121 protein-coding genes and 1 pseudogene (2 of these 122 running past the window's edge) are annotated in these 110820 nt (G+C 57.8%); 60 read left to right on the forward strand and 62 right to left on the reverse strand.

Annotated elements, in window-relative coordinates:
• On the forward strand, positions 1-657 hold the 3' portion of the coding sequence (locus QMP16_RS11050; protein WP_282152426.1) for a 2-isopropylmalate synthase. Its footprint begins 918 nt before the window's first position; the window shows 657 of its 1575 coding nt (coding positions 919-1575); its start codon lies off the left edge, out of view; its stop codon occupies positions 655-657.
• 54 nt (positions 658-711) lie between these two features.
• Here the strand turns inward: QMP16_RS11050 and QMP16_RS11055 are convergent, their stop codons facing one another.
• The 3 genes from QMP16_RS11055 to QMP16_RS11065 form a co-directional block, all read right to left on the reverse strand.
• Positions 712-1209, reverse strand: a complete 498-nt coding sequence (locus tag QMP16_RS11055; RefSeq protein ID WP_282152427.1) for a DUF2141 domain-containing protein — start codon at positions 1207-1209, stop codon at positions 712-714.
• Positions 1210-1227: 18 nt separating this feature from the next.
• Positions 1228-2157, reverse strand: a complete 930-nt coding sequence (locus QMP16_RS11060; RefSeq protein ID WP_282152428.1) for a sterol desaturase family protein — start codon at positions 2155-2157, stop codon at positions 1228-1230.
• Positions 2158-2302: 145 nt separating this feature from the next.
• Complete coding sequence (locus QMP16_RS11065; RefSeq protein WP_282152429.1) at positions 2303-3094, reverse strand: 23S rRNA (adenine(2030)-N(6))-methyltransferase RlmJ; 792 nt, start codon at positions 3092-3094, stop codon at positions 2303-2305.
• A gap of 155 nt (positions 3095-3249) precedes the next feature.
• On the opposite strand from QMP16_RS11065, the gene QMP16_RS11070 reads away from it, so the two are divergent.
• From QMP16_RS11070 to QMP16_RS11095, 6 genes are read left to right on the forward strand one after another with little or no spacing between them, the layout of a single operon-like run.
• Complete coding sequence (locus QMP16_RS11070; RefSeq protein ID WP_039523195.1) at positions 3250-4296, forward strand: rod shape-determining protein; 1047 nt, start codon at positions 3250-3252, stop codon at positions 4294-4296.
• 59 nt (positions 4297-4355) lie between these two features.
• Positions 4356-5258 (forward strand): rod shape-determining protein MreC, encoded by a 903-nt coding sequence (mreC, locus tag QMP16_RS11075; protein WP_282152430.1) that lies wholly within the window; start codon positions 4356-4358, stop codon positions 5256-5258.
• Positions 5251-5787 carry a rod shape-determining protein MreD gene (locus QMP16_RS11080; RefSeq protein WP_282152431.1) on the forward strand — a complete coding sequence of 179 codons (537 nt, stop codon included), beginning with the start codon at positions 5251-5253 and terminating at the stop codon, positions 5785-5787. The genes mreC and QMP16_RS11080 overlap by 8 nt, the downstream gene beginning before the upstream one ends.
• Entirely contained in the window at positions 5784-7733 is a 1950-nt protein-coding gene (gene mrdA, locus QMP16_RS11085) for a penicillin-binding protein 2 (RefSeq protein ID WP_282152432.1), read from the forward strand. The genes QMP16_RS11080 and mrdA overlap by 4 nt, the downstream gene beginning before the upstream one ends.
• Positions 7730-8869, forward strand: coding sequence for a rod shape-determining protein RodA (rodA, locus tag QMP16_RS11090; RefSeq protein ID WP_058273483.1), 1140 nt, complete (start codon positions 7730-7732; stop codon positions 8867-8869). Before mrdA ends, rodA begins: the two co-directional genes overlap by 4 nt.
• Before the next feature lie 15 nt (positions 8870-8884).
• Positions 8885-9817 carry a 2-hydroxyacid dehydrogenase gene (locus QMP16_RS11095; RefSeq protein ID WP_282152433.1) on the forward strand — a complete coding sequence of 311 codons (933 nt, stop codon included), beginning with the start codon at positions 8885-8887 and terminating at the stop codon, positions 9815-9817.
• Here the strand turns inward: QMP16_RS11095 and QMP16_RS11100 are convergent.
• From QMP16_RS11100 to QMP16_RS11125, 6 genes are all read right to left on the reverse strand, one after another.
• Complete coding sequence (locus QMP16_RS11100) at positions 9811-11838, reverse strand: M3 family metallopeptidase (RefSeq protein ID WP_282152434.1); 2028 nt, start codon at positions 11836-11838, stop codon at positions 9811-9813. The two genes, QMP16_RS11095 and QMP16_RS11100, sit on opposite strands and share 7 nt — an antisense overlap.
• A gap of 105 nt (positions 11839-11943) precedes the next feature.
• Complete coding sequence (locus QMP16_RS11105) at positions 11944-12993, reverse strand: HesA/MoeB/ThiF family protein (RefSeq protein WP_282152435.1); 1050 nt, start codon at positions 12991-12993, stop codon at positions 11944-11946.
• Positions 12993-13448, reverse strand: coding sequence for a dUTP diphosphatase (gene dut, locus QMP16_RS11110; RefSeq protein WP_282152436.1), 456 nt, complete (start codon positions 13446-13448; stop codon positions 12993-12995). Before dut ends, QMP16_RS11105 begins: the two co-directional genes overlap by 1 nt.
• Before the next feature lie 15 nt (positions 13449-13463).
• A complete protein-coding gene (gene coaBC, locus QMP16_RS11115) occupies positions 13464-14660 on the reverse strand; it encodes a bifunctional phosphopantothenoylcysteine decarboxylase/phosphopantothenate--cysteine ligase CoaBC (protein ID WP_282152437.1) in 1197 nt (398 codons plus the stop codon).
• A gap of 62 nt (positions 14661-14722) precedes the next feature.
• Entirely contained in the window at positions 14723-15538 is an 816-nt protein-coding gene (locus tag QMP16_RS11120; RefSeq protein ID WP_282152438.1) for a ChaN family lipoprotein, read from the reverse strand.
• Positions 15535-16413: an RNA polymerase factor sigma-32 gene (locus QMP16_RS11125; protein ID WP_282152439.1), complete on the reverse strand. Its 879-nt coding sequence runs from the start codon at positions 16411-16413 to the stop codon at positions 15535-15537. The genes QMP16_RS11120 and QMP16_RS11125 overlap by 4 nt, the downstream gene beginning before the upstream one ends.
• 100 nt (positions 16414-16513) lie before the next feature.
• Here QMP16_RS11125 and cobU point away from each other — a divergent pair, with 100 nt between their 5' ends.
• The 4 genes from cobU to QMP16_RS11145 are packed head-to-tail and all read left to right on the forward strand — an operon-like array spanning position 16514 to position 20113.
• Positions 16514-17035 carry a bifunctional adenosylcobinamide kinase/adenosylcobinamide-phosphate guanylyltransferase gene (gene cobU / locus QMP16_RS11130; RefSeq protein ID WP_282152440.1) on the forward strand — a complete coding sequence of 174 codons (522 nt, stop codon included), beginning with the start codon at positions 16514-16516 and terminating at the stop codon, positions 17033-17035.
• Positions 17032-17610 carry a histidine phosphatase family protein gene (locus tag QMP16_RS11135; protein WP_282152441.1) on the forward strand — a complete coding sequence of 193 codons (579 nt, stop codon included), beginning with the start codon at positions 17032-17034 and terminating at the stop codon, positions 17608-17610. The genes cobU and QMP16_RS11135 overlap by 4 nt, the downstream gene beginning before the upstream one ends.
• A gap of 58 nt (positions 17611-17668) precedes the next feature.
• Complete coding sequence (locus QMP16_RS11140) at positions 17669-18553, forward strand: glutathione S-transferase (protein WP_282152442.1); 885 nt, start codon at positions 17669-17671, stop codon at positions 18551-18553.
• 45 nt (positions 18554-18598) lie between these two features.
• Complete coding sequence (locus QMP16_RS11145) at positions 18599-20113, forward strand: YifB family Mg chelatase-like AAA ATPase (RefSeq protein WP_282152443.1); 1515 nt, start codon at positions 18599-18601, stop codon at positions 20111-20113.
• On the opposite strand, the gene gshB is transcribed toward QMP16_RS11145, so the two are convergent.
• From gshB to rsmI, 3 genes are all read right to left on the reverse strand, one after another.
• Positions 20110-21042, reverse strand: coding sequence for a glutathione synthase (gshB, locus tag QMP16_RS11150; protein ID WP_282152444.1), 933 nt, complete (start codon positions 21040-21042; stop codon positions 20110-20112). The two genes, QMP16_RS11145 and gshB, sit on opposite strands and share 4 nt — an antisense overlap.
• Positions 21043-21103: 61 nt before the next feature.
• On the reverse strand, positions 21104-21475 hold the full coding sequence (locus QMP16_RS11155; RefSeq protein ID WP_282152445.1) for a YraN family protein: 372 nt from the start codon (positions 21473-21475) through the stop codon (positions 21104-21106).
• Position 21476: 1 nt separating this feature from the next.
• The gene (gene rsmI / locus QMP16_RS11160; protein ID WP_282152446.1) at positions 21477-22334 is read right to left on the reverse strand and encodes a 16S rRNA (cytidine(1402)-2'-O)-methyltransferase; all 858 of its coding nucleotides are present in this window, start codon (positions 22332-22334) and stop codon (positions 21477-21479) included.
• An 88-nt stretch (positions 22335-22422) separates the two neighbouring features.
• On the opposite strand from rsmI, the gene QMP16_RS11165 reads away from it, so the two are divergent.
• Genes QMP16_RS11165 through murJ form a run of 3 tightly spaced genes read left to right on the forward strand, consistent with a single transcriptional unit; the run spans position 22423 to position 27912 of the window.
• Positions 22423-23595, forward strand: coding sequence for a penicillin-binding protein activator (locus tag QMP16_RS11165; protein ID WP_282152447.1), 1173 nt, complete (start codon positions 22423-22425; stop codon positions 23593-23595).
• A 7-nt stretch (positions 23596-23602) separates the two neighbouring features.
• Complete coding sequence (locus QMP16_RS11170; protein ID WP_282152569.1) at positions 23603-26374, forward strand: [protein-PII] uridylyltransferase; 2772 nt, start codon at positions 23603-23605, stop codon at positions 26372-26374.
• Entirely contained in the window at positions 26371-27912 is a 1542-nt protein-coding gene (gene murJ, locus QMP16_RS11175; RefSeq protein WP_282152448.1) for a murein biosynthesis integral membrane protein MurJ, read from the forward strand. The genes QMP16_RS11170 and murJ overlap by 4 nt, the downstream gene beginning before the upstream one ends.
• On the opposite strand, the gene QMP16_RS11180 is transcribed toward murJ, so the two are convergent.
• A complete protein-coding gene (locus QMP16_RS11180; RefSeq protein WP_282152449.1) occupies positions 27913-28599 on the reverse strand; it encodes a rhomboid family intramembrane serine protease in 687 nt (228 codons plus the stop codon).
• 86 nt (positions 28600-28685) lie between these two features.
• Here QMP16_RS11180 and trpS point away from each other — a divergent pair, with 86 nt between their 5' ends.
• From trpS to QMP16_RS11245, 13 genes are all read left to right on the forward strand, one after another.
• Positions 28686-29714 (forward strand): tryptophan--tRNA ligase, encoded by a 1029-nt coding sequence (gene trpS / locus QMP16_RS11185; RefSeq protein ID WP_282152450.1) that lies wholly within the window; start codon positions 28686-28688, stop codon positions 29712-29714.
• Between the two features lie 59 nt (positions 29715-29773).
• Positions 29774-30637 carry a branched-chain amino acid aminotransferase gene (locus QMP16_RS11190; RefSeq protein ID WP_282120134.1) on the forward strand — a complete coding sequence of 288 codons (864 nt, stop codon included), beginning with the start codon at positions 29774-29776 and terminating at the stop codon, positions 30635-30637.
• Positions 30638-30702: 65 nt separating this feature from the next.
• Complete coding sequence (locus tag QMP16_RS11195) at positions 30703-31158, forward strand: universal stress protein (RefSeq protein WP_058273504.1); 456 nt, start codon at positions 30703-30705, stop codon at positions 31156-31158.
• 9 nt (positions 31159-31167) lie between these two features.
• On the forward strand, positions 31168-31761 hold the full coding sequence (locus QMP16_RS11200; protein WP_282152451.1) for a 2-hydroxychromene-2-carboxylate isomerase: 594 nt from the start codon (positions 31168-31170) through the stop codon (positions 31759-31761).
• A gap of 69 nt (positions 31762-31830) precedes the next feature.
• Positions 31831-32394: a NifU family protein gene (locus tag QMP16_RS11205; RefSeq protein ID WP_058273506.1), complete on the forward strand. Its 564-nt coding sequence runs from the start codon at positions 31831-31833 to the stop codon at positions 32392-32394.
• A complete protein-coding gene (tsaB, locus tag QMP16_RS11210) occupies positions 32384-32968 on the forward strand; it encodes a tRNA (adenosine(37)-N6)-threonylcarbamoyltransferase complex dimerization subunit type 1 TsaB (RefSeq protein WP_282152452.1) in 585 nt (194 codons plus the stop codon). Before QMP16_RS11205 ends, tsaB begins: the two co-directional genes overlap by 11 nt.
• Positions 32968-33381 carry a GNAT family N-acetyltransferase gene (locus QMP16_RS11215; RefSeq protein WP_282152453.1) on the forward strand — a complete coding sequence of 138 codons (414 nt, stop codon included), beginning with the start codon at positions 32968-32970 and terminating at the stop codon, positions 33379-33381. Before tsaB ends, QMP16_RS11215 begins: the two co-directional genes overlap by 1 nt.
• Before the next feature lie 159 nt (positions 33382-33540).
• Positions 33541-34539, forward strand: coding sequence for a BMP family lipoprotein (locus tag QMP16_RS11220; RefSeq protein ID WP_282152454.1), 999 nt, complete (start codon positions 33541-33543; stop codon positions 34537-34539).
• A 90-nt stretch (positions 34540-34629) separates the two neighbouring features.
• Complete coding sequence (locus QMP16_RS11225) at positions 34630-36159, forward strand: ABC transporter ATP-binding protein (RefSeq protein ID WP_282152455.1); 1530 nt, start codon at positions 34630-34632, stop codon at positions 36157-36159.
• Between the two features lies 1 nt (position 36160).
• On the forward strand, positions 36161-37255 hold the full coding sequence (locus QMP16_RS11230; protein ID WP_282152456.1) for an ABC transporter permease: 1095 nt from the start codon (positions 36161-36163) through the stop codon (positions 37253-37255).
• Positions 37255-38223 carry an ABC transporter permease gene (locus QMP16_RS11235; RefSeq protein WP_282152457.1) on the forward strand — a complete coding sequence of 323 codons (969 nt, stop codon included), beginning with the start codon at positions 37255-37257 and terminating at the stop codon, positions 38221-38223. The genes QMP16_RS11230 and QMP16_RS11235 overlap by 1 nt, the downstream gene beginning before the upstream one ends.
• Positions 38224-38569: 346 nt before the next feature.
• Positions 38570-39490, forward strand: coding sequence for a sulfite exporter TauE/SafE family protein (locus tag QMP16_RS11240; RefSeq protein ID WP_058273512.1), 921 nt, complete (start codon positions 38570-38572; stop codon positions 39488-39490).
• A gap of 2 nt (positions 39491-39492) precedes the next feature.
• Positions 39493-40257 carry a TIGR02186 family protein gene (locus tag QMP16_RS11245; protein WP_058278770.1) on the forward strand — a complete coding sequence of 255 codons (765 nt, stop codon included), beginning with the start codon at positions 39493-39495 and terminating at the stop codon, positions 40255-40257.
• Positions 40258-40264: 7 nt separating this feature from the next.
• Here the strand turns inward: QMP16_RS11245 and QMP16_RS11250 are convergent, their stop codons facing one another.
• From QMP16_RS11250 to QMP16_RS11280, 7 genes are all read right to left on the reverse strand, one after another.
• Positions 40265-40993 carry an SDR family oxidoreductase gene (locus QMP16_RS11250; RefSeq protein ID WP_282152458.1) on the reverse strand — a complete coding sequence of 243 codons (729 nt, stop codon included), beginning with the start codon at positions 40991-40993 and terminating at the stop codon, positions 40265-40267.
• Complete coding sequence (locus QMP16_RS11255) at positions 40990-42522, reverse strand: ATP-dependent DNA helicase (protein ID WP_282152459.1); 1533 nt, start codon at positions 42520-42522, stop codon at positions 40990-40992. Before QMP16_RS11255 ends, QMP16_RS11250 begins: the two co-directional genes overlap by 4 nt.
• Positions 42523-42582: 60 nt before the next feature.
• Positions 42583-43221: an acyl-homoserine-lactone synthase gene (locus QMP16_RS11260; RefSeq protein WP_282152460.1), complete on the reverse strand. Its 639-nt coding sequence runs from the start codon at positions 43219-43221 to the stop codon at positions 42583-42585.
• An 84-nt stretch (positions 43222-43305) separates the two neighbouring features.
• Positions 43306-44025 carry a helix-turn-helix transcriptional regulator gene (locus tag QMP16_RS11265; protein ID WP_282152461.1) on the reverse strand — a complete coding sequence of 240 codons (720 nt, stop codon included), beginning with the start codon at positions 44023-44025 and terminating at the stop codon, positions 43306-43308.
• A complete protein-coding gene (locus QMP16_RS11270; protein ID WP_282152462.1) occupies positions 43964-44182 on the reverse strand; it encodes a hypothetical protein in 219 nt (72 codons plus the stop codon). Before QMP16_RS11270 ends, QMP16_RS11265 begins: the two co-directional genes overlap by 62 nt.
• 207 nt (positions 44183-44389) lie before the next feature.
• Positions 44390-45676 carry a crotonyl-CoA carboxylase/reductase gene (gene ccrA, locus QMP16_RS11275; protein ID WP_058273680.1) on the reverse strand — a complete coding sequence of 429 codons (1287 nt, stop codon included), beginning with the start codon at positions 45674-45676 and terminating at the stop codon, positions 44390-44392.
• Positions 45677-45789: 113 nt separating this feature from the next.
• The gene (locus tag QMP16_RS11280; protein WP_282152463.1) at positions 45790-47178 is read right to left on the reverse strand and encodes a 1-acyl-sn-glycerol-3-phosphate acyltransferase; all 1389 of its coding nucleotides are present in this window, start codon (positions 47176-47178) and stop codon (positions 45790-45792) included.
• A gap of 141 nt (positions 47179-47319) precedes the next feature.
• On the opposite strand from QMP16_RS11280, the pseudogene QMP16_RS11285 reads away from it, so the two are divergent.
• The 3 genes and pseudogenes from QMP16_RS11285 to deoD form a co-directional block, all read left to right on the forward strand.
• A pseudogene (locus QMP16_RS11285) lies at positions 47320-49290 on the forward strand (protein meaA); the annotation flags it as partial.
• 124 nt (positions 49291-49414) lie between these two features.
• Positions 49415-49729, forward strand: coding sequence for an H-NS histone family protein (locus tag QMP16_RS11290; protein ID WP_282152464.1), 315 nt, complete (start codon positions 49415-49417; stop codon positions 49727-49729).
• A 24-nt stretch (positions 49730-49753) separates the two neighbouring features.
• Positions 49754-50464 (forward strand): purine-nucleoside phosphorylase, encoded by a 711-nt coding sequence (deoD, locus tag QMP16_RS11295; protein ID WP_282152465.1) that lies wholly within the window; start codon positions 49754-49756, stop codon positions 50462-50464.
• A gap of 40 nt (positions 50465-50504) precedes the next feature.
• Here the strand turns inward: deoD and QMP16_RS11300 are convergent, their stop codons facing one another.
• The 3 genes from QMP16_RS11300 to QMP16_RS11310 form a co-directional block, all read right to left on the reverse strand.
• The gene (locus QMP16_RS11300; RefSeq protein ID WP_082637183.1) at positions 50505-50693 is read right to left on the reverse strand and encodes a hypothetical protein; all 189 of its coding nucleotides are present in this window, start codon (positions 50691-50693) and stop codon (positions 50505-50507) included.
• A gap of 338 nt (positions 50694-51031) precedes the next feature.
• Positions 51032-51280, reverse strand: coding sequence for a hypothetical protein (locus QMP16_RS11305; protein ID WP_282152466.1), 249 nt, complete (start codon positions 51278-51280; stop codon positions 51032-51034).
• A gap of 87 nt (positions 51281-51367) precedes the next feature.
• Entirely contained in the window at positions 51368-52147 is a 780-nt protein-coding gene (locus QMP16_RS11310) for a succinate dehydrogenase iron-sulfur subunit (RefSeq protein ID WP_058273522.1), read from the reverse strand.
• 163 nt (positions 52148-52310) lie between these two features.
• Between QMP16_RS11310 and QMP16_RS11315 the strand changes: the two genes are divergently transcribed.
• A complete protein-coding gene (locus QMP16_RS11315) occupies positions 52311-53366 on the forward strand; it encodes a glycosyltransferase family 4 protein (RefSeq protein WP_282152467.1) in 1056 nt (351 codons plus the stop codon).
• A gap of 13 nt (positions 53367-53379) precedes the next feature.
• Here the strand turns inward: QMP16_RS11315 and QMP16_RS11320 are convergent, their stop codons facing one another.
• From QMP16_RS11320 to QMP16_RS11370, 11 genes are all read right to left on the reverse strand, one after another.
• Positions 53380-53673, reverse strand: a complete 294-nt coding sequence (locus QMP16_RS11320; protein ID WP_282152468.1) for a hypothetical protein — start codon at positions 53671-53673, stop codon at positions 53380-53382.
• A gap of 66 nt (positions 53674-53739) precedes the next feature.
• Positions 53740-54036 (reverse strand): hypothetical protein, encoded by a 297-nt coding sequence (locus QMP16_RS11325; protein ID WP_282152469.1) that lies wholly within the window; start codon positions 54034-54036, stop codon positions 53740-53742.
• Between the two features lie 34 nt (positions 54037-54070).
• Positions 54071-54601 (reverse strand): class I SAM-dependent methyltransferase, encoded by a 531-nt coding sequence (locus QMP16_RS11330; protein WP_282152470.1) that lies wholly within the window; start codon positions 54599-54601, stop codon positions 54071-54073.
• A 213-nt stretch (positions 54602-54814) separates the two neighbouring features.
• On the reverse strand, positions 54815-56623 hold the full coding sequence (sdhA, locus tag QMP16_RS11335) for a succinate dehydrogenase flavoprotein subunit (protein ID WP_282152471.1): 1809 nt from the start codon (positions 56621-56623) through the stop codon (positions 54815-54817).
• 24 nt (positions 56624-56647) lie between these two features.
• Positions 56648-57019, reverse strand: a complete 372-nt coding sequence (gene sdhD, locus QMP16_RS11340; protein ID WP_282152472.1) for a succinate dehydrogenase, hydrophobic membrane anchor protein — start codon at positions 57017-57019, stop codon at positions 56648-56650.
• Between the two features lie 11 nt (positions 57020-57030).
• Positions 57031-57414: a succinate dehydrogenase, cytochrome b556 subunit gene (sdhC, locus tag QMP16_RS11345; protein WP_282152473.1), complete on the reverse strand. Its 384-nt coding sequence runs from the start codon at positions 57412-57414 to the stop codon at positions 57031-57033.
• Between the two features lie 200 nt (positions 57415-57614).
• Positions 57615-58277, reverse strand: a complete 663-nt coding sequence (locus tag QMP16_RS11350; RefSeq protein ID WP_109312898.1) for a DUF1194 domain-containing protein — start codon at positions 58275-58277, stop codon at positions 57615-57617.
• 57 nt (positions 58278-58334) lie between these two features.
• The gene (locus QMP16_RS11355) at positions 58335-59363 is read right to left on the reverse strand and encodes a MaoC family dehydratase (RefSeq protein ID WP_282152474.1); all 1029 of its coding nucleotides are present in this window, start codon (positions 59361-59363) and stop codon (positions 58335-58337) included.
• On the reverse strand, positions 59363-59569 hold the full coding sequence (locus QMP16_RS11360; RefSeq protein ID WP_282152475.1) for a DUF1737 domain-containing protein: 207 nt from the start codon (positions 59567-59569) through the stop codon (positions 59363-59365). Before QMP16_RS11360 ends, QMP16_RS11355 begins: the two co-directional genes overlap by 1 nt.
• 12 nt (positions 59570-59581) lie before the next feature.
• Positions 59582-60136 carry an NnrU family protein gene (locus tag QMP16_RS11365; RefSeq protein ID WP_282152476.1) on the reverse strand — a complete coding sequence of 185 codons (555 nt, stop codon included), beginning with the start codon at positions 60134-60136 and terminating at the stop codon, positions 59582-59584.
• A 6-nt stretch (positions 60137-60142) separates the two neighbouring features.
• On the reverse strand, positions 60143-61000 hold the full coding sequence (locus QMP16_RS11370) for an HpcH/HpaI aldolase/citrate lyase family protein (protein ID WP_109312902.1): 858 nt from the start codon (positions 60998-61000) through the stop codon (positions 60143-60145).
• Positions 61001-61170: 170 nt separating this feature from the next.
• Here QMP16_RS11370 and QMP16_RS11375 point away from each other — a divergent pair, with 170 nt between their 5' ends.
• Entirely contained in the window at positions 61171-61470 is a 300-nt protein-coding gene (locus QMP16_RS11375) for a hypothetical protein (protein ID WP_058278907.1), read from the forward strand.
• Here QMP16_RS11375 and QMP16_RS11380 read toward each other — a convergent pair whose 3' ends face one another.
• On the reverse strand, positions 61471-62226 hold the full coding sequence (locus QMP16_RS11380) for a sulfite exporter TauE/SafE family protein (protein WP_058273684.1): 756 nt from the start codon (positions 62224-62226) through the stop codon (positions 61471-61473). It lies immediately after the preceding gene.
• Between the two features lie 160 nt (positions 62227-62386).
• On the opposite strand from QMP16_RS11380, the gene mdh reads away from it, so the two are divergent.
• From mdh to lpdA, 10 genes are all read left to right on the forward strand, one after another.
• Entirely contained in the window at positions 62387-63349 is a 963-nt protein-coding gene (mdh, locus tag QMP16_RS11385) for a malate dehydrogenase (RefSeq protein ID WP_058273532.1), read from the forward strand.
• A gap of 363 nt (positions 63350-63712) precedes the next feature.
• On the forward strand, positions 63713-64906 hold the full coding sequence (gene sucC / locus QMP16_RS11390; protein WP_282152477.1) for an ADP-forming succinate--CoA ligase subunit beta: 1194 nt from the start codon (positions 63713-63715) through the stop codon (positions 64904-64906).
• Between the two features lie 83 nt (positions 64907-64989).
• Positions 64990-65871 carry a succinate--CoA ligase subunit alpha gene (gene sucD / locus QMP16_RS11395; RefSeq protein WP_058273535.1) on the forward strand — a complete coding sequence of 294 codons (882 nt, stop codon included), beginning with the start codon at positions 64990-64992 and terminating at the stop codon, positions 65869-65871.
• Between the two features lie 120 nt (positions 65872-65991).
• A complete protein-coding gene (locus QMP16_RS11400; RefSeq protein WP_282152478.1) occupies positions 65992-66567 on the forward strand; it encodes a hypothetical protein in 576 nt (191 codons plus the stop codon).
• Positions 66564-67106, forward strand: coding sequence for a DUF805 domain-containing protein (locus QMP16_RS11405; RefSeq protein ID WP_282152479.1), 543 nt, complete (start codon positions 66564-66566; stop codon positions 67104-67106). Before QMP16_RS11400 ends, QMP16_RS11405 begins: the two co-directional genes overlap by 4 nt.
• Positions 67103-70060 (forward strand): 2-oxoglutarate dehydrogenase E1 component, encoded by a 2958-nt coding sequence (locus QMP16_RS11410; RefSeq protein WP_282152480.1) that lies wholly within the window; start codon positions 67103-67105, stop codon positions 70058-70060. The genes QMP16_RS11405 and QMP16_RS11410 overlap by 4 nt, the downstream gene beginning before the upstream one ends.
• A gap of 3 nt (positions 70061-70063) precedes the next feature.
• Positions 70064-71548: a 2-oxoglutarate dehydrogenase complex dihydrolipoyllysine-residue succinyltransferase gene (gene odhB, locus QMP16_RS11415; protein WP_282152481.1), complete on the forward strand. Its 1485-nt coding sequence runs from the start codon at positions 70064-70066 to the stop codon at positions 71546-71548.
• 2 nt (positions 71549-71550) lie between these two features.
• Positions 71551-71820 carry a hypothetical protein gene (locus QMP16_RS11420; RefSeq protein ID WP_058273540.1) on the forward strand — a complete coding sequence of 90 codons (270 nt, stop codon included), beginning with the start codon at positions 71551-71553 and terminating at the stop codon, positions 71818-71820.
• An 84-nt stretch (positions 71821-71904) separates the two neighbouring features.
• On the forward strand, positions 71905-72294 hold the full coding sequence (locus QMP16_RS11425; protein ID WP_058278796.1) for an MAPEG family protein: 390 nt from the start codon (positions 71905-71907) through the stop codon (positions 72292-72294).
• A gap of 89 nt (positions 72295-72383) precedes the next feature.
• Positions 72384-73772 (forward strand): dihydrolipoyl dehydrogenase, encoded by a 1389-nt coding sequence (gene lpdA, locus QMP16_RS11430; protein WP_282152482.1) that lies wholly within the window; start codon positions 72384-72386, stop codon positions 73770-73772.
• A gap of 20 nt (positions 73773-73792) precedes the next feature.
• Here lpdA and QMP16_RS11435 read toward each other — a convergent pair whose 3' ends face one another.
• A complete protein-coding gene (locus tag QMP16_RS11435) occupies positions 73793-74371 on the reverse strand; it encodes a TetR/AcrR family transcriptional regulator (RefSeq protein ID WP_282152483.1) in 579 nt (192 codons plus the stop codon).
• Between the two features lie 102 nt (positions 74372-74473).
• On the opposite strand from QMP16_RS11435, the gene QMP16_RS11440 reads away from it, so the two are divergent.
• Positions 74474-75067 carry an NAD(P)H-dependent oxidoreductase gene (locus QMP16_RS11440; protein ID WP_282152484.1) on the forward strand — a complete coding sequence of 198 codons (594 nt, stop codon included), beginning with the start codon at positions 74474-74476 and terminating at the stop codon, positions 75065-75067.
• A gap of 8 nt (positions 75068-75075) precedes the next feature.
• On the opposite strand, the gene QMP16_RS11445 is transcribed toward QMP16_RS11440, so the two are convergent.
• Genes QMP16_RS11445 through QMP16_RS11460 form a run of 4 tightly spaced genes read right to left on the reverse strand, consistent with a single transcriptional unit; the run spans position 75076 to position 77981 of the window.
• Entirely contained in the window at positions 75076-75681 is a 606-nt protein-coding gene (locus QMP16_RS11445) for a pyridoxamine 5'-phosphate oxidase family protein (RefSeq protein ID WP_282152485.1), read from the reverse strand.
• On the reverse strand, positions 75668-76408 hold the full coding sequence (locus QMP16_RS11450; RefSeq protein ID WP_282120102.1) for a lysophospholipid acyltransferase family protein: 741 nt from the start codon (positions 76406-76408) through the stop codon (positions 75668-75670). The genes QMP16_RS11445 and QMP16_RS11450 overlap by 14 nt, the downstream gene beginning before the upstream one ends.
• Complete coding sequence (locus QMP16_RS11455; protein WP_282120101.1) at positions 76408-77307, reverse strand: cell division protein FtsX; 900 nt, start codon at positions 77305-77307, stop codon at positions 76408-76410. The genes QMP16_RS11450 and QMP16_RS11455 overlap by 1 nt, the downstream gene beginning before the upstream one ends.
• On the reverse strand, positions 77304-77981 hold the full coding sequence (locus QMP16_RS11460) for a cell division ATP-binding protein FtsE (protein ID WP_058273548.1): 678 nt from the start codon (positions 77979-77981) through the stop codon (positions 77304-77306). The genes QMP16_RS11455 and QMP16_RS11460 overlap by 4 nt, the downstream gene beginning before the upstream one ends.
• Before the next feature lie 184 nt (positions 77982-78165).
• Between QMP16_RS11460 and QMP16_RS11465 the strand changes: the two genes are divergently transcribed.
• Positions 78166-78897, forward strand: a complete 732-nt coding sequence (locus tag QMP16_RS11465; protein WP_282152486.1) for a zinc-ribbon domain-containing protein — start codon at positions 78166-78168, stop codon at positions 78895-78897.
• Between the two features lie 6 nt (positions 78898-78903).
• Here the strand turns inward: QMP16_RS11465 and QMP16_RS11470 are convergent, their stop codons facing one another.
• The 5 genes from QMP16_RS11470 to argH form a co-directional block, all read right to left on the reverse strand.
• The gene (locus tag QMP16_RS11470; protein ID WP_348774593.1) at positions 78904-81450 is read right to left on the reverse strand and encodes a TIGR02302 family protein; all 2547 of its coding nucleotides are present in this window, start codon (positions 81448-81450) and stop codon (positions 78904-78906) included.
• 36 nt (positions 81451-81486) lie between these two features.
• A complete protein-coding gene (lysA, locus tag QMP16_RS11475) occupies positions 81487-82752 on the reverse strand; it encodes a diaminopimelate decarboxylase (protein ID WP_282152487.1) in 1266 nt (421 codons plus the stop codon).
• A 53-nt stretch (positions 82753-82805) separates the two neighbouring features.
• Positions 82806-82955, reverse strand: coding sequence for a hypothetical protein (locus QMP16_RS11480; protein WP_186437433.1), 150 nt, complete (start codon positions 82953-82955; stop codon positions 82806-82808).
• Between the two features lie 82 nt (positions 82956-83037).
• Positions 83038-83220, reverse strand: a complete 183-nt coding sequence (locus tag QMP16_RS11485; RefSeq protein WP_282120098.1) for an argininosuccinate lyase — start codon at positions 83218-83220, stop codon at positions 83038-83040.
• Positions 83220-84608, reverse strand: coding sequence for an argininosuccinate lyase (gene argH, locus QMP16_RS11490; protein WP_282120097.1), 1389 nt, complete (start codon positions 84606-84608; stop codon positions 83220-83222). The genes QMP16_RS11485 and argH overlap by 1 nt, the downstream gene beginning before the upstream one ends.
• 21 nt (positions 84609-84629) lie before the next feature.
• Here argH and QMP16_RS11495 point away from each other — a divergent pair, with 21 nt between their 5' ends.
• From QMP16_RS11495 to yddG, 10 genes are all read left to right on the forward strand, one after another.
• A complete protein-coding gene (locus QMP16_RS11495; RefSeq protein WP_058273552.1) occupies positions 84630-85196 on the forward strand; it encodes a TlpA disulfide reductase family protein in 567 nt (188 codons plus the stop codon).
• 92 nt (positions 85197-85288) lie between these two features.
• Entirely contained in the window at positions 85289-85618 is a 330-nt protein-coding gene (locus QMP16_RS11500; protein WP_058278908.1) for a hypothetical protein, read from the forward strand.
• Between the two features lie 60 nt (positions 85619-85678).
• On the forward strand, positions 85679-86065 hold the full coding sequence (locus QMP16_RS11505; RefSeq protein WP_282152488.1) for a hypothetical protein: 387 nt from the start codon (positions 85679-85681) through the stop codon (positions 86063-86065).
• Positions 86062-87033 carry a sterol desaturase family protein gene (locus tag QMP16_RS11510; protein WP_282152489.1) on the forward strand — a complete coding sequence of 324 codons (972 nt, stop codon included), beginning with the start codon at positions 86062-86064 and terminating at the stop codon, positions 87031-87033. The genes QMP16_RS11505 and QMP16_RS11510 overlap by 4 nt, the downstream gene beginning before the upstream one ends.
• A 90-nt stretch (positions 87034-87123) precedes the next feature.
• Positions 87124-87312, forward strand: coding sequence for a hypothetical protein (locus QMP16_RS11515; RefSeq protein ID WP_282152490.1), 189 nt, complete (start codon positions 87124-87126; stop codon positions 87310-87312).
• Positions 87313-87415: 103 nt separating this feature from the next.
• Positions 87416-88249 (forward strand): EAL domain-containing protein, encoded by an 834-nt coding sequence (locus QMP16_RS11520; protein ID WP_282152491.1) that lies wholly within the window; start codon positions 87416-87418, stop codon positions 88247-88249.
• Positions 88250-88432: 183 nt separating this feature from the next.
• A complete protein-coding gene (locus tag QMP16_RS11525; protein WP_109312924.1) occupies positions 88433-89608 on the forward strand; it encodes an acetyl-CoA C-acetyltransferase in 1176 nt (391 codons plus the stop codon).
• A 187-nt stretch (positions 89609-89795) separates the two neighbouring features.
• Complete coding sequence (gene phbB / locus QMP16_RS11530) at positions 89796-90518, forward strand: acetoacetyl-CoA reductase (RefSeq protein ID WP_109312925.1); 723 nt, start codon at positions 89796-89798, stop codon at positions 90516-90518.
• A 303-nt stretch (positions 90519-90821) separates the two neighbouring features.
• Complete coding sequence (locus tag QMP16_RS11535) at positions 90822-91769, forward strand: transcriptional regulator GcvA (protein WP_282152492.1); 948 nt, start codon at positions 90822-90824, stop codon at positions 91767-91769.
• On the forward strand, positions 91766-92635 hold the full coding sequence (yddG, locus tag QMP16_RS11540; RefSeq protein WP_282152493.1) for an aromatic amino acid exporter YddG: 870 nt from the start codon (positions 91766-91768) through the stop codon (positions 92633-92635). The genes QMP16_RS11535 and yddG overlap by 4 nt, the downstream gene beginning before the upstream one ends.
• Here yddG and QMP16_RS11545 read toward each other — a convergent pair.
• The 3 genes from QMP16_RS11545 to QMP16_RS11555 form a co-directional block, all read right to left on the reverse strand.
• Entirely contained in the window at positions 92632-92796 is a 165-nt protein-coding gene (locus tag QMP16_RS11545; protein ID WP_282152494.1) for a YdcH family protein, read from the reverse strand. The two genes, yddG and QMP16_RS11545, sit on opposite strands and share 4 nt — an antisense overlap.
• A gap of 121 nt (positions 92797-92917) precedes the next feature.
• Complete coding sequence (locus QMP16_RS11550) at positions 92918-93691, reverse strand: tRNA1(Val) (adenine(37)-N6)-methyltransferase (RefSeq protein WP_282152495.1); 774 nt, start codon at positions 93689-93691, stop codon at positions 92918-92920.
• Positions 93688-93903, reverse strand: a complete 216-nt coding sequence (locus QMP16_RS11555; protein WP_120632374.1) for a DUF2007 domain-containing protein — start codon at positions 93901-93903, stop codon at positions 93688-93690. The genes QMP16_RS11550 and QMP16_RS11555 overlap by 4 nt, the downstream gene beginning before the upstream one ends.
• A 56-nt stretch (positions 93904-93959) precedes the next feature.
• On the opposite strand from QMP16_RS11555, the gene QMP16_RS11560 reads away from it, so the two are divergent.
• Positions 93960-94958 carry a polyprenyl synthetase family protein gene (locus tag QMP16_RS11560; protein WP_282152496.1) on the forward strand — a complete coding sequence of 333 codons (999 nt, stop codon included), beginning with the start codon at positions 93960-93962 and terminating at the stop codon, positions 94956-94958.
• Here QMP16_RS11560 and QMP16_RS11565 read toward each other — a convergent pair.
• From QMP16_RS11565 to soxR, 4 genes are all read right to left on the reverse strand, one after another.
• On the reverse strand, positions 94951-95772 hold the full coding sequence (locus QMP16_RS11565; protein ID WP_282152497.1) for a 4-(cytidine 5'-diphospho)-2-C-methyl-D-erythritol kinase: 822 nt from the start codon (positions 95770-95772) through the stop codon (positions 94951-94953). The two genes, QMP16_RS11560 and QMP16_RS11565, sit on opposite strands and share 8 nt — an antisense overlap.
• A complete protein-coding gene (locus QMP16_RS11570) occupies positions 95762-97474 on the reverse strand; it encodes a tetratricopeptide repeat protein (RefSeq protein WP_282152498.1) in 1713 nt (570 codons plus the stop codon). Before QMP16_RS11570 ends, QMP16_RS11565 begins: the two co-directional genes overlap by 11 nt.
• A gap of 104 nt (positions 97475-97578) precedes the next feature.
• Complete coding sequence (locus QMP16_RS11575) at positions 97579-99225, reverse strand: electron transfer flavoprotein-ubiquinone oxidoreductase (RefSeq protein WP_282152499.1); 1647 nt, start codon at positions 99223-99225, stop codon at positions 97579-97581.
• Between the two features lie 135 nt (positions 99226-99360).
• The gene (soxR, locus tag QMP16_RS11580; RefSeq protein WP_282152500.1) at positions 99361-99816 is read right to left on the reverse strand and encodes a redox-sensitive transcriptional activator SoxR; all 456 of its coding nucleotides are present in this window, start codon (positions 99814-99816) and stop codon (positions 99361-99363) included.
• A gap of 88 nt (positions 99817-99904) precedes the next feature.
• Between soxR and QMP16_RS11585 the strand changes: the two genes are divergently transcribed.
• The 3 genes from QMP16_RS11585 (at position 99905) to QMP16_RS11595 (ending at position 102004) form a co-directional block, all read left to right on the forward strand.
• Positions 99905-100285, forward strand: a complete 381-nt coding sequence (locus QMP16_RS11585) for a VOC family protein (RefSeq protein ID WP_282152501.1) — start codon at positions 99905-99907, stop codon at positions 100283-100285.
• A gap of 241 nt (positions 100286-100526) precedes the next feature.
• Positions 100527-100997: a transcription elongation factor GreA gene (gene greA / locus QMP16_RS11590; protein WP_109313008.1), complete on the forward strand. Its 471-nt coding sequence runs from the start codon at positions 100527-100529 to the stop codon at positions 100995-100997.
• A gap of 14 nt (positions 100998-101011) precedes the next feature.
• Positions 101012-102004 carry a hypothetical protein gene (locus QMP16_RS11595; protein WP_282120087.1) on the forward strand — a complete coding sequence of 331 codons (993 nt, stop codon included), beginning with the start codon at positions 101012-101014 and terminating at the stop codon, positions 102002-102004.
• Here QMP16_RS11595 and QMP16_RS11600 read toward each other — a convergent pair whose 3' ends face one another.
• From QMP16_RS11600 to QMP16_RS11620, 5 genes are all read right to left on the reverse strand, one after another.
• Positions 102005-103270 carry a molybdenum cofactor synthesis domain-containing protein gene (locus QMP16_RS11600; RefSeq protein WP_282152502.1) on the reverse strand — a complete coding sequence of 422 codons (1266 nt, stop codon included), beginning with the start codon at positions 103268-103270 and terminating at the stop codon, positions 102005-102007.
• On the reverse strand, positions 103267-103758 hold the full coding sequence (gene mobB / locus QMP16_RS11605) for a molybdopterin-guanine dinucleotide biosynthesis protein B (protein WP_282152503.1): 492 nt from the start codon (positions 103756-103758) through the stop codon (positions 103267-103269). The genes QMP16_RS11600 and mobB overlap by 4 nt, the downstream gene beginning before the upstream one ends.
• Complete coding sequence (mobA, locus tag QMP16_RS11610; protein WP_282152504.1) at positions 103755-104399, reverse strand: molybdenum cofactor guanylyltransferase MobA; 645 nt, start codon at positions 104397-104399, stop codon at positions 103755-103757. Before mobA ends, mobB begins: the two co-directional genes overlap by 4 nt.
• Before the next feature lie 59 nt (positions 104400-104458).
• The gene (locus tag QMP16_RS11615) at positions 104459-105412 is read right to left on the reverse strand and encodes an AEC family transporter (protein ID WP_282152505.1); all 954 of its coding nucleotides are present in this window, start codon (positions 105410-105412) and stop codon (positions 104459-104461) included.
• 111 nt (positions 105413-105523) lie between these two features.
• Positions 105524-106465, reverse strand: coding sequence for a formate dehydrogenase accessory sulfurtransferase FdhD (locus QMP16_RS11620; protein ID WP_432653402.1), 942 nt, complete (start codon positions 106463-106465; stop codon positions 105524-105526).
• Between QMP16_RS11620 and QMP16_RS11625 the strand changes: the two genes are divergently transcribed.
• Positions 106464-107180 carry an AzlC family ABC transporter permease gene (locus QMP16_RS11625; RefSeq protein ID WP_282152506.1) on the forward strand — a complete coding sequence of 239 codons (717 nt, stop codon included), beginning with the start codon at positions 106464-106466 and terminating at the stop codon, positions 107178-107180. The genes QMP16_RS11620 and QMP16_RS11625 overlap by 2 nt on opposite strands.
• Positions 107177-107509 (forward strand): AzlD domain-containing protein, encoded by a 333-nt coding sequence (locus QMP16_RS11630; RefSeq protein ID WP_282152507.1) that lies wholly within the window; start codon positions 107177-107179, stop codon positions 107507-107509. Before QMP16_RS11625 ends, QMP16_RS11630 begins: the two co-directional genes overlap by 4 nt.
• Here QMP16_RS11630 and QMP16_RS11635 read toward each other — a convergent pair.
• The 5 genes from QMP16_RS11635 to QMP16_RS11655 form a co-directional block, all read right to left on the reverse strand.
• Positions 107498-108130: a hypothetical protein gene (locus tag QMP16_RS11635; RefSeq protein ID WP_282152508.1), complete on the reverse strand. Its 633-nt coding sequence runs from the start codon at positions 108128-108130 to the stop codon at positions 107498-107500. The genes QMP16_RS11630 and QMP16_RS11635 overlap by 12 nt on opposite strands.
• An 18-nt stretch (positions 108131-108148) precedes the next feature.
• Positions 108149-108283: an aa3-type cytochrome c oxidase subunit IV gene (locus tag QMP16_RS11640; RefSeq protein WP_058273578.1), complete on the reverse strand. Its 135-nt coding sequence runs from the start codon at positions 108281-108283 to the stop codon at positions 108149-108151.
• Positions 108284-108351: 68 nt separating this feature from the next.
• A complete protein-coding gene (locus QMP16_RS11645) occupies positions 108352-108912 on the reverse strand; it encodes a hypothetical protein (RefSeq protein ID WP_282152509.1) in 561 nt (186 codons plus the stop codon).
• A complete protein-coding gene (locus tag QMP16_RS11650) occupies positions 108899-110737 on the reverse strand; it encodes a glycerophosphodiester phosphodiesterase (RefSeq protein ID WP_282152510.1) in 1839 nt (612 codons plus the stop codon). The genes QMP16_RS11645 and QMP16_RS11650 overlap by 14 nt, the downstream gene beginning before the upstream one ends.
• 64 nt (positions 110738-110801) lie before the next feature.
• A protein-coding gene (locus tag QMP16_RS11655; RefSeq protein WP_058273581.1) for a DUF6173 family protein crosses the window boundary here: on the reverse strand, positions 110802-110820 show its final stretch. The gene runs 434 nt beyond the window's last position; only the last 19 of its 453 coding nucleotides appear in the window; its start codon lies off the right edge, out of view; the stop codon is at positions 110802-110804.

Genomic DNA, 110820 nt, shown 5'->3' on the forward strand with positions numbered 1-110820 from the left:
GGCATGCTGAAGAACCGCGAAAACTTTGAAATCATGCGCCCCGAGGATATCGGTCTGTCCGGGACATCCTTGCCGCTGGGCAAACACTCGGGCCGCGCGGCGCTGCGTGATAAGCTGAACACGCTGGGTTATGAGGTTGGCGACAACCAGCTCAAGGACATATTCGTTCGGTTCAAGGAGCTGGCCGACCGCAAGAAAGAAGTATTCGACGACGATCTGATCGCGTTGATGACGCTGGATGATGACGACGGCGACGATCACCTGCAACTGGTTTCGATGAAGGTTACCTGCGGAACCGTCGGCAAGGCCGAAGCCACCATCGAGATGGAAGTAGGCGGCAAGGAAATCATCGCCACCGAACAAGGCGACGGCCCGGTCGACGCAGCGTTTCGCGCCATTCGCGTCGTGCATCCGAACACAGCCCACTTGCAACTTTATCAGGTGCATGCCGTGACCGAAGGTACGGACGCGCAAGCCACAGTATCGGTGCGTCTGGAAGAAGACGGCATGATCGCAACCGGCCAATCCGCCAACACCGATACTGTCGTGGCCTCGGCCAAGGCGTATATCCACGCGCTGAACCGCCTGATCGTGCGCCGTCAAAAGGCAGGTCCTGGCGCAGATACCCGGGAAATCAGCTACAAAGATCTTACTTGAAAAAAAAGGGGCGGTCGATTGTCGACCGCCCCTTCTCTATTATCTCCAGCCGCATTACGGCCAATAGAATAAGGTCAGATCTGCTGGCTTTTCTGTCCCGATCAACGAGTAGTCATACACCGGCGTATCGTTGAGATCGTTCAGCCCCGATACTGCATACCCTTCGGTTGGTATGTAGTTCGCGTCATAGTTCAGATCATAATCGCCGTTTTCGTCGTGAAACGCGATAACAGCAAAATACCCGCTGTCGAGGTCGGGAAAGTCGAAGCGGAGCGGGTCCTCGGACGCTGGTGCCTCTAGGTAGCCAACGGCTTTGGTGTAATCCATATTGTCAAACGCCGTCGCCTGGTCAAACGCCATGACAATCACGTTGCCCTTGGTGCTGCGCGCACCGTGCAGATTGACGGTCAGACCCTTGTCTTGCGAGGTCCCTGTGGTGGAAGCCGCTGCTTGGTCAATATCTGTGGTGAAACCAGAGGCGACCCAGGCACCTCCGACAAACAGACCTGCCGTTACGATGGCCGCCACGATGCGTTGTGTGTTGCTTGGCATCTTTTGCGCTCCTACGCCTTACTTCGCGGGTTTACTCTGTTTACGACCGTTCTTTGGCTGCCAGCCCGGAGGTCCGAAGAAAACACCCAGCTTGTTGCCGAACCCTGGCATGTTCCGGACATCCTTGAACAGGCGGGCAAAGCCGTGAAGGAAGGCGACGAAAGGATTGATCGAGTCGATCGGTTTGACGAGGCCGTAGACCACCTCTTCCTTTTCGTCTTCGAACGTTCCGAACATACGGTCCCAGATGATCAGAATCCCGGCATAGTTCTTGTCCAGGTATTTCGGGTTTGATCCATGGTGAACGCGGTGATGCGACGGCGTGTTGAAGATGTATTCAATCGGGCGCCACAGCTTTTTGATAACTTCGGTATGCAGGGCCGTCTGATACAGTTGCACCAGCAGTTCCGCGACCAGCACCATGAACGGGTTGAACCCCAACAGCACAAGCGGCAGGTGGAAAAACAGCGGCCAAAAACCATCCAGCGGACCATGGCGATAAGCCACTGATATATTGAAAAAGGGAGAGCTATGGTGAACCGAATGCGTTGCCCAGAGGAAGTTGATCCGGTGCAGAATTCGGTGCTCCCAGTAATAGGCCAGGTCTGCAAGGATCAGCACGATGATGAACGAAGCCCATGTTGTCGGAATATCGAACACGGCAAATTGCGAAGCCCAGACATAGGCACCGATATAGAAACCAGCCAACAGAACAAAGCTGATACCGATGAAGAAAACGAGCGTGATGAAATTGGTGACGGTGTCACCCATCATCTGCCAGTTCAGCTTTTTGACGACTGCATATCGGATCAATTCGAAGGCCAGAAAGGCCATGGCGAAGACGAAGAACCAATCGTCAATCAAAGTTTCCCAGTAATTCAGATGAAAATCACTGATATGGCGGCTTAGGAAGTCCATCGAAGCAATCCGATTCCCGTTTGTTGTCATGCGTGACAACTTATTTACGAGATCACCGCCGGAAATCAAGGTCCCGGCGTTGAAAAAACGGTTTCTCCTGCAAGTCCATTGCTGTCACAGCAGATTTTTCACCTGCGTGGCATACTTTGGGAAACCCCATGTGATCACTGATTGCTCATCCGCGCAGTTTGCCGAACAGGCCATCCAACGTTTTGGAGCACTCGCTCAGACCATAAGGCGCGTTCACGACAAACATTCCCGAACCAACCATACCGTGCCCTTCGCGTGCGGCCGGAAAGCGCACCTCGTGATGCAAAACTTTGGGGAAATCCCGTTTCTCCAAAGCGTCGCGCATGCCCTGATGCCGCCCATTGGCCAGTATCGGATACCACAGTGCAATGACACCGACGTTCCATTTCCGGTTCAACGAGGCGATTATACCGGGCATTCGGTCATAATCAGATTTGATCTCATAGCTTGGATCAATCAGCAAAACGCCACGGCGCGGTGTCGGGGGCAGCAGAGATTGGGCCAGCTCAAAGCCGTCCTGCCGATAGGTTCGGGCATCAAACGTGATCAATGCGTCGGACAGTGCTCGGTATTCTTGCGGGTGCAATTCGGCAAAGTGCATCTTGTCGTATGAGCGCAAAAGGTTCGCCGCAATTAAAGGCGATCCCGGATATGCGGATGTGCCGTATCGGTCGTGTACAGCGGCAATGGCTCGGCTCAGAGGATGATCGGCGTCAAACCAGCCTTCGGTCAACGCACGTTCGATTCCCGCAGCTGCTTCACCGGTCTGAACGGCCTGATCCGAGTCCAGCTTGTACAGCCCCCGCCCCGAATGGGTTTCGATGTAGCTTAGCGGTTTGTCCTTTTGGGTCAGATAGGCCAGCGTTTCTGCCAAAATTGCGTGCTTATGGACGTCCGCAAGGTTACCTGCGTGGTAAATATGTTGATATGAGAGCATGATGCCTTCTAAAGTCCCTGCAATTAAGGCGGAAAGGTGCTGATTGTCGCGGAATCAGCCCTTTTACCGGGCGAGTTGGCACCCTATAAGTCATCCGTCCCGGAACCGTCGAGTCGCGGGCAGTAGAAAACTGACATACAGGATCAGGGAAAAATATGGGGATCTTTGGCAATCTGGGCGGCCTGTTCACAGCGGACATGGCTATCGACCTTGGTACAGCGAACACGCTGGTTTACGTCAAGGGTCGCGGTGTTATCCTGTCTGAACCCTCTGTGGTGGCGTATCACGTCAAGGACGGCGTAAAAAAGGTTCTGGCTGTTGGCGAAGACGCCAAGCTGATGCTGGGCCGGACCCCTGGATCGATCGAAGCCATCCGCCCAATGCGCGAAGGCGTGATTGCCGACTTTGATACGGCAGAGGAAATGATCAAGCACTTCATCCGCAAAGTGCACAAGCGTTCAACTTTCTCGAAGCCCAAGATCATCGTCTGCGTTCCCCATGGCGCGACCCCTGTTGAAAAACGCGCGATCCGTCAGTCGGTTCTGTCCGCAGGCGCCCGCCGCGCCGGTCTGATTGCCGAACCTATTGCAGCCGCGATTGGTGCAGGCATGCCCATCACCGACCCGACCGGCAACATGGTTGTCGATATCGGCGGTGGTACCACCGAGGTTGCTGTTCTGTCGTTAGGTGACATCGTATATGCCCGCTCGGTCCGCGTCGGTGGTGACCGTATGGACGAGGCGATCATCTCGTACCTGCGCCGCCAGCAGAATCTGCTGGTCGGTGAATCCACGGCCGAGCGGATCAAGACCACCATCGGCACTGCGCGCATGCCCGACGACGGCCGCGGCCAGTCGATGCACATTCGCGGACGCGACCTGCTGAATGGTGTGCCAAAGGAAATTGAAATTAGCCAGGCCCAAGTGGCCGAGGCGCTGTCTGAGCCTGTCCAGCAGATTTGCGAGGCGGTAATGACTGCGCTGGAAACCACTCCGCCCGACCTGGCGGCGGATATCGTGGACCGGGGTGTGATGCTGACCGGCGGCGGTGCGCTGTTGGGTGATCTGGACCTTGCCCTGCGCGAACAGACCGGCTTGGCTGTGTCGATTGCCGACGAAAGCCTGAATTGTGTGGCTTTGGGCACCGGCAAGGCGTTGGAATACGAAAAACAACTGCGCCACGCGATTGACTACGAAAGCTAAGGCGCGCACCCTTTACCACATAGGGTAAATTCGGCACGAGCAGCACGGGAAGGAGTCCTGTGGCAAAAGACCGATCACAGCGCGATGAATACACAACCCCCTTGCGCCGCCTGCTGCTGGGGATTGTTGTGTTGTGTCTGCTGGGAATCTTTCTGATCTGGCGGATCGACAGCCCGCGCGTGGAACGGTTTCGCGCACAGGTCGTGGACACTGTAGTGCCGTCGATGGAATGGGCCATGGTTCCTGTCACCGCCGCCGTCAATCTGGTACGCGATTTCCAAAGTTATCAACGACTGAGCGACCAGAACCAGGAATTGCGCAGCGAATTGCGCATAATGCGCGCCTGGAAAGAAGCCGCACTGCAGCTGGAGCAGGAAAATGCCCGGCTATTGGATCTGAACAATGTGCGCCTTGATCCGCGCCTGACCTATATCACCGGGGTGGTCATGGCCGATAGCGGCTCGCCCTTCCGCCAGTCGGTCCTGCTGAACGTGGGTGAGAGAGACGGAATCAGGGATGGCTGGGCCACGATGGACGGGATTGGCGTCGTCGGGCGTATCTCGGGCGTTGGCCCCGACACCGCGCGTGTCATCCTGATGACAGATGCTTCCAGCGCTATACCGGCCACAATTCAACCGTCTGGCCAAACCGCCCTGATCACCGGCGACAACACGCAATCCCCGTCGGTGGAATTTTTGGAAAACCGCGAATTGGTACGCCCTGGCGACCGCGTTGTGACCTCGGGCGATGGTGGCGTGTTCCCCGGAGGGCTGCTGATCGGGCAGATCACCGAAGACCCCGGCGGGCGTTTGCGGGTGCGCCTCTCCGCAGATTTCGAACGACTGGAATTCCTTCGCGTTCTGCGCTTCCACTTGGCCCCGGTGATCTCGGATCCTGGCGGCATCGTGGGTCCACGGCAACCCGAGGCCGCCCTGACCCCGCCGGAGGTCGGCGATGGATAGGCAAACCTCGCATCTTTGGCTCAAACGCAGTTTGTACGTGTTTCTGGCGTTGCTGGTAATGTTCCTGCATCTTCTGCCATTGGACACACAGCCGGATCGCTGGCCGTTTCCGGACATGCTGATCGCGTTAACCTTCGCCTGGGTTCTTCGCCGACCGGAATACGTTCCCATTTTTCTGGTTGCTGCAGTGATGCTGATGGCCGATTTGCTGCTGCAACGGCCTCCGGGCCTGCTGGCAGCACTCGTGGTTTTGGGATCGGCGTATCTGCGCTCGGCCGCGCCCGGAATGCGCGACGCCGGGTTTATGGCTGAATGGACAACGGCCGCTGTGGTGATCGCGGGGATTTTCATATTGAACCGCGTAATTCTTGCTATTCTATCGGTACAGCAAGCAGCGTTGGGTCCTGTGGTGATACAAGTGGTTCTGACAATTGCGGTTTATCCTCTGGTCGTTCTTCTCAGCCAGAATGTACTTGGCATTCGGCGCGTGTCAGTGTCGGATCCCGGCACAAGAGGGGCCCGGGCATGAAACAACGCAATCCCAAAGCGCAAGGTTTGGCATACAAACGCCTGCCGCGCCGCGCGTTGATCCTGGGCGGGTTGCAGACTGCGTTTATCGGCGGCCTGGCAGCGCGAATGCGCTTTATGCAAGTGGATCAGGCTGACGAGTACCGTCTGTTGGCCGAAGAAAACCGGATCAACATTCGTCTGATCCCCCCGACGCGCGGGCGCATTTATGACCGCAACGGCCAGATAATCGGGCAAAACACGCAGTCGTATCGTATTGTTATGGTCCGCGAAGATGCGGGCGACGTCGACAAAGTCATCGCCAAACTTTCAGAGCTTATCCCGCTGACTCAGGAAGAGATTGACCGCGCCAAGACCGAGATGCGCCGCTCTGCCCCGTTCCTGCCAGTCACGCTGGCCGATCAGGTCACGTGGGAGGACATCTCCAAGGTCGCGGTCAATGCGCCCGCTCTGCCCGGCGTTACGCCCGAAGTGGGCATGGCCCGTCAGTATCCCCGCTATGAGGATTTCGCCCATGTCGTTGGTTATGTCGGGCCGGTCAGTGACTATGACCTCAGCCTGATCGAAGATCCCGAACCGGTGTTGCGTATCCCCCGGTTCCAAATCGGCAAGGTCGGACTGGAGTCCAAACAGGAAATCACCCTGCGCGGTAAAGCCGGCGCAAAACGTGTCGAGGTCAACGCCACAGGCCGCATCATGCGCGAGCTTGACCGGCAAGAAGGCGAGGCCGGGGCCGATCTGCAATTGTCCGTTGATGCGGACCTGCAGCAATACGCCCAGGCGCGCTTGGCCGGTGAAAGCGCGGCTGCCGTCGTCATCGACTGCGAAACCGGGGATATCCGGGCCATCAGTTCTGCCCCCAGTTTCGACCCGAACCTGTTCGTGCGCGGGATATCGGTCGCGGATTACCGGGCATTGACTGAAAATAACTACCGCCCGCTGGCCAACAAGACGGTTCAGGGCACCTACCCGCCGGGTTCGACCTTCAAGATGATCACCGCTCTTGCCGCGCTTGAGGCCGGAGTGGTTAGCCCCGGCAACACCGTCTATTGCCCTGGGCACCTGAAGGTCGGTAGCCGCCGCTTCCACTGCTGGAAGCGCGGCGGGCATGGGACAGTGGATCTTAACTTGTCACTAAAGCGCAGCTGCGACGTCTACTACTACGATGTCGCCGTGCGTACCGGCATCGACAAAATCTCTGAAATGGCGCGCAAATTCGGACTGGGCGTCAAGCACGATATCCCGATGTCAGCTGTCGCCGCGGGTTTGGCCCCCAATCAGGCATGGAAAGAGCGGGTCCACGGTGAAGGTTGGCTGGTGGGCGACACCGCGAATGCCTCGATCGGGCAAGGGTTCATGCTGGCCTCGCCCCTACAGCTTGCGGTCATGACGGCAAGGATCGCCACGGGCCGGGCCGTGACGCCCCGTCTGGTGCGGTCCGTCAATGGCGTCGAGGAACCGTCAGGAGCAGGTGAGCCGCTGGACGTCAATCCGTACAACCTGAATCAGGTGCGCAAAGCGATGTTCTCGGTCTCAAACGACAGGGCTGGCACCGCCTATCGCAGCCGCATCATCAATGATGAATTCCGCATGGCCGGTAAGACAGGGACCAGCCAGGTGCGCAACATCACCAAGGCCGAACGCGCGGCTGGCGTAATCCGCAACGAAGACCTGCCGTGGGAACGGCGCGACCACGCGCTGTTCGTCAGCTATGCGCCGTACGACAATCCGAAATACGCCGTGGCAGTTGTGGTGGAACACGGCGGTGGCGGATCCAAGGCAGCGGCCCCGGTCGCGCGAGACATCATGCTGCAGGCTCTGTACAACGGCACCCCACCGCTCGAGGCTTATCCGGTTGCAGATCGTGACCGCATTAAGGAACAACAAAAACGGCTTGAGGGCGACCGTCGCCCCAAAGCGCGACCCGATGAAAAGGACCGCGCATGAGCTATCTTGAGTACGCCGTCAAATCCACGCCAACGGGGTTTCGCAAGTTCCTCTACATGAACTGGCCGCTGACTTTGTTGCTGATCAGCGTCGCCAGCGCCGGATTCCTGATGCTGTACTCAGTCGCGGGCGGGTCCTGGATGCCCTGGGCCGAACCCCAGATTGAGCGGTTCGGACTGGGACTGACCGTTATGTTCATCATCGCGTTGGTGCCGATCTGGTTCTGGCGCAACATGTCCGTTTTGGCCTATCTCGGCTCGATCGTTCTGCTGATTTTTGTGGAACTCTTTGGCACCATCGGCATGGGTGCGCAGCGTTGGATCGACCTTGGGTTCATGAGGCTCCAGCCTTCCGAAGTCATGAAGATTGCGCTGGTCATGGTTCTGGCCGCCTACTACGACTGGTTGCCTTCTCATAAGACATCGCGACCGCTCTGGGTGCTTATCCCGGTCATCCTGATCCTGATCCCTACAGCTATGGTCCTGAAACAACCCGATCTGGGCACTTCGATCCTGTTGTTGGCGGCGGGCGGGGGACTGATGTTCCTGGCTGGAGTGCACTGGGCTTATTTCGCCGCCGTTATCGCGGCGGTGGTCGGCTTGATTGCGACAGTGTTCAATAGCCGGGGCACCGAGTGGCAGTTGCTCAAGGATTATCAGTTCCGCCGAATAGACACTTTCCTTGATCCCTCCACCGATCCGCTGGGTGCAGGCTATCACATTACCCAGTCGAAAATTGCGTTGGGGTCAGGCGGCTGGAACGGGCGCGGGTTCATGCAAGGGACGCAGTCGCGCCTGAACTTTCTGCCCGAAAAGCACACGGACTTCATCTTTACCACGTTGGCCGAGGAATTCGGGTTTGTCGGAGGCATCACTTTGCTGACCCTTTACGCCCTGATTATTATCTTCTGCATGGTTACGGCTTTGGCGACAAAGGACCGGTTCTCATCCCTGGTCACCTTGGGGGTCGCGCTCAACTTCTTCCTGTTCTTTGCGGTCAATATGTCCATGGTCATGGGCCTTGCACCGGTTGTGGGCGTGCCCCTGCCGATGGTCAGCTACGGCGGGTCCGCCATGCTGGTTCTGATGGCCGCCTTCGGCATTGTTCAAAGCGCGCATATTCACCGCCCCCGCTGAATTGAAAGGCCCTTCATGCCCGTCAACATCCTGTTTTCCGCGCGCCCTGAACAATGGCCGGTGTATGAACCTCTGCTTACAAAAGGGCTGTCCCAAGCTGGTTTGGATTTCCGTCTGGCAACCGAGTTTTCGCCTGATCAGGTCGACTACGTTGTCTATGCACCAACAAGCGGGCTACTGGATTTTTCACCCTATACACAACTGAAGGCGGTTCTGAGTCTTTGGGCAGGTGTTGAAAAAATCGCGGGCAACGAAACGCTGACCGTGCCATTGGCCCGAATGGTGGACCACGGGCTGATGCATGGCATGACCGAGTGGGTCGTCGGCCACGTGCTGCGCTATCACCTGGGCATGGACCGCTATATCACCGTGCAGGACGGCGTGTGGACGCCCGACGCCCCGCCGCTTGCCAGCGAACGGAATGTGTGTGTGCTGGGCCTTGGTGCATTGGGAGAAGCCGCAGCAACCGCGCTTGCCGCGCTGAATTTCAAAGTGACCGGTTGGAGTAGAACCGCAAAGGACATCCCCGGGGTAACATGCCTGCATGGCACCGACGGCTTGCGCGCCGCGTTGTCCAGTGCCGAGATCGTTGTCCTGTTGCTGCCCGACACCCCCGCAACGGAAAACGCACTGAATGCGGACACTCTCGCCTTGCTGCCCAAAGGCGCTCGGATCATCAATCCCGGTCGCGGTCCATTGATCGACGATGACGCGCTGCTGGCCGCGCTGGATTCGGGGCACATTAGCCACGCCACGCTAGACGTGTTTCGCGTGGAACCCCTGCCGCCGGAACACCCGTATTGGGCGCATGCCAACGTGACCGTCACACCGCATATCGCGTCGGAAACCCGTCCAACAACTGCGGCCCAAGTGATCTGCCAGAACATTATCCGAGGTGAGGAAGGCAAACCCTTCCTGCACCTCGTCGACCGCAATCTGGGCTACTGATCCGGACAGGTCGCGATAAGCCCGCGACCTTTCAACAGCGCCTCGACCCCTGGCAAACGCCCGCGGAACGCCAGATACAGCTCCTCAGCTTCGCGAGAGCCGCCGGTGGACAGGATATTATCCTCAAGCGCTTTGGCGCGCTCTGTGTCAAAGGCACCCCCAGCTTCTTCGAAGGCTGCGAATGCGTCGGCGTCCATAACCTCGGACCACATGTAGCTGTAATAGCCCGAGCTATAGCCATCGCCAGCGAAGACATGGGCAAAATGCGGTGTCGCGTGGCGCATACCGATGGCATGCGGCATATCGATACCATCAAGAACCTCGGCCTGTTTCGCCATCGGATCAGCTGGCGCTTCGCCTTCGTGGAACGCCAGATCGACCAAGGCTGAGGCTACGTATTCCACGGTCTGGAACCCCTGATCAAAATTCGCGGCCTTCAGAACCTTCTTAAGCATATCTTGCGGCATCGGCTCACCAGATTCGGCATGGGTCGCAAATTCGGCCAAGACTTCCGGCACTTCCAGCCAGTGTTCATAAAGCTGGCTGGGAAGCTCTACAAAGTCACGCGCGACGCTGGTGCCAGAGATGCTTTCATAGGTCACGTTGGACAACATCTGATGCAATGCGTGACCGAACTCATGGAAAAGCGTGCGCGCATCGTCATAAGATAGCAGCGCCGGGTCGCCCTTGGCGAAGTTGCAAACGTTGATCACGACGGGGGCTTGCACCTTGGGGAACTTTGCCTGGCTCCGCATTGCGCTGCACCATGCGCCCGAGCGCTTGGAACCCCGCGCGAAGTAATCGCCGATGAACACAGCAATATGCTGCCCGTCGCGCGTTACGTCCCAAGCCCGGCAATCGGAGTGATAAAGCGGTACATCCAGCGGGGCAAACTCCAGCCCGAACAGCCGGTTGGCGCAGGAAAAGGCGGCCTCGATCATACGATCCAACTGCAAGTACGGCTTCAGCGCAGCTTCATCCAAATCATGTTCAGCCTTGCGGCGCTTTTCGGCGTAGTAGCGCCAGTCCCACGCTTCGAGCGGACCGTTGATGCCATCTTCCTGCATCATCGCGGTCAAGGTTTCGGCGTCGGAGTCGGCCCGCGCCTTTGCCGGCTCCCAAACCTGCATCAACAGATCGCGAACGCGGTCCGGCGTTCGGGCCATTTCAGTTTCCAGCTTGTAGTCCGCGAAACTGGAATATCCCAATAGCTTGGCCCGTTCTTCGCGCAAGTTCAGGATTTCAGCCGCAATCTCGCGGTTGTCCGTTTCACCGCCATTGGCACCACGCGCAGTCCAGGCCCGATACGCCTTCTCGCGCAGATCGCGGCGCGGCGAGAATTGCAGAAACGGTACAATCAACGACCGCGACAGAGTGACGACAGGACCATCAGCACCCTTCTCATCCCCGGCAGCGCGGGCTGCATCCACGACGAAACCCGGCAAACCTTCCAGATCATTCTCGGTCAGGTTCATGAACCATTCGCGCTCGTCCGCCAAAAGGTTTTGGGTGAAGGACGTCCCCAGCGTGGCAAGGCGCGACTTGATCTCTTGCATGCGGGTGTCATCGTTGCCTTCCAAAGCCGAACCAGCGCGCACAAAACCGCGATGGGTCAGCATCAGAACGCGGGCCTGTTCATCGGTCAGGTCAAGCTGATCCTTGCGCACCCACAGGTCCGCAACTCGCCGAAACAGCGCCTTGTTTGACGAAATTCCCGAAAAATGCGCCGAGAGTTTTGGTGAGAATTCGCGTTGCAGCTCTTCCCGCGCCGGGTTGCTGTCGGCACCTGCAACGGTGAAAAAGACAGACAGAACCTTGTCTATCTGCTCTCCGGCCGCCTCAAGTGCCTCGATTGTATTTGCAAAACTGGCTGGGTCGGAATTGTTGGCAATCGCGTCGATCTGCGCGTTGTGGGCGTCCATCGCCTTGTCCAATGCAGGCGCAAAATCATCATCCGAAATCTCGGCAAATGGCGCGATTTCAAATGGAGTGGTCCAGGCGGACAGGATCGGGTTGGTCATGCGGATCTCCTTTGCTGGTCAAGCTAGGGAGACGGGCCGAAATGGTCCAGAGGGGGTGCCCGCGATACCGCCGAAATCTCTTGCTAATTTAGCGCAGTAATTGGCTTACGCGTCTGCCGCTCCGCATATGGGGCAATCCGAGCGTCGGGCCAGGGTGATCTTGCGGCTTTCGCCATAGAGCGCGTCATAGATCAGCATTTCGGCGCGCAGGGCCTGCCCGGCCCCGGTGATCACCTTGATCGCCTCAACCGCCATCATCGACCCCACAACGCCGGGCAACGGGCCAATAACCCCCGCTTCGGCACAGGACGGGGCCAGACCGAGGGCCGGTGCCTCAGGGAAGATACACTGATAACAAGGCGCGTCATTGGCGGGGTCAAAGACGCTCAGCTGACCTTCCCATTGCGACAGAGCACCTGAAATAAGCGGTTTTCCCAGTGCGACCGCAGTACGGTTGACCAAGTAGCGCGTGTCAAAATTGTCGGTACCGTCGAGGATCAGGTCGAAATCGGCGAACAGGTCTGCTGCAATCTCATCAGTCAGACGACGATGGTAGGGCAGAACAATCACGTTCGGGTTTTGCGCCTGCATGGCTTGCTGGGCCGAGAAAACCTTGGGCATGCCAATGTCGGCATCGCGATGGATCACTTGCCGCTGCAGATTGGCGTTTTCAACAATATCGTCGTCGATCACACCGATGGTGCCCACGCCAGCCGCCGCAAGGTACTGCAACGCCGGCGCACCAAGACCGCCCGCGCCGATAACCAGCACACGGGCCTGTTTCATCTTTTTCTGCCCCGGCCCGCCCAGTTCGCGCAAAACGATATGGCGGGCATACCGCTCCAACTCGGTCTCAGAGAACTTGTCAGATGACATCGCAGGTTCCTCGGCTGGCTGTGGCGCAGCGCGGTTGCGCAGCGTTTTGAGCACCTTGCCATAGCTCAATACCAAAACCGCGGCACCACCTAGGATCAACCACAAGGCCGCAGACCCGCCGGTTGCCTCGCGGAGCGGGTGCCCACCCGGCAACGTCAGTTGGATAACAAGTACACCGATCAGCAAGACGCTGACCGACACGGAGCGAGCAGTTCGGGACACCCCCGCCACGTACCCAATGCCCCACAGAGCACCGGCAAGGATCAGAACAAGAAGCATCAACCGCGCCCAGTCGAGCCAAAACCGCCTGCGCCGCGATCCGTTTCGCTGAGCACCTCGACAGGTTCAAACGCAGCCTGCACGACGGGGGCGACGACCAGTTGCGCGATGCGTTCACCATGCGCAATCTCAAAACTTTCTTGACCGGCGTTCAGCAGGATCACCCCCAGCGGGCCGCGATAGTCACTGTCGATCGTGCCGGGCGTATTAGGCAGAGTAATCCCGTGTTTCAACGCAAGGCCGGATCGGGGTCGAACCTGCACCTCGTACCCATTTGGAATCTCGATCCGCAGCCCCGTAGGAATCAAAGCGCGCTGCCCCGGTTCCAACATGATCGAATTTCCATTCGGCAGATTCGCCCTGACATCCGCACCCGCCGCGCCAGTCGTTTCATAAGACGGCAAATCGATGGCCGGATCGGCCCCGTCTTCGCGGATCACACGAATTGCTACCATCACTGCACCTCTTGTTCAGCTTGTCAGAGCGTCGGCGATCTTTTGCGCCAGACGTTGTGCCACTGCATCCTTGTCCATGCGCGGCCATTCTTCGGCCCCTTCGTCCGAGATCAGGGTGACCGCGTTTTCTGATCCCCCCATGATGCCCGTCGCAGGGCTGACATCATTGGCGACGATCCAGTCACAGCCCTTGCGCGCGCGTTTCGCAGTGGCGTGTTCAAGCACGTTGTCAGTTTCTGCGGCAAAGCCAACCACCAACGTCGGCCGTCCCGCATCAAGCCTGGACACGCGTTTGAGGATGTCGGGGTTCTCAGCAAACTCCAGCACCGGAAGACCATCGCGGCTTTTCTTCAGCTTCTTGTCTGAAGCCGCCGCCATGCGCCAATCCGCAACTGCAGCAGCAAACACACCCGCATCTACTGGCAGTGCAGCGTCGACCGCGTCAGACATCTGCTGCGCGGTTTCCACGCGGATAACCTGCACCCCTTCGGGCGGTGAAACATCGGCAGGGCCGGTAACAAAAACCACATCAGCGCCCAGCGCAGACAACGCCCGTGCCACCGCGGTGCCCTGCGCGCCCGAGGACCGGTTGGCGATGTAGCGCACGGGGTCGATCGGTTCATGTGTAGGGCCGGAGGTGACCAGAATGCGATTGCCCTTCAGCGGACCGTTGCCAAGTTGCGCCTCGACCGCGGCCACGATCTCCAGTGGTTCCGACATCCGGCCTGGGCCGTACTCTCCACAAGCCATGTCACCCTCATTTGGGCCAACAAACCGGATACCATCTGCCTGCAGTTGCTTGAGGTTGCGCTGTGTTGACGGATGATCCCACATGCGGACGTTCATGGCTGGCGCGCACAAAACCGGCGTATCTGTCGCCATCAGCAGGGTCGAGGCCAGATCGTTAGCCAGCCCAGCGACCATCTTTCCCATCATGTCCGCCGTTGCCGGTGCGACCACGATCAGATCGGCGGACCGTGACAGTTGAATATGGCCCATCTCGGCCTCATCCGTCAGATCGAACAGATCGCGATAAACCTTCTCTCCGGCCAGCGCCGAGACCGACAGAGGTGTCACGAACTCTTCTGCCGCGCCTGTCAGAACCGGTGTTACAGAGGCACCACGTTCTTTCAGCCGCCGGATCAGATCCAGCGACTTATAGGCCGCAATTCCAGCGCCGATGATTAGAAGAATGCGTTTCGATGCCAGCATATTGTGCCCTTCCCGTCCCGGTCGGCCCGACATTAGGCAAGGCCAACGGACAGTTCCAGCGGTTAATTCTGTGTCTCAAACGCCAGACAAGGGTCTTCACGTTCGATGCCGGGGCTGTCGATCACAGCGTCGAACTCACCGTCAATGACGCCATCCTCGGACTGACCCAGCACGAAAACTTTCAAACCGGGGCGTAACCGGGACAGAAAGGTTGGAATCCCCCTGTCCTTACGGGCATGACCATTGCCGGTGATCACCGCAACCGGTCCGCCGGTATCCTCTACAGCGCGCAATATGGCCCTTGTCAGAACCGCATCCCGCAACCGTTGGATTGCGACCAGTTGTGGCAAGGCGGTTTCGGGTATGGCATTGCAATGGGCAGTGAGTTGATCAGCCTCACGCTCGGCCTGCTCATCCTTCGGCAATGGCACCGTCAATCCATAACGGGCAGCATCAGCACCCAGAGCCGTGGCGGCGCCACGTTCCATTGCCGCGCGCGCCGCCGCGCGCGGAACCATGGCACCGTAAACCGGCGCGTCTGAGGCCTGAAAGACCGGGTAGTACATGCTAAGCGGCGGCCAGCCGGATTCGAGCCACTTCAGAATTCTGGCAAGCTCTTCCGGATCGGAAATGGCCTTGTCCGCTAGCCGCTGGGCGCCCTCTTCAGTCACCATCTCCCAGACAACCGCCGAGGGATTGATGGCCTTCAACGCCTCGGCCTGAATGATGTGGTGCTGCGGGTTGTCGTGAATTTCGCCTAATATGACGACGTCCGCAGACGTCATCGCAGACACAACGTCGTCGGGTATCAGCTCATCGGCATGGCCAGGGTTGGCCATAACCACTAGTGCACAAAGCAGAATCGCAAGATGTTTCATGCGATGAAGTGTTGCACCTCACGCGATTGGGCTTCAAGGTTCTTGCGCATTTTCACAAAAGCCGCAGCCTCAAGCTGACGCACGCGTTCTTTGGACAGGCTAAGTTCCTGCCCAAGGCTTTCCAGCGTTCGGGCGGGTTCGCGCAACTTGCGTTCGCGGACAATGAACCTTTCGCGATCATTCAAAGCCTGCATTGCCGTCACCAGCCATTCACGCAATTGCTGAGTATCGTGGCTGTTTTCGACCGCCTCCGCGGCTTGTTCGCGCTCATCTTCCAGCGCATCGATCCATTCCCGGCCGTCTTCATCTGTCGATTGAACGGCATTTAACGAGAAATCGGAGCCGGACAAACGACCTTCCATCATTTCCACGTCCCGCAACGGAACGCCGATCTCTGCGGCAATCATCTGATGCAATTGATGACGGTCAAGATCCATGCCATCGGACGCGGCCTCACGCTCTAGCCGGGCCTGCACACGTCGCATGTTGAAGAACAGGGATTTTTGCGAAGACGTGGACCCGGTGCGCACCATTGACCAGTTGCGCATCACATAGTCCTGAATGCTCGCCTTGATCCACCAGACCGCATAGGTCGAAAACCGCACGCCCCGGTCGGGGTCGAACTTGTCGGCGGCTTTCATCAATCCTAACCCGGCTTCCTGGATCAGATCATTCATCGGCGCCCCATAGCGTTTGAACTTGGCCGCCATCGAAATGGCCAGCCGCATATAGGCCGTGATCAATCGGTGAAGGGCCTGTTCATCGCGGTCGTCCCGCCACGCATATGCCAACTTCAATTCGGTTTCCGCATCCAGAAGCTCGGCTTTCATTGCCTTTCGGGACATCGAGAAGTCGTTCGCATTGTCCAGTGCCATTGAAATCTCCCCTTTTCACAGGCGCGGGCCGGGGTTGCTTTGCCGACCTATGAACGATACGCAAAACTAAACCGGGTGGATCACATGGAAGGTAATTATCGTGAGTCCGGATTTAACCTTTGTGATAGGCGGCGCAGCCTCGGGAAAGTCGGGTTTTGCCGAGCAACTCGTTGTTTTATCAAAAAAAAAGAGGGTTTATCTTGCAACATCACAAGTGTTTGATGACGAGATGCAAGATAAGGTTCAGCGCCACATTTCCCAACGTGGCGAGGGTTGGGAGACGGTTGAGGCCCCTTTTGACCTTGGCCCGACATTGGCGAATTTGCCCTCCACCTCTGTCTGTCTGATCGACTGTGCCACCATGTGGCTGACCAATCACCTGCTTGCAGAAAACGATCTGGAACAGGCGCAAAGCGCGCTTTTACAATCGCTACGCTTGTGTTCCGCACAGGTCGTCATCGTCTCGAACGAGGTTGGACACGGGATCGTCCCTGACAACGCGCTGTCCCGCCGGTTCCGCGAAGCGCAGGGACGGTTAAACATCGCATTGGCCGCCGAGGCCGATCTGGTGGTGCAAGTTACGGCTGGCCTGCCGTTGGTATTGAAGGGGCGACTGGATTGACACGTCTGCATCTCGTGCGCCACGGCCCAACTCATGCCAAAACGATGGTCGGCTGGTCCGACTTGCCTGCTGACCTCAGCGATCACGCTGCCGTTGCCCGGTTGCATGACCACCTGCCTGCGGACGCTATCTTTGTTTCCTCTGACCTGAGCCGCGCCGCCGATACTGCATCGGCCATTCAAGGCACACGGCGGCGGCTGCAACATCAGTCTGCGCTGCGCGAAATCAATTTCGGCACTTGGGAGCTGCGCGCCTTCAAAGAGATTGAGGCTGAAGACCCCGAACTTGCCTTTGCATATTGGGACAACCCCGGCGATGTGCGCCCACCAAACGGGGAAAGCTGGAACGAGGTCCGCGCGCGTGTCGACGCAGCCGTCGACCAATTGATCGCACAGCACACCGGGCGCGATCTTGTGGTCGTGGTGCATTTTGGCGTGATCCTGACCCAGGTCCAAAGGGCTCTCGACGTTGACTCGCAAGAGGCTTTTGGCCATCGCATCGACAACCTTTCGGTCACCGAAATCACGCATCACGGCGATCGCTGGTCTGTCGGACGGATCAATCATCTTCCGTGATGCAACCGCGCACAAATCACTGATTTACGGAATGGATCGGCCACGCCATCCTAGCCGCATGACTTATGATTTGTTTATCGGAGACCGCCTGTTTTCCAGCTGGTCCATGCGCGGGTGGCTGATGCTGGAAAAGTTCGGCCTGCCCTATCGTTCCCACATGATCGGCCTCTATTCCGGCACCATGGCCGAGGATATGAAACCCCTCGCGCCCGCCCGCCTTGTCCCGGCCCTGCGATTGCCCGACGGCACCGTGGTTGGGGAAAGCCTGGCGATGGCGGAAACCCTTGCCGAGTTACATCCCGAAGCAGGGCTTTGGCCCAAAGACCCCGCCGCGCGCGCTACTGCGCGGTGGCTTTGCGCCGAAATGGTGGCCGGGTTTGGCGCGTTGCGCGGGCAGTGTCCGATGCAGCTCAAACAGTGCTGGCAGGGGTTCGCTCCATCGACCGAAACACGCGCCGATCTTGCAAGGATCGAGGCCTTGTGGGCCCATGCCCGTGATGTGTCTGGCGCGGACTCCGGTCCTTTGTTCGGCCACTATTCCCTTGCGGACGTGTTCTATACGCCGGTCGCGGCACGGATTATTGGCTATGGCTTGCCGATCGCTGATGCCAATCGCGACTACTGCCTTGATTTGCTGTCGGATGCTTCTGCCCGCCAGTGGCGTGCGATGGGGCTGACGGTCAACTACGACCCTTTTCCATACCCAATGGATCTGCCATCAGAGCCCTGGCCAATTGCCGGTACTTCGCAAGCAAAAGCGGTAGATGGTACTACGTCAATCAACGACGCCTGCCCATATTCCGGCAAAGCCATCACCGCAGTTCTTGAACTGAACGGCCAGCGCTGGGGGTTCTGCAACTGGTTCTGCCGTGACAAAACAGTCGCTGATCCCGGTGCATGGCCAAAATTCACCGAGATGACCCGCGACGTTAACGATTCTTAAACCGCAGCCGTGGCAGCAACGACCTGTTAACCAAAAAGGTCATTCATGGTTGCCCGCGCCCACACTGTTGCTTTTCAAGGGGTCGATGCCCGCCCGGTCGAGGTGCAGTGCGCCGTCTCACCGGGCCTGCCCGCATTTTCCATCGTCGGGCTGCCCGACAAAGCCGTGTCCGAGGCGCGGGACCGCGTCCGCAGCGCGCTGAGCTCGATGGCCATCGCGTTGCCGTCAAAACGGATCACCATCAACCTGTCGCCTGCCGACCTACCCAAAGAAGGCAGCCATTTCGACCTGCCCATAGCTGTTGCATTGCTGTCCGCGTTAGAGATCATTCCGCGGGACGCCGCCGAAGGTTCGGTTTCGCTGGGCGAGTTATCTTTGGATGGCTCACTAGTGCCTGTGGTCGGTGCCCTACCCGCTGCAATGACTGCGGCGGCTGAGGATCGGGCCTTGCTCTGCCCCCGTGCCTCTAGTGCCGAGGCTGCTTGGGTCGATGCGACGCAGGTCATCGGGGCTGGGTCGCTTGGGGACGTGGTGCGACATTTCTCGGGCCAGTCTCCGCTACCCACCGCACAGCCCGGCGAAGTCACACTTGAGCCCTGCGCGCGTGACCTGCGCGACGTCAAAGGGCAAGAACGTGCAAAGCGCGCCCTGGAAATCGCAGCGGCGGGTCGACACCACCTGATCATGACCGGCCCTCCCGGTTCCGGCAAATCCATGTTGGCCGCCCGCCTGCCCGGGATTTTGCCGCCGCTGACACCGACCGAAGCATTAGAAACCTCGATGATTCAGTCGTTGTGCGGGCTATTGGACGAAGGTGGGATCAGTCGCAGTCGCCCGTTTCGCGAACCTCATCACACGGCGTCCATGGCTGCGATCGTTGGTGGCGGCAGGGGGGCAAAGCCGGGCGAGATTTCACTGGCCCACAACGGCGTTCTGTTCATGGACGAGTTCCCGGAATTCCCACGCACGGTTCTAGAGACACTACGCCAGCCTATTGAAACTGGAGAGGTCATGGTCGCGCGTGCAAATGCCCATGTGAAATACCCCTGCCGGTTCATGCTGGTCGCGGCGGCCAACCCTTGCAAATGCGGCTACCTCACCGATCCCGGGCGCGCTTGTTCCCGCGCTCCTGTTTGCGGAGAGGATTATCTGAGCCGAATCTCCGGGCCGCTGATGGATCGGTTCGATTTGCGGATTGAGGTGCCCCCGGTCGGATTCACCGATCTGGACCTGCCACCCTCTGGCGACAGTTCCGCCACCGTTGCCGCGCGTGTCGAACAAGCCCGTTCAATTCAGGCAGAGCGGTTTCGCGATACACCGTCCACCCGTCAGAACGCCGACGTAGAGGGGAAGCAGCTGGACGAAATTGCCGCCCCGGATGCTGAAGGCAAAGACCTGTTGCTGAAGGCAGCCGAGCGATTTGGCCTGTCCGCCCGCGCTTTTCACCGAATCCTGCGTGTGGCGCGTACCATCGCTGATCTGGACGGGGCACCGGATGTCCGGCGCCCTCATATCGCCGAGGCGCTGAGCTTTCGCATCAGCGCCAAGGTTGCGCTTTAGAGCTTGGCCTCGATCGCTTGCCAGATCTTTTCGGCGACGTTCACGCCATTAAATCGTTCGAGTTCCTGAATGCCGGTCGGCGAGGTCACGTTGATTTCTGTCAGGTAGTCACCGATCACATCGATTCCGACAAAGACCTGACCTTTTTCTTTCAGCAACGGACCAATCGCGGCACAAATTTCCAGATCGCGCACGGACAGGCCAATCTTTTCGGGACGACCGCCCACATGCATGTTCGAACGTGTTTCGCCCGCGGCCGGTACGCGGTTGATCGCACCGACAGCGTCACCGTCGACCAAAATCACACGCTTGTCGCCATTGCTGACATCCGGCAGGAATTTCTGAACAATCAAAGGCTCGCGCGAGAATCCGGTGAACAGTTCGTGCAGCGAAGTCAGGTTGCGGTCATTCGCATCCAACCGGAAAACTCCTGCACCACCGTTGCCATAAAGCGGTTTGAGGATGACGTCGCCGTGCTTTTCCTTGAACGCCTTGATGGTCTGCAAGTCGCGCGCAATTGTTGTCGGCGGGGTCAGGTCCGGGAAATCCAGAACCAGCAGTTTCTCGGGGTAGTTCCGCACCCAGAACGGATCATTCACAACCAACACTTGCCCCTTTAGACGGTCCAGCAAGTGGGTTGATGTGATGTAATGCATGTCAAACGGCGGGTCCTGGCGCAGCCAGATCACGTCGAACTCTGCCAAGTCCACTTCACGCTCGGCGCCAACTTCCGCCGGATTGCCCGCCACGCGCTGAACTTTCATGTCCTGACCGCGCGCGGTGATCCGCCCCTCTTGATAGGCCAGCTGATCCGGGCTGTAGAAAAACAGCGTATGTCCGCGCGCCTGTGCCTCTTCGGCCAGACGGAAAGAGCTGTCGGCATTAATATCCACGGCCCCGATCGGGTCCATCTGAAAGGCGATTTTCATGGCGTGTCCCTCAGTTTCACGCCAGATACATGGCCCAGCCACGTCGGGGGTTCAATGGGGATCAGGTTAATCCGAAGGCGTTTTCGATAATTTGAACGGCGCCTGAGGCATCCACCAAAGCCGCGTCGAACCGCACATTGGTCAATTGCCCGTTTGGTTCGGTTTCCAGAAATTGGGCCGCTGATGCGCAGATGCGATCCATTTGGCGGCGATTGATCCGGGCGGCGGCCGCATCGAAACTGGTGCTTTTCTTCACTTCAACAAAGACAATCCCGAGAGCGTCGCGCGCAATAAGATCGATCTCGCCACCGGCACCGCGCCAGCGGTGATTCAGGATGGTATAGCCGCGTTGTTCATAATTTGATGCAACCTGCTGCTCCGCCGCCTGCCCAGCATGATAGGACACCGAACTTCGAACGGATCGTGCGGCCATGTCATCCCTTTCCCAATTTCAGAGCCTTCTGATAGATCGGGCGGCGCGGCAGCTTGTACATCTCTGATACCAGATCGGCCGCGTCGCGAACCGAATGGGTTTCCAAGGCTCGTTTCAACGCCTCTTCTACGTCGGATTCGTTAACAGTTTCCGAATGTCCGCGATCCACAAGCAGAACAATTTCACCTTTGACTGTCTGCCCTTGCAGGTCGGCCGCCAGTTCTTCCAACGTCCCGCGGCGAACTTCTTCGAATTTCTTCGTCAGCTCGCGGCACATTGCGGCCTGACGGTCATTGCCCAGCACGGTTGCAAGATCCGACAAACACGCCGCCACGCGTTTCGGAGATTCGTAAAACACCAATGTGCCCGGCACGTCCCGCAATGCCTCGATCCGCGACCGGCGCGCGCCGGATGCATTTGGCAAGAAGCCCGCAAAAAAGAACGCATCTGTCGGCAGCCCGGCCAGCGTCAGCGCCATCAGCGCTGCGGATGGTCCCGGTGCGCAGGTCACCGTATGACCGGCCTCGGCAGCCTCCTTCCCCAAATCGTATCCCGGATCGGCAATCAGCGGCATTCCGGCCTCAGATGCATAAGCGACAGACTTCCCGTCCTGCAATGCATCAATGATTTTCCCGCGCGCGCCTGCGCCGCTGTGATCGTGATAGGCCAGGATTCGCCGCCCATCCAGCGGTACGCCGTGAATCTCCATCAACCGGCGCAAGCTGCGCGTGTCTTCGGCGGCAATGACGTCAGCCGAGGCCAGCACATCCAGCGCTCTGAGCGTGATGTCGCGCGCCGCACCGATCGGAGTGGCAACAAAATACAGGCCCGCGCCCAATCTTACTTTTTGAAAATTCAAAGCTGGACCCTCACAGCGTGACGTTTATTATCGCGGCATAACAGATTGGTGGTACCCCAAGCCGCCGGGACAGGGAGTTTTCATTTAGATGTTTACCGTTTGCAAGCCCGTTCGCAAGCTGGCGAAATCCGCCGCGATCCTGGCAACCGCCGCTTTCCTCGCGGCATGTGAGCCCGGCGGCCTTGGCGGAGGCCCTTCCATTAACACGTCGAAACCCGTTCCGGTCGCACTTTTGGTTCCGGCGGGATCGGGAAATTCCGGCGACGCCCAACTGGCGCGGAGCCTTGAGAACGCGGCGCGTCTGGCCATGGCCGATCTGCAGAATGTTAAGATTGATCTGCGCGTTTATGACACGCGGGGCAGCTCGAACACGGCCGCGACAGTCGCGCAACAGGCCGTAGCGGATGGGGCGAAGATCATCATTGGCCCGGTTTACGCACAGGCGGCAAACTCGGCGGGCCTCTCCGTACTGAATAACAAGGTCAACGTGCTGTCCTTCTCGAACAATACAAGCATTGCAGGTGGCAACGTCTTTGTTCTCGGCCCGACCTTTCAGAACACGGCCAACCGTTTGGTCAACTTTGCCGGATCGCAAGGCAAAACCAGCATGGTCATCGTCCACAGCAACGATGCAGCCGGTCAGCTTGGTCAATCGGCGATTGCAACTGCGCTTGCCAGCAGCCGCGTAGCGAACGCGGGTACGGTTGGCTACGACCGGTCTCAGCAAGGCGTCATCAACTCTGTTCCAACGATCAAGGCAACCGTGGATGCTGCTGGCGCAGATTCGGTGTTTCTGACGGCAACGACGGCAGGTGCACTGCCGCTGTATTCGCAGCTGTTGCCAGAAGCTGGTGTGTCGTCGGCCACCACCCAGTTCGTTGGCCTAACACGCTGGGACATCCCGTCTCAGACGCTGGATCTGCCTGGTGTTCAAGGGGGCTGGTTCGCCCTGCCCGACCCGGCAAAGGCGCAGGCTTACCGCCAGCGGTATAACAGCACCTATGGCGAGGCTCCGCACCCGATCAGTGGTCTGGCCTATGACGGCATTGCAGCAATTGCGGCTTTGGTCAGCCAGGGCAAATCCGACGCGCTGACCGCATCTGCCCTGACACAAAATGCCGGTTTCCAGGGCGTTGGCGGCATCTTCCGCCTGCGATCAGACGGCACGAATGAACGCGGTCTGGCCGTTGCCACGATCCAGAACAAACAGGTAGTAGTGATTGACTCCGCCCCTCAAAGCTTCTCTGGCGCCGGTTTCTGATCAGCCGATGCTGACGCTCATCCCCAAGGGTGAGCTGATCTGCCCGGCCGATGAAATTTTCGACAGTGCCGCCATCCTGGCGCAACTGTCGGAAGCCTTTGAAAATATTCAGGACAATGCCGCGCGGCGGAATGAAACCGTGCGCATCCTGCGCGATGCCCAAAAGGCTGGGCGCAAGACCATTGCGGATGCCTTCGCTAAACGCCCCTTTGACGCCAGACCTTTGACCCGGTCCTATACCTATTTGACCGACGGGTTGGTCTGCACAGCGATGCAAGTGGCCTGCACCTATCTACATCCGCTGGCAACCCCGACGCAGGGCGAAAAGATTGCGGTTCTTGCTGTTGGTGGATATGGCCGCGGCGAAATGGCCCCGGCTTCGGACGTCGATCTGCTTTTTTTGACGCCCTACAAGATCACCGCCTGGGCCGAGAGCGTCATTGAGTCCATGCTCTACATGCTTTGGGATCTGCGCCTGAAGGTTGGTCATTCATCCCGAACGATCAAGGATTGTCTGCGACTGGGCACCGAGGATTTCACCATCCGTACCGCGATGCTCGAGCAACGCTATCTGGCCGGGGACTCAGCCCTTGCCGAAGAACTTGATAACCGCCTGAAAACCGAGCTGTTCAAGGGCAGCGAGCGTCAATTCATCGAGGCTAAGCTGCAGGAACGTGACGAGCGCCACCACAAGCAGGGCGAGCGTTATATGGTCGAACCCAATGTAAAAGAGGGCAAGGGCGGGCTGCGCGATCTTCAATCGCTCTACTGGATTGCAAAGTACATCTATGGCGTTCAGGACGTGGCTGAACTGGTCCCTCTGGGCCTGTTTGAACCCGAGGAATTCAGCACCTTTGTAGAGGCCGAAGAGTTTCTGTGGGCAGTACGCTCTCATCTGCATCTGCTGACCGGTCGTGCGACGGAACAACTGACCTTCGACCTGCAGGTCGAGGTTGCCGACCGGATGGGTTATGAAGACAGGGCTGGGCGACGGGCTGTTGAAGTGTTCATGCAACGCTATTTCCGCGAGGCAACGCGCGTCGGAGAACTGACCCGGATCTTCCTGACCAAACTCGAAGCGTCACACGTGAAAGGCGCCGCTCTACTGGAACGCATCTTTAGGCGCCGACCACGTGTCAAAGCAGGGTACAAGGTCGTTCACGGTCGCTTGGATGTAGCGGACGCCAAGAAGTTTCTATCCGACAAGCTGAACCTTCTGCGTCTGTTCGAGGAAGGTCTTCGCACTGGCATGCTGATCCACCCGGATGCGATGCGGCTGGTGACGGCCAACCTGAACCTCATCGACGACGACATGCGCCAAAACAAAGAGGCGCAGCGCATTTTTCTGGACCTGATGCTGAAACACGGCAACCCGGAACGCGCCCTGCGCCGCATGAACGAATTGGGAGTATTGTCGGCGTTTTTGCCAGAGTTCGAACACATCGTGGCGATGATGCAGTTCAACATGTATCACAGCTATACAGTGGACGAGCACACGATCCAGACCATCGTCAACCTGGCCCAGATTGAACGCGGTGAATTGGTCGAGTCACTACCGCTGGCCTCATCGATCCTGAAACGCGGGGTTAATCGCAAGGTCCTCTACGTAGCATTGCTGCTGCACGATATCGCCAAAGGGCGACCCGAGGACCATTCCATTCTGGGCGCTCAGATCGCGCGCAAGGTTGCTCCACGGTTGGGATTGAACAAATCAGACTCTGAAACCGTGGAATGGTTGGTACGATATCACCTTTTGATGTCGGACATGGCGCAGAAACGCGACATCTCGGACCCGCGCACAGTGCGCGATTTTGCCAAGGCGGTTAAAACGGTCAAACGGTTGGATCTGCTCACGGTTCTGACCGTGTGTGACATTCGCGGCGTTGGGCCCAACACCTGGAACAACTGGAAGGCCACCCTGCTGCGCGCCTTGCACGCTGAAACCAAACGGGCGCTTGAAACCGGTATGGAAGACCTGAACCGGGCCAACCGTGGCGCAGAAGCCAAAAAGGCGCTGCGTTCGGCGCTTGACGATTGGTCGAAGGCTGACCTGAAGGCCGAAACAGGACGACACTATGCGCCCTATTGGCAGGGCCTGAACCTGTCTACACATATTGAGTTCGCGAAAATGCTACGCGCTCTGGAACACAGCGGCGACCCCGGCGCGATGGAAATTCACCTGCATCCGGATGACGATCGCGACGCCACCCGCGCGTGTTTTGCCATGGCGGACCATCCGGGGATTTTCGCCCGCATCGCCGGGGCGCTCGCGCTGGTTGGGGCTAACGTGGTCGACGCCCGTAGCTATACCACCAAGGACGGGTACGTCACCGATGCGTTCTGGATTCAGGATGCCGAGGGCCACCCTTTTGAGGCCAGCCGATTACCGCGACTAACACAGATGATCCAAAAGACGCTCAAGGGCGAAGTCGTTGCGCGTGACGCCTTGAAATCGCGCGACAAGATCAAGAAACGCGAACGCGCCTTCAATGTGCCGACCCATATCATCTTCGATAATGACGGGTCCGAGATCTACACCATCATCGAGGTTGATACCCGCGACCGTCCGGGCCTGTTGTATGACCTGACAAGAACGCTGGCTGCCGCCAATGTCTATATCGCCAACGCCGTGATCGCGACCTATGGCGAACAAGTTGTCGATACCTTCTACGTCAAGGACATGTTCGGCCTGAAATACCATTCCGAAAGCAAGCAACGCGGTCTTGAGACCAAGCTGCGCAAAGCCATCACCGAAGGTGCGGAGCGCGCAATCTCATGAAACAGATCCGGTTGTTTTCAGGCCTGTTCACGGTCGGATTCTGGACTCTGGCCAGTCGAATTTTGGGATTTCTCCGGGAGATTCTGCTAACCGCCTATATCGGGCCTGGTCCGGTGATGGACGCCTTTGTTGCCGCTTTCCGCCTGCCCAACATGTTTCGTCGTTTCTTTGCCGAAGGTGCCTTCAACGCCGCCTTTGTACCGATGTTCTCGAAACGACTGGAGGGCGAAGAAGACGCCGAAGGGTTTGCTCAGGATGCCTTCAACCTGCTGACGGCGGCTGTTTTGGCACTGGTTGGATTGGCGATGGTATTCATGCCTGGACTTGTTTGGCTGACCGCCGAAGGGTTCTATGGCGATGAACGCTTCGACATGGCTGTCGACTACGGTTACGTCGTTTTTCCCTATATCCTGTTCATGTCGCTGGCCGCGCTGTTTTCCGGCGTTCTGAATGCCACCGGTCGGTTCGCGGCTGCCGCTGCCGCGCCTGTCTTACTCAATATCTTTGCCTGTACTGCTTTGATCGCAGGCGCGCTGTCTGGCGGCGACGTAATCTGGTGGCTGATCACGGTCATTCCGCTGGCAGGGGTCGCGCAACTGGCGCTGGTTTGGGTGGCGACAGAACGAGCAGGTATTCGCATCCGTCCCGGCCTGCCCAAGCTCAGCCCGGAAATGCGACGCATGGTTCGCATTGCAGTGCCCGCCGCTTTGGCGATGGGCGTCACGCAGGTCAATCTTGTGGTTGGCCAGTTGGTCGCGTCCAAAACCGAAAAGGCTGTCAGTTGGCTATTCGCAGCGGATCGGCTGTATCAATTACCATTGGGCGTGGTCGGTATTGCGGTGGGGATCGTCCTACTGCCCGATCTGTCGCGCCGCTTACGGGCCGGGGACAAGGACGGGGCGCGCAATGCCTATTCCCGCGCCGGAGAGTTCACACTGCTGCTGACCCTGCCGTCCACCGTTGCCTTTCTGATCATTCCAATACCTCTGGTGTCGGTCCTGTTCGAACGCGGCCAATTCAGCCCCGAGGACACTGCAGCCACTGCTTTGGCCGTAGCTATCTATGGCGTCGGCCTGCCCGCTTTCATGTTGCAAAAGCTGCTGCAGCCCTTGTTCTTCGCGCGCGAAGACACCCGTTCTCCGTTTCGCTATGCCGTAGTTGCGATGATCATCAATGCCGGGCTGGCCTTTGGTCTTTACCCATTGGTGGGGTGGATCGCACCGGCGATCGCGGCTTCGACTGCCGGTTGGGCGATGGTTGCCTTGTTGGCGATTGGAGCGCGCCGTTTCGGCGATGAAGCACGGTTTGACGACCGGTTCAAACGACGTGCCTGGCGCGTCGTCGCGGCATCGCTGGGTATGGGCGTTGTGCTTTTCGCCGCCCTTCATATTTTTGGCTGGACCTTCCAGGTACCCGGATGGCGTTATCTGGCGCTGCTTGTCCTGATCATAGTTGCAGCGGCCACCTATTTCTTCCTCGGCCACCTCTTCAAAGCGTTCGAGCTGTCCGAATTCAGAAAAGCGTTGCGCCGATCCTGATCAGTCGCGGCGAATACGTCCCACGATCCGCGCCCATCCGCCCGGTGCCAGGAAAAACGATAGACCAAATCCGGTGGCAAACCCGCCCAGATCGGCAACCCAGTCGGACGTGCCGCCAAACAAAAGCCCGAACACCAGCTGGATGCCCATCAAAACCGCGATCAGGCTGAAGGCCCGGGACTGGTTTTCGCCGACCAGTGACAATTTGCACCACAGCAGCCATGTGAACGCGCCGATCAGACCGTAAACCGGTGGGAACCCTCCGACCAGCGGATAGGCGGGATTCAGCGCCAGCCCATAGACCAACGCGCCACCGATACCGGACAAAACGAAAATGATCAGCATCTGAAAACCGCCGAACACTTCGGCTACCATTTTGCCCATGGCCAGAACGAAGACGCTGACAAAAACCGCTTGGGTAAAACTGCCAGACACGAACGGATAGGTCACGAAACGGATCACATGTTCAAACGGCCAACGGCCATTCTCGATCATCCAGTGAAAGATATCCGGGGAAAAGGTGTAGCTCTGCAGGGCATCCAACCGCCAACCTACCGCTGATGGCCCACCCACAAGACCACGTGCACCCAGCGTAAACGCCAATTCGATCCCCATGATGAACAGGACCAACGCCACCACAACGGGCGGCAGAGGGTTCACGGCGGGTGTATAATGCTCACTGCTCATTGGGCTGGCCTTTCGCGGCTGTTGACGTCCCTTGACCTCATGGGTAAGCGACGGGGGCTGATTTTTCCAGACGGGAGTTCCCTTCGATGACCGAAACCAAGTTCACGCCGCGCGTGTTTTCCGGCATCCAGCCTTCGGGAAACCTGCACCTTGGCAACTACCTGGGTGCACTCAAGCGTTTTGTGGATATGCAGGGCGAAGATTTCGAGACCATCTACTGCATGGTCGACCTGCACGCGATCACCGTCTGGCAAGACCCGGCCCGTCTGCGCGAAAAGACCCGTGAAGTCTGCGCCGGTTTCATTGCCGCCGGTCTGGACCCTGAAAAGTCCATCCTGTTTAACCAAAGCCAGGTGGCCGAGCACACGCAGCTGGCGTGGATCTTCAATTGTATCGCCCGCATGGGCTGGATGCAGCGGATGACGCAGTTCAAAGACAAGGCGGGCAAGAACGCTCAGAACGCCTCGCTGGGTTTGTTTGCCTATCCGGCGCTGATGGCAGCGGACATCCTGACCTACCACGCGACACATGTGCCGGTGGGCGAGGACCAGAAACAGCATCTGGAGCTGACTCGCGACATCGCGATCAAGTTCAACCATGACTATGGCGTGGATTTCTTTCCGGTGACCGAGCCGGTAATCGGTGGACCCGCGCCGCGCGTGATGAACCTGCGGGACGGCTCGCGGAAGATGTCATCTTCGGACCCGTCCGACATGACCCGGATCAACATGACGGACGATGCCGACGAGATCGCCAAAAAGATCCGCAAGGCCAAGACCGACCCGGATGCCCTGCCTTCAGAAACCGACGGTCTGTCCGAACGCCCCGAGGCGCGCAATCTGGTGAACATCTTCGCTGCGCTCAGCGATCAAACGGCGGAACAGGTTTTGGCCGAATTCGGCGGCAAGCAATTCGGTGAATTCAAACCGATGCTCGCTGAGCTGGCGGTCGCCAAACTGTCGCCGATCTCGACCGAGATGGCCCGTCTTATGGGTGAAGAGGCCGAGATTGACCGGATTCTTGCACGCGGCGCGGAAAAGGCGCGGGCGATAGCGGCCCCGATCCTGCAACAGACCTACGACATCGTGGGTATGGTTGGCGCAAAACAAGGCTGATTGCGCTGGACCTTCCCGTGACGCCTTCCTAGGTTGCCCCAAGGGCAAAGGAGGGCGTCATGGCAGTCGGCAAAAATATCCGCACCTATTTTGATGGTCAGTGGCACAACGGGGATGCCCCGATCATGCGTGCGGCAGACCATGGCGCTTGGCTGGGGTCTTCGGTCTTTGACGGCGCGCGATTCTTCGACGGGCTGACCCCGGATCTGGTGGCCCATTGCGAACGGGTCAACCGCTCGGCCGAGGCGCTTTTGCTGACACCGACCGTGACGACCGAACAGATGGTCGAAATCGTCCGCGAAGGGCTGGATGGCTATGCCAAAGGTTCCGCCGTCTATATTCGGCCGATGTATTGGGGCATCGACGGGGACGCCACGGCCATTGTGCCTCAGCAGGACAGCACCGGATTTGCCATTTGTCTGGAAGAAATACCAATGGCACCGGAAACAGCTTCGGTCACGCTGACCACCACGCGGTTTCGCCGACCGGTTCTGGAATCAGCCGTTGTAAACGCCAAAGCCGGATGCCTGTATCCCAACAACGCCCGAATGCTGAAAGAGGCCAAGTCCAAAGGGTTCTCGAACGCACTGGTGGCGGACGCCTTGGGTCATGTGGCGGAAACCGCCACCGCAAACATCTTCATGGTCCGGGACGGCGAGGTATTCACCCCTACGCCCAATGGAACTTTCCTGGCTGGTATCACCCGAGCGCGGCATATCAAAAACCTGCGCGCCGATGGCGTGACGGTCCACGAATCCGTCCTCAGCTTTGAAGATTTTCACAAGGCGGACGAGGTGTTTATGACCGGTAACATGAACAAGATAACGCCGGTCACCGCATTGGAAGACACGCAATATCAGGTCGGACCGATTGCACGCCGCGCGCGCGAGCTTTATTGGGACTGGGCGGCAAGCACTCGGTAGCCATACGCCGTGTTGCCAGCCCGCATTTGGTCGGGCATGATCCCCCTAAATACACGAGGACACCCATGCGTAAGTTTCTAGTCATTCTGGATGACAGCCGTGAATGCCTTAACGCGATGCGTTTCGCTGCAATGCGTGCAGCCCATACCGGTGGAGGGGTAACGATCCTGTCCGTCATCCCACCCGATGAGTTCAATCACTGGATCGGTGTTGCCGAAACCATGCGCGAAGAGGCACGCGAACGCATTCATGCGCATTACGAAGTTTTCGCCAAATGGATGCGCGACAAACAAGGGATCGACCCCGAACTATCCATTCGCGAAGGCGACCCTGTCCCTCAGATCATCGAACATGTCCAGTCAGACCCGGACATCGGCGTTCTGGTCCTGGGGGCTGGCATCGAAAAGAAAGGGCCTGGCCCTTTGGTAACGCAGCTGACTAAAAACTCGGGCAGCTTGCCGATTCCGATCACAATTGTGCCCGGCGACCTTAGCAAGGAAAAGCTGGAAGCCATCACCTGAGGCCACCCAATGCAACGCCGCATCCAGTTCTGGTTCGAATTCGCATCGACCTACTCCTACCTCAGCGCCATGCGAATCGAACAGGCTGCGGCACAGCATGACGTCGTCGTAGAATGGCATCCCTTTCTTCTGGGGCCCATTTTCGCGGCGCAGGGCTGGAACAATTCCCCGTTTAACATCTACCCGGCCAAGGGACGTTATATGTGGCGCGATATGGAGCGTTTGACGGCGCAACGCGGCCTTTCCTTCCGGCAGCCGGACCCGTTTCCGCAAAACGGCCTGAAGGCTGCGCGCCTCACGCTGTCTATTGAAGATCAGTCCCACAGGGCGCGTTTCGTTCGGGCGGTCTATACAGCGGAGTTTGCACGGGGTCAGAACGTGTCGGACGATGCGGTTCTGGTTGATTGCCTGAAATCCACCGGTTTGCCTGACGACCTTTTGGACAGAACCCAAGACCCCGAGATCAAGTCAGATCTGATCGAGCAGACCAAAACCGCTCAGGCCAAGGGGCTGTTTGGCGCGCCGAGTTTTCTGGTCGGTGACGAACTATACTGGGGTGACGATCGGTTGGATGATGCAATCCGGTTGGCAGTCAACATTTAGAATCGTTCCAAATCTTGACTTATCCGGCTCGGACCCGCATATCAGATGCAACTGAAACGGAGCCGTGACATGTTCATCCAGACCGAATCCACGCCGAACCCTGCAACCTTGAAGTTTCTGCCCGGCCAGACCGTGCTGGAAGCGGGCACTGCGGATTTCCCATCGGCTGAAGCCGGTGAAAAATCACCTTTGGCGAAACGGATTTTTGCGGTTAGCGGAGTAACGGGTGTATTCCTCGGCAATGACTTCGTGACCGTCACCAAGTCCGATGACGTCCAATGGGATCACATCAAACCCGCGATTCTGGGTGCGGTGATGGAGCATTATCAATCCGGCCAACCGGTCATCGGAGCTGGTGAAACAGCTGCATCGGGCCATGCAGAACACACCGGCGAAGATGCCGAAGTCGTTAACCAAATCAAAGACTTGCTGGATAGCCGTGTCCGTCCAGCGGTTGCTCAGGATGGCGGTGACATCACGTTCCACGGGTTTGACCGGGGCGTTGTCTACCTGCACATGCAGGGTGCTTGCGCGGGTTGCCCGTCTTCGACCCTGACGTTGAAGATGGGTATTGAAAACCTGCTGCGCCACTACATCCCCGAAGTGACCGAGGTTCGCCCTGTTGCCGTCTGACCCCATTATTTTGGCGTTTGATACATCGGCCGCGCATTGCGCGGCCGCTTTGTTGTGCGGCAACCGGATCGTGACTTCGCGCATCGAAGCCATGTCACGCGGTCAAGCCGAACGTCTTATGCCGTTGCTGGAAGAGGTTCTGGCAGATGCCGGATATGGGTGGAAAGACCTGTCCGCGATTGGTGTCGGCGTTGGACCCGGAAACTTTACCGGCATCCGAATCTCGGTTTCTGCGGCGCGCGGCCTAGCCCTGGGGCTTGGCGTTCCAGCGGTAGGCGTGTCCGGGTTCGACGCATTGGCCGATATGTCTATGGACGCCCTGCCCGCGATCCGCGCCCCACGTGATCAGGTTTACGTGGCGTTGCCGGACCAAAGTCCGATGCTTATGCCTCAAATTGAGGCAGAATCACTTGGCCCTCTAATCCTGAATGACGACGCCGAAGCACAAGTTCGCGCTATTGCCCGGATCGCCGGGCAAAAGTGGCAGACCAACACCGCGCAGCCAGCTCCACTCTATGTTCGGCCTGCGGATGCGGCCCCTTCCAAAGACACCCCCCCGGTTTTGCTGGACTGATGACTCCCGAGGATCTTGCCAGAACACACGCGGCGGCATTTACCCGGTCACGGTCGTGGGCTGCGGTCGAATTTGCGGATCTTCTGAACAATCGGTTCATACATATCGTTGGAAATACTCAATCTTTTTCGCTGTTCCAGGTGATCGGCGATGAGGCTGAATTGCTGACAATCGCCACGCATCCGGACGTTCAGCGGCAGGGCCTGGCCCGAGCGTGCATGCAAGAGTGGCATTCCAAAGCAAAGGCTTTGGGCGCGACGCGCGCTTTCCTGGACGTCGCTGCGGATAACCTGCCCGCCATCGCGCTGTATGAACACAGCGGTTATCGCGCCTGTGGTTTGCGCAAGGGGTATTATCTGCGCGAAAACAATCAGAAAACCGATGCTATCGTGATGGAATCCGCGCTGGATTGACCGCTTAAGACATATTTTTTCGACCAAATGGTCAAAAATCTGTTGACCACGGCGGTTGCAAACGTCCTTAATTCCCGCCATCACAACAGTTATGCTCGCTCACAGTGGGTGAACGGGGCTATCTTCGCCCCGACCGATAATAACAAACGGGAGTATAAAATGACCCTGATGAAATCCTTGATGGGTGCCACCGCCGCAGTCGCACTTACGGCTGGCGCTGCGCTGGCAGATCCTGCCCTGATCTTTGATCTCGGCGGCAAGTTCGACAAATCGTTTAACGAAGCCGCCCACAATGGCGCGTCGCGTTGGGCCGAAGAAACAGGCGGCACCTACAACGAGATCGAAATCCAGTCCGAAGCACAGCGCGAGCAAGCTCTGCGCCGTTTCGCTGAATCCGGCTCAAACCCAATCATCACGATGGGATTTGGCATGGCTGATCCGCTGTCCGCCGTGGCTGCTGACTACCCGGACACCAAATTTGTTGCAGTTGATGTCAACTGGTTGGACATCCCCAACATCCGTCAAATCGGTTTTGCCGAGCATGAAGGATCATATCTGGTCGGCATGATGGCCGCGATGGCATCGGAATCCGGCACCGTCGGCTTTATCGGTGGCATGGATATCCCGCTGATCCGCCACTTTGGCTGCGGTTATGCGCAGGGTGCCAAGGCGGTAAACCCTGACATCAATGTTGTTGCCAACATGACCGGCACCACCCCGGCAGCATGGAACGACCCGGTGAAGGGTTCGGAACTAACCAAAGCACAAATCAGCCAGGGCGCTGATGTGATCTATGCGGCCGCTGGCGGCACCGGTGTTGGCGTACTGCAGACCGCGGCAGACGAAGGCATCCTGTCGATCGGCGTGGACAGCAACCAGAACCACCTGCACCCGGGTAAGGTTCTGACCTCGATGCTGAAACGCGTTGATGTTGCCGTTTATGACGCGATGTCAGCGGGCGAAGGCCTGGAAACCGGCGTGTTCCAGATGGGTCTGGCCGAAGAAGGTGTTGGCGTCGCCATGGATGACAACAACGCACCTCTGGTCTCGGACGAGATGAAAGGCGCAGTCGACAAAGCGCGGCAGGACATCATCGACGGTAACGTCTCTGTTGTCAGCTACTATGAGAACGACAGCTGCCCGGCACTGCAGTTCTGATATCGCGCAAGGCGGGGGTACAACCTCCGCCTTGCCCCCCGACTCTGCCGCGTATGACACCGCGGCCCTTTCGGCAATTGAGGACAAGACATGACCGTCCCCGCCATTGAGCTCAAAGGGATATCCAAAGCCTTTGGGCCGGTTCAGGCCAACAAAGACATCTCCATCAGCGTCGCCCCCGGCACGATCCATGGGATCATCGGTGAAAACGGTGCGGGCAAGTCCACGCTGATGAGCATCCTGTACGGCTTTTACAAAGCCGATAAAGGTGAAATCTGGATTAACGGCAAAAAGACCGACATCCCTGACAGCCAGGCGGCCATTGCTGCCGGGATCGGGATGGTATTCCAGCATTTCAAACTGGTTGAGAATTTCACCGTTCTGGAAAACATCGTTCTCGGTGCCGAGGATGGCGGGCTGCTGGCCCCGTCCTTGACCAAAGCGCGCAAAGAACTGAAAGCGCTGGAAGAGGAATACGAGCTGTTCGTTGATCCCAATAAGCGCATCGACGAGATTGGCGTCGGAATGCAGCAAAGGGTTGAGATCCTGAAGGCCCTGTACCGCAAGGCCGAAATTCTGATTCTGGACGAACCCACCGGGGTTCTGACCCCGTCCGAGGCTGACCAGCTTTTCCGCATCCTTGACCGCCTGCGGGCCGAAGGGAAGACGATCATCGTGATCACGCACAAGCTGCGCGAAATCATGGAAAACACCGATACGGTTTCGGTCATGCGTCGCGGTCAGATGACGGCGACGGTGAAAACAGCCGACACAAGCCCCGAGGAACTGGCCGAACTGATGGTGGGCCGCAAAGTGCTGCTGCAGGTCGACAAAGTGCCTGCGCAACCCGGAAAGCCCGTTCTGGAAATTGAAAAGCTCAGCGTTTTCGATTCGGCCGGGGTCGAACGGGTCAAGGGTATCGACCTGACCGTTCGGGCCGGTGAGATCGTCGGTATCGCTGGCGTGGCCGGAAATGGCCAATCGGAACTTCTGGAAGTTTTGGGTGGAATGCGTCCGGGTCAGGGTTCGATCAAACTGAACGGTGCCCCGCTGGCGCTTAGCGGTCCGGGATCGGACGGTCAGGCCCGTCGCGCCCAGCATATTGCGCATGTTCCCGAGGACCGCCAGCGCGAAGGTCTTGTGATGGACTTCCACGCTTGGGAAAATGTGGCCTTTGGCTATCACCGTGATCCTGCCTATCAGAGCGGGATATTCATGAACAACGCCGCTCTGCGCGCCGATACCGAGCGCAAGATCGAGAAATTCGACGTCCGGCCTCCTGATGCGTGGCTTACAGCCAAAAGCTTCTCGGGCGGGAATCAACAAAAGATTGTTGTCGCGCGCGAAATTGAACGGAACCCGGATCTTCTATTGGTCGGGCAACCAACGCGCGGCGTCGACATCGGCGCGATCGAGTTCATTCACAAGCAGATCGTTGCGCTACGCGATCAGGGTAAGGCAATCTTGCTGGTCTCGGTCGAGTTGGAAGAGATCTTCTCGCTATCGGATCGCATCGCTGTGATGTTTGACGGACATGTCATGGGCGAAAGACTGCCCCATGAAACAGATGAAAAAGAACTTGGCCTGTTGATGGCCGGCGTTGCGGGAGAGGCCGCGTAACATGGAAAAGATGCCCAAATGGGCCGATGTGGTGCTGATCCCGCTGATCAGTCTGATATTGGCCGCAATCTTGTCCGCCTTGGTCATTCTGGCCATCGGTGAAAACCCGATCGAAGCGGTGAAACTGATGGTGACCGGTGCGCTCGGGTCGACCTACGGTTGGGGGTATACGCTGTATTATGCCACCAACTTTATGTTCACAGGGTTGGCTGTGGCCGTCGCCTTCCACGCCCGGCTGTTCAACATCGGGGGCGAAGGTCAGGCTATGCTGGGCGGGCTGGGCGTTGCCATGGTATGCCTTTACATCCCTTGGCCGCATTGGAGCGTTGCGCTATTGGCGGCTTGCGCAGGTTCGATGCTGTTTGGCGCCGCATGGGCCGCCATACCGGCCTATCTACAAGCCAAGCGTGGCAGTCACATCGTAATCACAACGATCATGTTTAACTTTATTGCGGCGGCATTCCTGAACTACGTGTTGGTCAATCTTATGCGACCACCGGGCGCGCAAGACCCCTCATCTGCGCGTTTCCCCGAGGCCGTTCACCTGCCCACATTTCAGTCGATGTTCTCAACCGCCGAAAACGTGGTGTTTAAAGGGACCCCTGTTAATATCACGTTCTTCATTGCGGTTTTGGCCTGTTTTGTCGTCTGGGCACTGATCTGGCGGACACGACTGGGCTATGAAATCCGGTCCTACGGAAAGACCGAAACCGGCGCTGTCTATGCAGGCATTTCACCGGTGCGGATCACGATCATTGCGATGCTGATTTCGGGCGCGTTGGCGGGGCTGATGGCCATCAACAACGTGATGGGCGAGGCCGAACGCCTGGTTTTGAACGCAACTGAAGGCGCGGGATTCATCGGCATCGCGGTGGCGCTGATGGGCCGGTCGCACCCGTTTGGTGTATTCCTGGCGGCGATCCTGTTCGGGTTTCTCTATCAGGGCGGTGCAGAATTGGCTTTCTGGACGTCGATCCCACGCGAACTGATCGTAGTCATTCAGGCCCTGGTGATCCTGTTCACCGGAGCATTGGACAATATGGTCCGGATGCCGCTTGAAAAGCTGTTCCTGAGCCTGCGGAAGGGAGCGCAGTGATGGAGTTCTTCATTACCTTCATCCAGGTCCTGGACTCGACCATCCGCCTGGCCACACCGCTATTGCTGGCCTGTCTGGCTGGTCTCTACTCCGAGCGTGCGGGCATTTTCGATATCGGTCTAGAAGGCAAGATGCTAATGGCCGCCTTCTTCTCTGCAGCCGTCGCGGCCGTGACCGGATCGGTCTGGTTGGGGCTGCTGGCGGGGATCGCCTCTTCTCTTGTTCTTTCCGGACTTCACGGTTTGGCCTCGATCACCTTCCGAGGCAACCAGTTGATATCCGGGGTCGCAATCAACTTCCTTGCGGCAGGTATGACGGTCCTTGTCGCGCAAAGCTGGTTCGAACAGGGCGGGCGCACGCCCTCGCTGTTTGGTGGCGGTCGTTTCACACCCATCAATTTCCCATTTGCCGAATCACTGAGCGGGGTGCCGATCATCGGGCCGATCTATTCTGAACTGCTCTCGGGCCATTCGATCCTGGTTTATGTCGCGTTCCTGATGGTGCCTACAACGTGGTGGATTCTGTATCGCACACGGTTCGGGTTGCGCCTGCGCGCTGTTGGTGAAAACCCCGCTGCCGTCGACACGGCCGGTGTCTCGGTCGTTGGCTTACGCTATGCCGCTGTTGCCATCTGTGGAGTGCTGTGCGGCATCGCCGGGGCCTATCTGGCCACTGCGCTGCAGGCCGGCTTCGTCAAGGACATGACCGCAGGCCGTGGGTTTATCGCGCTGGCTGCACTGATCTTTGCGAAATGGCGACCGTGGCATGCAATGGGCGCCTGCCTGTTATTCGGTTTATTGCAGGCCATCGCGCTGCGGTTCCAGAACATCGATCTGGGCGGCGTGGTCATCCCTGTGCAGGCGATGGACGCCCTGCCTTACGTCCTTACCGTGGTCATTCTGGCCGGGTTTGTCGGCAAGGCGGTTCCGCCGCGCGCCGGTGGTGAGCCTTACGTGAAAGAGCGCTGATAAGTCCAGTTTCGGACTCAGTTCAGTCCTGTTCGCTGCAGAGCGGCATGCGCAGTTGATTTTGCATGCCGCAACCGTTCTAAAGGGGTATGCATGTGTCGCCAATCATACCCCACGACTCGGAATCCACCCGGACCGTGTATTTGGGAACGCATGAACGCCTCAGCACTGAGGAAAACCAGACATTTAGCCGTATCAGGCTGCTGGCATGACGCCCAGCGATCCGACTTCCGCCATGTGGCCACGGGGCACTGCCGCCGCGCGTCGCATTAAACCGACACCACTTTGCCTTGAGGCGGCCCTGATCACTCTCTGTGACCCGCCTACCCTCATCCAGTAGCTCGATATGCAAATTTACCTTCCTATCGCCGAAGTTTCTGTCAACGCCTTCCTTCTATTGGGGCTTGGGGGGATGGTCGGCATTCTTTCGGGCATGTTCGGTGTCGGCGGCGGTTTCCTGATGACGCCCCTGCTGTTCTTCATCGGCATTCCGCCCGCCGTTGCAGTTGCAACCGAGGCCAACCAGATTGTTGCCTCTTCATTCTCTGGGGTTCTGGCGCATTTTCGACGAAAAACAGTCGACCTAAGAATGGGGACCGTCCTATTGATGGGCGGCTTAACGGGTGCCGCACTTGGGGTGGTGATATTCAACTACCTCAAAAGCCTCGGGCAGGTCGATCTGCTTGTGACGTTGTGCTACGTCGTGTTCCTTGGCGTCGTGGGCGGTTTGATGTTCATCGAAAGCTTGAACGCCCTCCGTAAATCCAAGAAAGGCGTGTCCGCACCCCCCAAGCGTCGCCAACGCGGCTGGGTGCATGCGATGCCGTTTAAAATGCGGTTCCGGACTTCGGGCCTGTATATCTCGGTCATTCCGCCTGCGCTGGTTGGCCTGTTCGTTGGCGTTCTGTCGGCCATTATGGGCGTCGGCGGCGGGTTCATCATGGTACCTGCGATGATCTACCTATTGGGAATGCCCACCAAGGTCGTGGTCGGAACATCCCTGTTCCAGATCATCTTTGTCACCGCCTTTACGACCATGCTGCATGCTACCACCAACTTTACAGTTGATGTCGTTCTCGCCGTATTGCTTCTGGTTGGCGGCGTCATCGGCGCACAGATCGGCACGGTGATCGGCGCCCGCATGCCTGCCGAGCAGTTGCGCGTGTTGCTCGCAGCCCTTGTTCTTGTGGTTTGTGGAAAACTGGCGCTGGATCTGCTGCTTGAACCATCCGAGCTCTATTCACTTGGCACCGGCGGAGGGCACTGATCATGCTGAAACGCTTGCTTGTTGCGCTGGCTCTTTGCGCCAGCCCCGCCTTGGCTGTTGATGAGGAGGTCGTTCTGGGCCTCAGCCAGGATCGCGTGGCCATCACCGCCAATTTCGACGGGTCTGAGATCCTGGTCTTTGGCGCGGTCAAACGCGAGGCTCCCATTCCGTCAGGACCACCGCTGGAAGTGATTGTCGCAGTGTCCGGCCCATCCAGTCCTGTCACAGTTCGGCGTAAAGAGCGCAAGCTTGGAATCTGGGTCAATACTGACAGTGTCCTCGTAGACGAAGCCCCCAGCTTTTATGCGGTTGCGACCAGCGCGCCCTTGAATGAGATTCTGTCGGATACCGAAGACCTGCGGTACAGCGTATCAATCGAACGTGCCATCCGGTCTGTTGGAGCTGCGATGAACATCCGCGGCGCGCAGGAATTCGCGGACGCTGTTATTCGTATCCGCGAGCACGAAAGTCTGTATTCCATTCGCGAAGACACAGTGGCCGTTGATGAACAAACCCTGTTCCGTACCTCAATCGAAATGCCAGCGGACTTGACGGAAGGCGACTATGTTGCGCGCATCTTCCTAACCCGCGGCGGCCAGGTTGTTTCACAATTTGAAACCACCATCGACGTGCGCAAAGTGGGGTTGGAGCGGTTTTTGTACAACATGTCCCGTCAGCAACCGGTCTGGTACGGCTTGATGTCTTTGGTCATTGCCATAGCGGCGGGTTGGGGTGCGTCAACCGCGTTCCGCCTATTGCGCGAGTAACTGACCGTTACCCGCGTCCGATGTAGGGCATCGTCGTGGCCATCACGGTCATGAACTGCACGTTTGCCTCAAGCGGCAGGTTTGCCATGTGCAAGACGGACCGCGCTGCATCTTCGACGGCCATTGTTGGGTCGGGCTGCTGCCCGTCGGCAATGGCCGCCTCGACCAGGCCCTGCACCATCTGTGTTCGCGCATTGCCGATATCGATCTGCCCACAAGCGATATTGAAGCCCCGCCCATCCAAAGACAGGCTGCGGGTCAGGCCCGTTATGGCGTGTTTTGTCGCCGAGTAATGCACCGAGTTGGGGCGCGGCACATGGGCGGCAATTGAGCCGTTATTGATGATGCGCCCGCCTTGCGGCGGTTGGTGGCGCATGATCCGAAAAGCTTCGCGGGCACACAGGAACATGCCGTTCAGGTTGACGGCGACGCTTTGGTACCAATCGTCCAACGCGATCTCGTCAATCGTTCCCCCCGGCGCGAAAATTCCCGCGTTGTTGAACAGAACATCCAAATGGCCCGCCTTACCCTGAAACTCTCCAAAGGCGGCCTCGACCGCTTGTGCATCGGTGACATCCGCGACCAGTGGAATTGCGTTTGCGTGCTCTGCAGCCATTTGGTTCAGCCTGTCAGCACTGCGCGCCAATAGACCAACCGTCCATCCTTGGGCCAGAAACAATTCAGCCGTGGCGCGCCCTATGCCAGAACTTGCGCCGGTCACAATAATGGATGTCATGTCTCTTCTGCCTCCAATGTCAGCGAGGCCGCAGGGACAGCGCGCAGGTCGTCCACACGCAGCGGATAGGTCGGCTTGGCAAGCCGGTTGCGCACGACCCAGATCAGCCTTTCCTGCGCGCGTGTGATAGCCACATAGGCCAGACGTTTCCACAGCGGCTGTCCAGCTTCAGTACGGCCCATACGGGCAGCGGCATAGATATCCGGAGCAAACACTTGAACAGTGTTCCACTGCGACCCTTGCGCCTTGTGAATGGTGACCGCTGCACCGTGAAGAAAGGCGGCGCCCATGCGGGCGGCAAAGGGAATAAACGGCTCTTCCTCGTCTGGTTTTTCAATCTTGACGATAGATGCAGCGCTGACCTGAGGGTCTTCGGCACCCATTACGTGCAACCTGGAAAAGCCCGGTTTGCGGCCAGGACCCAGATAGATGACCTGAGCGCCCTTGATCAGGCCACGCGCCTCAAGATCCAGCCGTTTCTTGCGATGTTTAAGGGGCAGTTCAATACCGTCGCAGATAAGCGGTTCACCTTCCAACAATTCGGTATCCGGCGCGCCGTGAACATTCCGAAAAGCCTGAATTAGCCGAATGCGGGTTGCATTGCGCCAGACCAGAACGGGACTGCGGGCCATCAGATCGACCTCGACCCGCTGCCCCCAAACCACACGGTCGTCCTGACGGGCGGTCTGCTCGACCATGCGCTCAAAATCTTCGAACCCCATCTGTGGGTCCGACAGCGCATGGGCAAGGTCCAATATCGGGTTGTCCGCATCCTGTCGGTGAACCCGGTGAAGGATCTGTTTGCGCGGTTCGGGTAACGCTTCGAACACCATGCTGCCCGACTGATTGACCGGCGCCAATTGTGCCGGGTCACCAAACAGCAGAAGTGTTGGGAAGATTTCTTGCAAGTCTTCGAATTGCCGGTCATCCAGCATCGAGGCTTCGTCCACAAACCCGATGTCCAACGGCTCGTCCCGGCGCTTCCAGCCGGTGATAAAATCGGAGCCCCGTAACCCTGCCGCGGCCAGAGCGCCCGGGATGGACTTGTTGTTCTGGTAAAACGCCGCTGCGCGATCCAGCGCCTCGTCGGTCAGACCCTCGATTTCGGGACGTTCGTCATTGCCTGCCAGCCATTCGGCGATGCGCTCGTATTCCGGATCGTAGACGGGTGTATAAAGGATGCGGTGGATCGTGGTGGCTGGCACCCCGCGCAGACGCAATACGCTGGCCGCTTTGTTCGTCGGGGCCAAGATCGCCAGACTGCGTTTTTCACGGGCTTTGCGGCTCTCGAAGTCGCCGGACACAATCTGAACGCCGGTGTCCGCAATGGCTTTGTAAAGCTCGGCCAGCAGCAGGGTTTTTCCGGACCCCGCCTTGCCAATCACGGCCATCACACCGGACTTACCCGATCCCGGAAGCTTCAGCAGCGCGTCATCGTCAAGGTCAACACCTGCCGATTTCAGCATCTCAGAGATGCTGTCATACGCGGCGGCCTGGTCGTCAGAGTAAGTCACAGAGGGCAAAGACATGGCGCGACCCTACAAGCCCGCGCCAGCTATCACCAGATGTGGAATTCGGTTTTCATCCTGTCACGCTGACAATGCAAACGGGTGTTGCCTGCCAACGCCGAAAGCCGTCTTGAACCACAGCTGCGACAATTCACGCGGGATGCCTGCGCGCTGGGCCACGCGGTTGCAGTCATCGGCCGAATACGGCCACATCCCGACCGAGATTTGATCACGTCCCTTACCTTCCGTTCCCAGCACGATCGGGGATGATCCGATCAGGCGATAGATGCGAATCATGCGCGCATCGAAAACGCCCGCAATGTGGGTTAGACCAAACCCCTCCATCATCTCGCCGCCGCTAAGCATGATGGCCCCGGCCGTATGCGGGCTTGCCGTGCGCGACAGGCAAAAGCGCGTCACCTCCCAGATCAAGGGGCTGTTGATTGGTTTGCCGCCCGTCAGGTGTCCGAACACCTCGTTCACCATGACCGAACCAGTCGTCGGTAAAACACGCATGGACCCACCATGGCTGCCATCCGGTTCTTCCCAAATAACATAGATCGGGTTCAGATCATCGTACGGATCCCGCTCTTCCCCCTTGTCGTTGACATGAACATCCCAGCCCAGCCGGGTTTTGAATTGATCGGCGCGGTCCCGAAACATCCCCTCGGCCAGTTTTGGATATTTGTGCAATTCGTCAGCATAGACATAACGCAACATGACTCTTTTCCCCTTGTCGTCCTGTGCAAGAACGAAGGGGGTACAAAGTCGTGGTTAATTTCCGGTTTTGAGAGAGCGCGCGCCTTAAACGACTATTAACCCTCGGCTTAAGGCCGTTGCGATAGCATGAGTTGTGTTTTGCGCACCCAACTTGGCGCGTGCGCTTTCGATATAGACCCTCAGCGTATGTTCCGAGATCGACAAGGAATGAGCGACCTGTGCCCTGCTATAACCCAGGGCGAGCAAGGTCATGGCGTCCACTTCACGCGGCGACAATCCGCGTGAGGATTCGGGCTGACGGTCACTTTCAAACTCCAGCGCCTTTCGGTTGAAGTAATGCGCGATCAGGATCAGTTCACGCCCATGCGTTTCGATGAATCTCTGCCAGGTGTCATCGTCACAGGTATGATTGACGGTAAACAAAGCGAATTGGCCATTCGGTCCGCGGATCGGAATGGAATAACCTTGATTGCCAACGCCGTGCTCTAACGCGTCCTTCAAGAACGTCTTGGCAACCTTGCCCGACCAATCCAGCGTCTTCCAGTCCACCGGGTGAAACCGTTGGAAACATCCCAGAATGACCGGATCTATCCTGTGATAATTGCGCTCACGGTACCGTTCGGCCCAGACGTCGGGATAGGTGGTGTACCCGTATTGATCACCGGCCCCGTCGACCCAATGGTAAATCAGGTTTTCAATCTGCAGCCTGTCCCGCAGGCGAATGGCGACATCGCTCAGTTCGTCAAGCGAGTTGGTGTTTTCCAAGTCCTCCAGAACCTGGCTCATATCGAGTTTTGTTGCCATCTGCTGGTGCCCGAACCTCATTCTTTCTGGACGAGATTTCGGCTGCGGCGATCAGTTTGGTGTCATCCAACTGCTCGGCAAGCCCGGTCAAACCGTTTTCAACAGCAAAAGCGCTGAGGTCCGACAATACGTCCAGTATCCACTCATTTTGCGCCATCAGCGTCTCTCCGAAACGGTTAACGAAGGGTTAACACAACCATAGCATGAGGAAGTTTTTTTAGCCTATTCACTGATTTCTACTCCCCAAAAACAGCGGGGTATTTTCGTTTAAGTCTTTGAAAAGGCTGACACCACCACCCAAAAAGAAACACCCGCGAGCCGGAAAACCGATTCGCGGGTGTTTTGGATTTTGTCTGAGACGAACTTAGTCGCGCGCGGCCAGAACCTCTTCCAAGGTGCGCATTCCGGTCTGTGGAGCCTGAACCAGCACCGACATGTTGCCCGGCTTATGCTCGTTCCGCAGCATTTTCATGTGCGCCTCGGGAAGATCATTCCAGGTGAACACTTCGGACATACAGGGATCCAGGCGGCGTTCAACCATCAGCTGGTTTGCAGCTGCTGCCTGCTTGAGGTGGGCAAAATGCGAGCCCTGCAGACGCTTCTGGTGCATCCACATGTAACGCACGTCGAAGGTCAGGTTATAGCCGGTTGTACCGGCACAGATTACAACCATACCGCCTTTTTTCACGACGAATGTCGAAACCGGGAAGGTGCTTTCGCCGGGGTGCTCGAACACCATGTCGACGTTGTTGCCTTTACCGGTGATGTCCCAAATGGCTTTGCCGAACTTGCGGGCCTCTTTGAACCACTCGGCATATTCGGGTGTGTTGACCGTCGGCAGCTGACCCCAGCAGTTGAAATCTTTGCGGTTCAGAACGCCCTTGGCACCCAGACCCATCACAAAGTCACGCTTGCTTTCGTCCGAGATCACACCGATCGCGTTTGCACCTGCGGTGTTGATCAACTGGATCGCGTAAGACCCCAGGCCACCCGATGCGCCCCAAACCAGAACGTTCTGACCCGGCTTCAAATCGTGCGGTTCATGGCCGAACAGCATCCGATAAGCGGTCGCCAGTGTCAGCGTGTAGCAGGCGCTTTCTTCCCAAGTCAGGTGCTTGGGACGCGGCATCAGCTGCTGGGCTTGAACATTGGTGAACTGCGCGAACGAGCCGTCTGGAGTTTCATAGCCCCAAATCCGCTGGCTATCCGAATACATCGGGTCGCCACCATTACAATGTTCGTCGTCGCCATCATCCTGGTTGCAGTGAATGACAACCTCATCACCAACTTTCCAACGGGTGACTTTTGAACCAACTGCCCAAACGATGCCAGACGCATCCGAACCGGCAATGTGGTAAGGTGCCTTATGGCCGTCAAAAGGCGAGATCGGCTTGCCCAACGAGGCCCAAACGCCGTTGTAGTTGACGCCTGCAGCCATGACCAGAACCAGCACTTCGTGACTGTCCAGCACGGGGACGTCTACGACTTCCTGAATCATCGCGGTGTCCGGGTCGCCGTGGCGCTCCTTGCGGATCGCCCATGCATACATTTTCTTGGGCACAAAACCCATCGGAGGGATTTCACCCATCTCATAGAGGTCTTTTTCCGGTGCCTCGTACGACGCGATGCCGCTGTCGGTGTCCAGAGCCATGTTGGCCTCCTTCAGTTCTAAATCTTTGCCGCGATGCAGAATCGCGTGCATTAACCGATGGAATATTGGCCTTTAGGAAATAATGCAACCGAAATCGGTTCTGTTTTGTAACTTTATGACCCAGCGGATGCAGAAATTCCCTTCGCATCTGCAGCATTTCCCTCGTCTGGTCCCATCGGAACCGAGGCTGCATAATACTCCAGAAGATCAACCCTTTGACCGGACAGGCATATTTTCCCGTCACTGCGCCTGAGAATTCGCCGCTCAACCAACTGATCAATCGCGGCTTCAACCGATGTCTGGTTCTCTTGGTCCGTCATTCCATTGCGACGCATGAGCTCGACAATCACCTGAACGGCATCGGCCTCAGACATCTCTTTATGCTTTTGCATTAGCCAACACGCGGCGGGTACAGGGACCAGCGGGATTGCAGCGCGGAGTCGCGTCATCAGGTCACGTGCCAAATCGGTCATCAGATCGCGCTGGTGATCTGCCCGAAACGCCCGCAAGGAAACGGGCTGACCATATCGGACCGAGGCTAGGCCAAATCGTTTGTAGCGCCCGATCACGCGCCGCCAGAGTTGTTTGAGGATCCATCTGGTGATTACACCGATCCGCGCGCGAAACCGTCGTTCATTGCCTAATGCCGCACGCGTCAGAACAGTATCTTCAAGCACACGATCATAGTTCAGCGCCACGGGGACGAATACAACATCGCGGCCCTCTTCCGAGGTCCCGTCAATAATATATTTGAGCAAACCCAGCTTTGGACGACCCAGGGCACCAGTCAGACTTAGCCCACCTTCGGGGAACATGGCCTGCGTCACTCCTGCCGCGGTCGCGTGGCGCACATAACAGGACAACACCTGACGATAAAGATCATTGCCGGACTTTCGCCGAATAAAATAAGCCCCCATCGCGCGGATCAGACGGCTAAGGGGCCAGACACGGGCCCATTCGCCCACTGCATAAGAAAGGGCCGAGTGTTGCGCTGCGAGGTAGGTAACGAGCACATAGTCCATATTGCTGCGATGATTCATGACAAAAACCACCGTGGCGTCGGGGTCGATGTTTTCGACAGCGTCTTCGTCCTGATAGCTAAGCTGCACGTGATAAAACGCATTGCTCAGCAAACGAGCCAGACGGATCGCAATGCTGAAATAGGCAACGGCTGAAAACGAGGGAACGATCTCACGCGCGTATCGCTGCGCTTGCTCGAACGCCACAGCATCGGGGACACCCGTTTCGCGTGCGTGATCCTGAACGGCCTGACCAACCTGCGGGTCATAGATCAGGCGCTGAATCATATCGTGACGGTGTGCCAACTTGAACGGTTGGATCGGCCGCTTCAGGCGCGTGTTCAATCGTTTAACCGCTCGTTCAAGGCGACGCCTGAAAAACCACCGCACCGATGGGAACAGAAAGTGTGATGCCAAAGTGACCACGGCAAACACCAGGATCAGCAAAAAAAGCCAAAGCGGAAGTTCCACGGTCTGAGTCATGCGTGCACCCTGCCACCAAACGCTGCGTCCTACAATCTGAAGAACCTAGTATGCCGCGACGCAGCGAATTGACATGTCCCGAAAATTGCGCTTTAGAGGCCGGGAACGTAATTTTCTTGCCCAACCGAGACGCGAGGTCCAGCTATGACGCAGACGCAGAAAGATCGCCCCTGGCTCATCCGAACCTATGCCGGTCATTCCACCGCCAAAGCGTCGAACGCCTTGTATCGCGGGAACCTGGCAAAAGGCCAGACGGGCCTTTCGGTGGCCTTCGATCTGCCCACGCAGACCGGTTATGACAGCGATCATACACTTGCGCGCGGAGAAGTGGGCAAGGTAGGCGTACCTGTCGGCCATCTGGGCGATATGCGAGTTCTGTTCGACCAGATTCCGTTGGAACAGATGAACACTTCGATGACGATCAACGCGACAGCGCCTTGGCTGCTTGCGCTTTACATCGCTGTGGCCGAGGAACAAGGCGCAGATATCTCCAAACTGCAGGGCACGGTACAAAACGACCTGATCAAGGAATACCTGAGCCGCGGCACCTATGTCTGCCCGCCCAAACCGTCGCTCAAGATGATCGCTGACGTGGCCGAGTACTGTTATACCAACGTGCCGAAATGGAACCCGATGAACGTGTGTTCCTATCACCTGCAAGAAGCTGGTGCGACACCGGAGCAAGAGCTGTCTTATGCGCTGGCCACCGCCATCGCCGTTCTGGACGAACTGCGCCCTCGTGTCCCCGCCGAGGATTTCCCGGCACTTTGCGGACGGATTTCGTTCTTTGTGAACGCAGGTATCCGCTTTGTCACTGAAATGTGCAAAATGCGCGCTTTCGTCGATCTTTGGGACGAAATCCTGCGTGACCGCTACGGCGTAGAGAACCCGAAATTCCGCCGATTCCGGTATGGCGTTCAGGTCAACTCGCTAGGCCTGACCGAGCAGCAGCCTGAAAACAACGTCTACCGCATCCTGATCGAGATGCTGGCCGTGACTCTTTCAAAAAAAGCCCGCGCCCGCGCAGTTCAGCTGCCTGCATGGAACGAGGCACTGGGCCTGCCCCGCCCATGGGATCAGCAGTGGTCCATGCGGATGCAACAGATTCTGGCCTATGAGACCGACCTTCTGGAATATGGTGACCTGTTCGATGGCAACCCCGCCGTGGACGCAAAGGTTGAAGAATTGAAAGAGGGCGCACGCGCCGAACTGGCTAATCTGGATTCAATGGGCGGAGCAGTGGCGTCAATCGAATACATGAAGTCACGCCTCGTTGATTCAAATGCTGAACGCCTAAACCGCATTGAACGGAACGAAACTGTCGTTGTCGGTGTGAACAAGTGGATCGAAGGCGAACCCTCGCCCTTGCAGACCGAAGATGGCGGCATCATGGTCGTTGACCCTGCTGTCGAACAAGAACAAATCGCGCGCCTGAATGAATGGCGGCAAGATCGCGATGACGCAGCTGTCGCGGCGGCTCTGGCCGCGCTACGCGAAGCGGCGCGAAACGGAACCAACGTTATGGAGCCCTCAATCGCAGCCGCCAAGGCTGGCGTAACAACGGGTGAGTGGGCCGAAGAGATGCGCAAAGTTTACGGTACGTATCGCGGGCCTACCGGCGTTTCGGGCTCGGTCTCGAACAAGACAGAAGGCTTGGAAGATCTGCGGGCCGCAGTGGATGCAGTCAGCGACAAGCTAGGCCGCCGTATGAAATTCCTGGTCGGCAAACCGGGCCTGGACGGTCATTCGAACGGGGCGGAACAGATCGCATTCCGCGCACGGGATTGCGGCATGGATATCAGTTACGAAGGTATTCGACTGACGCCCGAGGAAATCGTAACCGCCGCTGCGGATGACGACGCGCATGTGATCGGTCTGTCTATTCTGTCGGGCAGCCACATTCCGCTTGTGCAGGACGTCATGAACCGGCTGCGAGAGGCCGGACTGGATCATATTCCGGTGATTGTCGGCGGCATCATCCCTGATGACGATGCCGCAAAGCTCACTGCAATGGGTGTTGCAAAGATCTATACGCCCAAGAATTTTGAGCTGAACGCAATTATGGGCGATATCGTCACCCTGGTAGATCCGCAGAACCTCGCCGCTGAGTAATACCGATCATTTTCGACAACTCTTATTCTATCCCCGGAATGAAAGGGGATAGATAATTCATTTCTTTGGAATTACGGTGTGCCATCGGGGACGCCGGTAATGACTAATTCCAGGGAGAGCATGAATGTCGGGGACAAATCTTGAAAAAATGTCGCGTAAAGAACTACTTGAATTACGCGATCAAGTCGAAAAGGCGCTAATCGACGCTGAAAAACGCGAACGAAAAGAGGCGTTAAAAGCTGCTGAAAAAGCTGCTGCTGAATTTGGATTTTCTTTGTCAGAATTGGCAAAAGGTAATCCGACTTCCGGAAAAACTACAAAAGCAAAATACAAAAACCCTGCAGATCCAAATCAAACATGGTCGGGTCGCGGCCGAAAGCCGCAATGGATTCATGACGCGTTGAAGTCCGGGGCGGATATCTCGGATCTGGAAATCTAATATCTAGTTGGAACTGATCCCAAAATGACCATTCATATTGGAGCCAAAAAAGGCGACATCGCAGAAACGGTTCTTTTGCCTGGCGATCCTTATCGCGCAAAATGGGCGGCCGAAACGTTTTTGGACGATGTGAAGCAAGTCAATGACGTTCGCGGTATGCTGGGCTTTACCGGAAGCTGGAAAGGCAACCCTGTCACCATTCAGGGCAGCGGTATGGGCATGCCGTCCTTGTCGATTTACGTCAACGAATTGATCCGGGACTACGGGGCCAAAACGCTGATCCGCATTGGCTCCTGCGGGGGAATGCAGGACAGCGTGAATGTCCGCGATGTGATCCTTGCGATGACCTCAACCACGCTTAGCTCACCGTCGCGCGGCATCATGAAAGAGCTGAACTTTGCACCCTGCGCCGATTGGGGGCTGCTTCAGGCGGCGGCTCAGGCGGCAGCGGCCAAAGGCACGCCAACCCATGTTGGTGGCATCTACTCGTCGGACGTTTTCTATGACGAACGCCCAGATCTGAACGAACAGATGGTGCGGCACGGTATTCTCGGGGTCGAGATGGAAGCTGCTGAGCTGTACATTCTGGCCGCGCGCCACAAATGCCGGGCATTGGCTGTTCTAACCGTTTCCGACCACTTGCTGACCGGCGAAGCTTTGCCCTCAGCTGATCGCGAAAGCAGTTTTGGCGATATGGTTGAAATCGCACTACAGGCGGCATTTCCGGCGGCGTAAATGCAAACATGCAGGGTGGGAAACCGCCCTGCTTATGCCGCTATTGCCCCTTCAGGCATTGAGTTGGAGCGTCGCCTCCCTGCTGCTGCGCGCCACAAAATGCACACACCCAAACGCCTTCTTTGCGGTGCTGCCGCCAGCGGCAGTCCCGGCTCAAGGATGAGGTGCGCGAGCGCCACAGGAAATAGGCAAATACTCCGCCTGCCAGAATAAGAAGCAATATGGGCATGCCAATGCATGGCCCATTTTTCCCACTGGTGGCAAGCCCACAGTTGTCGGTTCAGGCTGCGTTAGCGTATTCGAACAAATCTGGGATGCGGTCATTTACGGGTTTCACAGGTTCTGGAGTGTAATATGACCACGCTTGCTCCAACGTTTTTAGAGCCTCTGATTTTGTGTTCTGTTTTTCTTCCATCGGAGAGATCCTGTTCTAATTCAGTCACTCCTCCCTGATTGCAAAATAGACAGACGCGCCGACAGATTCACCGCATCTTTTTGCAGTTTCGGTATGCCCTTAACGCAACTAAGGCTGGCATTTGCATCTGCCAGCCCTAGGCTTGATGCTTGTTACGCCGCCATGCAGGCATTCGCTTTGGCGGCCTGAGCCTCGTTTACGCCATCACCTGGAACAAATACTTCAGCCTGCTTGCCACCCTGCAGTTCGTATTGCGTCGTAAACGAACCACTAATCCCCGCCTGCCCGGCGCATTCCACTTGCTTGAATACAATATCCGCCCGATTGCTGCTCGATCCACCACAGGCCGAAAGAGCCGTGATCGCGGCGACAGACAAAACCTTAGTAAGTGTTTGAGTCATTGATGTTCTCCGAAGTTCAATGCCCGCAGAACACGAAAAAACCCGGGAAGTTACCATCCCGGGTTTAATAATTTCTTTCCGCTGTGTTCAAACTGCGCGGTCAACCATCATCTTTTTGATTTCGGCAATCGCCTTGGCCGGGTTCAGACCCTTCGGACAGGTCTTGGCGCAATTCATGATCGTGTGGCAGCGATACAGCTTGAACGGGTCTTCCAACTCATCCAGACGTTCACCAGTGGCTTCGTCACGGCTGTCGATGATCCAGCGATACGCATGCAAAAGCGCAGCGGGCCCAAGGTAGCGATCCCCGTTCCACCAATAGCTGGGGCACGAGGTCGAGCAGCTGGCGCACATCACGCATTCATACAACCCATCCAGTTTCTTGCGATCTTCGATGGATTGCTTCCACTCTTTCGCAGGACGGTTGGTCTTGGTTTCCAGCCACGGCATGATGCTTGCATGCTGCGCGTAGAAATGCGTTAGGTCAGGGATCAGGTCCTTGACGACCGGCATATGCGGCAGCGGATAAATCTTAACGTCACCCTTGATTTCATCCATGCCGTAGATACAGGCCAGCGTGTTGATCCCGTCGATATTCATCGCGCAGGACCCGCAGATACCTTCGCGGCAGGATCGGCGGAAGGTCAGGGTCGGGTCGATTTCGTTCTTGATCTTGATCAGCGCGTCCAGAACCATCGGGCCGCAGCTGTCCATATCAACAAAATAGGTGTCTACACGTGGATTTTGACCGTCATCAGGGTTCCAGCGATAGATCTGAAACTTACGAACATTGGCCGCGCCTTCAGGCTTCGGCCAAGTTTTACCTGTGGTAATCCGAGAGTTCTTTGGCAGGGTGAGTTGTACCATTTCCGACCTCGCTAAAATCCTGCGTATAGATATACTCGGCAGGCCGGAAAGCCAACCTTTTAACCTTGAAAACACCCAAGAAAATTGGGCAAGCTCACCACAAAATTCCCGCGGCGCACAAGGATTGTGCCGCAGAAGAAACGAGTTGAGTTCAGGACAGCGAATGCCGATTAACGTCGTCAACATACCCTACGGCAACAAGAACCCTTACCAGAACATGCTGTATTCGGCCTGCAAGCCGGAATTCTGCTTGATTGCTTCCAAAAGCGCTCCTTTGTCCGCGTTTGCAAAGGCTGATTTTCAACCCGATCAAAGCATCATTCATATTCATTGGGACGACCGGTTGTTCCCCAAGCCGGAAACGGAAGAGCAGGCTTCTGATTTTCGTTCCACCTGTGACGGCATGAGACATTACCAGGCCAATGGCGGGCGCGTGATCTGGACCATTCACAATCAGTTCGCGCATTCCGAAGGTGGCAAGACAGATTATTTCCGCAATAACCGCCAGGAATTAGCGGAAATTGTCGACCTGATTCACGTTCACACGCCCCATGCCCGGCAACATATGATTGATGAATATGGCACTGACCCGGATAAACTGCGCCTCATTCCGCATCCGAGCTATCTTGGTGTTTACGAACCGTCAGAGCAAACGTTGAAACGCCCCCTTCCACTGCGCGAGCGCACCCATTTCTTAAGCTTTGGAACAATGCGGGGCAGCCGTGAATTGGAACGGTTGGAAGATGCCGCAAAAAAAATGACCAATCGTGGTCACGACTTCCAGGTATCAGTCGTCGGGCGGGTGTATCCGTCCGGCCGCCGCCTGATGCGCCGCATGCGGTCAAACCGCAATACCACGGTTATGCCTGAACGAGTTCCCGATTCCGAAATAGCCCAAGTGTTCTCAAATGCGCATGCATACATGCTGCCGTCGACGACCACTTTTACCTCGGGAACGGCGATGCTGGCGCAGACCTTTGGCTTGCCGATTATCGGCCCGGACATTGATGCGCACAAGCATACTACGCCAGAGGCCTGTCATGATCTGCTCTATCCCGCGCAGAACCCAAGAGGCTTGATCCGCATGATGATGCGCGTGCTCAGCATGTCCGATGAGGAACTCGCCGAAAAACGTCAGGCCTGTCTCGACTTTGCGGTTGAACGCAGCCCGTACCGAATATCCGGCGACCTGAAACGCGCGTTGACTGAACTGACTTAGATGCGGTCACCCGTTACACGATACCCGTCGTACGCGCGGCAAAAACCGCGATTTCATTCAAAACTGCTTGGGGCGTCCTTCTGGCAAAAGTCTTGAAGATTGTTTTGTGCTCACCTTCGGTGGGCACACGCCGGACAAATCCCCATTCCTGCCGGTCGATTGCCCAGCTTTCGATTCCATTTTCGTACAGCCAACGAGCATAGCAGACATCCACGAATTTCTGACTGTCTTTCATGAATTCATACGGAGCGACGTTCTTGCCCATCGCAACCATGCCACATGTTGCAAGTTGATCAACGCGCTGCATCCGGCGCAGTGGTTGGCCGCCCTTGACCACATCTCGTTGCCGATGGCTGGTCGGAGCCTTGTCAGTTTAGGTCGACGCGTGTGTTCCGAAAACCACTTTCTCCGGCCCCTTTTCCTCGAGCCGCTTAACCATGTGCTTTACGAAAATATCGCTAAAGATCAGATCATCATCGACGAAGAAAACGATGTCGTCCGGGTCGGGTGTCGTGAAGAACTTACCGACATCCTTCTGATCCTCTTCCTGTACTAAGGTGTGTATCTTGGGGTTGTCTTTAAACTTCGTCGGAACTTCACCCCATTCGTTCAGGCACAGGTACAGCGCGTCCACCTGATCGATGATCGACTGCACGGCAAGGGGTAGCATTTTTTCCCGTAAAGGGTAGGAGGCCATATGTGCTCTAACCGCCACCACTCAACCTTTCGAAAACTTTATACGAAGCGAAACTGTATCTGCTGGAATTGCCCTGGCCGTCCCGATTGAACGGGTTTGTCTCACCGCAATACATCTTCCAATTTGGGAACCGGTCTGCGACCCAGTTCGAATACTCGCGATGGCGCACAAAAGCGTTGTTTGGGTCAAAGACGAAATCGGACGAATAAATCACCACAAACCGTTTTGCCAAAGAAAACAGCCGGTTCATATAGGCCTCAAAAACTTCGTCTTCGACCAGATGATAAATGACGCCCAGGGACAGTGTAGCGTCGTGCGGCTCGACCTCCGCATCTGCCGGAAGAAACGTCCAGCCTGAACGCTCGCTGAATTGGGCATTACACTTGCGCACGCAGTCTTCCGGGAAATCCAGACCTGTGAATTGAGGGTTACCAAAAAGGCTTGCCTGATTGCCATCGCCACTGCCCAATTCGACAACCGATTGTACGTCTTCAACTTCGACAAGGGTGTTGATGAAAATGGCCTTGTAAACCGCCAACCGGCCAAAAGACCCAGCGCCAGAGTTTTTGCCCTGCGCATATCCGTTGGTCCATTACTCGTTTGAGGAAAAATTACTCATTCTTGCACATCGACACTGGCAAGGCCGCAAAAACGGGTTCCACGGTCTTTGAGTGTGTATGGTCCTTTTTTCTCAACGATTCTAATCACCGCGTCGCCTCTCGGTCTCTGTCGCGTCTTTAGGTTTACGACATCAGAACGTCCGCGCTTTGGGGGCGATTTTCTTCAGGCTGATGCCGCCTTCGTCTTCGGTTGTCAGCGGATCGGCAATGACCGGACGATAGCTGAGATCAACCTTGTTGCCATCAACACGCGAAACCGTATGAACGCGCCAGTTTTCGTCATCACGCTCAATAAAGTCCTCATGCGCGTGCGCGCCGCGAGATTCCTTACGCGCCTCAGCGCCGACGATGGTCGCCAACGCACTTGGCATCAGGTTGGTCAACTCCAGCGTTTCCATCAGATCACTGTTCCAGACCAGCGAGCGGTCGCTGACTTTCAGGTCGTCCATCTTGGCGGCAATCTCCGTCATCTTGTCGACGCCCTCAGCCATGGTTTTGGCTGTCCGGAAGACCGCTGCGTCTTCCTGCATGGTCTTCTGCATCTCAAGACGCAGATCGGCGGTCGCGATTGCACCGCTGGCATTTCGTACCGCGTCAAAGCGGTCGAACGCCTTATCGACGGACGCCTGGTTCAGCACCGGGTTCGGTGCCTCGGCATCCACAACCTTGCCCGCTTTGATTGCAGCAGCGCGGCCAAACACCACGAGGTCGATCAGTGAGTTCGAACCCAGACGGTTCGCCCCGTGGACCGAAGCACAGCCTGCTTCACCGACAGCCATCAGGCCGGGGACAACGCCCGTCGGGTTGTCAGCGGTCGGGTTCAGAACCTCACCCCAATAGTTGGTCGGAATGCCGCCCATGTTGTAGTGCACGGTCGGCAGAACCGGGATCGGTTCCTTGGTGACGTCTACGCCCGCAAAAACCCGCGCCGATTCCGAAATCCCCGGCAGGCGCTCTGCCAGCGCCTCGGCCGGCAGGTGGCTGAGGTTCAGGTGAATGTGGTCGCCACCGTCACCATGGCCGCGGCCTTCGCGGATCTCCATTGTCATCGAACGCGAGACATAATCGCGGGGTGCGAGGTCCTTGTACTGGGGCGCATAGCGCTCCATGAACCGTTCGCCTTCGGCGTTGGTCAGGTAACCGCCTTCACCGCGCGCGCCTTCGGTGATCAGACAGCCAGAGCCGTAAATGCCGGTCGGGTGGAACTGAACAAACTCCATATCCTGCAGGGCCAGACCTGCGCGGGCCACCATGCCGCCTCCGTCACCGGTGCAGGTGTGGGCCGATGTTGCGCTGAAATAGGCCCGGCCGTAACCGCCGGTTGCCAGCACCACCATTTTGGCGTTGAAGACGTGCATCGTTCCGTCGTCCAGCTTCCAGCAGACAACGCCCTGACACTGCCCGTCTTCGGACATGATTAGGTCGATGGCGAAGTATTCGATATAAAATTCAGCGTTGTTCTTCAGCGACTGACCATACAGCGTGTGCAGGATTGCGTGACCGGTCCGGTCAGCAGCCGCACAGGTCCGCTGCACGGCGGGGCCTTCACCAAATTCGGTCGTGTGACCGCCGAAGGGACGCTGATAGATCTTGCCTTCCTCAGTCCGGCTGAACGGCACGCCATAGTGTTCCAGCTCGTACACAGCCTTAGGCGCTTCACGCGCAAGGTATTCCATCGCGTCGGTGTCACCCAGCCAGTCTGAGCCTTTGACGGTGTCGTACATGTGCCACTGCCAGTGGTCCGGGCCCATGTTGGACAGAGATGCGGCGATACCGCCCTGTGCGGCAACCGTGTGTGAGCGTGTCGGGAACACCTTGGTGACACATGCCGTGCGCAGACCTTGTTCTGCCATGCCCAGTGTGGCGCGCAGACCAGCGCCGCCAGCGCCGACAACAACCACGTCATATTCGTGTGTTTCGTATTCGTATGCAGCTGTCATTTGATTACTTCCTTACCGCGCGTTTCACAGAGCCAGCTTGATCAGGGCAAACAGCCCGGCAGCTATCAATGTGTAGCCAAACGCCGCGACGGCCATGAGACTCAGTTTTTCTGCAACACCGTGGACATAGTCTTCGATCGCAACTTGGGTCTCACGCACCAGATGCAGGATGACGACAACCATCGTCAGGCCAGTCACAATCGCCGGGAATGGGCGGCTGTAATAGGCCAGAACCTCTTCGTAGGATCTGCCCAAGCCGTTTGCGAAGACGAAAACAAAAAGAGGCACCAAAAGGACCAGAGCGGTTGAGCTGACCATCATCTGCCAGTGATGATGTGTGCCCGCGCCGCCAGCACCGGCACCCTGCGCGCGTTTGCGGTCAGTGAGGTAATTCATGGCCAATCTCCTTAAACCGCAATTGCCGTGATGAAGGCGAAGATGGTGGCCAACACCATCATGCCGATCCCCATCTTTTCGGAGATACCGACATCCACGCAATAGCCCAGATCCCAGATCACGTGACGCAGACGACCCAGCATGTGATAGAAGATCGCCCAAGTCGCAGCGAACATCACCAGATCACCCAGCCAGCTTCTCATCAGCCCATCGATGAAGTTGAATGCCGTTTCGGACGTTGCCGCCGCCAGAAACCACCAGACGACAAAGAATGCGATCGCTAGCGACGCAATACCCGTGATGCGCACAAGGATCGATGTCATCGAAGTCAGTTGGGGGCGGTAGATCGTGAGGTGAGGTGAAAGAGGGCGGTTGCCCCGATTTACATCGGCCATGTTGGCTCCTTTACGGTTGGCTTCCGAAGGTTTTACTGTTTTTTGCGGTTCTGTCACGTGCTGCAGATGCAAAAAAGTTCACAATTGACGCAAAATGACGGATATTTGCATTATGTGATCACACAAAATAAACTCGTGATCACAAAATGTTTTCCATCCATCACGATGTTAGCGCCTGCAGATTCGATTCTGTTGTGCGGCTATTTCAAATCAGCGGTTTGCTGGGTCACCTCGCGCAGCAGTTTCTTACGAATCCGCTCGGGATAATCAGCAAACCCTGAGGCTGAGACGACAAACGCCCCCTCGCCCACGATCACATTTTCAAAGAAATATGCGGTCAGATCCGGTTCGCTTTCTTCGATTGCAATCGCGTTCACCGTCACACCGCGTGTCCGCAGAATTCTGTGGACGTCCGATGGTTCCACCCCCTCGTTCGACACCCCATCGCCGGAGATATCGATCAGGTGGCGTTTGCAATCCGACACCGTATCGAAATAGGACATGGTCGATTCCAGCGCCTCGCCAATTGCGGTGGAAAAGTTGCGCCAGACCCTTGGATCGTTGGCCACTTTTACAGCAAACTGATCAATTGCCTCGAAACTGTCGATATGTGTCCACGGGACGGTGACCATCTGACGAGAGGACCCTGTCCACTGCACCAGCATCACGCGGGCTTTCCCGCGCACCAATGCCTCGGACACGATCGGGTCACGCAAACCGGCTGCTAGGCCATCCATTTGTATTCGATACTCAGTCGAATCGACCGAACCCGAGACGTCTACAGCGAGTGCCAATGCCAAATCGCAAGCATATGCAGGTGGCGTCAGACAGACGCAGGCAGCTATTGTGCGAAGCAAGGTCATGACCACAGCCTAACACGATTGGCGCTGGCTGCGATCAAATGAATGTCACCACGAGTATCAGATCGGCATCAGGGCCCAGTAATCCAGATCAAGCAGGACATTCGGCAGATAGCGACCGTCTTCGTTTTTCAACTCAAACGGCGCGCCGCCCTTGGTTGCGACCAACCGCAGACGCACGGCGCCGACGCCCGGAATGGCAGTTTCCGCCTTATCCAGAACTTCGGACCAGACCTTGATCGTGTCGCCCGCAAAACAGGGGTTCGCATGCGCGCCACCGTTCAGGCCAACGATCATCTGTGCATTAGCCAGCCCGTTGAACGACAGGGTCCGCGCCATGGAAATCACGTGACCGCCATAGATCAGCCGTCCTTCGGGACGGAAAGTCAGATCGAAATGCACCTTGGCGGTGTTCTGCCACAGGCGGGTCGCCAGCATATGTTCGGCCTCTTCGACCGTGACGCCATCGACGTGATCGATCTTCTCGCCAAGCTCATAGTCGCCCCAGCGATGCGCCTCACCAGCCTGAGCGAAATCGTACTGAGAAAAATCAAGGCCCTTGGGCGCGATCAGATCCTTCACGTCCAGCGCCTTTTTCAGTTCAGGCACCACAGTCTCGGGCGCGGGCGCATCCAGATCCGATTTCCGAACCATGACCCAACGCACGTATTCGATGACGACTTCATCGCGTTGGTTCAGGCCACGCGTGCGAACCCAGACAACGCCGGTCTTGCCGTTCGAGTTCTGTTTGAGGCCGATCACCTCGGATTCTGAGCGCAAGGTATCGCCGGGATAGACCGGCTTAAGCCAGCGCCCTTCGGCATACCCCAGATTGGCGACCGCATTCAGCGAAATATCCGGGACAGTTTTGCCAAACACGACATGAAACGCCGCCAGGTCATCAATGGGGCTTTGCGGCAGACCACAATTCCGGGCGAACTCGTCCGAGGAATACAGCGCATGCCGCGCCGGATAGAGCGCGTGGTACAGCGCCCGCTCGCCATCGGTCACCGTGCGCGGCACGGCATGGTGCAACACCTGACCAATGGAATAGTCCTCGAAAAAGCGGCCCGGATTGGTTTTTGCCATTATTGCTGTCCCAGTTTCATGTCAGGTGAATAGTCGGCCTCGACTTCTTTGGTCACGGCTTGTGCGCAACGCATCACGCTGTTCGTGGCGTCATAGGCATAAGTTGGGTCGCCATACAGATCCCAGCCTTTCGCCAAAGCATCTGACACTTTGTGGCAGAAGGCCGAGGTGTCTTCTTCGGTCAACAAACGGTATAGTTTTGCCATGATGTCAAATCCTTACGAGGGGAACGGCGACGGGCCGACCAGCCCGTGAACGTAACCGATGACACCCAGCAACACGATCGAGGCCACAAAGAACATCGCATCTTTGCCATAGGTTCCGGGTTCACCGGGGGTCCAATCCGGCTCGGACTTGTTGATCACAATCACTTCGACTACAGCCCAGGCTAACAACCCGCCGAACAGAATGATCGAGGCCAGATCCCCATTCACCAGCAAATGCGCGAAAGCCCACAGTTTAAACCCGCCCAGCATCGGATGGCGGAGCTTGTTCAGAATACGGCCCTTGGTTCCGGCCGGGCTCAACATAAAGATCGCGATCAACACCAGAAGGTTGTTGATGTGAATCATGAAGGCAGGCGGGGCCCAGACATAGATGAAATCGGTCATGCGATAGCCGAAGATCATCAGCAGGATCGATACCACCAAGGCCAGCGCGACCGCGCCCTTGCCGGCGTCGCCCATCGCAGCGCGACGCTCTGGCATCACACGCTTGAACAGATGCGCGGCCCACCAAAGTGCCACACCGAGAATGAGAAGAACAAAGCCCATGCTGGCTTACCCCGCTTGCAAAGCTGTAATTGCCTCCGCTTTTGCCAGAATTTCGCGGGCAGTTACAACGTGCAGATTTTCGACAATCTTCCCATCGACCACGGCAACGCCCTGTCCTTGCGCCTCAACCTCTTCGAAAGCGGCAATCTGGCGACGGGCCAGATCGATCTCGGTCTCCGACGGGGCATAGGCCGCGTTGGTGACATCGACCTGTGCGGGGTGGATCAGGGTTTTGCCGTCAAAACCCATGTCGCGGCCTTGCGCACATTCGGCGGCCAGACCTTCGGCATCCTTAAATGCGTTGTAGACACCATCGACAACGATCAGCCCCTCGGCCTTGGCGGCCAACAGACACAGGCCCAGAGAAGTCATCAAGGGCAGACGATCCGGGCGGAAGCGGGTTTGCAACTCCTTCGCCAGATCATTTGTACCCATGACAAACCCCGCCATAAGCGGATGGGCGGCAATCTCGGTCGCGTTGAGCATCCCGCGCGGGGTTTCCATCATCGCCCAGATTGGCAGGTCACCGGTAATCGCGGCCAGCGCGTCCACGTCCGCGGCTGAATTCACCTTGGGCAGCAGGACCACATCGGCATCCATCTCGCGCACGGCCTCAGCGTCAGCACGGCCCCATTCGGTATCCAGACCGTTGATGCGCACGATCTTGACCCGTTCCCCATAGCCGCCCGCGGCCAGAGCCGCCTTAAGCGTTTCGCGTGCATTGCACTTCTCATCGGCAGAAACCGCGTCTTCAAGATCAAAAATGATCGCGTCCACAGGCAAAGTGCGTGCCTTGTCCAGCGCCCGGTCTTTCGAACCGGGGATATAAAGAACAGAGCGATAGGGGCGCTGGCGCGGGTCCATTGGCTTCTCCCGAAGAAATAAAGTTGCGCGGAATGGGGCATTTTTTGTCGGAAAGTTCAAGCGCAAAATCGCCGCATCGCAGCATTCGCGACGCAACGTGCGTTCCTTTAACCGGATTTCGGTCCAACGGCGGCACCCTGACCGGCAAAGGAAATCGAAAAGGGTCAAAGATGCACAAGACACTGCTGAAGATGACGATGGGCCTCGGAATCATGGTTCTGGCTGCGCAACAGGCCCACGCCCGCAACTGCGCACCACGTGACGAGGTGATAAAACGGCTGACCGAAACTTACGGCGAAACGCGCCAGGGGATCGGCATCGCGCGTCAAGGCGCAGTGATGGAGCTCTATGCGTCGGACCAAAGCGGCAACTGGACGATCACCGTGACACTGCCGGATGGAATGACCTGCCTTGTTGCCTCGGGTCAGGCTTATGAAATGATCGCCGATGCCCTGCCGCCCAACGTCTGATCAGGTCAAAGCGTCCCAGATCAGTTTACTGCCCGTGAGCGTCAGCAGCACATAGGCGATGCCAAAGAACAGGCGCTCGGACAGCATGAAATGCGCCCGGACGCCCAGCCAGGCACCAAGAATCGCAAATGGTGTCAAAAGCAGATCGGCCCACGCGGTGTGCCAAGTGAAAAGGCCAAGATAGGCGTAAGGCACAAATTTCGTGATGTTGATGACCCAGAAGGCCAATACAGTGCTGGCCTGAAACTCGGTCTTCGACAGGCGTTGCGACAGCAGGTAAACGGCGGCTGGCGGGCCGCCCGCATGGCTGACAAAGCTGGTGAAGCCAGCAACCAGCCCAGCGAACAGTCCGGCGGGGGCAGGCAGTCTGTTTGTGAAGCCGCGCACCCAGCCTTTGGATTGACTGACGTGCCAAACGACAAAACCAATGGAAATCCCCCCGATCAGTAGGCGCAGCAGATCATCATCGGTGGCGCGATAAAGCCATGCGCCCAACGCCACGCCAGGCACGGCCCCAAGGATCAACAGGCGCGAATCCGGCCAGCTCCAGCGTTTCCAATAGGGCCCAAGAGTTGCAACATCGATCACCATCAAAATCGGCAGCATCAGGGCCAGTGCCTGCCCCGGCTCCAATATCAACGCCAGAATCGATGAGGACGCAAAGGCCACGCCCGAGCCAAAGCCACCCTTCGAAATACCCGCAAAGATCACAGCCGGGATCGCTACAACAAAAAACATCAGGTTCAATTCGAACATGCAGCGCCCCGGTTTCGGCCTGTATCCTTGGCCGTTTAGCGCAATCAGCACAGGCAGTGCAAACGGTATGCGGTTGCATGCCGCGCCGCTGAACACTTGCGCGAAAGCCATTTAGCGACTAGCACAGCCGCGATTTCAATTCCGACCGGAGATTTTCCAAATGGCCAGACCCAAGATTGCGCTTATCGGCGCTGGGAACATCGGCGGCACGCTTGCGCACCTCGCAGCTGTCAAAGAACTGGGTGACGTAGTCCTGTTCGACATCGCAGACGGGCTGCCGCAAGGCAAAGCGCTCGACATCGCTGAATCCGGCCCTTCGGAAGGGTTCGACGCAGCCATGTCCGGCACCAGCGACTATGCGGACATCGCAGGCGCAGACGTCTGCATCGTCACCGCTGGCGTCGCCCGCAAACCCGGCATGAGCCGCGATGACTTGTTGGGCATTAACCTGAAAGTCATGAAGTCGGTTGGCGAAGGCATTGCAGCCCACGCGCCCGACGCGTTCGTGATCTGCATCACCAACCCGCTGGACGCGATGGTCTGGGCTCTGCGCGAATTCTCGGGCCTGCCGCACAACAAAGTCTGCGGCATGGCTGGCGTTCTGGACTCGGCCCGTTTCGCGCACTTCCTGTCGGAAGAGTTCAACGTCTCGATGCGCGACGTCACCGCGTTTGTTCTGGGCGGCCACGGCGACACAATGGTGCCGTCGGTGCGTTATTCGACCGTTGCCGGTATCCCCCTGCCCGATCTGGTCGAGATGGGCTGGACCACGCAGGATAAGTTGGACGCCATCGTTCAGCGTACCCGTGATGGCGGTGCCGAAATCGTTGGCCTGCTGAAAACTGGCTCGGCTTACTACGCGCCTGCCACTTCGGCGATCGAAATGGCCGAAGCCTATCTGAAAGACCAAAAGCGCGTACTGCCTTGCGCCGCATACTGCAGCGGCGAGCTGGGAGTTGACGGTCTCTATGTCGGCGTTCCGACCGTGATCGGCGCCGGTGGCGTCGAACGGATCGTCGACATCAAGCTGAACGAAGACGAACAAGCCGGGTTCGACAATTCGGTCAATGCCGTCAAAGGCCTGATCGAAGCTTGCAAGGGCATCGACAGCTCGCTGGCCTGATCCCTCTTCAGCTGTAATTCAGAACCCGGTTTACCATTGGTGAGCCGGGTTTTTCTTTGGACGATTGCGGCGCCATTGAATCGACATTTCCCCGGCACAGCTGCCATGTAATCGTTTGAATCCGCCATCTCGGCGGACCGGCTAGGTTTAGCGCTAGCTGAATTCTCTCTTTATTCTAAAGGCCGTCAACGACGACGAATCAAACGGGCAACCTTCATTGCATTTTGTGATCACACCCAAAAAAACCGTGATCACAAATAATGAAAATCTTCGTGAAAAACTGCTTCCCCGTCAAAAAACCCTTTAAACTTGCCCCCTAGACACCCCTATAACGGTGTAACGCAGTCAGACAGGACAGTTTCGATGAACATTCACGAATATCAGGCCAAAGCGCTTCTTCGCAGCTATGGCGCTCCGGTCTCCGAAGGTCGCGCGGTTCTGCGCGCTGAGGAAGCCAAAACTGCAGCCGGTGAGCTGGATGGCCCGCTCTGGGTTGTCAAAGCACAGATCCACGCGGGTGGCCGTGGCAAGGGCTCCTTCAAAGAGGCTGACGCCGGTGAAAAAGGCGGTGTTCGTCTGACCAAGTCTGTGGAAGAAGCATCCGAGGAAGCCAAGAAGATGCTGGGCCGTACGCTGGTCACGCATCAAACCGGCCCTGCGGGCAAGCAAGTCAACCGCATCTACATCGAAGCCGGTTCCGGCATCGAGCGTGAACTGTACCTTGCCCTGCTGGTGGATCGCCAGACAAGCCGCATCTCATTCGTGTGTTCGACCGAAGGTGGCATGGACATCGAAGAGGTTGCCGCGGCAACGCCCGAGAAAATCCTGTCCTTCTCGGTCGATCCGGCAACAGGCTATCAGCCCTATCATGGCCGCCGCATCGCCTTCTCGCTGGGCCTGGAGGGCGCGCAGGTCAAACAGTGCGTCAAACTGATGAGCCAGCTGTACACCGCCTTCGTCGAGAAGGACATGGAGATGCTGGAAATCAACCCACTGATCGTGTCCGACAAGGGCGACCTCAAAGTGCTGGACGCCAAAGTCGGCTTTGACGGTAACGCGGTCTACCGCCATCCGGATATTGCCGAGCTGCGCGACACGACCGAGGAAGACCCCAAGGAACTTGAAGCCTCTAAGTACGACCTGAACTACATCGCGCTGGATGGTGAGATCGGCTGTATGGTGAATGGTGCCGGTCTGGCGATGGCGACAATGGACATTATTAAGTTGTATGGCGCCGAGCCTGCCAACTTCCTCGACGTTGGTGGTGGTGCCACCAAAGAGAAAGTGACCGAAGCGTTCAAGATCATCACCTCGGACCCGCAGGTCAAAGGCATTCTGGTCAACATCTTCGGCGGCATCATGCGCTGTGACGTCATCGCCGAGGGCGTTGTCGCCGCGGTGAAAGAAGTCGGCCTCAAAGTTCCGCTGGTTGTGCGTCTTGAAGGCACGAATGTCGAGAAGGGCAAAGAGATCATCAACACCTCTGGCCTGGACGTGATCGCGGCGGACAACCTGAAAGACGGTGCCGAGAAGATCGTGAAGGCCGTTAAAGGCTAATCCCAATTCCGTGGGGTGGGATTTGCCCACCTTTCCGACGAATTCAGGCAGGCTCAGGCCCGCTTAAAACAGGAGAATGCCAAATGGCAGTCCTCATCGACGAAAATACCAAAGTGATCTGTCAGGGCTTTACCGGCTCGCAGGGCACATTCCACAGCGAACAGGCCATCGCGTATGGTACCAAGATGGTCGGCGGCGTGACCCCCGGCAAAGGCGGGATGACCCATCTTGACCTGCCCGTATTCAACTCGGTCCACGAGGCCAAGCATGTGACCGAAGCCAACGCCAGCGTGATCTATGTGCCGCCGCCCTTTGCGGCAGACTCGATCCTCGAAGCGATTGATGCCGAGATGGAAGTGATCGTCTGCATCACCGAAGGCATCCCGGTTCTGGACATGATGAAGGTGAAGCGCGCTCTAGAGGGCAGCAAGTCACGCCTGATCGGCCCGAACTGCCCCGGTGTGATCACGCCCGACGCCTGCAAGATCGGCATCATGCCCGGCCACATTCACAAACGCGGAAGCGTGGGTGTCGTTTCCCGCTCGGGTACGCTTACTTATGAAGCTGTGAAACAGACAACAGACGTAGGCCTGGGCCAGTCCACCTGTGTGGGTATCGGCGGCGACCCGATCAAGGGGACTGAGCATATCGACGTGCTGGAATGGTTCCTGGCCGATGACGAAACCCACTCAATCATCATGATCGGTGAGATCGGTGGCTCGGCCGAAGAAGAAGCCGCGCAGTTCCTGGCAGATGAGGCCAAGAAGGGCCGCTCGAAACCCACCGCTGGTTTTATTGCGGGTCGCACGGCTCCTCCGGGCCGCCGCATGGGCCACGCAGGCGCGATCGTCGCCGGTGGCAAAGGCGGTGCCGAAGACAAGATCGAAGCCATGCGCTCGGCCGGTATCGTCGTGGCCGAAAGCCCCGCCCAGCTGGGTGAGGCTGTGCTGGAAGCGATTGGGTAACCCCGCACATACCATGTGTAGGCCGGGCTTCTGCCCGGCTTGCATTCACGAGCAACTGAGACAGTCAGAGGGTCTTACATCGGCATGAACTTGAAACGGTTGTCAGCTATACTGTTTGCTATGCCGATGGCGCTCGTTGCGCCGTCTACCGCTAGTGCGATTGATTTTTGGAAGACAATTGGCTTGTGTTCCGCCGGGCTTCAAGCGGAGTCCTTGGAGGCTAACTTTCAAGAGTTTGGCTGGCAGGTGCAAAAACCAGAAGAGAAACGCGCGCTCGACCACTCCGCCATGTTCAATCTGCACTACGGTTTGGCTTGGGGAAAAAACAGTGACTACGACATCGTCCGAGAGTTGTCGTCCCACGAGTTTCTTGCCAAGCCCGCCGACCCGTATAATTGGGACTTTTACTTTAGCGATCCTAAAGGCGATGCGGTACTGACTGTTCGGTTGCTTGACCAACAGCAGTCGTGCTTTTTGACGTCAAGCCGTCCTCCCTTCAAGGTTGTCAAAGTACGTCAAGCTGAAGAAGTGCGGGATTTTCAAATCGGCAAATTCAGAAAAGATAATACGCAGATAACTCTCTATAATGCCCGAGCAATAGCAAACATGGCGTACGAACGGTTTGAAAATGCAACTGTCGACCTGCGTCTCGTATTTGTTGCTTCTGTATCCAACTCTGGAAACGCACAGCAATGACCTTCTCCGACGCCATACGCACCTGTTTTTCCAAGTTCTTCACCTTCTCGGGTCGCGCCTCGCGGCCCGAATACTGGTTCTTTTTCCTGTTCATCGTAATCTGGAACATCATCGCCGGGATCATCGACTGGCAGTTCTTCACTCAGGTCTCGGTCAGCCAGACTGACGAGGTCAAAGCGGTCACTGCGACGTCCTCTGCGCCAGTACAAAGCATCGTTGGCCTGATCGTGTTCATCCCGCATCTGGCCGTCGCATGGCGGCGGATGCATGACACCGGACGCAGCGGGCTTTATGCCCTGTTGCCGATCCTGCTGATCCTCGGGGCCTTTGCTGTTCTGATCTTTGGCATCGGCCTTGCCTCCAGTTTTCAGCATGGCGGCAATCTGGACATCCTGTTCACCCGTGCCACTTTGCTGGTCGTTATCCCGACACTGCTTGTTCTGTTTGTGTCGCCCCTCCTGGTTCTGTGGTGGCTGACCCGCCCCAGCCAGCCAGGCACTAACCAATACGGTCCCAACCCAATAGAGGTAGCCCAATGACCGAACATACGCCCAACTCTGCCTTTCATGCCTCAAGCTTTATGCAGGGGCATAATGCTGAATATCTGGAGCAGCTTTATGCCCAGTACGCCAAGGACCCGAACGCTGTAGATGCGGCCTGGGTCGATTTTTTCCGGGCGATGGGCGACGCCACGCCGGACGTCCAGCGCGAGGCCGAAGGGCCATCCTGGGCTCGGACCGACTGGCCTCCGATGCCGACGGATGACCTGACTGGCGCGTTGACGGGCGAATGGGCCGAAATCGACGCCAAGGCGGCAGGCGACAAGATTAAGGACAAGGCCGAGGCCAAAGGCGTTCAGGTCAGCGAAGACCAGATCAAACGTGCGGTTCTGGACAGTCTGCGAGCGCTGATGTTGATCCGGGCTTATCGTATCCGGGGCCATCTGGCCGCTAATCTGGATCCATTGGGCATGCGCGCCGCCAGCACCCACCCGGAATTGGACCCCAGGACGTATGGCTTCACCGAGGCCGACATGGACCGTCCGATCTTTATCGACAACGTGCTGGGTTTGCAGATGGCCAGCATGCGCCAGATTGTCGAGATCGTGAAACGGACCTATTGCGGCACGTTCGCGCTGCAGTACATGCATATCTCAAATCCGGAAGAAGCCGCGTGGCTGAAGGAACGGATCGAAGGGTACGGCAAGGAAATCCAGTTCACCAAGGAAGGCCGCAAGGCGATCCTGAACAAGATGGTCGAGGCCGAAGGCTTCGAGAAGTTCCTGCACGTTAAATACATGGGCACCAAGCGTTTCGGCCTGGACGGCGGCGAAGCCTTGATTCCCGCGATGGAGCAGATCATCAAGCGCGGCGGTGCGCTGGGTGTCAGCGACATCGTCATCGGTATGCCTCACCGGGGTCGCCTGAACATTCTGGCCAACGTGATGCGCAAGCCTTATCGCGCGATCTTCAACGAGTTCCAGGGCGGCAGCTTCAAACCCGAAGATGTGGATGGTTCCGGCGATGTGAAATACCACCTCGGCGCGTCCAGCGACCGTGAATTCAATGGCAACAGTGTCCATCTGTCGCTGACTGCAAACCCCTCCCACCTTGAGGCTGTGAACCCCGTTGTTCTGGGCAAGGTTCGCGCCAAACAGGATCAGTTGGGTGACGAAGACCGGACCAAGGTGATGGGTATCCTGCTGCACGGCGATGCGGCCTTTGCGGGTCAAGGCGTTGTCGCCGAAGGCTTTGGCCTGTCCGGCCTTAAGGGTCACAAGACCGGCGGCACGATGCATATCGTGGTGAACAACCAGATCGGCTTTACCACCGCGCCGCATTTCAGCCGCTCCAGCCCCTACCCCACCGATATCGCCCTGATGGTTGAGGCACCGATCTTCCACGTGAATGGCGACGATCCCGAGGCTGTCACGCATGCCGCCAAGGTTGCGACCGAATTCCGGCAGAAGTTCCACAAGGACGTGGTTATCGACATCTTCTGCTATCGCCGGTTCGGGCATAACGAGGGCGATGAGCCCATGTTCACCAACCCGATCATGTACAAGAAAATCAAGACGCATAAGACCACGCTGTCGCTGTACACCGAGCGCTTGGTCAAAGACGGCCTGATCCCCGAAGGCGAAATCGAGGATATGAAGGCCGCCTTCCAGGCGCATCTGAATGATGAGTTCGAGGCGGGCAAAGACTATAAGCCCAACAAGGCTGACTGGCTGGACGGGCGCTGGTCGCATCTGGACAAGAACAAAGATGAATATGTCCGCGGCGACACTGCAATTAAACCGGAAACGCTGGCGCAGATTGGCAACGCGCTGAGCCACACACCAGCAGATATCGCAGTGCACCGTACCGTCTCGCGTCTTCTGGATCAAAAGAAACAGATGTTCGAAAGCGGCAAAGGGTTTGACTGGGCGACTGGTGAGGCCCTGGCCTTTGGCTCTCTGCTGACCGAAGGCTATCCGGTGCGCCTGTCAGGGCAGGATGCGACGCGCGGGACGTTCAGTCAGCGTCACTCGGGTTTCATACATCAGGAAACTGAAGAACGGTACTATCCGCTGAACAACATTCGTGAGGGCCAGTCGAAATACGATGTAATCGACTCGATGCTCAGCGAATATGCGGTGCTGGGCTTTGAATATGGATTCTCACTGGCAGAACCAAATGCACTGACCCTGTGGGAAGCGCAATTCGGTGATTTTGCCAACGGCGCGCAAATCATGTTCGACCAGTTCATCAGCTCGGGCGAAAGCAAATGGCTGCGTATGTCCGGACTGGTGTGCCTGTTGCCACACGGCTTCGAGGGTCAGGGGCCTGAACACTCGTCAGCACGTCTGGAACGATTCCTGCAGATGTGTGGTCAGGACAACTGGATCGTGGCCAACTGCACGACCCCTGCGAACTATTTCCACATCCTGCGCCGTCAGCTGCACAGGACCTTCCGCAAGCCGCTGATCCTAGTGACGCCCAAATCGTTACTGCGCCACAAGCTGGCGGTCAGCACAGCAGAAGAGTTCACCACCGGCTCTAGCTTCCATCGCGTGTTGTGGGACGATGCACAACACGGAAACTCGGAAACCAAATTGGTCAAGGACGACAAGGTCAAACGCGTGGTGATGTGTTCCGGTAAGGTCTACTACGATCTGCTGGAAGAGCGCGATGAGCGCGGCATCGATGATGTCTATCTGATGCGGATTGAGCAGTTCTATCCCTTCCCGGCGCATTCGCTGATCAACGAGCTTGAGCGCTTTAAGGGTGCCGAAATGATCTGGTGCCAGGAGGAACCCAAGAACCAGGGTGCCTGGACCTTTATCGAACCGAATATCGAATGGGTTCTGACCCGCATCGGCGCCAAGCACACTCGGCCGCGTTATGTCGGCCGCTCCACATCGGCTTCTCCCGCGACGGGTCTGGCCAGCCAACACAAAGCCCAACAAGCAGCGCTAGTCGACGAAGCGCTGAGCATTGAAGGAAAATAATCGATGTCCATTGAAGTTCGAGTTCCCACGCTTGGCGAGTCGGTTACCGAAGCCACGGTTGCGACATGGTTCAAGAAACCCGGCGACGCCGTCGCGGTTGATGAAATGTTGTGTGAGTTGGAGACTGACAAGGTCACCGTCGAAGTGCCCTCTCCTACCGCTGGCGTGATGGGCGAAATCGTCGCCGCCGAAGGTGAAACCGTTGGCGTTGACGCTCTGCTGGCCACCATCGCTGCAGGTGAAGGCGCAGCCCCGGCTGCGGCAGCTCCGGCAGCGTCTGGCGGCAGTGTTGACGTCATGGTGCCGACCTTGGGTGAATCCGTGACCGAAGCGACCGTTTCGACATGGTTCAAACAAGTCGGCGACAGCGTCGCGCAGGACGAGATGCTGTGTGAGTTGGAAACCGACAAGGTCTCGGTCGAGGTTCCAGCCCCGGCTGCGGGTGTTCTGGCAGAAATTGTTGCCCCCGAAGGCGCGACAGTCGAGGCGTCGGCGAAATTGGCGGTGATTTCGGGCGCAGCGGCAGGGTCCGCCGCCGCTCCGGCACCTGCGGCGGCAGCCCCCGCAGCAGCAAGCACCGGCAAGGACATCGCCAACGCGCCATCCGCCGAAAAGGCTATGGCAGAGGCCGGTTTGTCCGCGGATCAGGTCACAGGCACCGGTCGTGATGGTCGGATCATGAAAGAGGATGTTGCCCGCGCAGCGACTACGGCTTCGGCCCCGGCCCCCGCTGCGGCAGCTCCGGCACCGGCGCAAGCGCCTCGGGCACCGGTCGCAGCACAGGATGCCGCCCGCGAAGAGCGCGTGCGCATGACCCGCCTGCGCCAAACCATCGCCAAGCGTTTGAAGGATGCGCAGAACACTGCGGCAATCCTGACCACCTTCAACGAGGTGGACATGACCGAGGTGATGGGCCTGCGCAATGAATACAAAGACCTGTTCCTGAAGAAGCACGGCGTGAAACTGGGCTTTATGTCCTTCTTCACCAAGGCATGCTGTCACGCGCTGAAAGAGGTTCCGGAAGTCAACGCCGAGATCGATGGCACGGACATCGTCTACAAGAATTTCGTGCACATGGGCGTTGCCGCCGGTACGCCGCAAGGTCTGGTTGTTCCTGTCATCCGCGACGCCGACAGCATGTCCTTCGCGGATATCGAAAAGGCTATCGCCGAAAAGGGCAAGCGCGCCCGCGACGGCAAGTTGTCCATGGCAGAGATGCAGGGCGGCACCTTCACCATCTCGAATGGTGGTGTCTATGGCTCGCTGATGTCTTCGCCGATCCTGAACCCACCGCAGTCGGGTATCCTTGGCATGCACAAGATCCAGGACCGTCCGATGGTCATCAATGGTGAGATCAAGATCCGCCCGATGATGTATCTGGCACTGTCCTATGACCACCGGATTGTTGACGGCAAGGGCGCGGTGACGTTCCTTGTACGTGTGAAAGAGGCGCTGGAAGACCCGCGCCGTCTGCTGATGGATCTGTAATCATGGCGACACATGTACTCTGGCAAGCCGACGTGGCCGACTTTGATGTCTGGCTGAAGGTGTTTGAAGAAGACAAACCGATGAGGGAGGCCGCGGGCATCCGCGACCTCCATATCTGGAAAGACCCTGATCGCAAGGACCACGCGGTCGCCTTGTTCGAGATCACCGATCTCGACCGGGCCCAGAGCTTCATCGAATCCGAAGAGCTGGCCATGCACCACGAACGTGGTGGCGTGGCACATATCCAGACCAAGGTTCTGGACCCTGTCTGAAAGCATGAAGCTGCGCCTGCCCATTGGGGGCGCGGCACGAACGGGTAACGCGATGACTTTCGACTGCTCAAAGGGTACCACTGGATGACCACGGAACTAACCGTCCTGACCCTTGCCGCATTACTTTGGGTCGCACAATTCGTAGTCTACCTGGCTGCCGGGCACGGTAAGATTGACCTTGGTCTTGCGGTTGGCCCGCGAGATATCCCTTTTGACAAACCGGGGGTTTCGGGGCGTCTGCACCGTGCCCTCAGCAACCACACCGAAGGGTTGGTTCTGTTCGCAATTGCGGCGCTTGTCGTGACGGTTTCGGGCCAGTCGAACGGGCTCACTGCGGCCTGTAGTTGGATCTATTTGATCGCCCGCATCCTCTACGTCCCCGCCTACGCAATGGGTTGGACGCCTTGGCGAACCGTGATTTGGATTGTTGGCTTGTTGGCCAACACCGTAATGTTGCTGGCGGCTGTCTTTTGATTCAGTCGCTGGCATGGATAATGTAATGGGGAAACGCCCCGGCGTGCAGAAAATTGCCGCCATCCCCGTAAACGATAAGGACCTGACACATGGCAAATTATGACGTTATCGTAATCGGATCAGGCCCCGGCGGCTATGTTTGCGCCATCCGTTGCGCTCAGCTGGGTCTGAAGACTGCCTGCGTCGAAGGGCGTGAAACTCTGGGCGGCACGTGCCTGAACGTGGGCTGTATCCCCTCGAAGGCGCTGCTGCATGCCAGCCATCAACTGCATGAGGCCGAGCATAACTTTGCCAAGATGGGCCTGAAGGGCAAAAGCCCCTCGGTCGATTGGAAACAAATGCAGGGCTACAAGCAGGAAACGATCGACGGCAATACCAAGGGTATCGAGTTCCTGTTCAAGAAAAACAAGATCGACTGGTTGAAAGGCTGGGGCTCGATCCCTGCCGCGGGTCAGGTCAAAGTGGGCGACGAGATTCACACCGCCAAGAACATAATTATCGCATCTGGGTCCGAACCGTCCTCGCTGCCCGGTGTCGACGTTGACGAAAAGGTTGTGGTGACTTCGACCGGCGCTCTGTCTCTGAACAAGGTGCCAAAGAAGTTGGTGGTGATCGGCGCGGGCGTGATCGGGCTGGAACTGGGCTCGGTCTATCAGCGTCTGGGCGCGGAGGTGACTGTGGTTGAATTCCTCGATGCGATCACCCCCGGCATGGACCCGGAAGTTCAGAAAACCTTCCAGCGCATCCTCAAGAAACAAGGCCTTAAATTTGTCATGGGTGCGGCGGTCCAAAAGACCGATGCCACCAAGACCAAGGCAAAGGTGACCTACAAACTGCGCAAGGATGACAGCGAACATGTGATCGAGGCGGACACAGTTCTGGTCGCCACCGGACGCAAACCGTACTCGGATGGTTTGGGCCTGGAAGCGTTGGGTGTTGAAATGACACCGCGTGGTCAGATAAAGGTGGGGGCCGATTGGCAGACAAACGTGCCGGGCATTTACGCCATCGGTGACGTAACAGAAGGCCCCATGCTGGCGCACAAAGCCGAAGATGAAGGTATGGCCGCAGCCGAGCAGGTTGCGGGCAAGCATGGGCACGTGAACTACGGCGTCATCCCGGGTGTGATCTACACATGGCCCGAGGTCGCCAATGTTGGCGAAACCGAAGAGACGCTGAAAGAACAGGGTCGCGCCTATAAGATCGGCAAGTTCATGTTCATGGGCAACGGCCGCGCCAAGGCGAACTTAATGACCGATGGGTTTGTCAAAATCCTGGCCGACAAGGAAACCGACCGCATTCTGGGCTGCCACATCATCGGCCCCGGTGCCGGCGATCTGATTCATGAAGTCTGTGTGGCGATGGAGTTCGGCGCCTCGGCCGAGGATCTGGCCCTGACCTGCCACGCCCACCCAACTTATTCGGAAGCCGTGCGTGAGGCTGCGTTGGCCTGTGGCGACGGACCAATCCACAGCTGATAAAAGAACCCCGGCACCCGTCAGGCTGCCGGGGTTAACCACGCGTCCAGATAGATTTCTAACCTATCTGAAAAACTCTCTGCCTCATGAAGCGCGCAGAACTTCAGCGACATGGACTGAATAGCAAAGGCCTGAACCCCCTCGGCCAACAAATCGGGGGATATGTCTTTGCGAACCTTCGCGGTTTCCAACCAGCCAGCAACCAGTCTGACATAGCGTTCGAAACAGCGCGCTATGGGCCCGATCTCAGTGATTGCCGTAGCGCCTGAGTACCGAATGATCAGATCAAACACATAGCGCTCGGACGTCATGAAGGCGTGGATCGGTTGCAGCGCATCGGCGATTTCGGGGGCCGTGCGTGGGGCGGTGCCCTGTTCGACCTGATCGAAACAGGCAACCAGCCTCTCACCAATCAGCATTTCCATTAGCGCGTCTTTGTCCCGGAAATGCGCAAAAAAGGTTCCCTTTGCGACCCCGGCTGCCTGAACCACGTCTTCCACCCGCAAAGCCTGATAGCCGTTTCTTTCGATAACGTCCTCTGCGGCCTCGATTAAACGGGCGCGCGTTTTGAGGGTTCTCTTTTGAACTGTCTTTTGCATATGCTCTGCTCGCATGTTTTTTGACCGTGGTCAAATTTTTTAATTGACCGTGGTCATTTTTTCCACTTATGAACTGACCATGGTCATTTTTGGAGATTCGCGATGCAACCTAAGAAAATCCTGATCCTCGACGGACACCCAGGCGAAACCAGCCTGTCCCGAACATTTGCTGAAACCTATGCTGACGCGGCCAAACGACAGGGGCACGACGTTCGCATGATTCACCTAAGCGACCTGCAATTTGACCATGACTTCGGTCAGGGAAACTATGAGGACTTCAAACCGTTGGAACCCGCATTGGAACAAGTGCTGCAAGATTTTGAATGGAGCGAACACCTTGTCCTGACGGCACCGATGTGGTGGGGCGGCTTGCCGGCCAAGCTGAAAGGTTTGATTGACCGGGCATTCATCCCCGGACGCACCTTCGACACGCGGAATACTACACGGATCGGCTTTCCAGCACCTATGCTGACAGGACGCACGGCGCGGGTCATCCTTACCTCTGACACGCCGGGTTGGTTCATGCGTTTCATCTACAGGCAAGCACTGATCCGCCAGATCCGCGATCAGATTTTGGGATTTGTCGGTTTCAAACCGACCCGGTTCACTTACTTTTCGGGCGCCAGCTATCCCAAACCCGGCAGCGTGGACCGCTGGATATCAAAGGTAGCCCGGATCGGTGCCGCGGCAGCCTGATCCCGCGCCTACCACATCGTCTTCGCGGCGCGCGCACCCCATTCCTGATCATATTGCGTGCCGCCTTCCTCGCCGTCCGACGCCTCGGCGAGGATTTCACCGACGGTCGGCACATGCGCGGTCTCGTCGCCACTGACCCAAGTACGGGCGCGTATAAAAGCGCGGGCGCATTGGGTGTAAATCTCAGTGATTTCTATAACGATTACTGTTGCTGGTTTTTTGCCCTGCTTTTCGAACTGCGCGCGCAAATTTTCATCAGCCGTCACATGCGCCGTGCCATTCAATCGTACGACACTGTTGGACCCCGGCACCATGAACATCAACGACACTCGCGGGTCGCGCACGATATTGCGCAGACTGTCCAGCCGGTTATTTCCGCGCCAGTCAGGCATCGCCAGTGTGTGCGGATCAAGTTCCAGTACAACCGGGCCGTCGTCACCTCGCGGGCTGCCATCGACACCCTCGGGCCCGACGGTGCTGAGGATGCACAGGCGCGACGCCATGATCCATTTGCGATAAAGCGGAGTGAGCTGTCTGGCCACTTTGCGCAGTGAAGGCGCGCCCGGTGTGCCGTAGAGCGCCTCAAGCGTTTCGATGTTCTTAATGAGCTCCATCCGGTTCAAACCCCACTTCTCGCATCAATGCATTGGATCGTGTTTCGATCACGTCTTCCAGACGTTCAAGAAATTGATCCCGCCCCACACCCGGTTCGATCGGGTCAAGAAAGTCGACGATTGCAAGACCAGGTTTGCGCATAACCCCGGTACGCGGCCAGAAGACACCGGCATTCGTCGCAACCGGCACACAAGGAAAGCCCAGTCCTTCATACAGAACTGCCGTCCCAACTTTGTAAGGTTTCTTCGCCCCCGGTGCGACGCGCGTGCCCTGCGGGTAAATCACAAGCTGCCCGGGCTCAGAGAACTCTTTAGCCACGTCTTTGACCATCTTGGCGACGGCAGCACCCTTTCTGCCGCGATCAACCGGTATACACCCAAGGCGACGGGCATAGAGACCGATAACCGGGGTATACAGCAGTTCCCTTTTCATAATGAACTTGCCGTGCGGAATGGCGCTGAAGATCATGATGATGTCCAGAAAGGACTGGTGTTTGGCTCCGATCACGACCTCGTCCACTGGAACGTTTCCACGAACCTCACAACGGATACCAACCATCCAGCTGGCCAACCAGATCGTCGATCGCGCGTAGGTTTTACATGCCTGCAAAGCCCCGCGTTTGGTAAACAGCGCGTAGGGCGCGAAAACGATACCAAGGATCAGCATCCACGCATAAATCACTATCATGAAGATCAAAGAGCGCACCCATTGGATCGCTGTAGCCATCACGAAAGCTCCTTCAATTTGCGCACGGCCGCTGTCCAGGTGGCCAAGAACGCCACCGCAGCCCCCAGCAGAGGTATCAGCGCAGGCAACAGCCAGCCAACCCCCTGAAAACCCAATCCAGTCAGAAACCCGCCCTCTACCGAGGCTTCGGGCAAAAGCAGAACGCCCGTCATGCCGAACAGCACGCCAACGAGGGCACCGAAGAAAGCGCGATATGTGAACCGCCGTACAAATGCGCTGGCGATGAAACGATCACGGGCACCGACTAGACGCAGGACTTCGATGATCTGCGCATTGGCCGCGAGTGAGGCATTGGCCGCCAGCGTGATCATCGCCGCGGTTGCACCGCCAATCAGCAGAATTGACACCCAGCCCAATCGCCGCAGCGAGTTTGCCGCCTCGACCAGCGGCTCGCGCCAGCGTGAATGGTCGTCCAGCACGGCGCCGGGCACTTCGGCACCAAGTCGCAAGCGCAAGCCAGCGGTATCTAGACCCGGTTCGCCCTCGATGATTTCTATCAGTTGCGGAATAGGCAGTGTATCAAGCGGCAAATCAGGACCAAACCACGGGGACAAAAGCGCGACCTGTTCCTCTGCGGTCAGGGCGCGTGCCGACGCAACGCCTGGGGTTTGGGCCAGCACGGTCAGCGCGGCCTCGGTCTGGGCGGAAAGCTGTTCGGCGGGCGCGTTAATACGCAAAGTGGCAGCCCCTGCCAGTTCCGATGCCCAACGGTCAGCCAGCCGGCCCGATGCCAGCGACAACGCAAGCGCGAAAACGGCCAAAAAGGCCATCGCGCCGGAAACGAACAGGGTCAGTTGCGCCGTGTAGCCGGATGGTGGAACAACCCGATCTGCGCGTTTGTCGCGCACCAGCATGCTGCGGATGGTGCCCTTGTTCATAGATCCGCCCCCGCCAATTGAATCTGGCGCTGCGATATCCGAAGGACACGGGCCTGAACCTGGCTTTTGGCCGCGCGGATCAGGCTCAGGTCATGGGTCGCGATCAGCACGGTCTTGCCCATCTTGTTCAACTCGACCAGCAAGCGCAGCAATCGCTGGGACATTTCCCAATCCACATTGCCAGTCGGTTCATCGGCCAGCACAACGTCCGGCGAAAGGATCACCGCTCGCGCCAATGCCGCACGCTGACGCTCACCCCCGGAAAGTTCCGGAGGAAGCGCATCAAGCCGTGTGCCCAGCCCGACCCAGTTCAGCAATTCAAGCAGGTCTTCTTTCTGCGCATTCTCGCCTTTGCCGGACACCATCAACGGTAAAGCGACGTTTTCAGCCAAGGTCATATGGTCCAGAAATCGGCAATCCTGATGCACGACCCCGATCCGGCGACGCAGCAGCGCCATCTGATCGCGGTCCAGGCGTGCAATGTCCTGCTCAAATGCGGTCATCCGTCCTGATGTGGCCAGCAACGCGCCATAACATAGCTTGAGCAAGGTCGTCTTGCCCGCACCCGACGGACCGGTCAGAAAATGGAACGACCCCGGCTGCAATTGAAGCGACACGTCGCTCAGCAACTCACCATCACCATAGGTGTAGCTGACGTTTTCCAGCTCGATCACAAGGGCCCCCAATTATTGTTGCCGCCCTTCTTGCCCGAGCGCGGTTGTGGTTTCAATGCCTGCACCGGGTCGAATTGGTGACACTTGTCGTGTGAAACCGAAAACACCCTTTGCGGTCAGGTCTTAACGGAATAACATCCCTGAAAAAACTATTATCAGGTCGGGCCCCCGACCGGGAGGCAGCATGCGTCTTACTTGTCCGAATTGTGGTGCTCAGTACGAAGTGCCAGACGAGGTCATTCCCGAGGAAGGCCGCGATGTGCAGTGTTCCAACTGCGAAAAGACTTGGTTTCAGGCCAAATACCCCGAAACTGCATCTGAACCGGTAAAGCCGGAACCGCCCGCGGACGAACCCGCGGCAAAGGCGGAAACGCCAGAGATTGTCGCGAAACCTGTCGAAGAGCCCAAATCAGAGCCCGAACCTGCCGCAGCTTCCTCGACCGGCAATGTCGACCCGGCGGTTGCCAACATCCTCAAGGAAGAAGCGGCCCGCGAAGCAGACCTGCGCGTCCACGAAGGCGGTAGCCTTGAGACGCAGACCGATTTGGCACTCGACGCGCCGCCCGAAGTGGAAAAAGCCGCTAAGGACCTGATCGCGACAGAAACCGCAAAGGATTTCGGTCAGAAAGACGCGTTGCCGGACGTCGAGGCAATCAATTCCAGCCTACGCAGCGACGACCCCCTGCCAAAGCCGGACGAAGACATGCCCCCACCGCGCAAGTCTGGCGGATTCCGGCGCGGGTTCCTGCTGATTCTGATTATCGGCGTGATCCTGTTGCTGATCTACAGCAATTCTCAGAAGATTTCCGAAGCGGTGCCGCAGGCTGATCCGGTTCTCAACAGCTATGTCTCTCTGGTGGATCAGGCGCGTTTGTGGCTTGAGGCACAGACCGGGTCTGGCACCTCTCAGAACTGACTTAGATCAGAACCTCTCTAACAGGCGTTTGAGGTATTCAAGTTCGATCTGGGGGCGATCCGATTCCCCAGTCCGGCGACGGATTTCGTCCAGCAATTCGCGAGCGCGGCGATAGACATCTTCACCCTGCAGCAGATTTTCATCGGTCGAGATTGTGCCATTGGCCCCCGGGCTACGGCCCAGCGGATCACGGTTGTCGGCTTGCATGTCGCCTTCCTGCGAACCTTGGCCCGGCTGGTTCTGCTGGTTTTGCGCCAGCGCTTCGCCCAGGGATCGCATGCCCTCGCGCAGGGCCTCCATCGCTTCGGACTGTTGGTCGATTGCTTCGGCCAGATCATCGCCGCGCAGGGCTTCCTCGGCACCCTCCATCGCGCGCCCGGCACGGTCCAGCGCATCGCGCGCGGCGTCACCTTCGGGCGTTCCGGTTCCGGGCAATCCTTGCTGCTGGCGGTTCAGCTCATCGCGTAAGGCCTGTTGTCGATCTGCAAGTGACCCCTGGCCTTGCTGGCTGCCGCTGCCCTGTTCGTCAGCCCCCTGACCCTGACCGCCTTGTCCTTCGTGGCTCTGACCCCGGCCCTGCCCACCCGAGCGGCCTTCGTTGCCTTGGCTTTCGCCGGCTTGCGCGCCGGGGTTGAACTGTTCCTGCAGATCACGGAAGGCTTGATCGCTCAGACCCTGCTGTTCGCGCAGAGTTTCGGCCAATCCTTCCATCGCCTGCTGGCCTTCGGACTGTTGTCCCTGACCCTGGCCCTGCGTAACGCGCATATTCTCCATCATCTGCTGGAACTCTTCCAGCGCTTGCTGCGCCTCGGCCATGCGGCCCTGTTCCATCAGCTCTTGAATACGGTCCATCATGCGCTGCAGGTCGTCCTGCGTCATTTGCATGGACTCGCCGTCCTGACCTTGCTGGTTCTCGTCGAACTCGCCGTTTTCCTGCGCCAGACGTTGCAATTGGCGCATGTAGTCCTGCGTTGCCTCGCGCAGTTCCTGCATCAACTCGGCGATCTCTTCATCCGTGGCACCGTTTTTCATCGCCTCTGTCAGGCGCTCCTGCGCGCGGCGCATGCGTTCCAGCGCGTCGGCAAGGGTGCCGTCTTCTATCAGAACGCCTAGCTCCCAAAGCGCCTCGGCGATTTCTGCCTGCTGTTCCGGTTTCAGGCCGTACTCGTTGAACATCTCCAACCGACGCAGGATCACGCGCAGGCGCAGATAGGCAGTGTCTGACCGGAAAAGTTCTTCGGGCAGGTGCGATACCGCCCGCAGCATCTGCGAAACCCGGGTCGCGTTTTCGCGCGTCCATAGTAGATCGCGGCGCTGTTCGATTACGGCAGCCGCCAGCGGATCAAAGAACCGACGGGCGGGCAGCGCAGTCGCATAAGGCTCGGATTGCCCCTCTTGATCCGCCGCGTCTCGGGCCATCAAAGTGATTTTTACCGGCAAATGCGCCCATGGGTGTTGTGAAAAATCCTCGATAAGATCTTCGGTGAAATCCGCCCGGTCGCCGGTGATCGGCATGGGTAGTTCAACCGTTATGACCTCGCGCGGCTCAGGCGCAGCCGTCAGACCATACTGCCGGTCGACTGAGGCCAGATCCAATTCGATCACAGCCGAGCCGGATACCACGCCATAATCATCGCTGGCAGCAAATGGCAGTTTCATCTGACCGCCGGCCTCAGACTCGGCGGAACCGGCCACGGCCACCTGTGGGCGGGTATCCGCAACAACGTTCAGCGCCCAGTCGCGGCCCGATGGACCGTCGATTTTGAACTGGCCCGAGCGTTCGACGACAAAATCCTGCTCCGGCTCGGTGGCCGCCTCAGTGCCCAAAGGCGTGGTGGTTTCCGTCAAACTGTGCGCGCCGATTTCCCCGTAGAAGCGAAGAGTGATACGACTGCCCTGCGGAACGGACAACGTCGGATCGGATTGATCAGCCAGATACAGCGTCGGTAGCCCGGTATAACGGGGCGGCTCAACCCAGCCTTCCCAGCTGGGCCCCTGCCCTGCCACGGCGGCGCCCGGCGTCATCTCGGCCACCGAGCCGATGCGCCAGAACGACCCGAACATCGCCGCGATCACCAGCGCCAGCAACGCCGAATAGCGCAGCGCATAAGGGTCGCGATCCGCCAGCCGCAAATCGGGTTTGACAGGTTCGGCCTGCGCAACACGTCGCGCCATCCTATTCTGGTGCGCACGCCACAACGCGACAGAATCCGCGTCCATCGCGCCGATGGCCTGATCATCTATCAAAGCTTGGATAGGCCGTCCCGGCATCGCCGCATCCAGCCGCATCAGCGCTTCGGCCCGTGAAGGGAAATGGAATCGCCTTGCACCAACAATCAGCGTAGCGGCCAGCCCCAACAGTGCGACAGCGCCCACGCCCCAGACGATTTCAACGCGGACCTCGTCCTGCAAGCCCAGCATCAAAGCCGCCAGAATTGCCATCAAAACCGAGAAAAACGGCCAAAATGCGCGCAAAAACTGCTCGGCCAGCATCCCTGCGTGCGTCAGCCACAGGGAAAGTCTTGGAATCGGCAGGTTATGTCTTGCGGTCAAGGCAGGCCTCCTGAGCGGGCCCGCGCGGTTATCGCGTCAAAGCCACTCGGGTATGGTATCGCGGTTTATGATTTCGTCAAAGCTTGGCCGTTCACGAATAACTGCAAATTGATCCCCATGCACCAGAACCTCGGGGATCAGAGGGCGGGTATTGTATTCGCTGGACATCACTGCGCCGTAGGCCCCGGCGCTGCGAAATGCGACCAGATCGCCCGGTGCCAGCGGCGGCATATTGCGTTCCTTGGCAAAAGTATCGCCGCTTTCGCAAACCGGGCCAACAATGTCATAGGGTTGCTGCTCAACGCCCGGAGCGGGTTCCTGCACAGCCACAATATCGTGATGCGCCTCGTACATCGCTGGGCGGATCAGGTCGTTCATCGCGCCATCCAGAATCAGGAAGTCACGACCCTCGCCAGATTTCACGTAAATTACCTTGCTGACCATCAGACCGGCGTTTCCGGCAATCAGGCGGCCAGGTTCGATCTCGATCTCGCAGCCCAGATGGCCCAGCGTTTTCTTGATCAACGCGCCATACTCCACCGGCAACGGTGGTGCGTCATTGGCGCGGGTGTATGGAATGCCCAATCCCCCGCCCAGATCAAGGCGTCGGATATTGTGTCCCTCGGACCGCAACTTTTCGGTAAGTTCGGCGACTTTGGTGTAGGCTATCTCGAACGGCTCTAACTCGGTCAGTTGCGAGCCGATATGGACGTCGATACCGATCACCTCCAGCCCCGGAAGGCTGGCTGCGTGGGCATAAACCTCAGATGCGCGTGCGATCGGGATCCCAAACTTGTTCTCAGACTTGCCAGTCGCGATCTTGGCATGGGTCTTGGCGTCTACGTCCGGATTCACCCGAACGGTGATCGGCGCGACCACACCCAGTTCCAACGCGATGGCGTTGATCACTTCCATCTCAGGTTCGGATTCCACGTTGAACTGGCGGATACCGCCGCTCAACGCAGCGCGAATCTCATCCGCGGTCTTGCCAACGCCCGAGAACACGATCTTGTCGCCCGGCACGCCAGCCGCCTTGGCACGCAGGTATTCCCCGCCCGAGACCACGTCCATCCCCGCACCGGCCTGTGCCAGCGTCTTCAGGATCGCCTGATTGCTGGCCGCTTTCATGGCATAGCAGACTAGATGGTCCATCCCTTCCAGCGCGTCATCAAACAGCTGGAAGTGCCTCAACAGCGTGGCGGTGGAATAAACATAAAACGGTGTTCCGACCGCGGCTGCGATTTCGGAAATCGGGACATCCTCGGCGTATAGCGCGCCGTCGCGGTAGAGAAAGTGATCCATGACTGCGCGCTTAGACCAAAATGACCACGCGGATCAATGGATTCCGCGCAAGATCAGTTCGATGTGGAAACACCGACCCGGCCATAGCCCGAGATTTTGATGCCGTTCCCGGTTGATGTCTCTGCAGGCTCGGGGCGGGGTTTATATGTTGGGTCGCAAGCTGCCAGTACGACAAGCGAGAGGATCAGGCCGATGATTTTCATTGTTTTGACTTCTTTTTTGAATTTGGCACTCGGCCACTATGCCGTTCAAATAGGCATGGTTGTGCGAGATTGCCATCGACGATTACAACCCTAGGAAAACGCCCAGCCCACCGCGTCGCAGGCCGACCCCGACACCGCCATACGTGCCGCTGCTGCCAACACCGATATTTGCGCTCATCGTGGGTTGGATGGGTTCGCCGTCTGCTCCGCAGCCGGCCAGGACAACCCCGGCCGAAATAAGAAGCACCACACGTAGTATCTGCATCACACCAGCGCCTTCCACCGCTTGACCTGCGCACGCACCTGACCCGGCGCGGTGCCACCATAAGACTGGCGTGAGTTTACCGAATTTTCGACGGTAAGGACAGAATAGACATTGTCGGTGATGTCCGCATGGACCGATTGCATGTTTTCCAGTGTCAGATCAGGCAGGTCACAGCCCTTGCTTTCGGCCATGGCGACCAGCGATCCGGTAACGTGATGCGCGTCGCGGAACGGCAGGCCCGGCACACGGACCAGCCAATCGGCCAGATCGGTCGCGGTCGAGAAACCAGACCCTGCGGCGGCAGCAAGGCTTTCACGGTTGGCGGTCATGTCCTTGACCATGCCTTCCATCGCGGCCAGAGCCAGCATCCAATTGTCGGCGGCGTCAAAGACCTGTTCCTTGTCTTCCTGCATGTCCTTTGAATACGCCAGAGGCAGGCCCTTCATCACCATCATCAGCGCAGTATTCGCACCGTAAATCCGACCCACTTTGGCACGGATCAGTTCCGCGGCATCAGGGTTCTTTTTCTGCGGCATGATTGACGAACCGGTCGAGAACCGGTCGGACAGCGTAACAAAGCGGAACTGGGCTGAAGACCAGATCACCAGCTCTTCGGCAAAACGCGACAGGTGTACAGCGCAGATTGAGGCGGTCGACAAGAATTCCAGCGCGAAATCACGGTCGCTGACGGCGTCCAGCGAGTTGGCGGCGGGGCGGTCAAAGCCCAGCGCCTCAGCCGTCATCTGACGATCGATGGGGAAGGACGTTCCCGCCAATGCAGCGGCCCCCAGCGGGGATTCGTTCATCCGGGCGCGGGCGTCGCGAACGCGGCTCAAATCACGACCAAACATCTCGACATAAGCCATCATGTGATGGCCCCATGTGACGGGCTGCGCCACCTGCAGATGGGTAAAGCCGGGCATGACCCAATCAGCGCCAGCCTCAGCCTGCGCCAAAAGCGCGCGGATCAGGGCCAGCAGGCCGGATTCAGCCGCATCAAACTGATCGCGGACCCAAAGTTTGAAATCGGTCGCCACCTGATCATTGCGCGACCGGCCTGTATGCAAACGACCTGCGGGTTCGCCAATCACCTCTTTCAGGCGCGCCTCGACATTCATGTGGATGTCTTCCAGCGCGGTCGAGAACTGAAATTCTCCGTTCTGGATTTCTGACAAAACGGTGAGCAGCCCTTCCCGAATAGCCTGCGCATCACTATCAGTAATAACACCTGTGGCAGCCAGCATGGCGGCATGGGCACGCGAGCCTGCAATGTCCTGGGCTGCCATCCGCTGATCGAACCCGATCGAGGCGTTGATCGCCTCCATGATCGCGTCTGGACCGGCGGCAAAGCGGCCGCCCCACATCTGGTTCGAAGATTGATCGGTCATGTAAGAAAACCCGGAGTTGATATGCGCCTATTTCGTCTGATCCCCCTTTATATGGCCCTTGCGTTGGGTGCAAACGCGGCTTTGGCCACGGATGCCGAAACTCTGGCACCGCTCCGGGAGGACTCCCTGAAACGGCTGATCCTGCACAAAGAGCCAAAACCAGTCGAAGCAGTTGAATTTCAGCTTGAGGATGACGGCGGCACCGCGACGCTTGCGGATTACAAGGGCAAGTATGTTCTGCTGAACTTCTGGGCCACCTGGTGTGCGCCGTGCCGCAAGGAAATGCCCCAGATCGCAGAGCTGCAAGAAGAATTCGGCGGCGACAAGTTCGAGGTCGTGACACTGGCCACCGGGCGCAACTCGCCTGCCGGGATCAAGAAGTTTTTCGAGGAAAACGGCATCGACAACCTGCCACGTCATCAGGATCCCCAATCGGCAGTTGCACGCAAAATGGGCGTGATCGCCCTGCCAATTACTGTCATTCTGGACCCCGACGGCAACGAGATTGCTCGATTGATTGGCGATGCCGAGTGGAATTCGGACAGCGCCAAGGCCATCGTTTCAACCCTTGTCGAGGGCAACAGCTGAAGCATCAGGCCTTCCTGAACGTTTTGTGCTATGCTGAAACCGGCCCAGATGGGCCGGTTTTCGTTTGCAACCTGAAGGAAGGGGAGACGACGATGAAACCGGTAGTTCTGTTGATTGGAAAATTGCCCAACGTGATCGGTGATGTTGCGCGTCAATTGGATCACCTTCCGATCCAATGGCTTGGCGCGCATGATCAGGAAGAAGTCAAACGGCAACTGGACGAAGAGCCGCGCATCGCCTGCGCGATCATGGGTGCCGGTCTTGATGACAGGATACGCGGCGAGATGGTGGGCATCATCGCGGCGCGCAGGCCGGATATCTGTATTCACCTAAAGGATCGCGCCTCGGGGCCGGACGGATTGGTGCCGTTTGTCCAGCGAGTTGTCCAGTATGAGGTTCTGGACAGTCTGGAACATAGCTGACGCGACGCCACCTTTGACAGCCTGCCTGCCGCTTTGCACTCTGCCGCGCAGGAGGACGGAATGCCGCTTGAAATTCTATTGGTTCTGGTGGTCGGAGGCATCGCCGGGATAACCTTGTTGCTGCACCTGACAGGTAGATCGAGATTGTGCGTGCTATCGCCCGAATTGGCGTGGTCGGAATGGCTGCGCCATGCACCGGATGATTCGATCATCGATGTCACCGTTGCACATGACGGGCACGCGGCCCTGATCCGAACCGAAACAGGAAATGGTCTGCTTTGGTCTTTCGGTGCAGACACCGTGGCCCGGCATCTGCCGGACTTTGATCTGCTGGATCACCCGCAAGGGTTCGAGGTTCAATTCCACGACTTCGGAACGCCCAAGGCCATAATCCACCTTGACGAACGCGAACGCCGCCACTGGCAGCACCTGATGGAGCCCGCATGACCGACCACGTGACTTTCCCGGACGCCGTGCAGTGGGCCGTCCCCTTTTTCATAGCTGCCATTCTGGCCGAGTTTCTGTGGATCGCCGTCAAAGGGCGTGGAGGGCGCTATGAGACGCGGGATGCTGTCACATCGCTGATCATGGGGGCTGGCAACATCGCATCCGGCTTTCTGTTGGGGTTCATCGCCTATGCATTCTTCATGTGGCTGTGGCAGATTACGCCGCTAAACCTGGGCACCTCTATCCCCGTTATCCTTCTGTGCTTTGTGCTGGATGATTTCCGCTATTACTGGGTGCACCGCTTTGGTCACCGCATTCGCTGGGTCTGGGCCAGCCACGTGAACCACCACAGCTCGCAACACTACAACCTGACCACCGCCCTGCGTCAGACATGGACCTATACCTTTACCTTCATGATGGTGGTTCGCGCGCCTTTGATCCTATTGGGTTTCCATCCGGCGATGGTGTTGTTCGTCGGTGGTCTGAACCTGATCTACCAGTTCTGGATTCATACCGAAGCCATCGGCAAGATGCCCCGCTGGTTCGAGGCGGTGATGAACACGCCCAGCCACCACCGCGCCCATCACGGTCGCAACGCGCGTTATCTGGATTGCAACTATGCTGGTGTTTTCATCATCTGGGACAAGATGTTCGGAACATTTGTCCCCGAACAGGAAGATGACCGCGTCGACTATGGGCTGGTGCACAATATCGGCACCTTCAACCCGCTGCGCGTGGCCTTTCACGAATGGGTTGGAATTTGGCGCGACGCGACACAACCGGGCCTGACAATGCGTCAGCGGCTGGCTTATTGCTTTGCACCCCCCGGCTACAGCCATGATGGCAGCCGGGACAATTCCGAACAGATCAAGGCCAAGCATCTGGACCGCCACCCGGAAGATCGTGGAACGCCCGGATTCGAACAATTCGACACCAAACAGCCCAATACGCAGGCAAAACAGGCCTGATACCGCCGACCTATCCGACCTGATTCTTGAAATCCGGCCCTCGCGTCCCATATCCAATCGAAGTGTGCAGTGCGAGTAACCGGAGGCAACATGACTAGACTGACAACCCTTTCCACCGTTATGGGTCTTACCGGAGTGGTGCTCGCAATGTTGACGGCTCTGGCTGGCGGTGCGACCGGAATCGTCGCATTGGGCTTTGGCATGATGCTTTTCGGTTTCATGGGTGCACTGGTCGGTGGCTTTGCAGCGCTGGGACGTATCTGGGAAACGACACGCTGACCCAAGCCTGACCTCCATCAATTGCGTTTGTCTTAACCGCAGATTCATACCTTTCCTCTGAAATCGTCACCGGACCGGCGGCGTTAAGGGAAACGGGTTGCACATGCGGAAGAAAGTTCTGGCAGATTTGCCCGAAGGTGGGGACAGCCCCTTGAACGCGGCTGTCAAATCCCGCGATGCCTCGACGATTGAAATGGCGACCGAGGCGGTGAAGCACAAACAGTGCAAACTGGCCTTTCAACCTGTGATGCAAGCGAACAGGCAGCATGACGTCGCTTTCTATGAAGGGTTCATCAGAGTGCTGGATGAAACCGGTCGGGTCATCCCCGCGCGCGAGTTCATGCCACAACTGGAAAACACTCCAATCGGGCGCGAACTGGACTGTGTCGCGCTGGAAATGGGATTGCGGACGCTGACCAAAAACCCCGACATTCGCCTGTCCATCAACATGTCTGCCCGTTCGATCGGTTACGCGCGATGGTCACGTGTGCTGGAGCGGTTTCTGAAGAAAGACGCCAATATCGGCGAAAGGCTGATTTTGGAAATCTCAGAAAGCTCGGCTATGACGGTGCCTGAGCTGGTGATCGATTTCATGGACCGGCTGCAGCCGCGCGGCATCGCCTTTGCGCTTGACGACTTTGGGGCCAGCAATTTCAGCTTTCGAAATTTTCGCGAGTTTTTCTTTGATGCTGCCAAGATCGACGGCCAGTTCATCCACGGAATCGGCGAAAATCGGGACAATCAGGCTTTGGTACGGGCCCTGATCGCCGTGGCGCGAGAATTCGAGATTCTGGTGACCGCCGAATCAGTCGAAACACAGAAGGATGCCGAATTCCTAATTGCCAACGGTGTCGACTGCCTGCAGGGGTTCCTGTTTGGCGCCCCTACCGTTTCCGCCCCGTGGAAGGCGGAAAAGCGCAAACATACAGCCAGTTAGAGTGATTTATCCGGTCCACGCCCGACCTGAGGCAAGCTGACCGTTGCTGCAACTGCAGCGTTGCGCTATGCCATGTGGAGTTGGAGCGGGGAACATGAGGCGCTCTTACTGCCACAGAGTTGTCTCTGTGCGATCCGCGCCGTCGAATATCCCGCAGGACCTTGACGGTAAAGGATTGTCTAAATGACCAACGTAGTAATCGCATCCGCCGCGCGCACCGGAGTGGGCAGCTTTGGCGGCTCGTTTGCAAACACACCCGCGCATGATCTTGGGGCCGCCGTACTGGAGGCTGTAGTAGAACGCGCAGGTGTGGAAAAGGGCGAAGTCAGCGAAACCATACTGGGACAGGTGCTGACGGCAGCTCAGGGTCAGAACCCCGCCCGTCAGGCACATATCAACGCTGGTCTGCCGCAGGAAAGCGCAGCCTGGGGTATCAATCAGGTTTGCGGCTCGGGCCTGCGCGCCGTGGCTCTGGGTGCTCAGCACATCCAACTGGGCGACGCCGAGATCGTTGCTGCCGGTGGACAAGAGAACATGACTCTTTCGCCCCACGCCGCCGCTTTGCGTGCCGGTCAAAAGATGGGCGACATGAAATACATCGACACGATGATCCGCGATGGTCTGTGGGATGCGTTCAATGGCTATCACATGGGCCAGACCGCTGAAAACGTCGCCGAGAAATGGCAAATCAGCCGTGACATGCAGGACGAATTCGCCGTCGCGTCGCAGAACAAGGCTGAAGCCGCGCAAAAGGCTGGCAAGTTCGCCGACGAAATCACACCCTTCACCATCAAGACCCGCAAGGGCGACATCGTGATGGACGCTGACGAATACATCCGCCATGGCGCCACCATGGAAGCGATGGCAAAGCTGCGTCCGGCCTTCGCAAAGGACGGTTCGGTCACGGCCGCAAACGCATCCGGCCTGAATGACGGCGCGGCGGCGACCCTGCTAATGTCCGCCGAAAATGCTGAAAAGCGCGGAATCGAGCCACTGGGCCGTATCGCATCCTATGCAACCGCCGGTCTGGACCCGTCGATCATGGGCGTAGGCCCGATCTACGCTTCGCGCAAAGCGCTGGAAAAAGCGGGCTGGTCCGTTGACGATCTGGATCTGGTCGAGGCGAACGAAGCGTTTGCCGCACAGGCCTGCGCCGTGAATAAGGACATGGGCTGGGATCCGTCGATCGTGAACGTGAACGGCGGCGCCATTGCCATCGGTCACCCGATCGGCGCTTCGGGCTGCCGCGTTCTGAACACGCTGCTCTTCGAAATGAAACGCCGCGACGCGAAGAAAGGTCTCGCCACTCTCTGCATCGGCGGCGGCATGGGCGTCGCCCTGTGCGTGGAGCGCGACTAAGTGCTTTGACAAGCAAATAGAAAAGGGCGTCCCTTGGGCGCCCTTTTTTGTTACATTGGGGCCTTAACCCAAAGATGCGACGATATTGCCACGCGGAACTTAGAAAATCATGACGAAACAATATTGCGCACGATCACCTCTCAAAGTAACAGCATTACCAAGACGACTTTAATTGGAGGATTCCTAAATGGCACGTACAGCACTCGTTACCGGCGGCTCCCGCGGCATCGGCGCAGCAATTTCCAAGGCGCTCAAGGCCGAAGGGTACAATGTTGCAGCCACCTATGCGGGGAACGACGAAGCCGCCGCGAAGTTCACCGAAGAGACCGGCATCGCCACCTACAAGTGGAACGTCGCTGATTATGACGAATCCAAAGCCGGAATTGAAAAAGTCGAAGCCGAGGTTGGCGCGATCGACATCGTGGTTGCAAACGCGGGCATCACTCGCGACGCACCCTTCCACAAGATGACCCCCGAACAGTGGCACCAGGTAATCGACACCAACCTGACCGGCGTGTTTAACACAGTGCACCCTGTCTGGAACGGCATGCGCGAGCGTAAGTTCGGCCGCGTCATCGTCATCAGCTCGATCAATGGTCAGAAAGGCCAGTTCGCTCAGGTGAACTATGCCGCGACCAAAGCAGGCGATCTGGGCATCGTGAAATCGCTGGCGCAGGAAGGCGCGCGTGCAGGCATTACCGCCAACGCGATCTGCCCCGGCTATATCGCAACCGAGATGGTGATGGCTGTTCCTGAAAAAGTCCGCGAATCCATTATCGGCCAGATCCCAGCAGGTCGCCTGGGTGAGCCCGAAGAAATCGCGCGCTGCGTGGCGTTCCTGGCATCCGACGATTCTCAGTTCATCAATGGCTCGACCATCTCGGCCAACGGTGCGCAATTCTTCGTCTGATCTGAAGCGTAGAAAAGACAACGGGCCGGTCCATTTCGGACCGGCCCTTTTTTATCCCGTAAGAACGCGCGCGCTGCGCTCAGCGGGAACCGAATAGCCACGTAAGGGCGTGTTTGATCATCTTGCCACGTTCAGCATGGGCCCGCTGAAAGGCGCGGGCAGCTGCGGGGTTGGTCGTCATTTCGATCATGGCAGTCTTCCTTTCAGTTCAGCTGTGTTTGACTTGAACCCAATATGCGCCTTATCAAGAAAGGCGACAAACGAGCTTTCTTTGGGTTTCAGTTAAGATATTCTTGCGTATTGATGAGCGATTACCTTCCTCCGCTAACCGCCCTGCGTGCCTTCGACGCCGCAGCACGCCACATGTCCTTTGCCAAAGCCGCAGAGGAGTTACGCGTGACCCCGGCAGCCCTGTCTTTCCAGATCAAATCACTGGAGGAACATCTGGGCCGGCCCTTGTTTCACCGCTTGAACCGGGCGGTTGAGCTGACCGAGGCCGGACGCGTCCTTGCCCCCGGCGCGGCCGAAGGATTCGCCGCACTGCAGATGGCGTGGCAAGCTGCGCGCCGGCAGGGCAACGATACCTCGCTGACCGTGACAGCAGGCCCGGCGCTGACAGCCAAGTGGCTGGCACCGCGCCTGTATGAATTTGCACGGGCGCATCCCGAGATTGACCTGAAATTCTCGGCAACGTTGCGGATCATGGATCTTGAACGTGATGACGTGGATGTCGCCATTCGATTTGGCTACGGTGGGGATGAAGGATTGTATTCCCTGCCGGTTCGCAAGGAATGGCTGACCCCGGTGATGACACCAGATCTGGCCGAGCAATTCCCCACCCCCGACAGCCTGAGGGACGCACCATTGATCTTTGACGATTCGATTGCGTTCCTACAACCACCCAGCGATTGGCCGACCTGGTTTCGCGCGGTCGGAGTGGATTATGCCCCAACGCATGGGGCGCATTTTTCGAACGCAGACCACGCAATTGATGCTGCGGTTGCGGGCGTTGGCGTGGTATTGGGTCGCCGGGCTATGATCCTGAAGGACCTTACCGAGGGACGTCTTGTTGCTCCGTTCAAAACGGCTATCGAAACGCAAGGCCGGTTTCGGTTTCTGTGCTTGCCAGGTGCAGAAAACAGGCCCCAAATCGCCGCCTTCCGCGACTGGTTCATGGCCGAGATCGAAAAGACCGCGCATATCTCGGACGAATTCAACATCATCCCGGTCCAAGAGGTTCAAAGCCTATGACCAAATCGCGCGCTACAGCCATCGGGTTTGCCGCCGTCTTGCTTTGGTCGCTGCTGGCCTTGTTCACCGTCGGGTCATCCCCCACGCCGCCACTGTTGCTGAATGCAATCTGCTTTTCGATTGGTGGAACACTTGGCCTGATCTGGACTTGGCGCAGCGGTGGGTTGCGGCAATTGCGGGACGTGCCGTGGACTACCTATCTGTTCGGAACAGTCGGGTTGTTCGGCTATCACGCGCTATATTTCTCGGCCCTTCGCATGGCCCCGGCGGCCGAGGCTGGTCTGATCGCATATCTCTGGCCGTTGCTCATCGTGTTGTTTTCCGGGCTTTTGCCGGGCGAACACCTGCGCATCGGACATTTGTTCGGCGCATGTCTGGGGTTTGCAGGGGCTGCCGTGATCATCGCCGGAGGCGGCAGCACAGGGTTTCAGACCGACCACCACCTGCCCGGCTACGCCTTGGCCTTGTTATGCGCGTTGACGTGGTCTGGATACTCGGTCCTGTCGCGTCGGCTGGGCGATACGCCAACCAGCTCTGTCGCCGTTTTCTGTATTGCGACCGCCATAGCATCCGGTGTGCTGCACCTTGTTGTCGAAGATACCGTCTGGCCTGACAGTGCCTTTAGCTGGGCGTCAGTGATCGCACTGGGTCTGGGGCCGGTGGGGTTGGCGTTCTATGTCTGGGATATCGGGGTCAAGCAAGGCGACATACAACTCTTGGGGACTGCGTCATACGCGGCACCCTTGTTGTCTACGCTAGCTTTGGTTGTGGCCGGGATCGCCGCCCCGTCCTGGGGTCTGGCGATCGCGGCGCTATTGATTACTGGCGGCGCGGCCATAGCCGCGCGGGCGAGTATGAAAACCTAGGCTGACAGGCGTTCGATCTCTTCTTTTAGCCTTAGTTTTTGTTTCTTGAGTTGAGCGATATGGAGATCATCGATGCCTGGCGCGCGTTGGGCTTGTTCAACTTCAAGACCGAGGTTTTCGTGCTTTTTCTTCAGTTCGGTCAGATGTGCGCTCACGCTCATGGCGATACTCCTTCGTTGGTGTCTCAGGTTCACGTAAGAAGTTGACCACATCGTTTCCAGCCTGTCACGCCGCAGACGCACAGAATCTGTAATAAATCCGACAAATTCGGCTGGTTAATGCCTATTGATCAGAAAACCCCGGCAGCGAGGCCCCTTTGCGCAACACGTCTGAGACCTGTGGCGTATAGCTTTCCCCATCACGTTCGTGCCGATCCCCGTCGTGTAATACGACTGGCGCACGCAGCTGAAAATCGGCGCGCCCACCCTTTCTGGCCCGTAAAATTACCAATTCTGCCTTGCGACCGGCTCTGGCGGCCAGTGGCAGGATTTCAACCGATCCCAACCGCCCCTCGCATGCCATCAATATGTCGGGAAGACGGTTGGCTTTCTGGATCATATGCAAGTGCCCGCGAGGCGCGAGGCGCTTGGCCGCGCAGTCAATCCATGTCTCCAAAGGCGTTTGCTCGCCCAACGCAATACTACGCCCCGTGTCATCTGCCGGGCTATGCGCGCCAGCACGGTAATAAGGCGGGTTTGCGAGTACATGATCGAATTGCCGCTGTTTGAGCGTAGCTGGCAATGCACTGATATCGGCCTCGACTACCTCCAGCGGCGCGTCATTTTCCGCGGCGTTTCGGCGTGCCAATTCTGCATAGCTTGCCTGTAACTCGACCCCAACGGCCTGCAGACCCGGCACGCGGGCCAGCAGGCACAGGATCGCGGCACCCGCGCCACAGCCCAGTTCCAACACGGTGTGACCACGTGTCGCCGGGACGACCGCTGCCAGCAAAACCGGGTCAACCCCCGCGCGATATCCTGCGCGCGGCTGCAACAAATGCACTCGCCCGCCCAGAAAATCATTTTGGGTCAATTCACTATCGGAAAAAAGGTTCATCTGCCCAGCGGGATTTCGTTGTCACGCATTACCCGTTCTGCACGGGTCAGGTCATCGGTTCGCACCATCAGGCGGCGCGGAAAGATTCCTATGCCTCCTTCGAGGATGCTCATATTTACGTCCATCTGAAAGCAGTCTATATCCTCGCCCTCAAGAAGGGCGGAAGCAAAGGCCAGAATCGTCGGATCGGTGCTGCGCAAAAGTTCTTTCATGGGGATGGATGTAAGGGCAAGGCAAGGCGGAAGTCGAGCCTTGTATCAGGAGAGTGATGAACATCGACACGATCTCGAAACCGCATGAGCGACTGGCCGAGATTCTGGACGGCGAAATGGATGCCGTAAACCAGTTGATCCGTACGCGCATGGCGTCGGAACACGCACCGCGCATCCCGGAAGTGACTGCGCATCTGGTTGAAGCAGGCGGCAAGCGTCTGCGCCCAATGCTGACGCTGGCGGCGGCCCGGATGTTTGACTATCCGGGTGATCATCACGTGCGCCTGGCCGCAACGGTTGAATTCATCCACACCGCAACCCTGTTGCACGACGATGTCGTTGATGAAAGCGCCCAGCGGCGTGGCCGCCCCACGGCGAACTTGTTGTGGGACAATAAATCCAGCGTTCTGGTCGGCGACTACCTGTTTTCCCGCAGTTTCCAGCTGATGGTTGAGACCGGGTCGCTGCGGGTGCTGGACATTCTGGCCAATGCCTCGGCCACCATTGCCGAGGGCGAAGTGTTGCAGATGACCGCTGCCACCGATCTGGGCACTACCGAGGCAATCTATTTGCAGGTCGTTCGCGGCAAGACCGCCGCGCTGTTTTCCGCCGCAACCGAGGTGGGCGGCGTGATTGCTGACGCGGCTGAGGATCAGGTTAAAGCGCTATACGAATACGGCGATGCGCTGGGGATTGCGTTCCAAATTGCCGATGACCTGCTGGATTATCAGGGGGACAGCAAGGCGACCGGAAAGAATGTCGGCGACGACTTCCGCGAGCGCAAACTGACCTTGCCCGTCATCAAGGCCATCGCACAGGCCAACCCTGAAGAGCACGCCTTTTGGGAGCGTACAATTGGCCGCGGTCGCCAACAAGACGGTGATCTGGACCATGCGCTGAGCCTGATGAACAAATACGGCACGCTGGACGCAACACGGTCGGACGCGTTTGGCTGGGCCACCAAAGCCAAGACCGCGCTGGACGCGCTGCCGGATCACGAGATCCGGTCGTTGCTGCGCGATCTGGCCGATTACGTGGTTTCGCGCCTCAATTAAGCTGAGTGGCGCGGCACCACCAATCAGGGTGCGCCGCGCCAATCTCGTAGGCTGCGAAGTGGGCGGCTTTCATGGTTGGGTAGAGCGCAAAACAGGTCGAACCCGAACCTGACATCCGAGCCAGCAGAACATCTTTCGTATCCGACAGATCATCCAGCACCCGGGCAACCTCGGGTGCGATACTCTTTGTCGGTGGCTCCAAGTCATTGCGTTGTTCCCGCAGCCAATCTGCGCATGCCTCAGACGTCTCAAAGATCGGGATATCATCAGGCATTGGCGGGTTGTCGCGGCTCTGCAAAGCAGAGAAAACGGCGCCGGTTGGGACTTCGACACCGGGATTGACCAAAAGCGCTGGCAATTGCGGAAGAGAGAGTGGTTGCAAACGTTCGCCGATGCCCTGCATCCGGGTGGCCTTGGCCACCATGCAAACCGGTACATCTGCACCAAGGGTCAGGGCAATTTCGCTGGGGAACTCCACACCCTGATCTGCAATCATACGCAGCGTCGCCGCGGCGTCGGACGATCCGCCGCCAATGCCGCCACCGTGGGGCAACGCTTTGTTCAGGTTGATATGCCCGGTCCATCCAGCGGCGACGGCAGCTTTCCAGACCAGATTTTTGTCGTCCGCCGGAACGCCCTTGGCGTGTTCACCGGCGATTGACATCGACAGCTCCGGCCCCGGCGTGAATTCCAGCGTGTCACCGACATCCGCAAATACCACGAGAGAGTCCAGCAGATGATACCCATCATCGCGTCGGCCGGTCACATGCAGTGTCAGGTTGATCTTGGCGGGCGCGAAACCCTCAATTGCCATTGGCGACTTTCAATGGATCGGCGCCTTCTTCGGCCAAGACTGCGTCCAGACCCACGTCAATCTTGCGACGAATGCGCTCGGGGTCGGCCTCGCCATCCGTGTCATCGGGGTCAACAAAGGACAAAGCACGCTTCCACTGGAATTCAGCTTCACGCGCGCGGCCCACGGCCCAATATACATCGCCAAGGTGGTCATTTACTACGGGATCAACCGGCATCAGCTCGACCGCGCGCTCCATATGCGCGACGGCTTCGTCATAGCGGCCCAGTCGGAACAAAACCCACCCAAGACTGTCGACAATATAGCCGCTGTCGGGGCGCGCCGCGACAGCGCGTTCGATCATGTTCAGTGCTTCGTCCAGCTTTTCCTGCCGTTCGACAAGCGAGTAGCCCAAATAGTTCAGAACCTGTGGCTGATCAGGGTTCAGTTCCAGCGCGCGACGGAAATCAGCCTCGGCCGCTTCCCAGTGCTTGAGACGCTCATGCGAGATACCGCGGGCATAGTAAAGAAACCAGTTGCCGCTGACACCCTGCTCAGTCAGTTCGATAGCAGTGTCATAGGTCCCAACCGCATCGACATAGTTTTCTTGCCGTCTTTGCAGATCAGCCAAGGCCACATGCACACTGGGCAGGCTGGGGCTTTGCGCCGCGAGGCTCTGCAGAACTTCGGCCGCTGCATCCGTTTTTCCCGAACGGCTCAGAACCTCGGCCCGACCCAACTCGGCCGCGTGGTAATCGCTGCTGGTGGACGGCACCATGCGATAGGCTTCGACGGCCAGGTCATATTGTTCCAGTGCATCCAGCAACTCGGCGCTTAGTAGGATCGCGTCCACGTGGTCCGGGCGCAGGAACGCAGCAATCCGGGCATAGAGAAGCACATAGTCCTGTGACGCCTCACTGCTGAGCGCGGCACCGACAGAAAAGAACACTTCAGCCATACCGTCCTGCGCCGACTGTATGTGCGTAAACGGCAAGGTTTCACCCGCCTTCAAACGCGCCACATAACCTTCAATGGATGGGTCGCTGCCCGCCGCAAAAACGTCTTCCAGATATTGCAGGGCGTCTTCGTTGCGGTCCAGCTGCGACAATACTTCGGTCCGGGCCAAGGCTGCACGGCGCGAGAACCGCGACACCGCTCCGTTGTTTGCCGCAAAAATCTCTTCGGCCCCTTCGAAGTCACCGATCGACGCCAGCGCCAACGCCTCGTGGTAAAGCGCGAATTCCAGAAGCCCCTCCTGGGTGCCGACTTCCTCGAACTTTTCCATCGCTTTGGTCATGGCACCTTGCGCCACATAGACCCAACCCAGAACCAAACCATCCACCAATGGCCCAACGCCTTGAGTTTCAGGATCACGTGCAAGCAGCTCATCCAGCTTTCCGTCGTCGATCAGGTTGGCCATGATGACCATCTTTGCCGCCTGACTTGGCAGTTCGAGCGCCTCAATTGACTGCGCAACCGGCAGCGCGCGCTCAATCTCACCCAATGCAAGACGCGCTACGACGACGTTTTCCAGAAGTTTGCCATTTTCGGGGTCGGCGCGCAGGGCCTGCGCATAATATTTCTCGGCAGAAATATAGTCGCTTTGATAAATCGCCTGACGACCGGCCAGATACGACCCAGAGCCAGAATCCGACAGCGCCGGGAATGCAAATGACGAGATTAACAGCGCGGCAAATGCCGCGCGACGAACGAGGGAAGCCACCAAAATCCTGCCTTGCTATCGTTGACTGGACAACAAGCTAGGGCTTTGACCGGAAAGAGGCAATGGCAGAGCCTTCACGACCCCGCCATTGCCCATGTTTTCGCTTACATGTTGGGGTAATTCGGTCCATCCCCGCCCTGCGGCGTGGTCCAGGTGATGTTCTGGCTGGGGTCCTTGATGTCGCAGGTTTTGCAATGGACGCAGTTCTGGAAGTTGATGACGAATCGCGCGCCATCTTCATCCTCGACCATCTCGTACACGCCTGCCGGGCAATAGCGCTGCGCCGGTTCATCGTACTTAGGCATGTTTACTTTGACCGGGATTTCCGGATCGGCCAGCTTCAGGTGGCAAGGCTGGCTTTCCTCATGGTTGGTCATCGCAAAGGACACGTTGGTCAGACGATCAAAGGACAGTTTGCCATCGGGCTTTGGATAATCGATGGGCTTGTGCTTGCTGGCCTCTTCCGTCGATTCAGCATCGTTCTTGCCGTGACCCAGCGTGCCCAGCAGCGAAAAGCCCAGCGTGTTGGTCCACATGTCCATGCCGCCCAGCATCAGGCTGGCGGTCAGGCCGTATTTCGACCACAGCGGCTTGACGTTGCGCACCTTCTTCAGGTCTGCGCCGATTGCACCTTCGCGCACGTCGGTTTCATAGGCTGTCAGTTCATCACCCGAACGCTCGGCCTTGATGGCGTCAAACGCCGCTTCAGCCGCCGCTTTGCCCGACAACATCGCGTTGTGGTTGCCCTTAATGCGCGGCACGTTGACCATGCCTGCGGAACAGCCCAACAGAGCCACGCCCGGCGCAACCAGCTTGGGCATAGACTGATAACCACCCTCGGTGATCGCACGGGCACCGTAAGCAACGCGCTTGCCGCCTTTCAGCAGCTCGGCCACCATCGGGTGATGCTTGAAGCGCTGAAATTCCATGTACGGATACAGATGCGGGTTCTTGTAGTTCAGGTGAACCACGAAACCGACATAGACCTGATTGTTTTCAAGATGATAGATGAACGACCCGCCGCCCGCGTTGCTGCCCAGCGGCCAACCCATGGTGTGCGTGACCGAGCCTTCCTTGTGCTTGGCCGGGTCGATCTCCCAGATCTCTTTCATGCCCACGCCGTATTTCTGCACCTCTTTGCCAGCAGAGAGGTCATACTTGGCGATGACTTCCTTGGACAGCGAACCGCGCACACCTTCCGACAGGAAGACGTACTTGCCATGCAGTTCCATACCCGGCTCGGTCTGCGGCCCGTATGATCCATCAGGCTCTAGGCCGAAGACACCGGCGACGACGCCTTTGACTTCGCCATTGTCGCCATAAACCAGTTCCGAACACGCCATGCCGGGGAAGATTTCCACGCCCAGCTCTTCCGCCTGTTCAGCCATCCAGCGGCAGACATTGCCCATCGAAACAATGTAGTTGCCGTGGTTGTTCATCAGCGGCGGCATTGGGAAGTTGGGAATGCGAATCTTGCCCGCCTCGCCCAGCATGTAGAAGTTGTCTTCATGCACCGGCACGTTCAGCGGCGCGCCTTTTTCTTTCCAGTCCGGGATCAGTGCGTCCAGCCCGCAAGGGTCCAGAACCGCGCCCGACAGGATATGCGCGCCCACTTCCGAGCCCTTTTCCAGAACCACGACGTTCAGGTCGGCATCCAGCTGTTTCAGACGGATGGCCGCCGACAGGCCCGCGGGGCCTGCGCCCACGATCACCACGTCGTATTCCATCGCTTCGCGTTCAATCTCGGCCATCGCGGGCTCCCTAGCTAACTTTCCGAATTGGCGCTTTCACTGCATGCTCTGCGCAATTTTGTTTCACGGCTGATTACATGGTCGCAAACACCTTGGTCAATCAAAACACGGCGTAACTTTGCTGCAATGCGGCAGTTATGCCTCGGGTGAGTCCCCCATCAGGTACCTGGGACCGCTACCATTAGATTTTGCGCAGTCATCCGGATTGTAGAGGGCGCATTTCGGCAGGCTTAGACATCCGCAGCCGATGCAGCCATCCAAATTGTCGCGCAAGCGCGTCAGGGTATCGATTCGCTGGTCCAGATGGGCCCTTAGCCCCTTGCTGATGTCCTGCCAATCCTGCGGTGTTGGCGTGCGGTTTCCAGGCAGGCCAGACAGGACCTCGCGGATCTCGGGCAAGGTCAGGCCGAACTGCTGCGCAATCATCACAAAACTCAGGCGTCTGATATCTGCGCGCTGATACCGCCGCTGCCCGCCCGCATTGCGCCAGGGCGATATCAGACCTTGCGCCTCATAATACCGGATCGCCGAAACGGCCAAGCCTGTGCGTCGGGCCAATGCGCCAATTGCCAACCCTTCCGAAGCCGCCATCACATCCTCCTGAAAAATCCCTTGATCTAAAGTTAGGTTTAGGAATTATGGTGAGTCGGGACAAGCCTCAAAACACGAAGGAGATCCCATGATGGCGACACTTGAACACACCAATTTCACCGTTCGCGACCCGCAGGCCTCGGCTGCGTGGATGCACAAGGTGTTCGGTTGGAAAACACGCTGGGAAGGCCCGGCAATTGCAGGCGGTTACACGGTTCACGTGGGCTCCAAGCACACCTATCTGGCGCTTTACGCGCCCAGCGATCCACAACCGTCCGGGGAAAGCAGCTATGACATCGTCGGCGGGCTGAACCATGTGGGTGTTCTGGTCGAAGACATCGACGCGATCGAGAAAAAGGTGATCGACGCCGGTTTCACGCCCAAGTCCCATGCTGATTACGAACCGGGTCGGCGGTTCTATTTCAATGACGACAATGACATCGAATTCGAAGTGATTAGCTACGATTAAGGCGTTCTGGGAAACACCCGATAGATTCTTCATCGCCAATGCCCCGAGAGACACGAGCGTGGCAGGGTATTGGCGATTCAGACTTTTCCCGAACACCATAGGCCGTAATCCGCGCGTTGTGCGACCGAGCCCCCTTGCAATTCACGCCTCATTTGGGTCAGTTAATTGACGACCCATCAAATCGCCCCGACGCGTGTCTCATGCGGCGGGGCGAACCAATTTATGCGTGGACGACAAGAACATGGAAAAAATTCCAATGACGCCTGCGGGTAATGCCGCGCTTGGGGCGGAGCTCAAAAACCTCAAGTCCGTCGAGCGCCCGGCGATCATCGAAGCTATTGCCACAGCGCGCGAGCTGGGCGACCTGAAGGAAAACGCCGAGTATCATTCGGCCCGCGAAAAGCAGGGCTTCATCGAAGGGCGCATCAAAGAGCTGGAAGGCATTCTGTCGCTGGCTGATGTGATCGACCCCGCCAAGCTGAACGGCGCGATCAAATTTGGCGCCAAGGTCACCCTGGTGGATGAAGACACCGACGAAGAAAAGACTTGGCAGATTGTTGGCGAATACGAAGCCAACATTGAAAAAGGCCTTCTGAATATCAAGTCCCCCATCGCGCGGGCATTGATCGGCAAGGAAGAAGGCGACAGTGTCGAAGTACGCACCCCCGGCGGTGTGCGGTCCTATGAAGTTCTAAGTATCGAGTATGCCTGACCGGAGCCTTGACCATGTCAGAGCCCAATCCCGAACAAGATCCCGAACGGCCAACCCCTTTGGGTATATATGATAAGCCTTCGCATCCTTCGGTGACCGAGATCGAGATCGTTGCCGTCGCGCTTAGCGTGGTTTGGCTGATCGTGTCGATTGTGTTTCTGGTGCTTCCCGACAAGGTCGATGGCGGCGGATTCGTTGTGACCCTGCTGGCTGTTTTCATGCCGGTGGCGATGATTTGGGTCGCCGCTATGGCGATGCGTGCCAGCCGCGTCATGCGCGAGGAAAGCGCCCGGCTGCAGACCGCGATAGATGCGATCCGTCAGGCTTACGTGATTCAGCAACAGCGCGCCGCCAGCTTGCAAGAACCCGGTGTCAGCAAAAAGCTGGACGAAATCGCCGAGACCGCCAAAAAGGCGGAAACCGCGCTGGCGACGTTTTCGTCGAAACGGACCGAGCCGGTTCGCGGCGAAGCATCTGCTGCCACGGGCGACCAGACGTCTTTGGAACTGGGCACCCCGGCCGAAGATATCGCGCCGCCGTTGACGACCGATACCTTCATTCGAGCGCTGAATTTCCCGGAAACGCAGGATGATGCTGAAGGGTTCGACGCCCTTAGGCTGGCGCTACGGGATCGCAAGACCGCCCAGCTGGTGCAGGCTTCGCAGGACGTGCTTACACTGCTGAGCCAGGAAGGCATCTATATGGATGACCTGCGCCCGGATATGGCCCGCCCCGAAATTTGGCGACAGTTTGCACAGGGCGCGCGCGGCCGCGCGGTTGCCGCGTTGGGCGGGATCAGGGACCGGTCTTCGCTGGCACTGACGGCAGCGCGGATGAAGCAGGACCCGATTTTCCGGGACGCCGTGCATCATTTCCTACGCCGTTTTGATCACATGATCGTTGAATTTGAACCGGTTGCCAGCGACGCGGACCTGACTGCATTGGGCGACACACGAACCGCCCGCGCTTTCATGCTGCTTGGGCGCGTCGCGGGTACATTTGACTGATCACAACCCAAAGCTGCCATAAGGAATGAACCGCACCAGATCACCCGGCCTGATGTGACATGCGCCATCCTGAATCTCGACCAGCCCTTCGGCCCAGCTAAGGCCGCTGATACGACCCGAGCCTTCCGATGCAAAAACTTCGACCCGACCGTCTCGGACACGGGCCCGCAAGTACTCGCGCCGCCCCGGTTTTTTGCGCTTCTCGAAATTGGCGGGCAGGTCGAACCCCTGCGGCTGAGACCAGCCCTCGCCCGCCATCAGACCCAGCGCAGGGCGGGCAAAGATCAACGTACAGACTTTGGCAGCGACGGGATTACCCGGCAGGCCAAATACGGGCGTTTCGTTCCACATACCCAGCGCCAAAGGGCGTCCGGGCTTTAGCGCAATGCGCCACTCTTGCATCGCACCGGCCTCTCGCAACAGGGCCGAGACGTGATCTTCATCCCCGGCAGACGCGCCGCCGCTGGTCAGAATGACATCGGCCTGTTCTGACGCCTTGTCCAGCCTGTCACGCAGATCTTCCCGGTCGTCAGACACGCGCCCCATATCCATCGGCTCAAAGCCCAGTCGCGCGATCATCGACAACAGCATCGGACGGTTGGCGTCAAATATTTGGCCGGGCCCGGCAGAGTTTCCAGGCTCGACCAGTTCATCTCCGGTCGAGAGGACCGCAACGCGCAGCGTCTTGCGTACCGCGACCTCAGCAACCCCTGTGGCCGACAGAAGGGCCATGTCAGCGGGGGTTAGCCTGCGCCCGGCAGGCAGAACCAAATCGCCCTCAGCCACGTCTTCGCCAGCTTTGCGGGTATTGGCGCCCTGTTTCAGCGGGCCGTGAAAGGCGATGTGACCATCCTGAACGGTCACGTCTTCTTCCAGTATGACAGTATCCACACCGGTAGGCAGCGCTGCGCCGGTCAACACGCGCAGTGCCTTGCCGTGTGGCACCGCGCCATCAAACGGAATACCAGCCGCAGCGCGCCCATCCTGCAGCGGCATCACTTGGGGACCATCGGGGGCAGCCCCGGAAAACCCATAACCATCCACGGCCGTGTTCGGTTGCGGCGGGTTTGAACGTTTCGCAAAAACGTCTTCTGCCAGTATCCGCCCCACAGCCTGCCCGATCAGAGCGGTTTCGACCGAAGTCACCACCGTCAACCGAGATCGCAACAAGGCCAGCGCGTCGTCCACAGGTGTCCAGTTGACCCCGGCAGGCAAGGCAAAACAATCATTTCGCAGGGGCGGAGGCGTGATGTTCGGCGGTGTCATAATCCGACCTCTTTCAAGATGAAATCCGCGACTTCGGCGGTGTCGTCCAGATCAAACACCGGAACCTGTACCTGCAGGGGCGTGTCGCTGGCGACAGCGCGGATCGTACTGTTTTCCCGGGCCATCAACGCATTGCCGGCCTCGGCACGAAACGCTTCGACCTTGGGGTGGCTTTCTCGTTTGAACCCTTCGATCAGTACGAGATCGACCGGAAGCAGCCGAGCCAGAAGATCAGCCAAAGGCGGCTCAGGTGCCCCGCGCAGTTCTTGCATCACGGCAATACGCTTGCCGGATGCCAATAGCACCTCCGACGCACCGGCTTCTCGATGGCGGAAGCTGTCGGTTCCGGTCTGGTCGACATCGACCGCGTGATGAGCATGTTTGACCGTCGAAACTGAAAAGCCGCGCCCGGTAATCTCGGCCACTAACCGCTCCACTAGGCCGGTCTTGCCTGCGTTTTTCCAGCCGGTGACGCCGTAGACCCTCATGCCTGCTCCAGCAGCTTTTGCGCCCGCGCCAAATCGTCGGGCGTGTTGACGTTGAAGAAGGGATCGAAAGGTTCCGCAGGAAACAAAGCTTCACGACCGTCATGTTTGTCGGTCCACAGCACAACCTTGCGCAGCCCGTCATTCAAGGCATCCCGCAGATCATCGCGCAGCGCGACAGGCCAGAGCCCAAATGTCGGATGCCTGTTGACCCGCTTGCCGCCGCCGGACTTTAGAGCTTCATCCCCGGTGCGCGGCGTGGTGGCCAGCACCAGAGGATGTGTTTGCCCTTGGGCAGCGTCAGTCAGCCGCGCCACAAGATCGCGTGGAAAAAACGGCGTATCAGCAGCGGCTGTGACTATGCTGTCGGCGCCTTGCTTAGCAGCCCAGTCGAGCCCCGCCAGCACACCCGCCAAAGGCCCGGCGAAACCTTCGATGGTATCGGGCAGAACCGGCAGGTTCAGATCGGCGAACCGCTCGGGGTCGCCATTGGCGTTCAGCGCCAGACCGTCGACCTGCGGGCCAAACCGGTCAATGACATGAGACAGCAGGCTTTGGCCCCCGATCTGCAACAGACCCTTGTCGCCGCCGCCCATACGGGTAGCGAGGCCGCCTGCGAGGATTACGCCCAAAGGGGTGTTCATTTCTGCACCTTGTTGCTTGCGTCCAAGTGATCAATAGATCGCAACTTTGTAGAGCGAACTCAATTCAATTGGAACGCGGTAGGATGCAGATGATGCAGGACAAACAGCCACAGGATCAAAGTGCCGACCGCCAGGAATGAGGTCGCCGACACGATGTGAGCGGCGAGCTGCGGTTCCTGATCATAATGTTTGGCCAGCAAAAAGATGCTCTTCGCCGTGGGCGCTGCTGCAGAAACCGTCGCCGCAATGATCCAAAGCGGATCCAGCCCAATCAAATGCCCAGCAAGCAGCACCACCCCCGGAACAACGAGAAGTTTTACTACCGTCAAGAACAGGATCATCGGTCCAGTCTGAACAATTGTGCGAACACTTGTGGTAAACCCGATCGTAAACAGCGCAACAGCTGCAAGCGCCTGGCTCATAAGCTCTAAATAATCCGAGACGGCGTCAGAAAACCCAATACCTGTGAAAGAGTAAAGAACGCCCAACAACGTTGCCGCGATTATCGGGTTTTTCAAAACATTAAGAAGGATCTTGTAAATTGGTGTCTTGGCGCTTGCCTTGTGCCCGGCCGAGGTTTCTAGAATGGTGGTCATGATCAACAGCAGAATGGCGACCACCAGATTTGCCAATACGGCCGGCAGCGCCCCCTTCGACCCAAAAATCGAATGGAGGATGGGCAACGCAACCAATGCTGTATTCGAGGCGACGCCAGCAAAGGCCAAAACGGTTGCCGATCCGACCAGAAAATTCGTCAGCGTTTTCAAGCCGATGAACAAAATGACAAAAAGGGCCAGAATCGTACCACCGTAAGACACGTAGAAACCGTAGTTCAGAAGGTTCTCAAACTCCTCCTGACCAATCAGGTAAAACATGATGGCGGGGATCAGGACGTAAACCGCAAACTGCACCAGAGCATCTGACGTGCCTTCGCTCAGAAGTTTCGTCCACGAAAACACGTATCCTGTCAGGATCACCGCGAAGACCGGTGCAATTAGGCTGATTAACTCCATAGCGTCCTCTGGTGGCTGACACCCAATGTTCCACGTCGATATGACCCACCTTAGGGTATATCCTTCGGAATTCGCAGAGTTTTTTCAGAGTAGCAGCACGTGCTACGAAATTCAGGGAAGCGAACTTTTCCTTTTGTGCTTCTTATCTTCTACCGCAACGGTAGACGGGTCTACATCGCGCACCAGACGGTCTTCGCCCGACAAACACACAAAACGTTGTCCTCGCATGCGGCCGATCAAGGTCAACCCGACCTCGCGCGCGATCTCGACACCCCAGGCGGTGAAGCCAGAGCGGGATGCCAGCACCGGAATGCCCATCATCGCTGTCTTGATCACCATTTCCGAAGTCAGACGGCCGGTGGTGTAGAGGATCTTGTCTTCTGCGGTTTCCCCCTCGGACAGCATCCAGCCCGCGATCTTATCGACCGCGTTGTGGCGACCTACGTCCTCCATGTAGACCAGCGGGCGATTTTCGCGGCACAGAACCGTGCCATGGATCGCACCGGCCTCAAGATACAGCGACGGGGTACGGTTGATCTTGGCGGAAAGATCATACAGCCATGAGGTGCGCACCTGAACCTGAGGCAGGCGCACGTCCTCGAGCCCCTCCATCATATCACCGAACACCGTGCCGACCGCACAGCCGCTGGTGCGGGTCTTTTTCTTTAGCTTGTCCTCGTATGAGGTCTCACGTGCGGTACGAACGATCACGGTTTCCAGATCATCATCGTAGTCAACGCGCGTGATCTCATCATCAACCAGCAGCATCCCCTGATTGCGCAGGAACCCCAGCGCCAGATATTCGGGATAGTCCCCGATGGTCATTGCGGTCACGATCTCTTGCGAATTCAGGAAAATCGTCAGCGGGCGTTCTTCGACCACCGAGATCTGGCTGACCTCTCCATTCTGATCCACGCCTTCAACAGCGCGAGTCAGGCGGGGCGCACCGGGATCTGGGGCGATGATGTAGTCTGACTGGTTCTGTTCCGTGGCCAATTGCAACCCTTTCCCAAGACCGCTACTGCTGCGGGGATCACCATAGGATTTAGCCATGGCAGACACCACATCCAAGTCATACTTCTGGAAGGGTTTTCGCGACGGGACCCCGTTCATTTTTGTGGCGATCCCGTTTGGCACCCTGTTCGGCGTGTTCGCGACCGAGGCGGGGTTGAATATCGTACAAACCATGGCGTTCACGTCCACTGTCTTTGCGGGTGCTGCGCAGTTTGCCGCGCTGCAATTGCTGCAGGATCAGACGCCGACGGCCATTATTCTTGTCTCTGCCCTGGCGGTGAACCTGCGGATGGCGATGTATTCAGCGTCACTGACGCCCTATCTGGGGGCTGCGCCGATGTGGCAGCGGGCCTGTGCCGCCTACCTGACTGTCGATCAGTCTTATGCCTGTTCGATTGTGCAGTTTGAAAAAGAACCCAGGATGACAGTGCCCCAGCGCATGGCTTATTTCGTGGGCTCGGTCACACCCATCACGCCGCTATGGATATTGGCGACCTACCTGGGCGCGGTTCTTGGCACACGCATTCCCGAAAGCTGGGCGCTGGACTTTGCCTTGCCGATTACATTTCTGGCAATGATCGGGCCAATGATGCGCACCCTGCCCCATGTGGTGGCTGCGCTGGTCGCCATTGTCGTTTCTTTGATGACCGCTGGCATCCCATACAATCTGGGCCTGCTGATTGCCGGATGTGCCGGCATGATGGCCGGTGCTCAGGCCGAATTGTTCGCCGAACGCAGAAAGGCCACATCATGACCCCTGTTGATCCGGTCACGATCTGGTCCATCATCATTGGACTAGCCATTGGCAGTTATAGTTTGCGGTTTGTCTTTATCGGCCTCGTCGGGGATCGCCCGATGCCTCCCTGGCTGTTGCGCCACTTGCGCTATACCGCTGTCGCCATCCTGCCCGCCCTGATTGCGCCGCTGGTTGTTTGGCCAACCGCAACCGAAGGGCAGCCCGACATTCCACGGATGGCGGCCGCCGCGGTTGCGCTAAGCGTTGGAGTGATCACAAAGAATGTGCTGGCAGCGATCTTCATCGGTGCCGCAACCCTGTACGGGTTGCTGTACTTATTGGGTTGAGACCGTTTCCAGTTGGTTCAGTGCTGCATTGTTGGCGGCCAGACCTTTTTGCAGGTCGGCATCGTCGTTCTCACGATACTCCGTTGTCACAACACCCGGAATCTGACCGAACTGATCTGACAGCTTGACCGGAAAAAAGGTCACGTCGATCTGTTCGAACCCCGGAACCTGCTTCAGCAGCGACGCGGTGGAATTCGCACAATAGGCGCCAGCGACCGGACCGGATTGTTTGGCCAGCTGCAATGCAATCTCAGCCTGTTGCGGGCTTACCTGAATCGTCTGGATACGCGCATAATGTGTCTCGCGCGCGTGCGAGCTGCGATAGGCGCGCTCGGCATTCGGGGTGATGCCGTACAGCACGTCGTCCTTGATCGGAACCACATCTGCGCGGAAAGACCCCGCAGGATCAAAGATCACCCGCTCGCTGCCGCTGATCATCAACGAAGTATGGGCACCAGACCCGGTGCGCGTGCTGATCATCGTATACAGCGTCAGGGTCGAAGGCCCCGGATCACGATAGGATCGGGCAACGACCTCGGCCCGGTCGGCTTGCGGACGCTGCGATCCTGCGCAGCCAGCAACAGTTGCTGCCAGCAGGCAGGCGATCAAAATCCGGATCAAGGTCAACCCCGTTTTGGATTATGCGGCGAAGACCGCCAGGAACAGGCAAAGGAGGGCGATGGCAACCACACACCATGTGGTGGCTTTGACAAACCCATCAAAGGTTTTGGTTTGAACAGTGATATCCATTTCGCCGTGCTTGTGTTCAGCCATGAGTCTCAGAATCCTAATTCGCGTGTTTGAAATGTTGGATAATGGAAAATCCGGGGCCTGTCACCACGTCATTCGCGCGCAGGGGCCAAAGGTGGAAACACCGAGCACCCCGGATACCCGAAACCCCAACGCCAGGGCAGGCCCGAACAGGGGCCGCCGCCAAATCGGACCGCCGCGTACATCGCCTCGGCCGTGACGGAATGAGCGGTGCGAATCTGTTCGGCCGTCATGTCATAGCGCTTGGCATATTCCTCGGCTTGGTCTGTCCCATGCTTTTTGACGCAAGCACGCAGGGTGTCGTCAGCGGACAGGCGCGCGTCATAGCTGTCTTCGGCCCGCAAAGCGCCGCCAGCATGGTGATAGGCGCGATCATGGGTCACACAGCAGTATTCCCACGGTGGGTGCGCCTCATACAGTCCCCGAAAGCTGGGGAATGTATCCGCTACAAAGCGCCAGCTGGCCGAAAGACCACCCGAACAGCCATCCGTTTCAAACGGGGTCAACTCTGCGCTGCTGCGCTCCGCCATCAGGGCGCGATGTGCTGGTAGCTCAAAGCTGCGCATGACGTCTTGCGCGAAGGCTGGCGCGGCACCCACCAAAAGGATTGCCGCCAGATTAGGGGCTTTCATCGCGCATCGCCTCAGTATCAAAGGACATGCCAAAGGTCGTCGCCAGCCACAGCAACAACCGCTCTGCCGGCCCCAATTCGGCGCGTACACGCAGAACTTCATTCGCCATCGCGGGTCGGTCCGTGATCAGCCCATCCACCCCCATCGATGCCATGGCCGACATTTGCAGCGGATCATTCACAGTCCAGACATAGATGTCCTTACCCGCAGCGTGGACCGAATTGACCAAACCCGGCGTCGCCATCGCGGCGTTCACCGCAACAAAATCACCTTCGAGACCTGAGAGATTACCCACAGCAGTCGCGGCCAGAACACCGGCGCGCCAGTCGGGGCGAATCGTCTTCATCTTTTGCACTGCCGGGTATTTCAGGGACATCGTTGCAATGTCGTCCTGCATGCCAAGCTCTTCGACCAGAGCGACAACCCGATTCTCAAGGTCTACGTCGTGGCCGTAGTATTTCAATTCGATAATGACCTTGGCCTTGCCCTTCGCGGCCTCCAGCACGTCACGCAGAGTCGGCGTACGCTCATCGGCGTATTCGGGACCGAACCAGCTGCCGATGTCGATCTGATCAATATCCTCCATCGTGGCATCCCACACCTTGAGGTTAACACCGGCCAGTTTCATGAAATCACTGTCATGGGCCACGATGACCACGTCATCCGCTGTTTCCTGAACGTCGATCTCAACCCAGTCGGCACCGTCCTCGATCGCCTTGAGAACCGAGGCCATCGTGTTTTCAGGCTTCAGCGCGGCAGCGCCGCGATGACCGATAACCTCTGCACGGTCCGGTGCCTGCACCCTTTCCAGAAGGTGCTGCCCAAACCATATTCCAACAATAACGGAAACGACGGCGGCCCCAACAGTCGTGAACACCGTTATGCGCAGGTTGCGCGGCTTTGGAGGGGTTGGCTCTAATGTCTTGATATCAAAGAACCTATCGAGCAGTACTGCCAATGCGCCTAGAGCCGTGGCTGCCAATACCAGTCCGGCCAGTGACCAGATACCGGCGACGGCCAAGCTGTAAATCAGGGCCATTTTCAGGTTGGCTGCGCCTTGCAGCGGCAACAGCGCGAACAAAAGCCCAGCCACCCAGGCGATCACGGCGGCGATGACAAGGCGCACAGCCAGCCAGATGGCCAATTCTATCTTGAGGCGACCGCGCTTACCTTCCATCCGACTGGCGCTGATGCCGAACGCATGTCCGGGGTGAACGCCTTCGAACAAAACCAGATGCAGCGACAATGCCCAGGCTGACAGGCGTCGGATAAGCACCCAGGCCATAGCCAGCGCAACCGCCCCGATCAGCACCACGGCCACCCAGAATGAGGGCGGATGGAAGGTCAGGTAATAGTTGATGTCATATTCAGTTAGCGTCCACCATGCGATCACGGCAGAAACGACCGCAAAGGGCAGAACCAACAGCAGAACGCGCACAACAAAGCGCACCGCAAATCCAAACAGGGATGGAAGACGCGACAGGATCAGCCTGATCGAAGAACTACCAGCGCGCCATGGGTCCGGCTCTGCCATCCGCAGCGACCCGGCCATGACCGAGAAGACAAACACCTCGGCCAGTAGAAACAGGCTGAGAACCACAACTGCCGCAATAAACCCGGCAGGTGAGAGGATGAATGCAGCGATCGCCTGATCAGTCAGCGCCGTCTGGTTGGACAGCGATACGGCAAGATTCACCGTGATCGCCACGCCGGGCGCAATCAGCGCAACCAGCAACAGGCGCACAACAAGATAGATCGGCACAAAGACACGGCGACGAGCCCATGCACCCTTGTAGGCACTTGTAACGGCAGAGAAAGTGGTCACGTGAGGCCCCCTTGAATGGTAAACTCATTCAAGGCTGCGCAGACGTGAATTGCAAGTCAGGTGATCAGCTTTCTTCCAGATCC

Source organism: Ruegeria atlantica (genome assembly GCF_947495585.1).
Classification (GTDB): Bacteria; Pseudomonadota; Alphaproteobacteria; order Rhodobacterales; family Rhodobacteraceae; genus Ruegeria; species Ruegeria atlantica_G.

What these genes read in the sequence shown, in the direction of transcription:
- QMP16_RS11120 (WP_282152438.1), bottom strand. Translation starts at nt 15,538, where the DNA reads ATGAAACATCTTGCGATTCTGCTTTGTGCACTAGTGGTTATGGCCAAC.
- QMP16_RS11125 (WP_282152439.1), bottom strand. Translation starts at nt 16,413, where the DNA reads ATGGCACTGGACAATGCGAACGACTTCTCGATGTCCCGAAAGGCAATG.
- QMP16_RS11290 (WP_282152464.1), top strand. Translation starts at nt 49,415, where the DNA reads ATGTCGGGGACAAATCTTGAAAAAATGTCGCGTAAAGAACTACTTGAA.
- QMP16_RS11450 (WP_282120102.1), bottom strand. Translation starts at nt 76,408, where the DNA reads ATGGCTACAGCGATCCAATGGGTGCGCTCTTTGATCTTCATGATAGTG.
- QMP16_RS11350 (WP_109312898.1), bottom strand. Translation starts at nt 58,277, where the DNA reads ATGACCTTGCTTCGCACAATAGCTGCCTGCGTCTGTCTGACGCCACCT.
- QMP16_RS11190 (WP_282120134.1), top strand. Translation starts at nt 29,774, where the DNA reads ATGGCAGTCGGCAAAAATATCCGCACCTATTTTGATGGTCAGTGGCAC.
- deoD (WP_282152465.1), top strand. Translation starts at nt 49,754, where the DNA reads ATGACCATTCATATTGGAGCCAAAAAAGGCGACATCGCAGAAACGGTT.
- sdhA (WP_282152471.1), bottom strand. Translation starts at nt 56,623, where the DNA reads ATGACAGCTGCATACGAATACGAAACACACGAATATGACGTGGTTGTT.
- QMP16_RS11585 (WP_282152501.1), top strand. Translation starts at nt 99,905, where the DNA reads ATGATGGCGACACTTGAACACACCAATTTCACCGTTCGCGACCCGCAG.
- QMP16_RS11445 (WP_282152485.1), bottom strand. Translation starts at nt 75,681, where the DNA reads ATGGAGCTCATTAAGAACATCGAAACGCTTGAGGCGCTCTACGGCACA.
- QMP16_RS11230 (WP_282152456.1), top strand. Translation starts at nt 36,161, where the DNA reads ATGGAAAAGATGCCCAAATGGGCCGATGTGGTGCTGATCCCGCTGATC.
- QMP16_RS11380 (WP_058273684.1), bottom strand. Translation starts at nt 62,226, where the DNA reads ATGTTCGAATTGAACCTGATGTTTTTTGTTGTAGCGATCCCGGCTGTG.
- QMP16_RS11245 (WP_058278770.1), top strand. Translation starts at nt 39,493, where the DNA reads ATGCTGAAACGCTTGCTTGTTGCGCTGGCTCTTTGCGCCAGCCCCGCC.
- QMP16_RS11360 (WP_282152475.1), bottom strand. Translation starts at nt 59,569, where the DNA reads ATGGCAAAACTATACCGTTTGTTGACCGAAGAAGACACCTCGGCCTTC.
- murJ (WP_282152448.1), top strand. Translation starts at nt 26,371, where the DNA reads ATGAAACAGATCCGGTTGTTTTCAGGCCTGTTCACGGTCGGATTCTGG.
- QMP16_RS11355 (WP_282152474.1), bottom strand. Translation starts at nt 59,363, where the DNA reads ATGGCAAAAACCAATCCGGGCCGCTTTTTCGAGGACTATTCCATTGGT.
- QMP16_RS11400 (WP_282152478.1), top strand. Translation starts at nt 65,992, where the DNA reads ATGCCGATGGCGCTCGTTGCGCCGTCTACCGCTAGTGCGATTGATTTT.
- QMP16_RS11100 (WP_282152434.1), bottom strand. Translation starts at nt 11,838, where the DNA reads ATGACCAACCCGATCCTGTCCGCCTGGACCACTCCATTTGAAATCGCG.
- soxR (WP_282152500.1), bottom strand. Translation starts at nt 99,816, where the DNA reads ATGGCGGCTTCGGAAGGGTTGGCAATTGGCGCATTGGCCCGACGCACA.
- QMP16_RS11305 (WP_282152466.1), bottom strand. Translation starts at nt 51,280, where the DNA reads ATGACTCAAACACTTACTAAGGTTTTGTCTGTCGCCGCGATCACGGCT.
- QMP16_RS11575 (WP_282152499.1), bottom strand. Translation starts at nt 99,225, where the DNA reads ATGGCCGAGATTGAACGCGAAGCGATGGAATACGACGTGGTGATCGTG.
- QMP16_RS11055 (WP_282152427.1), bottom strand. Translation starts at nt 1,209, where the DNA reads ATGCCAAGCAACACACAACGCATCGTGGCGGCCATCGTAACGGCAGGT.
- QMP16_RS11095 (WP_282152433.1), top strand. Translation starts at nt 8,885, where the DNA reads ATGCCCGTCAACATCCTGTTTTCCGCGCGCCCTGAACAATGGCCGGTG.
- QMP16_RS11630 (WP_282152507.1), top strand. Translation starts at nt 107,177, where the DNA reads ATGACCCCTGTTGATCCGGTCACGATCTGGTCCATCATCATTGGACTA.
- QMP16_RS11545 (WP_282152494.1), bottom strand. Translation starts at nt 92,796, where the DNA reads ATGAGCGTGAGCGCACATCTGACCGAACTGAAGAAAAAGCACGAAAAC.
- QMP16_RS11525 (WP_109312924.1), top strand. Translation starts at nt 88,433, where the DNA reads ATGACCAACGTAGTAATCGCATCCGCCGCGCGCACCGGAGTGGGCAGC.
- QMP16_RS11200 (WP_282152451.1), top strand. Translation starts at nt 31,168, where the DNA reads ATGCAACGCCGCATCCAGTTCTGGTTCGAATTCGCATCGACCTACTCC.
- QMP16_RS11500 (WP_058278908.1), top strand. Translation starts at nt 85,289, where the DNA reads ATGAAACCGGTAGTTCTGTTGATTGGAAAATTGCCCAACGTGATCGGT.
- QMP16_RS11195 (WP_058273504.1), top strand. Translation starts at nt 30,703, where the DNA reads ATGCGTAAGTTTCTAGTCATTCTGGATGACAGCCGTGAATGCCTTAAC.
- QMP16_RS11225 (WP_282152455.1), top strand. Translation starts at nt 34,630, where the DNA reads ATGACCGTCCCCGCCATTGAGCTCAAAGGGATATCCAAAGCCTTTGGG.
- QMP16_RS11145 (WP_282152443.1), top strand. Translation starts at nt 18,599, where the DNA reads ATGGTTGCCCGCGCCCACACTGTTGCTTTTCAAGGGGTCGATGCCCGC.
- QMP16_RS11405 (WP_282152479.1), top strand. Translation starts at nt 66,564, where the DNA reads ATGACCTTCTCCGACGCCATACGCACCTGTTTTTCCAAGTTCTTCACC.
- QMP16_RS11155 (WP_282152445.1), bottom strand. Translation starts at nt 21,475, where the DNA reads ATGGCCGCACGATCCGTTCGAAGTTCGGTGTCCTATCATGCTGGGCAG.
- QMP16_RS11205 (WP_058273506.1), top strand. Translation starts at nt 31,831, where the DNA reads ATGTTCATCCAGACCGAATCCACGCCGAACCCTGCAACCTTGAAGTTT.
- QMP16_RS11215 (WP_282152453.1), top strand. Translation starts at nt 32,968, where the DNA reads ATGACTCCCGAGGATCTTGCCAGAACACACGCGGCGGCATTTACCCGG.
- QMP16_RS11560 (WP_282152496.1), top strand. Translation starts at nt 93,960, where the DNA reads ATGAACATCGACACGATCTCGAAACCGCATGAGCGACTGGCCGAGATT.
- QMP16_RS11375 (WP_058278907.1), top strand. Translation starts at nt 61,171, where the DNA reads ATGCACAAGACACTGCTGAAGATGACGATGGGCCTCGGAATCATGGTT.
- rodA (WP_058273483.1), top strand. Translation starts at nt 7,730, where the DNA reads ATGAGCTATCTTGAGTACGCCGTCAAATCCACGCCAACGGGGTTTCGC.
- QMP16_RS11070 (WP_039523195.1), top strand. Translation starts at nt 3,250, where the DNA reads ATGGGGATCTTTGGCAATCTGGGCGGCCTGTTCACAGCGGACATGGCT.
- phbB (WP_109312925.1), top strand. Translation starts at nt 89,796, where the DNA reads ATGGCACGTACAGCACTCGTTACCGGCGGCTCCCGCGGCATCGGCGCA.
- sucC (WP_282152477.1), top strand. Translation starts at nt 63,713, where the DNA reads ATGAACATTCACGAATATCAGGCCAAAGCGCTTCTTCGCAGCTATGGC.
- QMP16_RS11640 (WP_058273578.1), bottom strand. Translation starts at nt 108,283, where the DNA reads ATGGCTGAACACAAGCACGGCGAAATGGATATCACTGTTCAAACCAAA.
- mobB (WP_282152503.1), bottom strand. Translation starts at nt 103,758, where the DNA reads ATGAGGGTCTACGGCGTCACCGGCTGGAAAAACGCAGGCAAGACCGGC.
- QMP16_RS11220 (WP_282152454.1), top strand. Translation starts at nt 33,541, where the DNA reads ATGACCCTGATGAAATCCTTGATGGGTGCCACCGCCGCAGTCGCACTT.
- QMP16_RS11165 (WP_282152447.1), top strand. Translation starts at nt 22,423, where the DNA reads ATGTTTACCGTTTGCAAGCCCGTTCGCAAGCTGGCGAAATCCGCCGCG.
- QMP16_RS11320 (WP_282152468.1), bottom strand. Translation starts at nt 53,673, where the DNA reads ATGCAGCGCGTTGATCAACTTGCAACATGTGGCATGGTTGCGATGGGC.
- trpS (WP_282152450.1), top strand. Translation starts at nt 28,686, where the DNA reads ATGACCGAAACCAAGTTCACGCCGCGCGTGTTTTCCGGCATCCAGCCT.
- QMP16_RS11310 (WP_058273522.1), bottom strand. Translation starts at nt 52,147, where the DNA reads ATGGTACAACTCACCCTGCCAAAGAACTCTCGGATTACCACAGGTAAA.
- QMP16_RS11510 (WP_282152489.1), top strand. Translation starts at nt 86,062, where the DNA reads ATGACCGACCACGTGACTTTCCCGGACGCCGTGCAGTGGGCCGTCCCC.
- mrdA (WP_282152432.1), top strand. Translation starts at nt 5,784, where the DNA reads ATGAAACAACGCAATCCCAAAGCGCAAGGTTTGGCATACAAACGCCTG.
- QMP16_RS11240 (WP_058273512.1), top strand. Translation starts at nt 38,570, where the DNA reads ATGCAAATTTACCTTCCTATCGCCGAAGTTTCTGTCAACGCCTTCCTT.
- QMP16_RS11235 (WP_282152457.1), top strand. Translation starts at nt 37,255, where the DNA reads ATGGAGTTCTTCATTACCTTCATCCAGGTCCTGGACTCGACCATCCGC.
- QMP16_RS11485 (WP_282120098.1), bottom strand. Translation starts at nt 83,220, where the DNA reads ATGCAGATACTACGTGTGGTGCTTCTTATTTCGGCCGGGGTTGTCCTG.
- QMP16_RS11180 (WP_282152449.1), bottom strand. Translation starts at nt 28,599, where the DNA reads ATGAGCAGTGAGCATTATACACCCGCCGTGAACCCTCTGCCGCCCGTT.
- lysA (WP_282152487.1), bottom strand. Translation starts at nt 82,752, where the DNA reads ATGGATCACTTTCTCTACCGCGACGGCGCGCTATACGCCGAGGATGTC.
- QMP16_RS11270 (WP_282152462.1), bottom strand. Translation starts at nt 44,182, where the DNA reads ATGGCGCAAAATGAGTGGATACTGGACGTATTGTCGGACCTCAGCGCT.
- QMP16_RS11440 (WP_282152484.1), top strand. Translation starts at nt 74,474, where the DNA reads ATGCAACCTAAGAAAATCCTGATCCTCGACGGACACCCAGGCGAAACC.
- QMP16_RS11425 (WP_058278796.1), top strand. Translation starts at nt 71,905, where the DNA reads ATGACCACGGAACTAACCGTCCTGACCCTTGCCGCATTACTTTGGGTC.
- QMP16_RS11465 (WP_282152486.1), top strand. Translation starts at nt 78,166, where the DNA reads ATGCGTCTTACTTGTCCGAATTGTGGTGCTCAGTACGAAGTGCCAGAC.
- lpdA (WP_282152482.1), top strand. Translation starts at nt 72,384, where the DNA reads ATGGCAAATTATGACGTTATCGTAATCGGATCAGGCCCCGGCGGCTAT.
- QMP16_RS11550 (WP_282152495.1), bottom strand. Translation starts at nt 93,691, where the DNA reads ATGAACCTTTTTTCCGATAGTGAATTGACCCAAAATGATTTTCTGGGC.
- QMP16_RS11595 (WP_282120087.1), top strand. Translation starts at nt 101,012, where the DNA reads ATGTCAGAGCCCAATCCCGAACAAGATCCCGAACGGCCAACCCCTTTG.
- QMP16_RS11420 (WP_058273540.1), top strand. Translation starts at nt 71,551, where the DNA reads ATGGCGACACATGTACTCTGGCAAGCCGACGTGGCCGACTTTGATGTC.
- QMP16_RS11535 (WP_282152492.1), top strand. Translation starts at nt 90,822, where the DNA reads ATGAGCGATTACCTTCCTCCGCTAACCGCCCTGCGTGCCTTCGACGCC.
- QMP16_RS11170 (WP_282152569.1), top strand. Translation starts at nt 23,603, where the DNA reads ATGCTGACGCTCATCCCCAAGGGTGAGCTGATCTGCCCGGCCGATGAA.
- QMP16_RS11555 (WP_120632374.1), bottom strand. Translation starts at nt 93,903, where the DNA reads ATGAAAGAACTTTTGCGCAGCACCGATCCGACGATTCTGGCCTTTGCT.
- sucD (WP_058273535.1), top strand. Translation starts at nt 64,990, where the DNA reads ATGGCAGTCCTCATCGACGAAAATACCAAAGTGATCTGTCAGGGCTTT.
- QMP16_RS11060 (WP_282152428.1), bottom strand. Translation starts at nt 2,157, where the DNA reads ATGACAACAAACGGGAATCGGATTGCTTCGATGGACTTCCTAAGCCGC.
- QMP16_RS11280 (WP_282152463.1), bottom strand. Translation starts at nt 47,178, where the DNA reads ATGACTCAGACCGTGGAACTTCCGCTTTGGCTTTTTTTGCTGATCCTG.
- QMP16_RS11480 (WP_186437433.1), bottom strand. Translation starts at nt 82,955, where the DNA reads ATGAAAATCATCGGCCTGATCCTCTCGCTTGTCGTACTGGCAGCTTGC.
- sdhC (WP_282152473.1), bottom strand. Translation starts at nt 57,414, where the DNA reads ATGGCCGATGTAAATCGGGGCAACCGCCCTCTTTCACCTCACCTCACG.
- QMP16_RS11370 (WP_109312902.1), bottom strand. Translation starts at nt 61,000, where the DNA reads ATGGACCCGCGCCAGCGCCCCTATCGCTCTGTTCTTTATATCCCCGGT.
- QMP16_RS11625 (WP_282152506.1), top strand. Translation starts at nt 106,464, where the DNA reads ATGGCAGACACCACATCCAAGTCATACTTCTGGAAGGGTTTTCGCGAC.
- QMP16_RS11410 (WP_282152480.1), top strand. Translation starts at nt 67,103, where the DNA reads ATGACCGAACATACGCCCAACTCTGCCTTTCATGCCTCAAGCTTTATG.
- argH (WP_282120097.1), bottom strand. Translation starts at nt 84,608, where the DNA reads ATGACCGATCAATCTTCGAACCAGATGTGGGGCGGCCGCTTTGCCGCC.
- QMP16_RS11615 (WP_282152505.1), bottom strand. Translation starts at nt 105,412, where the DNA reads ATGGAGTTAATCAGCCTAATTGCACCGGTCTTCGCGGTGATCCTGACA.
- QMP16_RS11455 (WP_282120101.1), bottom strand. Translation starts at nt 77,307, where the DNA reads ATGAACAAGGGCACCATCCGCAGCATGCTGGTGCGCGACAAACGCGCA.
- QMP16_RS11505 (WP_282152488.1), top strand. Translation starts at nt 85,679, where the DNA reads ATGCCGCTTGAAATTCTATTGGTTCTGGTGGTCGGAGGCATCGCCGGG.
- QMP16_RS11315 (WP_282152467.1), top strand. Translation starts at nt 52,311, where the DNA reads ATGCCGATTAACGTCGTCAACATACCCTACGGCAACAAGAACCCTTAC.
- QMP16_RS11515 (WP_282152490.1), top strand. Translation starts at nt 87,124, where the DNA reads ATGACTAGACTGACAACCCTTTCCACCGTTATGGGTCTTACCGGAGTG.
- dut (WP_282152436.1), bottom strand. Translation starts at nt 13,448, where the DNA reads ATGGTAGCAATTCGTGTGATCCGCGAAGACGGGGCCGATCCGGCCATC.
- mobA (WP_282152504.1), bottom strand. Translation starts at nt 104,399, where the DNA reads ATGAACACCCCTTTGGGCGTAATCCTCGCAGGCGGCCTCGCTACCCGT.
- QMP16_RS11265 (WP_282152461.1), bottom strand. Translation starts at nt 44,025, where the DNA reads ATGGCAACAAAACTCGATATGAGCCAGGTTCTGGAGGACTTGGAAAAC.
- QMP16_RS11080 (WP_282152431.1), top strand. Translation starts at nt 5,251, where the DNA reads ATGGATAGGCAAACCTCGCATCTTTGGCTCAAACGCAGTTTGTACGTG.
- QMP16_RS11065 (WP_282152429.1), bottom strand. Translation starts at nt 3,094, where the DNA reads ATGCTCTCATATCAACATATTTACCACGCAGGTAACCTTGCGGACGTC.
- QMP16_RS11600 (WP_282152502.1), bottom strand. Translation starts at nt 103,270, where the DNA reads ATGACACCGCCGAACATCACGCCTCCGCCCCTGCGAAATGATTGTTTT.
- QMP16_RS11255 (WP_282152459.1), bottom strand. Translation starts at nt 42,522, where the DNA reads ATGTCTTTGCCCTCTGTGACTTACTCTGACGACCAGGCCGCCGCGTAT.
- QMP16_RS11565 (WP_282152497.1), bottom strand. Translation starts at nt 95,772, where the DNA reads ATGGCAATTGAGGGTTTCGCGCCCGCCAAGATCAACCTGACACTGCAT.
- QMP16_RS11250 (WP_282152458.1), bottom strand. Translation starts at nt 40,993, where the DNA reads ATGACATCCATTATTGTGACCGGCGCAAGTTCTGGCATAGGGCGCGCC.
- QMP16_RS11645 (WP_282152509.1), bottom strand. Translation starts at nt 108,912, where the DNA reads ATGAAAGCCCCTAATCTGGCGGCAATCCTTTTGGTGGGTGCCGCGCCA.
- QMP16_RS11140 (WP_282152442.1), top strand. Translation starts at nt 17,669, where the DNA reads ATGACTTATGATTTGTTTATCGGAGACCGCCTGTTTTCCAGCTGGTCC.
- ccrA (WP_058273680.1), bottom strand. Translation starts at nt 45,676, where the DNA reads ATGGCTCTGGACACCGACAGCGGCATCGCGTCGTACGAGGCACCGGAA.
- gshB (WP_282152444.1), bottom strand. Translation starts at nt 21,042, where the DNA reads ATGAAAATCGCCTTTCAGATGGACCCGATCGGGGCCGTGGATATTAAT.
- QMP16_RS11495 (WP_058273552.1), top strand. Translation starts at nt 84,630, where the DNA reads ATGCGCCTATTTCGTCTGATCCCCCTTTATATGGCCCTTGCGTTGGGT.
- greA (WP_109313008.1), top strand. Translation starts at nt 100,527, where the DNA reads ATGGAAAAAATTCCAATGACGCCTGCGGGTAATGCCGCGCTTGGGGCG.
- odhB (WP_282152481.1), top strand. Translation starts at nt 70,064, where the DNA reads ATGTCCATTGAAGTTCGAGTTCCCACGCTTGGCGAGTCGGTTACCGAA.
- sdhD (WP_282152472.1), bottom strand. Translation starts at nt 57,019, where the DNA reads ATGAATTACCTCACTGACCGCAAACGCGCGCAGGGTGCCGGTGCTGGC.
- mdh (WP_058273532.1), top strand. Translation starts at nt 62,387, where the DNA reads ATGGCCAGACCCAAGATTGCGCTTATCGGCGCTGGGAACATCGGCGGC.
- yddG (WP_282152493.1), top strand. Translation starts at nt 91,766, where the DNA reads ATGACCAAATCGCGCGCTACAGCCATCGGGTTTGCCGCCGTCTTGCTT.
- QMP16_RS11365 (WP_282152476.1), bottom strand. Translation starts at nt 60,136, where the DNA reads ATGGGCTTTGTTCTTCTCATTCTCGGTGTGGCACTTTGGTGGGCCGCG.
- coaBC (WP_282152437.1), bottom strand. Translation starts at nt 14,660, where the DNA reads ATGCTGGCATCGAAACGCATTCTTCTAATCATCGGCGCTGGAATTGCG.
- QMP16_RS11105 (WP_282152435.1), bottom strand. Translation starts at nt 12,993, where the DNA reads ATGCTTCTTGTTCTGATCCTTGCCGGTGCTCTGTGGGGCATTGGGTAC.
- QMP16_RS11435 (WP_282152483.1), bottom strand. Translation starts at nt 74,371, where the DNA reads ATGCAAAAGACAGTTCAAAAGAGAACCCTCAAAACGCGCGCCCGTTTA.
- QMP16_RS11260 (WP_282152460.1), bottom strand. Translation starts at nt 43,221, where the DNA reads ATGTTGCGTTATGTCTATGCTGACGAATTGCACAAATATCCAAAACTG.
- QMP16_RS11520 (WP_282152491.1), top strand. Translation starts at nt 87,416, where the DNA reads ATGCGGAAGAAAGTTCTGGCAGATTTGCCCGAAGGTGGGGACAGCCCC.
- QMP16_RS11620 (WP_432653402.1), bottom strand. Translation starts at nt 106,465, where the DNA reads ATGGCTAAATCCTATGGTGATCCCCGCAGCAGTAGCGGTCTTGGGAAA.
- QMP16_RS11325 (WP_282152469.1), bottom strand. Translation starts at nt 54,036, where the DNA reads ATGCTACCCCTTGCCGTGCAGTCGATCATCGATCAGGTGGACGCGCTG.
- QMP16_RS11300 (WP_082637183.1), bottom strand. Translation starts at nt 50,693, where the DNA reads ATGCCCATATTGCTTCTTATTCTGGCAGGCGGAGTATTTGCCTATTTC.